Origin of the sequence: Paenibacillus tyrphae (genome assembly GCF_027925525.1) — a bacterium.
Classification (GTDB): domain Bacteria; phylum Bacillota; class Bacilli; order Paenibacillales; family NBRC-103111; genus Paenibacillus_G; species Paenibacillus_G tyrfis_B.
Map to the genome: position 1 here is coordinate 113557 of NZ_BSDJ01000003.1, position 115343 is coordinate 228899.

Consider the following 115343-nt stretch of genomic DNA (forward strand, 5'->3'; position numbering starts at 1 on the left):
CCGCTGGTCATTATCGCCTTCGCTTCGTTCGAGCCGGGAACCGTGCTGAAATTTCCGCCGCAGGGCTTTTCGCTCAAGTGGTACGAGAAGATTTTTGAAGTGGAAATGTTCATGAGCACGTTCAAAACGTCGATCGTCGTCTCGATTCTCGGCAACCTGTTTGCGCTCTTGCTTGGCGTGCCTGCGGCCTATGCGCTCAGCCGCTTCGATTTCAAGGGAAAAGACGCCCTGAACGGCTTCTTTATATCCCCCGTGCTCATCCCGGGCATCGTGCTCGGGTTTACGATGCTGAAGTACCTGATTGTCACGTATCATCTGCCGCTCTACACGGCGCTGCTCGTCGGTCATACGGTCATCATGCTTCCGTTCATTATTCGCGTCATCGCATCCAGCTTGTCGAACTTCGACTTCGCCATCGAAGAGGCCGCGCTTAGTCTTGGCGCCGGACGGCTCGGAACGTTCTTCAAGGTCGTCCTCCCGAACATCAAGTCGGGGATTATCGCGGCGATTCTGATCGCTTTTCTGGAGTCGTTCAACAACGTGGATATTTCCGTCTTCATGACGGGCCCGGGCATCAGCACGCTGCCGATTCAGATGCTGACCTATGTGGAAAATTATTTCGATCCGACCATCGCCGCCATTTCCGTACTGCTCATGCTGTTCACGGCGGTGTTCATGTTCCTGATCGAAAGGCTGATGGGCCTTTCTTACTTTACCAAACGATAACGGAGGCTCGTACCCATGGCATTGCTATCCTTGGAAAATGTGTCGGTCGCCTATGATCACCAATATATTCTGCAAAACTTCAACCTGACGGTCGAGAAGGGGCAGCTCATTTCCCTGCTCGGCCCAAGCGGCTGCGGCAAAACGACGACGCTGCGGCTCATCGCCGGCTTCCTCGAAGCCAAAGACGGCAAATTCATGCTGAACGGCAAAGATTACACGCGGGTGCCGGTCAACAAGCGGAACTTCGGGTTCGTGTTCCAGAGCTACGCGCTATTCCCGCATCTGTCCGTCTACGATAACGTCGCCTTCGGACTCCGTCTGCGGAAGGTGCCGGAAGCCGAGATCAAGCAGCGCGTGCTGCGCATTCTGGAGGTCGTGAGCTTGTCGGGCTTCGAGCAGCGGTTCCCCAAAGCGCTGTCCGGCGGGCAGAAGCAGCGGGTGGCCATCGCCCGCGCGCTCGTCATCGAGCCGGACCTGCTACTGTTCGACGAGCCGCTCAGCAACCTGGACGCGAACTTGCGCGTGAATATGCGCGTCGAAATCCGCCGCATTCAGCAGGAGCTCGGCATTACGACCGTCTACGTCTCGCACGATCAGGAGGAATGCTTCTCCATCTCCGACCGCGTCGCGATCATGAATAAGGGCATTATCGAGCAGTTGGACCGGCCTTCCACGATCTACAAATACCCGAAAACCGAATTCGTCGCCCGGTTCATCGGCTTCAACAACTTCATTACGTTCGAAGAACGCCACGAAGCTGGCGACGGCATCGAGCTGAAGGTGAAGGGCTATACGTTCCATGCCGCCCGACAGCCCGGCGCAGAAGGAACGACAAGCAAGAAGGGCGCGATTCGTCCGGACGATATGCAGCTCGGCACCGCGGAGGAGATCGGTCACGGACCGAACCGGGTAAGGGGCGGCATCAAGGTAAGCACGTTTCTGGGAAGAAGCTACCAGTACGTCGTCGAGACGGACCTTGGGGATTTTACGGTCAACAAAGAAATGGAAGTCCCTTACAGCAGCGGGCAGCAGGTGCATTTGTTGTTCCCGTCGGACAAATTGGTCCTGGTAGACTAACGACGACTTGGAGGTACCGGCATCATGCGAGTGGATTTACTGATCGAGAAGGTACACGTATACAACAGCTATTTTAAAAGGTTCGTTCAAGGCAACGTCGCCGTCTTGAACGGATCGTTCCTGTATATCGGCGGGCGCGGGACGGAGACGTTCGAAGCCGGCGAGATCGTGGACGGCCAAGGTCGCTACATGATCCCCGGCCTGGTCGACATTCACCTGCATATCGAGAGCACCATGGTCACCCCGGAGACGTTCTCGTACGGGCTGATCCGCAGCGGCGTGACGACCATCGTGCCCGAGCCGCATGAGATGGCGAACGTCTTCGGCCTGAGCGGCGTGAAGCAGATGATCGAGGCGAGTCGCGACTGCGTGGCGGACATGTTCTACGCGATTCCGAGCTCGGTCCCGGCCACGTCGATGGAATCGACCGGGGGCACGATCGAGATCGAGGATATGGACGAGTTGCTGCGGACGGAAGACATCATTTGTCTCGGCGAAATTATGAACTACGTCGACGTCATCGCGGACCCGGATTGCAAAACGAACCGGATTCTGGCGCATATCCGCAAGCATTATCCGAAGCTCGTCATTGAGGGGCATGTTCCGAAGCTGCTCGATCTGGATCTGCACCGGGTCATCTATGCCGGGGTCGACTCGGACCACACGCATCAGACGATCGAAGGGATGGAAGCACGCATCGGCGCGGGCATGTTCATCGAGATTCAAGAAAAATCGATGACCGACGATGTCATAAACTATTTGATCCAAAACGACGTCTCCGAGCACTTCTGCTTCGTCACCGACGACGTCATGGCCGATTCGTTCCAGCGGCGCGGCCATCTGGACCATATCGTCCGCAAAGCGATCCGCATGGGCATGTCGCCGGAGAAGGCCATCTACGCCGCGACATTTACCCCCGCACGCCGGATGCGAATGCATGACCGAGGCACCATCGCTCCCGGTAAAACCGGCGACTTCGTGCTGCTGTCCGACCTGCAGGAGCTGACAATCGATCAGGTGTACAAACAGGGCCGCAAGGTGTACGACGTGCGTGAGGCGTATGTTCCGAAGGAGCAAGGCCACGCGTTCCCGGCGCACTACTACCATAGTGTGCAGCTGCCGCTGCTGACGGAAGCGGACTTTGTTGCGCGGCCGGAAGGTGCGGTGGACGGCCGCCATGCGTGCCGCGTGATGCAGGTCAAGGACGGCTCCACCTTCACGGAGGATGTGCGCGGCGAGATCGAGATCCGGAACGGCGAGCTGTGCTGGCAGGAAAGTCCGTATGCGCTCATCGCGACGTTCGAGCGGTACGGCAAGAACGGGAACCGGGCGTACGGCTTGATCGGCGGAGATACGATTCAACGCGGCGCGGTGGCGACGACGTATTCGCACGATAACCACAACCTGCTTGTGGTCGGGCACAACCCGGCCGATATGGCGCTTGCGGCTAACGAAGTGATCCGCAGCCAAGGCGGCTTCTGCGTCGTGGAAGCGGGCCAAGTGCTGGCGCACCTGCCGCTGCCTGTCGGCGGCATCCTGACCGAAGCGCCGCTGGACGAGACGGCGAAGGAAGTAGAGAAGCTACGCAGAGCGATGGAGTCGCTCGGGTACAAGCACTACAACCCGATCATGTCGATCAGCACGCACTCGCTCCCGGTCAGCCCGGCGCTCAAAATTACCGACCTGGGCCTGATCGACGTTAACGCGGGCAAGGTCGTACCGCTGCTGGTTGAGGGGTAGTTAACGGGATATGTTGAACAAACGGCTCTTGCCGCCAAGCTGCGGACAAGGGTCGTTTCGTATTATGTCAGAAAGATGGCCAATGAATTTCAATCCCTTTTCGGGGCGGAGCTTCAAGCACGCCGAAACACTCATCGCGTAATGAGGGTAAACAAAATGGGGATCATGATGAAAACCGCTATCCCCACAGGGACCGGGATGACTCGTTTGGTGATACCCATTTTATCCAGCGGATATTCGATCACCATAACTAAACAAGCAAGCAAAACGATTTTCCAAACATCGGGAATCGTCAAGCCCCACACGAAATGCATGACGCTCAAAAAGATTCCGAAGCTCAAAGGATATTTAAGACTCAATGCCACCGTCCCCCTTCGTCCTGACTCCAGTTGGAACGAGCCTGATCCCGCCTCCCCCTTAATAAATCCTACAAATTATATAATACCAGTTATATTCTTGATTAGGGAATACGTGGGAAAAATACTTCAGCGGAAAACGAAAAGGCCCCTGCCGCAAAGATTACGATCAAGAGCCGATTTTTTGCAAAGGGCTACTGCTCCAGTTACCCCTCTTCTTTCATATACCTAGCACATAATACAAACATAGGTATTACTATTGCTGCAGTCCAAAGACTGAGCGATCCGTTAAAAAAAGTAATGACTACAAGGATAACTGTGAGAGCAAAAACAAACTGTGCTTTTCTTTTATTGGGCTGCTTTGACCGTTTAGAGATAATATACAGTATGCCCCAAGCCAGTAGTACGTAGAATCCTAGGAAGGATAAGACTAGAATAAGGGCTTGATTTGTTGTAATAGGTATGATGTGCTACCTCCCCACATGTATCCTGTTTGCAGCCGTTGCCAACGAAATTCTTCTTTTCGACAGCTTCTCATTATCTGTTTTTTCTTCTAATAAAGTAAAGAACAATAATAATTAACACAACTAGTAAAGTAAGAAAGAGAATATGCATCGGTGAATAAGCTCCGCCGCCGCCCATCGTATCACCTGCCTTTAAATTATTGATCTATTGGAATTTTAACAATTTAACCTTCATGATAGTTCGATGATACGGTTGCATGCTTTCGCTACGTCGGGGTCGTGGGTGACGATAATGATGGTTTTCCCTGAATGATGAAGCTCTTTTAAGATGCTCATGATTTCGTCTCGATTGGCGGTATCCAGTGAGCCTGTAGGTTCATCGGCCAGGATTAAATCGCAAGGCTTTAACAATATTCTAGCGATAGCGACCCGCTGCTGCTCTCCTCCCGAAAGCTCGTGTATTTTTCGCTTGAGAGAAAGGCTTAAACCAACCTTCTCCAAAGCCTCAGTTTTCAGCAGTTGTTTTGCACTCTTCGTTTTTTTGGAATACAGCAATGGGATATCCAGATTTTCGTCTACCGTGGCATTATCAATCAGCGCGTAATTTTGGAACAGGTGCACAAGCCTCGTTCTAAGGAGTTGCTTTGCCTTAATCGAACCGATCCGGGGAAGTTCTTCGCCGAATAGTTTGACTACACCATCATCGGGCTTTTCAAGCATCCCCATAATATTGAGCACCGTTGTCTTGCCAGATCCGCTTTTCCCTGTAATCGCCACCATTTCGCCTTCGGCGATGGCTAGACTGATATTGTTCAGTACGACATGATCGGCATAGCTTTTACTTATGTTTTGAAGCTCACAAATCGGTTCCATGCTTCCCATCAGCCCCCTTTTAAAACCTTTACTTTGTTTCGCTTTTCGACGGTCAAGAGTGCGATGACGGAAGCTACGATCTCAATACATACAACGATTCCGCTTACTGCAAGCATCCTGCTGTCAACCGTTCCCTTCACCATAAAGCAAACCAGCAGTTGAAAAAGCCATGTCATGACGAACAAATATACGTATTCCTTATACGTTCTAAAAAAGTCCGTGCCGAACAATCGGCGTACGACAATCTTTTGTTGATTTTTATGGAAAAATACGATGATGTTTTGCGAGATCAGGAATAACAACCCCGATACCATTCCCAGACTGATAAGCCATAGCTGGTTCATTTGTTTCTCAAGACTATAGAGTTGTTCCAACATATACTGGTCGACTGTCACCAGTTGTTTTAAGTTATCATCCAACCGCAGCTTTCGAAGTTCGGGCTCAAGCGATTTATAGGTTAATGCGGTATCCCGGTCTGTCAGCTTTATCTTCAAGGGATCTGTGCTTCCTCCACCAAGAATGGAGTCCCTATAGATAGCGAGGCTATTTTTTTCAGTTACAACCTCAATGATAGGGTTTAGGATCATATTATTTTCTGCTGGAAATACATCTGGATTGAAGCTGAATATTTTCTGATCGTTAGCCAGCCATACGATCTGAATCGGAGCCTGAATCATGCGATCCGGAACCTCTCGATGCAAAACTTTCTGCTCCGCATCCACATAAGACTTTTTGGTTTTTTCGAAAAAGTCAATGATTTGAGATTGCCGACTCTGATATTTTACAGGCACCAGCAAAACCCAGTTCGTCGTGTCCTCGGATACATGCACGGGGTTATTTCGAATGTCATACACAGGAAATTCCTGTAGGTAATTATTGTTCACCTTTACTGAGCGTATTCCGTCGTAATCTTTGTTCAGACGAAGGGCTTGTTCTTCATATTGGCGCGCATTTATTAATACCGAACCCCGCTGATTGAGAATCGGATATAAGTCGCTGTTCATAACGGCTATTTGTTCAGGAAAACCACCGGGCAAGTTGTTTTGGTCGTGCCCTGTATACAGAGGATAAAAGATTCCATAGTCTTTGCCCTGTTCCCAATGACTTAAATTTTTTTGTTTTTTACTTATTTCCATATATTGAACAAAGATCGAATGCCCCATGATAACCAAAAGGATCGAGCACACCACTTTGAGCAGCAAATTTAATATGAACAGCCCGTTGGTATCTTTTCTGTTTTTGATGATCTGGTTTACCTTGATTTTGGAAATATAGAAATAGGACACAAGCGAACAGACTGTGATCAGCGCATACGTTTTAAGCTCATCTTTAAGCACGTTATATATAAATACATGGGTTGTATCTTCTATAAAAAAAGTAAAAATCAAGGACAGGATCATCGTTAACATGAAAGCAACAATGATCAGTCTTCCGATGACGATATACCATAAGCGATGATTGGATAGGCCGTGCATTTTTAGAATGCCTATCTTTTTAGATTCGTTGAAAATACAATAAATAAACAAAAGCAATATAATAAATAAAATGATGTCATGGCAATAGGTCAAGTAGGCTAGCGATGATGCGGCCGCACTTTCGACTAGTTCTATTTTCGTTTTCTTAAAGTCCTCAGGACTATAGGAAATTTGGCTGTTGTACTTTTTGTAATACGCATTGAGCTTCTGAGCAAAGCTCTCCAAGAAACGTCCTAGCGCCTTATCGTCCGAAACCTCCGCAAAATACGGACCGGCAACACGCAGATACTGATAGGAGGCTCGAAGAGGCTTTATTGTAATCAGGTGATTGCCCCCAAAATCTTTGATGACCCCGACTTGATTCTCATCTTGGATTTTGGCTGAAGACAGGAAGAGATTTCCTTGTTGTGTGTCTTCGGCAGTCAAAAAGTGGCCGCTTTTTAAATTAAAATGGTTAAAAAAATTGGTATCGCCGGTTAGTAATACATACTTTATTACCTCTACGCTATTATCCGGCTTGCTATTGATACTTGGCCTGAATATATTTATCCTTAACTCCCTTGCAGTCTCGAATAAGAGGGGATACAGTTCATCCGGGTTTGCCAGCATGGGGTCATCCGGGATGACGAATCCTTTTGCCATATTCTCCTCTAGCGCTTCGATTGTTCCGATTTCTTCATTATCGGTTTGCTTGAAGGAGATATAAAAAGAGAGAACGGATGCCATAATCAGAAAAACTACTACGATTTTTTTCAATTTAAACAAACTCCTTAGTAGGTTGTTTGCTTCATCCGCAAACTGCTGCAGACACCCGCTAAAACGCCGGCGGGAATTGCTTTATATCATGGACGTTTAGTTGATCTCGGGCAGGACCAAAAGAATGATATTGTAAAAATCATTACCATAAACTTATTTAGTTTATGATAATGCTTTTCTTCACCAATTCATTACTTTATACCATATTATTTCATATCAATCATATGTTTGCCAGTATGCGTGCGTTTGAGCAGAAAGATCTCCAAGAGCACTAGCATACGATGTCGTTCCAGATAATGTATATCCGCTGAAGTTCGTCTGAGTTCCTATCGACGCTGTGGAAGCATGAGCTTTGGTCGGATGATTATAATTTGACCACACTCGCTTTTTCCACACCAGCCAACCCTGCCATTCCGACTTAGTACCATAATCCCATGTTCCGCCCCCAACATTCTCAGTGGTTTCCATTGTTACTGGGGAGACGGCAAACGGCGTTACATCGGCATTGGTTAGATCTACCGAACCTCTCGTTGCGTCTTCTTTGGCAGCCATTGCCTGTCCAGTGGATAAAGCGAGTATTGCAACCATGGTTACACCTAAAATACGTTTCTTAAGCATAGAGCATCTCACTCCCGTTTTTAGAATTGTTTTGGTTATTATTTTGTCGGTCTTGAACAAAAATAGTCATCCTTCAGTTCATCATCCACGTCATTTTAGTCTTAGAAGAAGTATCTGATCTAAACGTTGATTGCACGTACCACCTCCTTTTCAGAGAATGAACCTTTTTTTCGGAACCAAAAGCTGCGCAACTTCCTGATTTCCGTTTTCATTTGTGTTCATTCTCGCCCCCCCTCGAATCAATAATAATACTTATTTTCCATTTTAAGGGTTTTTTGATTTTTGAAAATTTTTTCGCAATAAAAAAAGCATTCTGATCATCAGAATGCTTTAGACATAATTCTATTGAAATCCGATCTGGCGTTTTGCGCAGCTAAACCACCCAAAGCCTGATCGATTCGTAATACTGGATTTGAGTTTCGGAAGCGTAACTCCGATGCTTCTCAAATAAAGCGACGCAGCGGGCCAAGTCCTCGTATCGCTTCATCTTCAAGCATAGCGAAATGCAGAATATCGTTTCCTTCATCCCGTTTTCATAGCGTTCTTTCGTAAACTCATAAACGGCTCTATGATAACAAAACCAAAGATATCTGCGTGAATTAATTAGATCGTCTAAAAAACAATCGAATTGGCTGATCGCGTCAGTAAAGCGATGCAGAACGTGATCGATACAAAAGCCGTGGGTATTCGCCGATTTTACAATCGTCTCCAAACCGGACAAAAGCCGGTCAAGGCTCTCCAGGTAATCCACGTATTCACCCAGAATGCCGTCATTGCCCATCAATACTTCAAGCGTGTAAAGATTCGCCTGCGCGTAAACTTTAAATCTTTCGACATCTTGCCAGCCGGACTCGTTAAGAGGCTCAAACCAACTAAGATCGGCATAATGCTGGACAACTGTTTTCGCTTCTTGGTAAAGCCCTCTTTTCTCCAATACAGCACCCTCAAATAATAAACCCATGCCAAAGTAATAAACCAAGTGACGCTCTACCGATACTTCTTCCACCATTTTTAGCTTATAGAGAATCAGGCTTAGTTCCGAAAGCTCTTGTGCAAACCGCTCGACTTCATTCCATTTCTCCAACGAGTAACAAACCTTAGCCAACTTCAAAAGAGCCGCAAGCTGGAGATATTCCGGTAATCGTCTTCGAAAAGGCTCAAATTGAATAACCGATTTCCAGTTCTTCTCTTCATCCGTACCTTGAGCAATTAGAAATAGCCGATATTGGCTTATCGCCATAAACTCGGAAAAATTGTCTTTGTTATTGTCGACCACCAGTTGATAAAAGCGCGCCGACTCCCCCAGCCTCCCGTTCTCGAAAAGCTTCTCCGCCGCAGCAAAGATAATGGACATGTTCTTGGGGTTATCGAGAATCTTGGAAACCACTGGTTCAATACAATCCACTCGGCCAGTCTCTGCACATCGCACCAGATACGGGATCAAGCGCGGCCGGGACAATTTATTGTCCGAAATGCATTCTTCTGTGTACAGCTCGTACAGCCATCCAGGGGGCTTCCCAAAAACTTCTGCCAGAGCGTCCAAATGACCGATTGTCATGGCACGAGACCGGCCATTTAACACCATGCTCAAATTTCCGGCGTTAATCCCCGTCAGTTCGGCTACTTTATTTAGGCTGTAGCCATGCAGCTTCATCTGGTCTTCGATTTCCAGCCGCAAAGAGCGATTATCCATCCGCACGGAACACCCTCCCCTAAATCTATAAAACCATACTACCATAACAGGGAATTAACATAAAATAACAGGTGAATAAAAATTTCCTAGTATCAAATCTGGTAAATTCTTTTCACAAAAAGTAACCTTGATGGGCAAATGCCAGTCAAGGTTACTAGGGTATGGCTGCTTCGATTTTAGATTCATTCAGAGCTTCTAGAATGAGATCAATAACGTCTGGATCTTCTTCTTTTTCCAGAACTCCCGTTAATACGCCAATAATCCTGTCATCCTCGATTTGGGATAGGGCGGTTACAGCTGCGCACCTAATATCGGGGTCAGGGTCTCTTAACAGATTGGTGAGAGGTGCAATTAAGCTTGGATTCGGGAAAGATGCAGCGATATGCGAGCACCAATACCTGACTCCGGTATGTTCACTTTTTAAAGCCGAAATTAAATGCGGAAGCACTTGCTCTACCGAAAACTTCATTAGCACGTCTTCAATCAGCTGATATACCCCGAAGCCGCTGCCTTCGCCAAACGAATTTAGAAATAATGGAATGCATTGAGGATCGGGATGATTTAAAAAGTGCACCCTCACGTCGTTATACTTTTGGATGACTTCGAATTTCGCCTCGGTATCTCTTGAAAAGGGCTGATTGTTTTTCAAAAACATAATGGCTTGTGCGGAATTCATTTATTTAGTCGAATCCTCCTAAAGATCCAAAAATCTGCTCAAGACTTGTTTGAATCGTTATATTAGTGGTCCGTTTTATTTTTCTTGCGAAATAAGAGCCGCTCGCGCAAAATAGTTTCAATCTGCTCGCTGCTATAGCCAAACTCAGCCAGCATTTTGGCTGTAACTCCGGCATTCGCCCTCGCCCTGCTTTCAGCATCATGTAAATCCTTGATGCCGTAGAGTCTCTCAAAGATAGCGCCAATCCGGGCAAGATAGAGAATCCGTTCCTCGCTCTCCCCGTCCAGTAAATAATCATGTGTCACTGTATCATCCACACACTTTCAGTTTAGAAGACTTTTGAGCCATGAGAATGTACCGGTCCAGACGTTGACTTAGCTGTACCACCTCCTCGTGCGATAATGAACCTTTCTCCTCAACCAATCGCACTAACTGCTGACGAAGCTGTCTGATTTTCTGTTCTAGCTTCATACTCATACATTATCCACCATCCTTATCCACGACTCCTTATCTCTATAATAATGCCGTTTTTCCATATTAAGGGTCTTAGAATTTGAGAAATATTTTTTTCGACAAAAAATGCATTTCGAACTGCTTACCTATGCTATTTGCTGTGCAGATAAAGAAAATGTATAGGGAAGGATCATTATACCTCTTACATATAATTAACCACGGGACCGTTAATAATCCCAACAGCAGCCGAGTTTTATTCACCGTTAGCCGAATGTTGAAATGTGCTCATAAGAAAACCGCCCGTTGAAAAGGCGGTTATATCAAGTACATGTTCAGTTTTATATTTTTTATTTCGCCTGCTTAAAGGACGAAATAATTAGCGATCCTATAAACCAAAAGGCACCGCCCACGATTCCCGCTAGCATTGAAATATCTTTATCCATAAAGTAATGTGCGGCCATCCCAAAAATTGCAAATGACAATCCCCCTGCTGCAGCGTTAATAATCGGCACAGCCTCACATCCAATCACCAATGTTTTTCCATCGCTTCTTCACATCGAGCAAATCCATTTCTTGTATAAAACGGGACACTGTCGCTACTGGGCCAAACGATAAGAAATTCAACCCCATTCTCTTTTGACCACTTTTCCATAGCGGAATGAATCTCTGTTCCGATACCTTGACTTCGAAAAGCAGGGTGAGTATAGACATTGGTAACATAGCCGTAATACGGGTCTGGAGATTTCCCCGGCCTTGGTACTTTATGTATTAACTGTAGATACATGTGCGAAACTATACTTTTTTCAACTTCCGCCACCCATATGTACCAATCTCCACTTCCCATAGCTTTGACCAAAAATTCACGACAAATAGGGTAAAACTCCTCGAAATTAACCGTACTGGTATGCTCCTCTTCCGAGAAATCCCAACGCATCCGAACAAGTTCATCTACATCGTCTAATGTAGCTAATCGTACAATAGCCATACGCTCGTTCCTCTCGATATGTTCTTGAACATCGGTTATCAACATAATGGAATAATAAGCTTTTAACAAGAAAGCACCCCAAGAGTAACTGGGATGCTTTATCTAAAGCTTAGTATTGAAATAGTTCTAAAAATCCACACCATGAGTAAGCGCTTTAATAATCAACTCACCGGGGCTTGATATCTGGAGATGATCGACCAACCCACTAAACAACCCGAAACATAAAACTAGAGTCAGTAAAATTTTTTTCACTTTCTATACACCTCCTCTCTTATAACCGTTGCTTGGTAATCCTTAATTTGTCGCTTTGATGCATATCCTCGATACTTTTCAAATAAGGAAACACACCGGGCAAAATCCTCATGTCGGTTCATTTCTTTAGCCAAACTAATGCAACGTAAAATTTCATCAATTCCTTGTTCGATTTTCTCATTCCTGAACTCATAAACCGCTTTATGATAGCGAAACCAAAGATGTCTCCCGGAATTAATTAAATCGTTGTCAAAAGAATCGAAACGGGTAATAGACTTGGAAAAACGTTGTAGTATTGGATCAACACAAAAGCCGTATGTATTCGCTGATTTTAAAATGGTAGTTAGTCCGGACAAGATTTCATTAAGTTTATCGAGTCCTTCCAAATATTCTACATATTCGTTCAGGATACTATCATTGCCTGTTAATACTTCCAGCGTGTAAAGGTTCGCTTTCGCGAAAACTTTAAATTTTTCAACCTCTTTCAATCCCTCTTTGTCCAGAGGTTCAAATCTTTCAAGATGAGCGTAATCTTGTACAACTCTTTTAGCGTCTTCGTACAAGCCCTTTTCCTCTAAGACAGCACCCTTAAATAAAAGGCCCATGCCCAAATAATATACTAGGTGACGCTCAAACGGACCTGCTTCCTCCGTTTTTAGCTCATAGAAAATAGAACTTAGTTCTATGAGTTCTTCAGCAAAACGTTGGACTTCATTCCATTTCTCCAATGAATAACAAACCTTGGCCAGTTTTACCAGTGCTGCGAGTTGGTGGTTTTCCGGCAAGCGTTTTCTAAAAGGTTCAAATTGTATAGCCGATTTCCAGTTCTTCTCGGCATCCGTGCCTTGGGCGATCAGAAATAAACGATAATGGCTCATAGCCAGCATCTCGGAAAAACTATCTTTTACATTGTCGACAACAAGTTGATAAAACCGTGTCGATTCCTTATATTTTCCCTTTTGAAACAGTTTTTCGGCAACAGGAAAAATTACGGATACATTTTTCGCATTATCCAAAATCTTAGAGATGACCGGTTCAATACAATCGTTTCTGCCAACCTCGGCACATCGCACCAAATACGGAATTAACCGCGGCCGGGACAATTTCTCTTCGGAAATGCACTCCTCCGTATATAGTTCATACAGCCATCCGGGAACCTTTCCGAACACTCTTGCCAAAGCGTCTAATTGACGGATTGTCATTGCGCGGGAAACACCATTCAACGCCATGCTGAGATTTCCGACATTAATCCCCGTCAATTCAGCCACTTGATTAAGGTTATAGCCATGCAGTTTCATTTGGTCTTCAATTTCCACGCGCAAAGACCGGTTAACAACCCGCATAAAAGGCGCCCTCCTCAAATTTATAAGTTTATTTTACCACAATATACCATTACTATGAAACGAAAATATTCATATTTTGGTTGAAAATCAGGATTTATTTTACAATTTTCATCAGAAAATTTTATCTGCTTTTCGCGAAATCTTGATTTTAAAGGAAGTTTTTCTCTTTTTTTATAGATTGGGTTTAATTAGGGAGGAATAAACTAAAATTAACCTTGGGTGAATCTATGGAGAAATGCAAACGATAGTGTGGGGGGATCGGTTAATGAAGTACGAAACGAGCGAACGCAATGACATAATAGAACATAGCGGCGATGGCAAGAGCAGCATAACAGACTCCCAGCGCATAGATCAGAGCTTGTCCGCCATACCCCAACAGTTTCCAATACCACGGCAACGGTTCTTCCGGAAGCTCACTCCAATAGGATTTGGGGTAACGCGATTTCCAAGTGTCCGTGTGGGGCCGGTATTCACCTGGTTTTTGCTCCTTCATTACATCTCACCCTTTTTTTCGAGGTTTTCCACGGGATATATGCGTAACCTGATTCAGGCGTTCCAACGGAATCAAAAAAAGACGACCCCTGACGAGTACAGGAATCATCTCTTAGCTGTGTAGAAACTCTAGGAAATTCAGATACTCATTAACGGATGAACCCCTCCTCGTCTGACAATAAGCTTCTGTTCAACCAATCGTATCAACCGCTGCCGTAGCTTCCTGATTTTCCGTTTTCGCTTTTTATTCATATTAACCATCCCCGAATCCTATTATATTGATCGTTTTCCATATACAGGTTTTTTGGTTTTTGGAATAATTTTTTTCGACAAAGACAATGTTGTTGGTAATGTTAATCGTGAGCAGAAAAGTTGCGTCAAGAGAAAAAGAAAGAGAGCACCTCAACGCGGTACTCTCTCGGGAATACTTGAAGCCTTAGCTCAAATATTCCTTTTTTTATCGTCCAGAGGAATCGTGGACAGATCCACGTTCACGTCTCTAATGATTTAAAATATTGTCCTCCAATACGGTGAACTTATCGCCGTATTCTTTAATAATATGGTGTTCTCCCCAGGAGCAAAGGGCATCCAGAATCGGCTTGAGGCTCCACCCATATTCGCTCAGCTCGTATTCGACCTTGGGCGGCACTTGATGATACGTAATCCGGTTGACGATTCCGTCCGCCTCCAGCTCCCGCAGTTGCTGGGTCAGCATCTTTTGCGTAATGCTGGGCATAATACGCTTGAGATCGCTCGTCCGCTTCTTTCCGCGCGTCAAGTGACAGAGAATCACGCACTTCCATTTTCCTCCGATGACTTCCAAGGTTGCTTCCACCGAAATATTATACTTCTTATTGGTTCCTGTACTCATGCAAAGTCCTCCAATTGTTATAGGCACTTTTTAGTGCCTACCGCACTTTAAAGTACGTACTAGCCAAAAATGCTTGCTCCTCTCATAATAGCATATATCGGCCGATGATGAATACACGGATAGAGGTGAGAAAACATGCAATTGGATCAAAAACGGAGTATACTTGCGCTTTTGGCTCTGGCCATTAGCGCCTATGCGATCGGAACAACCGAGTTTATCAGCGTGGGGCTGCTGCCCCTGATCGCCGAAAACCTTCATATATCGGTCACAACCGCAGGACTGACCGTGACGCTGTATGCGCTCGGTGTCACCTTCGGGGCTCCTGTGCTGACCTCACTCACCACGGGAATGTCCCGCAAGTCGCTGCTGATTGCCATTATGGTCGTTTTTATCGCCGGCAACAGTCTGGCGGCGGCTTCCGGAAGCATCGGCATCCTGTTGACGGCCCGCGTGCTATCCGCTTTGTCGCACGGCGTATTTATGTCGATCGCATCGACCATCGCCGCCGATCTCGTGCCGGAGAACAAACGGGCGAGTGCGATCTCCATGATGTTCTCAGGCCTGACGGTCGCCATTGTGACTGGCGTACCGCTCGGTACCTGGATCGGCCAGCAGATGGGCTGGCGGGCGGCCTTCGTCACCATCGCCGTCATCGGCCTGATCGCGCTGATCGCCAACCTGATCTTGATCCCCGCCTCGCTGCGTAAGGGCGTTCCGACCCCGGTGCGCGAGCAGGTGAAGCTGGTGACGAATGGCAGGCCGCTGCTTGCGTTCGCTATCACGGCTCTCGGGTATGGAGGCACCTTTGTCGTATTTACTTATTTATCCCCATTGCTGCATGAAATAACCGGATTTGCCGAAAGCACGGTAGCGGTTATCCTGCTGATTTACGCCGTCGCGATTGCGATCGGCAATGTCATCGGGGGAAAGGTAGCCAACCACCGGCCGCTCAAGGCTCTGTTCTATATGTTCATCCTGCAGGCGATCGTGCTGCTGGTGTTGATGGTGACCGCACCATTCAAGGTAGCCGGGTTGATCACGATCTTCTTCATGGGCCTGCTGGCCTTCATGAACGTTCCCGGGCTGCAGATTTATGTCGTTATGCTGGCCGAGCGCTTCGCGCCGGGAGCTAAGGATGTCGCTTCCGCCGTCAACATCGCCGCGTTCAATGCGGGCATCGCCATTGGGGCCTATCTGGGTGGTGTGGTCACCGATTCGATAGGATTGATTCATACCACCTGGATCGGCGCTATCATGGTCTTAGCCGCGGTTTTGCTGACCGGCTTGAGCATGGCACTGGAACGCAAGGGCGTACCGGTTCGCGCTGTGCGGCCGGGGCCAGCCCGGTCTTGATTAGGGCCGTTACCAGCTCCAACAAGACATCATGTATTCAAATTTACCATTTACCCTACTGGAGGTTTTATCTATGACAACGCATCTGCAAGCAACTACGACTCTAAATAACGGAAAGGCTATGCCTTGGTTCGGCATCGGCGTATTCAAAGTCGAGGACGGTCCCGAGCTCGTGGACGCGGTCAAAGCGGCTGTCGCCCATGGCTACCGCAGCATCGACACGGCGGCCATCTATGACAACGAGCGCAGCGTAGGTCAGGCTATCCATGAAGCCCTCCAAGAAACGGGACTCTCCCGCGAAGACCTGTTCGTCACTTCCAAGGTATGGAACGCCGATCTCGGCTATGAAGCGACGCTCGCCGCCTATGAGACCAGCTTGGAGAAGCTGGGGCTGGATTATCTGGATCTGTACCTGATTCACTGGCCGGTGGACGGCAAGTACAAGGACGCTTGGCGTGCGCTCGAAGCGCTGTACAAGGCCGGACGCGTCAAAGCGATCGGCGTCAGCAACTTCCAGATTCATCATCTGGAGGACCTGATGAAAGATGCCGAGATCAAGCCGATGGTGAACCAGGTCGAGCTCCATCCGCGGCTCAGCCAACAAGCGCTGCGCGACTTCTGCGCCCGGCATGACATTCAGATCGAAGCGTGGTCGCCTCTGATGCAGGGCCAACTGCTGGACAACCCGGTGCTGCAGGAAATCGGCGCCCGTCACGGTAAGTCGATCGCCCAAGTCATTCTGCGCTGGGATCTGCAGCACGGCATCGTAACGATTCCCAAGTCGACGAAGGCTCACCGGATTATCGAGAACGCCTCGGTGTTCGACTTCGAGCTGACAAGTGAAGAGATGGCCCACATCGATGCGCTGAACCAGAACCTGCGGGTTGGACCGGACCCTGACAATTTTGACTTCTAAGCCTGGCCCGGCCATAACGAAGAACACCAGTTCCCTAGCAGGGGGGCTGGTCAGCCTGTTGAGAAACCTCAACAGGCTATTTCTTATTTTCATTGTTTAGTTAATATGGCGTTAGTTGCACAGCTAATCGCAATTCCCACTACATTAATTCACTTCCAATGACTTCATTTATATAAACAAAACCCCTTCAACCAATAATTGAAAGGGTTCTTGAAAACATATTCTTTTTGAATAGACAAACTGCGTTTAGTAAATTCAAGTTATCGTACTATACTATCAGTTGTCAGAAGTCCCTAAACGTAGCGTTAAACAGCTCTGACAGGATATTTGAGAAAGCTTTCTATTTGTTGCTCCGTTGCATATGCCTTATATTGTTCAAACAAGGCAGTGCAGCGGACATAATCCTCATTCCGGCTCATTTTGTGGGCTAAGGCAAGGCAGTGTAACGTCTCATCCAGCCCTTCTTCGATTCGTCCGTGTCTGAACTCATACATAGCCTTATGATACCTAAATCGAAGGTGTCGATCCGAAAGGATGAGATCGTCGTCAAAAGAATGAAAAGCATGAATGGCTTCGGAAAAACGCGGTAATACGTGATTAGCAGAGAAACCATAGGTATTTGCTGATTTTAAGATCGCGATTAATCCGGCCAGAATGTCTTCAAGCCAGTTAAGGCTCGCCAAATAATCGGCATATTCGTCAATAATGCCTTTGTTCCCGGTTAGCACCTCAAGCGTATATAAATTTGCTTTCGCAAAAATACGAAACGTTTCTTCTTCTTTCTTACCTGATTCATCGAGAGGTTCCGGCCATTCCAGATTAGCATAGCTGTGTACGTATTTTTTGGCATCATCGTATAACTCCTGCTTTTCTAATACGACGCTTTTAAACAAGAGTCCTATGCCGTAGTAGTATATCAAATGTCGCTCGCTCTCAATCTTCTCTCGTGTTCTGCACAATGCCATACTTAACTCCGCTAGCTCATCCGCGAATTTCTCAACCTCGTCCCACTTCTGCAAAGCAAAGCAGGCCTTAGTCAGCTTTAATAGTGAGGCCAGTTGGTGATGCTCCGGCAGACGTTTTCGGAACGGTTCAAACCGAATGATCGCTCTCCAATTCTTCTCCGCATCCGTACCTTGAGCTATGAGAAATAATCGATAATGACTCACGGCCAGCATCTCGGAGAAGCTATCCTTGGTCCCGTCAATCACGACTTGGTAGAAATGCTCTGCTTCCCGCAATCTCTCCGTCTGGAAGAGCTGCTCTGCCACGGCAAAAATAATGGATACGTTCTTCGGATTATCAAGGAGCTTGGAGATCACCGGTTCAATACAATCATGACGGCCGAGCTCTGCACATCGCACCAAGTAAGGAATCAACCGCCGTCGGGACCATTTTTCCTCCGAAATGCATTCTTCTGTATACAGCTCGTACAGCCATCCTGGGGCTTTCCCAAAAAGCCGGGCCAAAGCATCCAATTGACCGATTGTGATCGAACGGGCTACACCATTCAAGGCTCGGCTTAAATTTCCTGCGTTGATCCCTGTTAATTCAGCCACTTGATTGAGGCTGTAGCCATGCAGTTTCATCTGGTCTTCAATTTCCCAACGCAAAGGACGATTGATACCCCGCACGAAGAAACCCTCCTCTAGCAATATAGATCAATTTTACCTTAATATGGCATCTGAATAAAATGAAAAAATACGACCGTGGAATGGGTAGTTGGAATGCGGGGCTCATGTTTTGTGGATATTTTGAAACTTCTAATGGATCACTACCGTAAATATTCGGGTACCGAATTGATAAAAAAGTGAGGATGAGCCTCTTGAAAGTCATGAAGTTCGTATTGTTTGCATTGTTAAGTTTATTGCTTCTGGCTGGTTGCGGATTGCTTCAAGAAAAATCGCAATCACAAGGTCTGACCAGTTTTGAAGATGTCGCAAAGTACATAAAGGCCCATAATAAACTGCCTGATAATTTCATCACAAAAGACGAAGCAAGAAAACTGGGCTGGGACCCCCAGAAAGGAAACTTGCATAAAGTCGCGCCAGGCAAAAGCATTGGCGGCGATGTCTATCAAAATCGTGAAGGAAAATTACCAGCAAAAAAGGGAAGGTTATGGTACGAAGCCGATATTAATTACAAATCTGGCCATCGGGGAAAGGACCGAATCTTATTTTCCAACGATGGTTTAATATACAAAACGGAAAATCATTACGAGACGTTTGAACAAATAAAGTGAGTCAATGGAGGGATTAGGGATTGCGGGATATTATATTAGATGGCAGTAAAATTGATAATGTCAGTCAACTGCACGCCGTCTTGAAAGAAGCCCTGGAGCTGCCGGAGTATTATGGCAATAATTTAGACGCTTTGTGGGATTGTTTGACAGGTTGGGTTGAAATGCCGCTGACGATTCGGTGGTTACATTTTCAAGAGAGCGAGAAGAAGCTAGGGGAATATAGTAATCGTTTGCTGCTACTTTTTCGAGATGTTGAACAAGAAATCGAAGGATTTCATCTGCTGCTTGACCCTAATTGAACGCATTTCGATCAAAAAATTACCGTGGAGAGTGCCCTATAACAATCGGAAGTGAACATTATCTCATGAAAAGTCGCATACAATGCGGCTTTTCTTTTTTTTGTTTTCATCATCTGATGGGGCCGCACAGTGACATGAGAGTAAGATGTTTTAAATTTTCGCATTTGATATACCAAAAAAAGAAGGGCTGACCACGTCTCGAGATGAATCAGCACCTTCCTTGAAAAAAATAACACTTCAATGGCGGTTGAATAATTCACAGTTGTATTGCGTTGTCTCTTGCAACTGGTCGACTCAACTCTGGGTTACGCCGATCATGTCAGCTCATCCGTTACCAATCATTGGTTAGCGTCCGGAGCTAAATGCCGAACATGCTTTAAATAGGCGGTGACGCGCTGATCGTCTTCCAGAGGATATTCGTAATTCAATCGGTTCGCCACATCCTGCGCGGTTCGGCGGAACAACTCCCCCATGGCGAACAAGGCTCGCCAGACTCCTTCGTAAGTCGTGTCCGGGAAGGTGGACATCAATGCGTGCCAGTTCTCCCTCGAAAGATGCTTCTCTAAATATTTGCCGTTTTTGCCTGTGCTGACCGAAAAATCGGTGCCGATGCCAACCTGCCATTCGAGCATCTGAATCAGCATCGGTCTCACGGCCGCGTTCAAATGATCTTGAGCATAGAGCATTTCTCGTCTCCATAAGCCTTTGGCCACGTACGTGGATACCCACCAGAATTCATTGCAGCAATCGGCAAAAAGCTTGGCCGACGGGCGCTTCACCCAATAATCCACGTCTGTCGGGGCTGGAAGCAAGGGAAGGCAATCGTCTTTGTCCAACAAAACGACGGCCAGTTTATCGTCGCTGTTCCAGTTGTCCTTCTGCTCGAACGGACACAGGGTCAGGTCAATCCGGTTGCCATCCGCGAACAGCATCAGGTAGGGGAACTTTCCATCCAGCTCGGGAGGAATAAGCTTCATCTCTTCCGGCTTCTGCATGATAATCCGGCTGCCGAAGCGGTCGATCCACTGCTTATCTTCTATAAAAGAAGGCAGATCATGAACGATATACACGATGTCGTAATCCTGAAACACATCTTTCGGCGCATTCGGATTCGTTCGCGACCCGTTCATCCCGACCGCCCGGATTCGCTCATCGTTTCGGGCCATATTCAAAATTAAATTCATCATTTCCTGTTCGCTTCTCATCTTCGTTCCAACCTCCATCGAATATAGTCAGGGTTCGGCATTCAGACGAGGCGGGCGGTCCGCGAATACGGACAGCATCGGACGCTCTTAGATCGAGACGTTATAAGTTATCCAACAGCTTTTTCATGATGATCATCCTCCTGTCTCTTGATTATAACTCCAGTTTATGGAAGGGTACAACGCTTCTTCCTTACAAGGCGCGGCTAAACGTACCTCGCCATCATCTCGGCCAGCCTTCGCTTGATGTTATCGATCAGCTCCGGCGGGTGCTGTACGGTCGCATCGGCGCCCAAGCCGATGAAAAACTGCGCCAGAAACGGAATGTCCCCCTTCGGCAAACTGCCTTCCAGCCATCCGGTGCCGTCCTCGCGGCGGTGCAGCTTGGTCGCCGACCAATGCTCGGCCTCGCATCGATGGACCCCCTCCTCGGTCAGCTCCACATACAGACTGGTGAATTCCTGCTCCGAGGGGAGCAGTGCCTCCCGGTTGCCGAGGTGGAGATGCCGGAGGTTAAGCGGCTGCGTTCCGGAAGTATCCTCCTCCGCGGACTTGATCCGGTCGCACCGGAACAAGCGGATATCTTCGCGAAGGAAGCAGTAGGCGGGACAGTACCATAAACCACTGCTGGCATAAATGCCGACCGGCTGGATGAGTCTGGTGGATACGCCTTCGCGCGATTCGTATTCGATGCGGATCACCTTTTGCCGGATAGCTCCGTCCAGCAGGATCGACAAATAAGGGAATTTCGCCTGTCTCGACGGAATCACAAAATCAATCCGGTTCTTCATCTCATCGATCCGATCGCGCACATCCCCCGACATGTAAAAATAAAATTTGCTCAAGGCGGAGGAAGACTCTGTCTCGAAGGGCAGGTAGGCATAGTGGCGCAGAGCATGACACGCAAAAAAGATCGCAACCGCCTCCTCCTCGGTAAAGGCGATCGGGGGCAAAATCCGTTCGTTCAATACCTGATACCCGCCATGAGGTCCCACCTCTGAATATAACGGCACCCCAAGCTCGCTCAGTTCCTGCAAATCGCGCAGAATCGTCCTCGTCGATACGTCAAACTCCGAGGCCAGTTCCTTAACGGTAAATTTCTTCTTTCGGTTGACGGTCATCATCAATTCCATCAGTCGTTTTGATTTGGACATGGCCTGGCTCCGATTTTATTTTTGTATTTGTGACAATAGTTGTCACTATTATAAGCTACAATAAGAACCAAGACCAGCTGATTTAAACGAAGCCGGCCGAATCGATAACATCAAAGGAGCTGTTGAAGAATGACGATGCAAATTACCCCTTTTATTATGCTGGATGGTCAGGCGGAGGAAGCGATCCGTTTCTACGAGCAAGCTTTGGGAGCCAAGGTGGTGTTCAAGCAAACCTTCGGTCAAGCGCCGGAAACCCCCGAGCAACCGATGCCGGAAGAAGTAAAATCGCGTGTCGCGCACAGCGTGCTCAAGATCGGCGACGCGGAGTTGTTCGTAGCCGATGGTTTCCCGGGCGAATTCGGGCAGCGGGGCGACCAACTGAGCATCTGCATGACGAGCGGCGATGTCGAAACGTCGAAGCGGTTGTTCGAAGCGCTTCAGCAGGACGGTCAGGTGAGGATGCCGCTGGAGGAGATTTATTTTAGCCCGGCCTACGGCATGGTTACGGATAAATTCGGCGTCACCTTCCAAATCTTTACCAAAAGACCATAATCGGATGGGGACGGCTCGCAAGGCGGAGCGGGGGCGAATTTCGCGGCGTGGTTTTAAACGTGTTTTAAACTGCATTTGCTAAACTGAACCTGTTAGCTACATTCACGCAGGGAGGTTTATAAAAATGTACCGAAAACTGTTGCCTACGGCGATTCTCTGCTCCGGGGCCGCGTATCTCATCGCAATGGCGGCCGAGAACCTGCTCTTGCGGTGGATTCTGAAACCGGGGACGATGCTGCTCATTATCGCGCTTGCGCTGACAGCCGTCCCCTTTTCCCGCGTGTATCGGCGCTTGATGCTCGCCGGGCTTGTCTTCTCCGTCGTCGGCGACGCGCTGCTGCTCCTCCCCGACAATCAATGGTTTACGCTGGGCGTCGGCTCTTTCTTGATCGCCCACGTGTTCTACATCTTGGCGCTGCTGACCCGTCGCCGTCCGACTCTGGCACGCCTGCTTTCTCTGCTCCCTATTGTCGCTTACGGCGTCGGGCTGCTGACCGGATTGCATGACGGCATGTTCGCCAGTCCTGGCAACGGCGGCCTGTGGATTCCTATCGTAGTTTATGTGGCTGTCATTTCCGTAATGGTCTGGACGGCCGTCCTGAGCGGCAGCCGGACCGCTGCGATCGGCTCGATCCTGTTCTTCCTCTCCGATTCGCTGCTCGCATGGAACAAGTTTGTGACGCCGATGGAATGGGCCGGATACGGAGTCATGGTCACCTACTACCTGGCCCAATACTTGATGGCCCGCAGCGTGGAAGCGCCGCGCCTTAATCCGAGCAGCGCTCGGGTAACGGAAAGCCGCTAGGGCCGCCGGACATTCGCGTCCATCCAAAGACGGCCCGAATGAAAGTCAGCGCCGCGCCCCGTATCGCCTGACAGCCCAACCTCTTGCTCGCTCCAGGCCCACAGCCTGCGGGCAAGCTCCATGTCTTGGGCCCGGGCCGATACCGGCGCAACTCGTTTGCGGTAAAAGTATTCGCCGCTGATGGAGCTTACCTCCGGACTCGAAGCGAGGTAAACGGTCGTGCGGGCGCCCTCCTCCGGGGTCAGGAAAAACGGCCGCAGCAAGGCGTGAATCTTGCCGCCGAAGCCGGTGGCGCGGTCGACGCCGAGATTGGTACCGACCGCGCCCGGATGCAGCGAGTTGGCCGTCGCTTTCGTTCCTTTCAGCCGTTCCGCCAGCTCCTTCGTGAACAGAATGTTCGCCAGCTTGGACTGCGCGTAGCCTTTCCACACGCTGTATCCTTTCGTCAAATGCGGGTCGTCGAAATGAATGTTTCCGATCTTATGAGCCCCGGATGACACGGTGACGACCCGTCCTTGCGGCGAACGCAGAAGCGGCTCCAGCAGCAGGTTGGTCAGCAAAAAGTGCCCCAGATGATTCACGCCCATCATCGCCTCGAAGCCGTCGGCGGTCGTCTGCCGCTTGATCGCGACGACGCCCGCATTATTGATGAGCGCGTCCAGCGTATCGTGCTGCTCATCGAACGCCGCGGCGAAGGTGCGGACGGAGGCCAGCGAGCCGAGGTCCAACTGCACCAGCCGCAGCCGGTCCGAGCCGCTCTGCCGCTGCGCTTCCTGCAGCGCCTGTTCGCCGCGTTCCCGGCTGCGGCAGGCCATAATGACATGCGCTCCCAGCCTTGCCAGCTCCACCGTCGCAGCAAGCCCCATTCCGGAGTTGGCCCCCGTTACGATCACGATGCGGTCCCGCATCCGAATCCCTCCTTTTTTCTATTATTATAGTGCTTCGGCTATCGTTCTAGGTAAAGAATGTTCCGCCTGAACCGGGTGAGGGGCATTCTTTTTTTTAGTCGAATTTGGATTTGACATGGATGAAAAGCAAGCATAAAATTAAATTGTTTAATTAAATATGTCTAAAATATTCAACGGTCTATCTAACCGGCATTTTCTGGTGCCGGAGACGGGTCCAAGCGAGTGGAGATGATAATAAAGTATGTTGAAGTTGTTTGCTTATTTGAAGCCGTATCGTGTGCCTATCGCTATCGTACTGGCTTTAATCTTCCTGCAGTCTTTATCCGACTTGTATCTGCCTACGCTCATGGCCGATATTGTCGATATTGGGGTCGTGCAGGGAGATACGCCCTATATTTTGCGGATCGGAGGCTTTATGCTGCTGGTGGCGGCAGCCGGCACAGCCTGTTCCGTCGCGGCGAGCTATTATTCCTCCAAGGTGGCCGCAGGCTTCGGTCAGCGGCTGCGCGGCAGCGTATTCGAGCATGTAGAGAATTTCTCGCTGCAGGAGTTCGACCGGATTGGCACGGCCTCGCTCATTACGAGAACGACCAACGACATTACGCAGGTGCAGCAGGTGCTTACGATGATGCTGCGGATGATGGTCAGCGCGCCGATGCTGTGTATCGGAGGCATCATCATGGCCGTGTCGAAGGATGCCAAACTGTCGCTGGTCCTCATCGTAATCATTCCCGTGCTGGTCGGAGCTATTTACTTGATTGCGAGCCGGGGAATTCCGCTGTTCAAAGAGATGCAGAAGAAGCTCGACAAGCTGAATCTGGTGCTGCGCGAAGGGCTGACCGGGATTCGCGTCATTCGGGCGTTCAACCGCGCCGGGCACGAGAAACGCCGGTTTAACGACGCCAACCTCGACCTGACGGGGACGGGGCTGAAGGTCAACCGGATTATGGGAGCCATGATGCCCGTCATGATGCTGACGATGAATTTTGCGACCATCGCGATTATTTGGTTCGGCAGCTTCCGCATCGATAGCGGCGATATGCAGGTCGGTTCGCTGATGGCTTTTCTGCAGTATGCGATGCAGATCATGTTCTCGCTGATGATGGTGTCCATGATGTTCGTTATGATTCCGCGTGCGTCGGTTTCCGCCGCTCGCATTCGCGAGGTGCTGGACATGGTTCCTACGCTGAACGACCCCGAGCAAGCCAAAGACGGCGGGACGCTGAAAGGCCACATTGAGTTTCAACAGGTGTCGTTCAGCTACCCGGGCGCGGAAAAACCGGCGATCGAGGACATCACGTTCAAAGCGGGACCTGGTGAAGTGACAGCGATCATCGGCGGCACCGGCGCGGGCAAATCGACGCTGATCAGTCTTATCCCGCGGTTCTACGACGTAGCCGGTGGGCGCGTGCTGGTGGACGGCACGGACGTCAGGGAGATGACGCAGGAAGCGCTGCGCGCCAAGATCGGCTTCGTTCCACAAAAAGCCGTGCTGTTCTCGGGAACGATCCGTGATAACATCCGGTACGGCAAAGAGGATGCGACGGAGGAAGAAATTCGCCATGCGGCTGACACTGCGCAAGCGACGGAATTCGTGAGCGAGATGAAGGACGGCTTCGATTCGGTTATCGCTCAAGGGGGCTCGAACGTATCGGGCGGACAGAAGCAGCGTCTTTCCATTGCCCGCGCGCTGGTGCGGCGGCCGGATATTTACGTGTTCGACGATAGCTTCTCGGCGCTCGATTTCAAGACGGACGCGAAGCTGCGGGCCGCCTTGCGGGAAGAGACGGGAGAGGCTACCGTACTTATCGTGGCCCAACGGGTCAGCACGGTTATTGATGCTGATCGGATCATCGTCTTGGACGAAGGCCGAATTGCGGGCATCGGCCGTCACCGGGAGCTGCTGGACACCTGTAAGGTGTACCGCGAAATTGTTTCCTCGCAGCTCTCCGAAGACGAGCTTGCCGGAAGCAGCACGGCCCAGGAACCGGACGAGGCCGCGGTCACTTTGCTTGGCGGAAAGGAGGAGACCCGATGAGTGATCAACGAAGAGCCCCGGGACCCGGTGGTGGCGGCGGTCCATTCGGCAGAGGCCCGGGGATGGGCATGCCGGTGCAGAAGGCGAAGGATTTCAAAGGCACCTTGAAGCGGCTGATCCGGTATTTGCTGCCCCGCAAGTTTCAATTGCTCGCCGTGTTTGCCGCGGCTATTGTCAGCGCGATCTTCAGCATCTACAGCCCGAAGCTAATGGGAAATGCGACCACCAAGCTGTTTGAAGGCTTGATGCAGAAAATGAAAGGCGTGCCGGGTGCGCATATCGATTTTGGCTACGTGCATTATATTCTGTTGATCCTGGCGGTTTTATATATCATAAGCGCGGCGTTTACCTACGTGCAGCAGTATTTGATGGCCGGCGTAGCGCAGAAGACGGTGTACGACCTGCGCAAAGAGGTGAACGAGAAGCTGGCGCGGCTGCCGCTTAAATTTTTCGATTCGAGGACGAACGGGGAAATTCTGAGCCGCGTCGTGAACGATGTCGATAATATCAGCAGCACGCTGCAGCAAAGCTTGACGCAACTGATCACGTCTGTGATCACTTTGGTCGGCGTCATCGTCATGATGCTGACGATCAGTCCGATTATGACGCTGATCGTGTTCCTGACGCTGCCGCTCAGCCTGATCGTGACCAAAGCGGTCGCTTCCCGCTCGCAAGGCTACTTCAAGGAGCAGCAAAAAGCGCTCGGCGAGCTCAACGGGCACGTGGAGGAAATGTACACGGGCCACAAAATCGTCAAAGCGTTCGGCCGCGAGCGCCAGTCGGTCGATACGTTCAACGGCATTAACGGGAAATTGTACGAGTCCGGCTGGAAGGCGCAGTTTATTTCCGGCATCATCATGCCGATGATGAGCTTTATCGGCAATGTCGGCTACGTTCTCGTCAGCGTCGTCGGTGGGCTGCTGGTGACGAAGCGCTCGATCGAGATCGGCGACATTCAGGCGTTTATTCAATATTCCAGGCAGTTCTTCATGCCGATCACCCAGTTGGCGACGATCGCCAACGTCATTCAGTCGACTATCGCTTCGGCGGAACGCGTGTTCGAGCTGCTGGACGAATCGGAGGAAGACCCGGAGCATGCCGAGGGGAAACGTCTTGGCGCAGCGAAGGGGCAGGTGCGGTTCGAAAGCGTCCGGTTCGGCTACAAGCCGGATGACGTGCTGATCGACAACATGAACATCGACGTTATACCGGGACAGACGATCGCGATCGTCGGCCCGACCGGCGCAGGCAAAACGACGCTGATCAACCTGCTGATGCGCTTCTACGAAGTCGGCAACGGCCGGATCACCATCGACGGTACGGATATCACGGAAATGAAGCGCGGCGACCTGCGCAGCTTGTTCGGTATGGTGCTTCAGGATACGTGGCTGTTCAACGGGACGATCCGGGACAACATCGCGTACGGCCGCGAAGGCGCAAGCGAGGACGAGATCGTGCAGGCCGCGCGGGCCGCGCATGCGGACCACTTTATCCGGACGCTGCCGGACGGCTACGATACGGTCTTGAACGAGGAGGCGTCGAACATTTCGCAAGGCCAGAAGCAGCTTCTGACCATTGCCCGCGCGATCCTCGCCGACCCGGCGATTCTGATCCTCGACGAAGCGACCAGCAGCGTCGATACGCGGACGGAGGTTCATATTCAGAAGGCGATGAACGAGCTGATGAAAGGAAGAACCAGCTTCGTCATCGCGCACCGCTTGTCTACGATTCGCGAGGCCGACCTGATTCTCGTCATGAACAAAGGCAGCGTGATCGAGCAAGGCACCCACGAGGAGCTGCTTGAACAAGGAGGCTTTTACGCCGAGCTGTACCGCAGCCAGTTTACTGGCGGAGGACGGGGACAGGAAGCGGGCTGAGCTGAAGGCTCTACCTGAAGAAACAACCGCAGGCACGTCCTGCGGTTGTTTTTTTGCATGGTTCCACGAAATCACAATCGCGGCTCAAGGCCGAAATTCGGACTATTCAATGTGCGTTGAATGATTAGGTTCCCTTTTTCAAAGGGTTGACAATGTAAGGAAAAGTAAGGAATTAAATAAATAGGTGTGTGATATTATGGCGGAAACAAGCTTTTGTCTATAGAGGGACTTCCGAAGAGCACGAAGGCGCATTTGGAGAGCTGGTGGGTAAGCCTTTTGATATGAAACAAGAAGACATCTTAATTCCATACAAAGGAAAATATAGATTTGACAAAACAAAAGAATGTATATCAGGACATGAATATATAGGGCATGCAAGAAGCTTTAAAAGAGGCTCTATCGTTTTAATTCTGCCGAATGATTTCGACTTTAGTTCTGTATTTACCTATTGTTACTCGCCAAGTTTTGATGAAACACCCCATAGGGGACAATCCCCTGGAGCCGTTAAATTATGCAGAGAAACAAAAGATAATCATATTGCAGTTATTTTTAGTGCTTCCAACGGTATTGAAAATATGGGAATATATGCTTCCGATGAAACAATAAACAAAATTGCCGATTTAGCAGAGAGTTTATGTGATAACCCTAAGGATATGATGTTGTAAAGAGCGGCGGAATATGAAAAAGCCCATCAAGATAAACTGCATTCCTTGACGGGCTTCCGATTATGCCGTGTGATGCAAAGGAATTAACACCTAGTTGTTGCATATTTGCCTACGATTCGTTTTTTGTTACTACCGGCATCCAAACTTCCATTTCATACAGGTTATTGCCTCTGTCGTAGGTCATTTCAAACTCGGGACCATTTGCGGATTCGTAGTTGCAGGTCGGAAACCACTCCCCCCAAATGCGTTTCCATAATGCATGAATGCCGCTGTGTCCATCGGGATATAAACCTGTTGAAAAGATCGCGTAGGTTTGCGGAGGAATTAACAGTTTTTCAAACCCTTCCGGCAGACCGCTCTGAGGCAAATAATACCCGATCATATAGGAAAATACGTTACCTCGTCTGTTATATAGCAATGCATGAAGCTGTCCATTTTCACCTAAACCTGCGGCGGTACGGATTCGGTCAACGGTTCCCTCAGAAATACATTGGCTCCAAAAAGCAGGTATTTCAATAAACGGATTTTCGCCGTCAGCATTGATTTCAGTCGATACACCGAACATGTCAAAAGCTTGTTTTTCCTCGATTTTGTAGTTCATCCCCACATCTCCTTTAATTGAAATATGAAAGGACATCCGAGGATAGGCTTTCAGTGACATGCCCTTATCGCGCGCTGACATAGGCATTACACCGTGCATTTTTTTGAACGCTCTGGAGAATGCTTCAGGTGATTCGTAACCGTACTTTAAAGCGATATCAATGACCTTAACATCCCTGTTTTGAAGTTCGAACGCGGCAAGAGTCAGCCGTCTGCGCCGAATATACTCTGACAGCGGCACATCCGTTATGAACGAAAACATCCGTTGAAAATGATAAGTCGAACAACAGGCAATCCTAGCTATCTGGTCGTAATCAATCGTCTCAGACAGATGTCTTTCTATATACTCCATTGCGCTGTTCATGCGATCCAGCCAGTCCATACGTACCCTCCTTTCAAAATAAATTATAGGATTCGAAGATAAATGAATCCTTGCAATCTATGCACGGAAATATCATGCTTGCCCGAGTGCAGAAAACTTTATGATCGTCTTCACCTTTTCGCCAGCTTATCCAGATCCTCCTGCAATTCGGGACCGGTGCCATTTGCGTCACTTCAGTATCGTCTGTTTGTTATCAGCAAACGTGACCGATGCAGTTGACTTTTGGATAAGCGTATGTTTCAATGGAACTAATTTGCGGGGGGACTACTTGGTAGTTGAGAAGGTTAAAACCTGACCCTTTGAACCTGTCGGTTAATACCGGCGTAGGGAAGTGAATCATTACATGTCTATATGTATATGATTAGGGCGCTTTCCACGAACGAGAGCGCTCTATTTTTATGTGCTAAAACTGAATATGGCTTATTGTTTGCGGGGGGACTGTTCGCAGTTGAGAAGGTTAAAACCTGACCCTTTGAACCTGTTAGTTAATACTGGCGTAGGGAGCAAATAACAATGGATCGTGTTATTTCCCCTTGTCAGATTTAGGACAAGGGCTTTTTATTTTACCAATGGTACGGAGCGGAGAGGATAGACTTGAAAAAAGTATTAACGATTGCCGGTTCGGATTGCAGCGGAGGCGCCGGCATTCAAGCTGACTTAAAAACGTTCTCGGCGCATGGCGTTTTTGGCATGAGCGTCATTGTTTCGGTGGTCGCCGAAAATACGAGCCGCGTCATTGACATTCAGGATGTCAGGCCGGATATGATCGAGAAACAAATCGATGCCATCTTTGAAGATATTGATGTGGACGCGGTGAAGATCGGTATGCTCTCACAGCCCGAGTGCATGGAGGCCGTCGCAGGAAAGCTCAAGCAATACGCTCCCGCCAATATTGTTCTTGACCCTGTGATGTATGCGAAAAACGGCTGTCCGCTTATGAACCCCGACGCCATAGACACGCTGATCGAAAAGGTGATTCCGTTCGCCGACCTCCTGACCCCCAATATTCCGGAAGCGGAGAAAATCGCCGGTATGTCCATTCACAATGTCGAAGATATGAAAAAATCCGCTGAAGCGATTTACCGTATGGGGTGTAAAAACGTCCTTGTCAAAGGCGGCCATGCGTCGGGAAGCGCGCTGGATATTTTGTTTGACGGGGAGCGGTTCTACACGTTCGACGCACAGCTATTGAGACCAAAAATACGCATGGCACAGGCTGCACCTACTCAGCGGCTATTGCATCCAACCTTGCGTTGGGGTGCAGCTTACAGGAAGCGGTACATCGGGCAAAGGAATATATCACGACGGCTATTCGGCATTCCTTGGCGATTGGAAAGGGCCACGGCCCCACGCATCATTTTTATGAGCTTTACCAAAACGGATTAAAGAATGGAGCGGAGATCAACAATGGACAATAACTTAACCTCAAGTATCGGCAATTTAGTAAACAGCGTCCGGAAAAAAAAACCTTTGGTTCACCATCTTACCAACTATGTGACCGTCAACGACTGCGCCAACGTTACGCTGGCCATCGGCGCTTCGCCCATTATGGCTGACGATATTGAGGAAGCCGCTGACATTACCGCCATATCCTCTGCGCTTGTGTTGAATATAGGGACATTGAATAGTCGAACCGTGGAATCTATGCTTGCCGCCGGGAAGAAAGCAAACGAGATGGGCATCCCCGTCGTTTTGGACCCCGTGGGCGCAGGCGCGTCGAAGCTTCGCAATCAGACGGTTAGGACGATGCTTGAACAATTACAATTCAGCGTCATCCGCGGCAATATGTCCGAAATTCGTTATATCGCCGGGCTCCAAGCAACAACGAAAGGAGTGGACGCTTCCGAAGCGGACTTGGAAAACGGTCTGCAAAGCGGCATCGATATTGCCAACGGATTGGCGAAGCAATACAACTGTGCGGTGGCAATCACCGGTGCGACCGATATCGTATCCGATGGCCGAAGCGTAATTTGCATTGAGAATGGGCATCCCATGCTGGGTTCTATAACCGGTACGGGCTGCATGAGTACGTCCCTTATTGGCTCTTTCTGCGGCGTTACGGCGGATTACCGCATGGCGGCCGTCGCCGGTCTTTTGTGCATGGGGATTGCAGGGGAGATTGCTTATGAAACTGCCGGTCAACAAGGAAACGGCAGTTACCGTGTAGCTCTCATCGATGAAATAAGCAAAATGAACTCCCAGACGATGCACGGGAGGGCTAAGGTGTATGAAGCCTGAGATGGATTGCCTCTAGTGTTATGTCAAAACCAAATCACCCGCCGTTCCCGAAGAGGAGCGGCGGGCTTTTGACCGTACGCAGCGCATCAGGTCAAGGAGCGCAGCAGCCCGGCCAGCAGCCGGACTCCTTCGCGCAGCTGGTTTTCATTGGCGTAGGAGTAGCTCAAGCGAATCCGGTCGTCGAATTCCGCGAGCGGATCACAGATTGTGCCGGGTACGAACGTGAGCGACTGCTCAATACCCTTCGCCAGGAGCGTTCCTGCTTTGACCCGGTCGGGCAGCTTGATCCATAAGTTCAAGCCGCCCGCGGGCTTGGTCCACGACAAGCCGGTGCCGGACAGCGCTTCCTCCATAATGCTCATCCGCACATGCAGCGCGATGCGGAGCTTCTCCAGGTGCCGCTGCATCCGGTCGGAGAAGAAGAGGAGCAGAAAAATCTTTTGATTCAACAGCGGCGTGCCGTTATCGGCGAGCGACTTGGCGGTCAGCAGATTGCCGATGACCGGCTGTCGGGCTGCCACGGCGGCGATGCGCAAGCCGGGGGCGATATACTTGCTGAAGCTGCGAATGTAGGCGACATAGCCCTCCGTATCATAGGCGAACAGCGGTGGCGGCGGTGGCTGCTTGAAGTAAATGTCGTGAAACGCATCGTCCTCCACCAGAAGACAGCGGTGCTCTGCCGCCAGCTCGACCAGGCGCTTCCGCTGCTCTGCGGACACGGTATAGCCCGTCGGGTTGTGAAATGTCGGGTTGAGATAAAAGAAGCGGGGCTTGCGCTCCTTCATCAGCTTGGCTACCTGCTCCAAATCATAGCCGTGCGGATGGATCTCCACAGAGGCAAGCTGCGCGCCGTAGCTGCGGAAAATATCCATCGCCGCGCCATAGGTCGGACGTTCTACAAGCACGACATCCCGCGGCTTGAGCAGCGTCTTGGCCAGCAGGTCCAGCGCTTGCTGCGCCCCGGAAGTGATCAGCAGCTCACCGGGCGTAAGAGCGAGGCGGTGCTCGGCCGCCAAGTACTCGGTCATCGCCTCGCGAAGCTCTTGATCACCTTGGACAGGCGCGTAGGTTCCGAGCACTTTGGGATACAGATCGAAGGCTTGCTTGACGTAGGCCGAAAGGTACTGATTCGGCAGCAGATTCGGATCGAGCAGCGCCTGGGAGAACTGATAAACCACCGGAACCCGCTGGATGTCCGATAGTGGATTTTGCTGAATATGAGAATGTACGGCAGGCATCGCCGTCAGGTCGGACGGCAAGCTGCCGGTGTTGAGATAATAGCCGGATTTGTCTTTCACGTACGCTTTGCCGCTCTGCTTCAGCAGCTGGTAGGCTTTGAACACGGTCAGCCGGTGAACGCCCAGCTCCTGGGCGAGCTCGCGGATCGAAGGAAGCTTGCCGAGCTCGTTCCATTCCCCTCGGTCGATCCGTTTCAGGATGTCGTCGCAGACGCTCTCGTACAGCCGGGCAGGCTGGGCGGCGGATGGGTAAATTTTGTTCACGCGTCGCACGCTCCTTTCTTGATCTCCATTGTAGCACTTTTTTTCGTCATCTGTTCTGCGATGATTGATCTGTTCTGTGCCCCTTCTTCTATGATGGAGAAATAGAAGGAGGAGAGAGACATGGTGTGGTTAGGCTATACGGTGATGTGTTTGATTTTCGGCACGACGTTTTTGATGATTAAGGTAGGGATCGACGCGGGACTTTCTCCGTTCTTCTCGGCCGGCATGCGGTTCCTGTTGGCGGGCGCGATTATCTTTGTCTGGGCGTTGGCCACGGGAAAAGTGCGCTTCTCGCTATTGTGGCGCAAGGACCTGCTGCCGACAGGGATCGGGCTGACATTCGGCACGTTTGCGACGCTGTATTGGGCCGAGCAGTATGTAAGCTCCGGACTGGCGGCGATTTTATCTGCGACGGGGCCGATTTTCCTATTGCTGATTCAAAGCATCGTACTGCGGAACAAGGCAAGCCGCAGCTCCGTCATCGGGTGCGTGCTCGGCTTTGCGGGAGTGGGGCTGCTGGTAGCGCCGAACCTGTCCGTAGAGACGAATCTGTTCTGGGTGGTGGGCTGCGGCGCGATTCTGATCGGGGAGCTGTCCTATGCGTCGGGCGCGCTTTATGCCAAGCGGGCGCTTGTGCGGTACCCGGAGACGTCGCCGTTGGCGTTGAACGCCATACAAATGATGCACGGGGGAATTCTGCTGCTCGTTCTGTCCCTGTTCACGGAACGCGAGCCGTTGAACGCCTTGGCAACGGGACAGGGAATCGGAGCGCTGCTGTATTTGACCGTGGTCGGGTCGATGATGGGCCACAGCTTGTTTTACTGGCTCGTGGCGAAGACGAATCCGTTCTTCCCGACAACGTGGCTCTATATTTCGCCGTTAATCGCTTTTGCGTTAGGCGCTCTGCTGTACGGAGAAGCGGTCACTTGGGAGGCCGTCGCGGGAGGGATCACGATCATCGTCGGCATTCTGCTGGTGAACCTCAACGCGATCCGCGGGGCAAGGTCGGCCAGGAGGTCGCGAGGAGCGGTTCAAGCGAAGCAGGCGGGGTAACGGGGGGCGTACGAGTTCATGAAGACCGGAGATCGGAGTCTCGGACAGACGTGATGCATAATTTCCTCCTTGGGTCTATGTTTCTACCAAAAAATTGAAATATATCATGGTCAATGGTAGAATAGGATTGTGTTTACAAATATAATCCTTTGGAGGGAAATTATGAAAAAGACTATCGTCTCTGCCGCATTATCGATGGCCCTGGTGCTGTCCGTCTCTGCCTCGGTTATGGCAAGCAATCCAACGGACATCAGTACTGTCGGCGCTTCCGGCCAATCTGCCGGTACAACCGCGTCTAGCAGCGCTGCGAATTTGGAAGCAAAAGAGGTTGTAAAATATTATTCGCTGACTTCTTATGAGGAAACCGAAAAAGAAGCTTTTGTCCTGAATCAAGGAGAAGAGCTTACCGTTTTCGTCTATAACTCGGGGTTCCCCATTACTTATACCGTCTATGACGCGGACGGTCAAGCGCTCGGGACTTACAATACGAATACCCCTTACGGACGCATTTTCACAGCACAAAAGAACGGTCCGATGTACGTTCAGTTTAAGGCCGGGGCAAACAGCTCCTTTGTGAAAAAAATGAACTTCTCCGCCAAGTTTTCCATTTCGTAAAGATACCCGTTTCCGGCACGCAGCTTGACCTTCACCGCCGGCCGTTTCCATGGTTTCCTGACCATTGGAGGCGGCCGGTTTCTTTGGTTGCCGCGTCCCGCTCCTTTCGACACCGTCGACAGGTTGTTTCGACATTCGGATAGCAGAGAGCTGCCGTGGTGTCGATAATTTAGGATAAATTCACCATTTACTCAAGGTAAGCTAGCCAAGTCGGCGTATAAAATAAAAGCTCTCTAGTAGTTCTATCAACTCATCTCAACCGCTAGAGTATCCCTTATACTAAAGGAGAAGTAAAAATAAGGGAGGTATGGTAAATTGAAGAAACTAACATGCGGTCTAATCATTTCCGGCTTGGCCTACTTCGGCACCGCATCGGTGAGCTTGGGAGTTCCGGCTTATGGCGGAACGGAAGTCTTCAAGCAGCCGACAGGGGAGACGTTCCAAGCGGCTCTGCAGGGTGACGAATGGCTGAACTGGACGAAGGGGGTGGATGACGACGTATTAGTGCAGGACAAGAACGGTTTTTGGAATTATGCCGAAATTGAAGGAATCTCGTTAAAACCAAGCGGAAAAAGGGTGAACATTGACCCGAAACCGGATCAGACGCTCAAGCAAGAGCAGGTGAAGCAGTGGGCGCAGGATCAGCAGATCGTGGAGAAGATCAAATCCAACGTCGCGCCGTTTCTCGGAGAACCGGACCCCGGCCCGTCCCTTGCACCGATCAACACCGGCAGCTCCCGCAAGCTGCTTGTGATGCTCGTGGATTTCACCGATATCGGCATGAAATATTCCGATAGCGAGTGGAGCGACAAATTTTTCGGCGATAAGGAAGGCACGGTGAAGCACTACTACAAAGAGGTCAGCGCAGGAAAAATGACGATCGGCCCTGCGGCGGAATCGTACGGCACGGCTGGTGACGGCGTCGTTCGTGTCAAGCTCGGCTATCCTCACCCGAATACGGGAGGCAACACCGGAGCGGCCAACCAAAAAATCGTCAGGGACGCCATAGCGGCTGCCGATCCGTACGTCAATTTTGCCAGCTTCGACACGAACAACGATGGCAAAGTCACACGGGACGAGCTGTTTCTGGTAACCGTCACGGCCGGTTATGAAGCCGCTTACAGTGGCGGTAAGACGCCGAGTCTGTGGGCGCACCGCTGGTCCGCTGGAACATGGCAGGGAGACGGCAAAACGGTGAATCTGGAGTATATCCAGCAAGGCGAAAACCACGACGACCATATGGCGACGATGGGCGTGCTTGTTCACGAGACCGGTCATTTGTTCGGTCTGCCCGATCTGTACGACACGGACAATTCCTCTATGGGTGTCGGTCCGCACAGTCTGATGGCCGGCGGGTCATGGGGGTCTTACGGGAACAACTATGCGGGTTCCACGCCGGTTCATATGGACGCTTGGTCCAAATACCGGCTCGGGTGGGTGAAGCCGACGGAAGTGAGCGCGAACGGCTCGTATACGTATACGCTCAACACGATTCAGCCAGCGAATCCGAATGCGTACAACGTCGTCAAAATTAACACAAGCACGCCGGGACAGTTTTTCCTTCTGGAAAACCGCGGCTTTGTGGGATATGACCGGGCGCTGGAAAAGTCGCTCAAGGGCGGCAAGCCGGGCATCGCGGTCTGGCACGTGGACGAGACGCAGAGCGGCAATATGAATGAGCAGCGGAAGCTGGTCGATCTCGAAGAAGCCAACGAAGGCACGCTCGGCTACAGCCAGCTCGATACGAAGCGAAGCGGGACTTACGACCACTATTACGCAAGCGGTTTCAATACGTCGTTCGGCCCGAAAACGAAGCCTTCGAGCGCGACTTATGAAGGCACCGATACGAAAATCTCCGTGAACGTGAATGTCCCCGGCAGCAGCGCCATGAAGGTTGGCGTCAAAATCGGCAATGCGAGCGGATCGGTGAAGGCGACCGATGTTCCCGGCTCCCCCAGCCTGAGCCACGACAACTGGAACAATGAGAAGGACTATGCGATCACGATGAACATGTGGTGGGGCAATAACGGCGACACGTGGAGATTGTATGAGAACGATACGCTGATCTATGAGGAAGAGCTGACGGACAATAGCTCGCAAGCGCAAAAGGCGGTTAAAACCTTCACGAACCAAAAGCCCGGAACGTATACTTATACGTGCGAGCTGGTGAACTCATTCGGTACGACGAAGTCTTCCCCGCTTAAAGTCCTCGTCAAGTAAAACATAAGGGAGCCGGCCATGCCGCGCTCCCTTCCCCTCGTCACGAACCGAGTCTACATTTGAATGTCAATCGTCGTCCCGCGGCCGACCTCGCTATGAATCGCTATCTCTCCACCGTGCTCCTGAATAACATCTTTGGCTATCGCCATGCCGAGTCCGGAGCCTTTGTGCGCATCCCCGGTGTTGGTGCCGCGGTAATAGCGGTCGAAAATTTTGTCGAGCTCCTCTTTTCGGATGCCTTTGCCGTTATCTTGGATGACAATGTGAATCCGATCGGTCTTTTCAATCCGGACGTCGATGTTCACGTTGACGTCATTATGGATGAGCGCGTTATAAATTAAATTGTGGACCGCTCTCCGCACAAGAATTTCATCTACCTCTGCCGGGATGTTCTCTTGATTGGCATGAAATTCAATATGACGTTTGGCGTACTTCGGGTCGTTGACGATATCGATCACGATATCTCGCAATAACACGACGAGATTGGTCGCTTTTTTGTTTAACGTCAGTTCTTTGTTTTTCAATCTGGTCGTTAAGCTTAGATCCTCAATGACCTCTTTAATATAAAGCGACTTTTTCTCGATAATGTCGGCATATTCCCTGATTTCGTCTTCGGTAAAGCGGTAGTCCGGGTCCTTCATCATTTCGGCAAAGCCTTGAATCGAGGCCAGAGGCGTTTTAATATCGTGGGAAATATTCGTAACCCATTCCTCTTTCATCCGGTCCAATTTTTTGCGTTCTGACTCATTCGCCTTCAACTGATTGGACAAATGATTGATATTCGAAAATACTTGCTTAAAGACGCCCGCCGGCCGGGCATGAAAATATTCATTGCTTGCCAGCCGTTTGATCCCGTCGATTAGCGTATATAGCGGCTTGGTCAGCCGTTTGCTCAAGAAATACCCGATCAGCAACGTAATCAAAATATCGATAACGAGAACGATACCGCCGACCTTCACCATGCCAAACAACGATTGGTTATCGTACAAAATAAAATACCGGTTGATATTGCGGTTTTCCATCCCGATCAAGTAGCTGTAAGCGCGGTCGCCCGTTTTCTTGTCTCCGACAAAAACCGTCGTCTCGCCATTCACTTCCTTGTACTTGTACATTTGAACAATTTCCGAAGGAGTGTAGCTTTTCTTTAACCCTTCCGGCGTCCTGTAGCTGAAGAGTTGTTTTCCAGTCTCATCCAAAATTTGAATCCACGCGTTCCTGCTGCTTAGCTCCTCCTTGCCTGCGTTGGCAATCGTCGGTACATCGCCGGAAATCACGATCTGATCTTGAAACTGTCGTGTAAACTGCTCGGGAGAGTGCTCCTCTTCTTGAAAGAAAGGGATGTTTAGCACAGACTTGGCTGTTAACAAAGCAAGCATAAGGAACAGGTTGACGAAAATAATGAAGAGGACGACGAAGACAACCGAGATCAGATATCTTACTGTTAACTTCCATTTCATAACCTATTCATCCCTCGATAGCCAGCTTGTAGCCCAAGCCTTTGACGGTAATTAAATAGCGGGGCTGGGAGGGCTGGTCCTCAATTTTTTCCCGCAGCCTCCGAATATGGACCATGACCGTATTGTCGATGCCGATAAAATCCTCCCCCCAGACGGCGTCGTAAAGCCTTTCCTTGCTGATCACTTTATTGACGTGCTGGAGAAAATACTTCATTAATCCGAGCTCTTTCGGCTTTAATTCAATGCTCGTCCCGTTCTTTAAAAACTCCGCTTTTTGTTCGTCTAACGCAAAGGGGCCCGCTGTTAAGACGGTATCCTTCACGGCCTCCGGCTGCATATAATCGGCTCTGCGCAATTGGGCTTTCACGCGGTAAGCCAGCTCTTTGGGGCTGAATGGCTTGGTGATGTAATCGTCGCCGCCGATGGCAAAGCCTAAAATTTTGTCGATTTCCTCCGTCTTGGCCGATAAGAATAAAATCGGAACCTTCGAGACCGCCCGAATTTGCCTGCACACGTCATAGCCTTCCCCATCCGGCAGCATAATGTCCAGCAACACCAGATCCGGCTGCTTTTGCTCGAATTGAGCGAATCCGTCTTCCGCCGTCGTGGCCGTGATGACATGCTCGATGCCTTCTTTGCGCAGAACCGTGGCTACAAGCTTCAATATGGCTTCCTCATCGTCTATAATCAAAACCTTTTTGTTGATCGACATGTCATCGTGCCTCCTGGGAAGGGAAAGGTGTGGAATGCAATTCTTGTTATGTGTGAGTATGCGGCACTTTCTTTCATTTATCAAGCGGCATGAAACAAATGCGCAAGAAAGCCGTGCTGCATCAGCTTTTTTGCGCATTATCCGGTTTATTTGGCGGTTTGCTTTTTGCCGTACGTCATGAACCGCCATGCTTTTTCCAACGGGCCCATCTTAAAATAGCGAAACCACAGGCTGCTGTAGACGAGCTGCACGATCATAATCAGGCAGGCGATGAGGACCACATTGGCAGGGGACACCGTCTCCAGGCCCATGAGCGAGATGAACAGCGATCCGATTAAGCTTTGCGCGACGTAATTCGTCAGCGCCATTTGACCCACGCGTGCGAAGGGCTGAAGAATTGTCCGGGCTGCCCGATGCTCAAGCAGCAGAAACAGCGATGTCACATACAATAAGACTCCGGGAATGGCGCTCAAGGCAATGATGAGCTTCAGCTCATCCGTTCCATGCTGGGCAGCCATCCAGATCCAGACCGATAACCCGGCAAAGATCGGCAGGGACCCAAGCTGTACCAAGCGAATCCGCTTTTTCAATTCCCCGATCCGTCTGATCCAGTCGGCCTTCGCGGCCAGAAACCCGGCCAAAAACATGATGAAAATTAAAGTCGTATCGGAGATCACAAAATCGACCATGCTGGATAACGGAACCGCAGTCCCCATCGCGAGCTTCGAGATGAGCGTAAGCAAGTACACTCCGGCGATGCCTCCAAGCCAATTGCGGATCGTCGTCACCTTAGCCCGGTAAAATGGAAGTAGCAGCAAACCGATCAACGCGTACACGGGCAGGATGGTGCCCCAGAAGATAAAGGCATGAATAATGCCGATCAGGAGGAGCACCAGCAAGCGGCGGGTAAACCGCCAGATCGGCTTGTCCCCCCGGTGTTCGGCGCGCGAGGCGAAGATGTAAAAGCCGACGCCGAACAGGAACGAGAAGATAGAGAAAAATTTCTTTTCCACAAACATGAGAATCAGGGTATCGATGACTTGATTAATTCCGGTGTACTCCGGTATGATCATCCCTTCGGTGAGGACGATATATCCTTTGACATTGATAAACAAGATGCCGAACAACGCAAGACCCCGAATGATATCCAGGGCTGCGATCCTTTCTTGCTGCGGGATGGATGGGTTCATAGTGGTTGGCTCCTTACGATTGTTCGATTTACTGCAACTGCTGACTTGCTTTCCCCGGAAGCTCTTCTTTCTTTACTTCCTCGTAGGAGGTCACGCCTTTTCCGTCCTTCACAAACAGACTGAGGTACGCTTTCTCCCGAAGCTGCTTCGGGGCGGAGAACTTAAATGTCTTTTGCTGCCCGTTCTTGTCAAAAGCCGTCAGCTCGTATTCGTATCTGACCATGATTTCTCCGTTGTCGATTTTATCTTCAAGCTTTTTTCCTTGTCCTTGAACCTGCGTATAATACACATCTGCTCCTAAACGGTTCAGATTGACGTTCTGTAGAAAGAACAAGCCTCCGAGCAAAAGAGCCGCGATGACAATGCAAGAAATGATTAGTTTTTTCATAGGTCCTCTCCCGTTCCGTATTATGCATTCGATTTGGTTACAATTTTGTAGTAGGTATTGACGGTTAAGAAGTAATAGACGGTATACATACATGCGTAAGCGCCTATGCAGATCAAGACGGGAATCACCAGGTTCGTTTGGATGAGCCTGGATAAAGCAGTTAAAGCAACGGCGCAATGCGCGATCCCCGCGATTAACGGCAGGGCGAAGACGAATAAGATTTGTTTGGCGATCGTTTTGCGAATTTCTTTTTTGTTCACGCCGATTTTGTGCAGAATGACGTAACGGTCCTTGTCCGCGTTGGCTTCCGTGAGCTGTTTAAAGTAAATGATGCTTCCCGTGGCGGCGAGAAAAACCAATCCCAAGAACCCGCCCATAAAAATGATGAGCCCGCTCGATTCCATACCGGCGGCATAATCCGTGTAGAAGCTGGAAAAGTGCGCTTCCCGCGGCAGCATGGATTGAATCTCGCTTGTTAAGGGCTTCGCGTCGTCCTCGTGCGTAAGCTTGTAAGCTTCCATATTCACGAGAGGGGCTTCCTTTTGCAATCTGGCAAAAACCTCATCGCTGACGACGACCGTCGTATTCGCCGTCCGAAGATTGAGGACGTTGTACCGCTTCAGGCTTGTGAAAGTAATGTTCTCCGCAAGCTCCTTCGCCTTCAAGGACACCGTCGAGCCTACATATTCAGGCGACAGCCCTTCGTAATATCCCGCATCCAGTACGGCCGCTTTTTGTCCTTGCAGCGCCAGTGAATCTTTTCGCTGCTGGAGCTCCGCCAGTTTGTTAAAAGCTGTATTGGAAATAAGGGTATAGCTCACGATATCGCTGGAAATTTTACTGTTAAGGCTCGTAATATCTACCTTCATCTGCAGGGCCGGAATGCGCTCATGATACACAACCTCATGCTTCGGATCACGCGCGATCCGGTCTTGGACTTCACTTGCTATGCGTTGGTCGCTCGCTATAAACATCATGCTGTTCGGATCGGCAAGCGCGACGCTGCTTCGGTTGTTGTAATAGAAGCTGTACGCCGTTCCGACGGCCGTCAGTGTCGTCGCGCTCAGGACGGCGATAATCGTTAACGTGCGGGCGTTTCCTTTCATGCGGTACAGAAGCTGGGAGGTGCTGATAATCTGCACGCCGTTCCAAAATCGCTTTTTGTTTTTCCGGGCCATCTTCAACAGGTACACGATGAAGGTGCTGTACAATAAATACGTGCCGATGATTACGGCGACCACGATCACGAGCGGCGTTACCATGAAGCCCATGTTTCGCCAAGCGGCGGACTCCAATATGTTTTGCAGCGCCAGCCAGTAGCCGATCCCAATGCAGAGTACGGCTAACAGCGCCATCGCCAGGGAGGCTTTCGGCTCTTGCTCTCCTTCTTTGTCCGCCTGGAACAGCTCGATTAATTTGAACCGGTAGATCAATCGGTACCCGTGGAGCGACGTAATGACGGTAATTACGCTGAATACGACAATCGTATTGACTACTGCTTGCGGCGAAATATGAAAATTCGCCATCGCATCATAGCCCATGACCTTCATCAGAATCGTCACAAACCCTCGGGACAATAACGACCCGAGCAGGATGCCGATCACGAGGGCGAAGAGGCCCATCATCAAGTTTTCGTAGAACAGCATCCGGCCGATTTGCTTCTTCCGCACGCCGAGCAGCGAGTACAGGCCGACTTCTTTTTTACGCTTGCGGGTGAAGAAGGCATTGGAGTACCAGATGAATATGGCGACGAAAATCATCAAGACCGCCGAAGCCCCGGTAAAGGCGGAGCTGATTTTGGGCGAAGTGTCCGATGTAGCCAGGATCGTCGAATCGTATTTTAACGACACGAACGTAAAGTAGATGACGATGCTAAAAATCATCGAAGCGAAGTACAGAAAGTAGTTGGTAAAGTTTTTTCGGATATTTTTTCCGGCAAGCTGAGCTAGCGTCATTTACCGCCCACCTCCAAGCGAAGCGAGGACATCCAATATTTTTTGGAAAAATTCCTGCCGCGATTGCTGGAGCTTGTGAATTTCGGCGTACATTTTGCCGTCTTTAATAAATAAGATTCGCTTGCAGAAGCTTGCGGCGAACGCATCGTGCGTCACCATCATGATCGTCGATCGATGCCGTTCGTTGAGCAGGGTCAGGCTTTCAAGCAGGCTGGTAGCCGATTTCGAATCCAATGCCCCCGTTGGCTCGTCCGCCAGGATCAAGCTCGGATTGGCAACAATGGCGCGCGACGCGGCCGTTCGCTGTTTCTGGCCTCCGGAGATGTGGTAGGGGTATTTTTCGAGAATGTCCCGGATGCCGAACGTATCGGCGATTTCATGGACGCGCGCTTCGATTTCCTTGGCCGAAACCTTCGACAAGGCGAGCGGCAGCAGGATGTTTTCCTTGACCGTCAGCGTATCGAGAAGGTTATAGTCCTGAAAGATAAAACCGAGCTGATTGCGGCGGAAGTCCGACAATTGTTCCTCGTTCATCTTCACGATATTTTGACCGGCGATGACGATTTCCCCGGACGACGGGGTATCGATGGTGGACAAAATATTGAGCAAGGTAGATTTCCCCGCCCCCGAAGGCCCCATGATGCCGATAAACTCGCTTTCCTTCACTTCCAGATCGATATCTTCCAGCGCTTTGTATTGATTTTCCTTCGTGCCGTATATTTTTTGAACGTTGCTTGCTTGTAAGATGGTTTTCATGAAGTAATCCTCCTTGTATCTCTACAAGAACGATTATAGTTCGCCGCACCTTACAGCGTTTTAATAGGAACCTTACAGGAACCTTAAAAAAAGTAGGGGGAGCATGTTTCCTGAAAATCACATAGTCAAAGCAGAATGTCGCTGTCGCACATGTTTATTGGTAGAAAAAAACTAGGGGGGATACTTTTTCACTGAGGATTATTAAAGAGTATTATTGACTGAGTTTAAACTAGCTTAGCCCTTAAAATATCTTGCATTTTCCATAGTATTTCTCGTTCGTGCTCTGAAGCGGCCAATTTCCCCTCTAATTCCCGAAGTTTTGTTTCGAGTGAAGTGATTTTTTCATGCAATTGCGTAATTTTAAGTTCCTCACTCTTTTTCTCATTTATGGGTGTACTATCAGATTCAGAAATTTTAAGCATGTTCGATATGGCTATAATTTTTTCTTTTTTTTGTTTCCTTGGTTTGGCCAATCCCCAACTTTTTTTTAACTTAATAAGGGCACTTTTAGAAATTTTGTACTTCCTACAAATTTCTTTTTCCAAAATGTTGTTATTCTTATGTTTTAGATACTCGGCTTTTGTTAGCATAGGCAGTTTCACCTCTTTTTTAGTCATGAATTCAGTCCCTAAATATTTTTCTTTATTGGCATAAAGTTGTCTTGCCTTTTGAATCAATGAATTATTGATATCCAGTAACTCTGCTCTTTCCAAACCCATTTTTTCTCTTATTTCTTTAGTGCTTAGCTCTTGCATTTTGTAATCTAAATATACACTTTCTTGAGAAGTAAGGTGTTTCCATATTTGGGGTATTTCAGTTTCAGAAAAGTCCGTTGAATATGGAATTATATTGCCTAATTCCAAACCTTGTTTGTAATTTTTGGGATTAATGGGTTGGCTAAACGAAGCAACATTTCTAATTCTTAAAAATTCTACCGCTTGTTTGGCCATATTAATAGAGCAATTTAGAATATCAGCAATTTCATTGGGTTCCTTCTCTTGTAAGCCTATTTTTTTAATTTTAACAGCAATAATTTCAACATTTCGACTAGGCCGGATTAAGTTGGACTGCCTTCCAATAAAATCTATCATTCTTCCTCTGACTCTATGTTGAGCGTAACTCCAAAACTTCACTGCTTTTCCTTCCATTTTTGTTGGATCATAGCTTCGATAAGCTTCGTATAAACCTATGCTTCCTTCATGAAACAATTCATCCATAAAATCCTTTCGATTATACATGTGCTTAATATCTAGAGTTCTCGCAGTTATTTTAATATTGTGCAGGTGTTTTTCTAGCAGAATATCAAAACATTCTAAATAGGGATTAATAAAATTTGAGATCTTACTTCCCCCTCATTAATGATATTCCAATTAAGATAATCATAGCGACTCTATGTTAACGATAATCCTAAATTATGTTCTAGCTATGTAAACATAACCCATACGCACATGAAAATTATATTAGTAAAGGTGATTCGCTCGAATCCGTATCAATTTTAAAATCGAATTCAAAGAATACTGTTAATTAATTTAGAGTTCGTGTATATTTGCAAACATAAATGAGGTAAAATGATAATAAAGATAAAAGTATCGATTCAAGAAAAGAGGCATTGCCATGACGAGAACACCCTTTGTTCCGGAAGAGTTACCATTGAAACAAGAGCGAATCAATCAGTTGCTTTACATACGGGAACTAATCGAAGCCAACAAAAAAGTCGCCCAGTATCAGGTATTGCTTGAAAATTCAAAGATCCCTTCACAGTTATTATTAAATCCGGTCATGTTACACGAAGCTGTTCAATCAACAAAAATTGAAGGGACTCAGGTCACTCTTGACGAAGTTCTTGAGGTCGAGGCTCAGAGCAGAAAAAATAATAAAGATATTCAAGAAGTACTGAACTATTATCATACGCTTCGAGAAGGAATGGATAAATTAGCGTTCCTGCCACTTTCTACAAGGCTCTTTAAATCGATGCATACCACACTAATGTCTAACGAGGTTCGCGGTAGCAATCGTTCCCCTGGAGAATATAGAAGAATTCAAAATTTTATAGGACCTGAAGGATGTACGTTAGAGACGGCTACCTATATTCCTCCTGCGCCACATTTAGTTGATCAATATATGAGCAATCTTGAAATTTATATCAATGACCCTAAAGACGACCTCGATGAATTAATCCGGGTTGCTATTATTCATGCCCAATTTGAGACGATCCATCCTTTTCTAGACGGCAACGGAAGGATCGGAAGGATTCTCATTCCTTTATATTTATTCAATAAGAAGGTTATAGATTATCCTAACTTTTTTTTAAGCGAAGCATTGGAAAAGGATAAGCATAAATATTATCGGTTTTTGAACGATACAAGGTATAAAGGTGATTGGGATCAATGGATTAAATTTTTTCTGGAAGCAGTTATTATTCAAGCCAATAAAAATATCCGTTTAATTAATGATGTAAATAAGCTGTATGAACATGATCTTAATGTGGCTCAATCCTTAATTAACAGCAGCAATGTTAAAAAATTGATAGATGCCATTTTCCAAAAACCGATCTTCACTGTCCACACCATTTGTTCGACTGCTGAGTTATCAGAGGTAACATGCAGGAGGTATCTATCGATTCTCGAAGCAGAGAGAATTATTTTTTCGGATGGCAAACAAAGATCTAAAACTTATTATTACTATAACCTTCTTGATAAATTACGTTAGTAGTCCTCCGACAGCAAAACACCGACCTGTTGGATCGGTAAGAGTGCTGAAAAAGTGAGCTTTTACAAAAATAGAGAAACATACGAAGGTAGGGTATCCACTGGAGAAGCGATAGCGACCGCCTTTGTCTTCGGGAAATGTCCGCTAATAAGCGGCTTCCAATCCAAATTTCCCGAGGACAACAGCGGTCGGAAGTGGGTATTCTACCTAATGCTAACACCGATTATCTCCAGACTTGAAGGCGATTCGCTCTGGAGTTCGCTACGCCAGCATGTATCCTCTGGAATCTGTGGCACGTTTGTTAGATCCGAATTACAATCCGTTGAAAGGGCACGAGATCAAGCAGTAAACGACGCAAGGATACGTCGGCAGGCCTAAGTTATTTCGCATTATGCCGTTAAATCAAAAGAGGGTGTCCCAAAGCTATGAAAATGGCTGAGGGGCACCTTTTTTGTGTCGAAGAAGTGAAAATATTAATTTAAATGTAAATAGTTTACCTTAGAATAATATTCCATTAATCTAATTTTAATATCACGGCGCTAGAATAATCTTGTTTTACAGGGAAAAAAACCAATTAGGCGCAACATCACACAATTCCTACAAGGAGGATTGAATTATGAAACTCTCGCTTCGAGAGCAGGAGAAATTAATGATTGTGGTAGCGGCCGACTTGGCAAGGCGCCGGAAAGAGAGAGGGCTCAAGCTGAATTATCCCGAAGCGATCGCGTTGATCACTTATGAAATTCTGGAAGGAGCGCGGGACGGGAAAACCGTTGCGGAGCTTATGAGAGAGGGCACGAAGGTGCTGTCGCGTGAGGATGTTATGGAAGGTGTTCCCGAAATGATCCATGACGTGCAAGTGGAAGCTACTTTCCCGGACGGGACGAAGCTTGTAACGGTTCATGAACCGATCAAATAGTTTTATGTGACCATCCATCATTCAGAAGAGAAGGAGAATTGGATATGATCCCAGGGGAATATATTTTGCGAAATGACGACATCGTTTGCAACGCAGGAAAAAAGAGTATCACCCTCGAGGTGCTTAACACAGGGGATCGTCCTATTCAGGTAGGCTCTCATTACCATTTCTATGAAGTAAACACAGCTCTCGAGTTCGATCGGGAAGCTGCCTTTGGCATGCGGCTCAACATCCCGGCCGGCGCAGCCGTGCGCTTCGAGCCCGGCGATTCAAAAAAGATAGAGCTGATCCCCTTTGCCGGAGAACGCCGTGTGTATGGATTCAATAACAAAACCGAAGGCTCAGTGAACAGATAGACGTACGCGGTCAGCATCGCACAGTTTACAGCAGAAGGATAAGGGAGGAATCATGATGAGTTTCAGTATGTCAAGAAGACAATATGCAGATATGTACGGACCGACAACTGGAGATGCCGTCCGTTTGGCGGATACAGAGCTGTTCATTGAGATCGAAAAAGATTATACACAGTACGGAGAAGAAGCCAAATTTGGCGGCGGGAAGTCGGTACGCGACGGTATGGGACAGCATCCGCTGGCGGTACGCGCAGAAGGTGTTATGGATGTCGTCATCACCAATGCCATTATCGTGGACTATACCGGGATCTATAAAGCGGATATTGGCATCCGCGACGGGAAAATTGCCGGAATCGGCAAAAGCGGCAACCCCTTGGTGATGGATGGCGTGGACCTGATCATCGGCGCGGGGACCGAAATCATTGCCGGCGAGGGCAAAATCGTAACGGCAGGCGGCATCGATACCCATATCCACTTTATTAACCCGATGCAAGTCGAAGCTGCCCTTTCCTCCGGCGTGACTACGCTGATCGGCGGAGGGACAGGCCCTGCGGAAGGCACGAAGGCGACGACGTGCACGCCCGGAGAGTGGAACATCTATCGTATGCTCGAAGCTGCGGAAGGTTTCCCGATTAATGTCGGCTTCTTGGGCAAAGGGAACGGATCAGCCGAAGAGCCGCTGGCGGAGCAGGTGCGTGCCGGAGCGATCGGCTTGAAAATCCATGAAGACTGGGGCGCCACGGCCTCGACCATCGATCATGCGCTGCGTGTCGCAGACGAATATGATGTTCAGGTGGCGATCCATACCGATACGCTGAATGAATTCGGCTTTGTCGAGGATACAATTGCTGCGATTAATGGCCGTGTCATCCACACCTTCCATACGGAAGGCGCCGGAGGCGGACATGCCCCGGATATTATCAAGATGGCGGGTTATGCCAATGTCCTCCCCGCCTCAACCAATCCGACCCGTCCGTTCACGGTCAATACGATCGACGAGCATCTGGATATGCTGATGGTCTGCCATCATCTAAGCCCCAAGGTGCCCGAAGATATCGCCTTCGCCGATTCGCGTATACGCAGAGAGACGATCGCTGCCGAAGATATATTGCATGATCTTGGCATTATCAGCATTATGAGCTCCGATTCTCAGGCGATGGGCCGGGTAGCGGAAGTCATTATGCGGACCTGGCAGACCGCCGACAAAATGAAGAAGCAAAGAGGCAAGCTGCCGGGAGATACCGGTGTTGGCGATAACGAGCGGGTCAAGCGGTATGTAGCCAAATATACAATCAACCCTGCTATCGCTCAAGGTATCGGCAGCTATGTAGGTTCTATCGAAACAGGTAAAATTGCAGACCTCGTGTTCTGGGAACCGGCCTTTTTCGGGGTGAAGCCGGAGATGGTCATGAAGAACGGCATGATCGTCCACAGCCTGATGGGAGACGCTAACGCCTCCATTCCGACGCCGCAGCCGATTTTATACCGCCCCATGTTTGCGTCCTACGGCAAAGCGCTGCAAAGCAGCTCCATCACCTTTGTATCCCAGGCAGCTTATGATCTTGGCGTTCATGAAAAGCTGGGCTTGCAAAAAATGGTGCTACCGGTTCACGGCATTCGCCATGTGAGCAAAAAAGATATGAAGCATAACGCTGAAACGCCGGAGATCACGGTTGATGCGCAAACGTATGAAGTGCGCGTGGACGGCGAACTGTTGACCTGCGAGCCCGTTGATGTTGTGCCGATGGCACAGCGCTATTTCCTATTCTGAGGTGAACCTGATGATTATTGAACAAGTGGTAACCCATATTGATCAGCTAAGCGGCGAAGAGCTGAAGAAGCGTCATATTGAAAAAGTATATCTGGAAAGCAGCGATCTGGTAAAAAGAATCCAACGCGTTACAACCGACCATGGCAAGGAGCTGGGCATTCGCTTGAAGGAAGCAAAAGACCTCGTAGCCGGAGACATTCTGTACATGGATGATCATAACCTCATCATGATCGATGTGGTTCCGGATGATCTTCTTGTCATCCGTCCGCGGACACTGCAGGAGATGGGCGATATTGCCCATAAGCTTGGCAACCGCCATCTGCCGGCTCAATTCGAAGGGGATGCGATGCTGATCCAATATGATTATTTGGTGGAAGAGCTTCTGCAGGAGATGGGCATTCCATTTTCCCGCGAGAAGAGGCAGGTCAAGCGGGCATTCCGCCATATCGGCCACAGCCATGGTTAATCAATGGCTCACTTTGCTTCAATGGTGTGACTCGAATTTGCCGACCGGTGCGTTCAGTCATTCTTTCGGGCTGGAAACGTATATGCAGGAAGGCAAGGTTACGGACAAACACAGCTTCAAAAAGTGGCTTAAAGTCTACATTCGGGAGCAGCTCATCTACTCAGATGGGCTGGCTTTCCGCCTTGTATCCGAAGCGCTTCAGGCGGGCGAGCCGGAGAGAGTCTGGGAGATTGACCGCATCCTGTTCGCCCAGCTTCTTCCGAGGGAGGTTCGAGAGGCGAGCCAGCGAATGGGGGAGCGGATGCTGAAGCTGGGCAACGATCTGTACGGGGCGCCTTCTCTGGCTGAATACCAGCAGCGGGTCCGGGAACGGCTTTCCTTCGGTCATCCGGCTATTGTGCTCGCTCTGCTGGCAAGGCATTTTGAAATTTCGCCATCCCAGGCGCTGCTGTCTTACTTATTCTCATGCACGACAAGTTTAATTCAAAATGGCGTCAGAGGCATTCCGCTTGGGCAGACCGACGGGCAGCGGCTCATTCATGAGCTTCAGGAAGAACTGATTCAGGCGGTGAATAGAATCGGACAATTAGAGCCGGACGATCTGGGCATCGCGTCTCCGGGCCTTGAATGCTCCCAAATGATCCATGAACGCCTGCACGTGCGATTGTTTATGTCTTAGAGACATCGGCATTAACATCATACCATTACAGAAAGCAGGGAACGGATATGAAAGCAATCAGAATCGGAATCGGCGGTCCTGTCGGCGCCGGCAAAACCATGCTTGTCGAGAAATTAACCCGGTACATGAGCGATGACATTAGCATGGCTGTCGTCACCAACGATATTTACACCAAGGAAGATGCGAAATTCCTGATGGAAAACGGCGTACTGCCGAATGACAGGATCATTGGCGTCGAGACAGGCGGCTGCCCGCATACCGCGATCCGGGAGGATGCGTCGATGAACTTTGCGGCCATTGACGAGCTGGTGAAGCGGCATCCGGATGTTCAGCTTATCTTCGTGGAAAGCGGCGGCGATAACCTGGCGGCGACGTTCAGCCCCGAGCTGGTAGACTTCTCCATCTATATTATCGATGTGGCGCAAGGCGAGAAGATTCCGCGTAAAGGCGGACAGGGCATGATCAAATCCGATTTGTTCATTATCAATAAGATCGATTTGGCGCCTTATGTCGGCGCAAGCCTGGAAGTGATGGCTAAGGATACCCATACGTTCCGGGGGAACAAGCCGTTTGTATTCACCAATCTGAAGGACAATCAGGGCCTTGATGAAGTCATCCAATGGATCAAGGACAATGCCATGCTGGCAGGCTTGGAATAACCATGGAATGGACGGGATATCTGCGGCTGGCGGTTGCTCCTAAGCAAGGGAAGACCATAGCGACGGATTTGTACTATGAAAATGCATTCAAGCTGACTCGCCCACTGTATCCCGATGAATCCGGACAGCCGCATTACTATATTTTAAATCCGGGCGGCGGGTATGTGGACGGTGATCGGTACAAGCTGGATATCGAACTCGCCGAAGACGCCAGACTATTGCTCACGACCCAATCGTCCACCAAAGTATACAAGACCCGAAATACGGCGCCGGTTCAGGATATGGAGATCAGGATGAAGAAGGGCAGCTTCCTTGAATATGTGCCCGACCCGCTGATTGCTTACCGGCATGCACAGTACAAGCAAAAGACAACGATTCGGATGGAGCGGGGCTCAACGCTTATCCTCAGTGATATCGTAACACCGGGATGGTCGCCGGATGGCGAATTATTCAGCTACGACAGGCTGAGATTGAAGACGGAAATTTATGTAGACGGTGATCTGGCCGTGTACGATCAGGTGAGACTGGCTCCTTCGGAGCAAGACCTGACAGGCATTGGGTTGCTGGAGGGATACACTCATTTCGGGTCGCTGATCGTCGTTGGTGAGCAGATGACTTCGGATTTTCTGGATCAGCTCTACGAGGCCATGGACGCCGGGATAGCGCCGTGCAGAGTGGGTCTGTCCATGCTTCCTGTCTCTGGATTTTCGGTGCGTGTACTCGCTTCGTCCACACAGGATATTGAGCGGCTATTTGCGGCCTGCCAAAGGCTGGTTCGCGAGCAATGGCTGGGGCTTAAGCCTGTGTTTCTCAGAAAATATTAAATTAACGCCTGAGGAGCCGTGAAATGATGCTGCTACGACGTACACTAGCGGGCAAACCCTGGACGAAATATTTTGGGAGCGTTGTGGGCCTTCATATCATCGGAATTGCATTCCTGCTCGTCACCCTTCCGCATCACCCGGCCATGCTGGGACTTGGCGTACTGGCTTATACCCTTGGACTTCGTCATGCCTTTGATGCGGATCATATCGTGGCGATCGATAACACGGTTCGCAAGCTTATCGAGCAAAAGAGGGACCCGGAAGGCGTAGGCTTTTATTTTTCGCTCGGCCACTCTACCGTTGTCCTGTTGTTAACTGTCGGGGTTGTCGTCTCCATGAACTGGGTAAAAAGCAATCTGCCGATGATGGAGCAATGGGGAGGCGTGATCGGCTCAACCGTCTCCGGCCTATTTCTGCTGCTGATTGGGCTCATCAACTTGTTCATTCTGGTGCAGATGTACCGGGTGTTCAGACAGCTGAAAGAGATGCCCGGCCAGGAGGAGAAAATGGAGGAGCTTCTGGATTCAAGAGGCTTCATAGCTCGCTTGACCGGTCCTCTGTTCAAACTGGTTGGCCGCAGCTGGCATATTTATTTTATTGGCTTCCTGTTTGGTCTGGGCTTCGATACGGCATCGGAGATCGGGCTGCTCGCCATGTCCCAGAATGCGGCCAGCAGCTCCATTTCGTGGCTCGGCGTCCTGTCGCTGCCGATTTTATTTGCTTCCGGCATGAGTTTGATGGATACGGCGGATGGCGTGTTTATGACGTCCAGTTACCAATGGGCTTTTAACAAGCCGATACGCAAAATGTATTATAACCTGACGGTTACGGCTATGTCCGTTATTGCCGCCCTGTTCGTTGCCTTCGTTGAAATTATGCAAACCTCGGCAGAACAATTCAGTCTGGAGGGCGCTTTCTGGAGCTATATGCAAAATCTGGATCTGGGCTCAGTCGGTTATATCCTGGTCGTCCTCTTCATTCTGACGTGGTCGGTCTCGTATGGCATATGGCGGGTATTCAGAATTGAGGAGAAGTGGGGCTAGAAAGGAGGGATTTATATTCTAAACAGACAACTTCAGGCTGATGCGCTCAGTCTGAAATGGAACCCGGTTCCTTTTATCCTTGCATCCTTAAAGGGTGTCTCCCAAGTGATCCTGATCGAGAATGCCTGGACAGGCCTTATTATTGTCATCGCCTTGGCGACAGTTCATGTCAAGCTGGGCGTGATCGCCCTGCTGTCCGCCATGATCGGCACCTTGGTCGGCTATATAGGCGGGGCCGAAAAGTCGGCCGTTCATCAGGGATTGTTCGGATTTAATGCCGTTCTGACCGGGCTTGGCTTATCCGTCTTCCTGACGGCCAATCTCGCCACGGTTCTGGGGGCAGCCGCTCTCGGCACGTTATGTACGGCTGCGTTCATGCATTTGTTCAAGCGTACCAACATCCCGGTCCTTACCTTCCCGTATACGGTGGTGACTTGGCTCTTCCTGCTGGCATCGTATCATTTGAATGCGCTCCGGCTTGACCCGGGGCTGATTCCCCAAGATCTTGCCCACTGGCATATGAACACCGCCGGGAAGATTGATCTGGCTTCGGGCTTGCTCAACGGGATTGATCAGGTCTATTTCCAGACGGGCTTCTTGTCCGGAATCCTCATTCTTCTTGGAATATTCTGGGCAAGTTGGCGCTTGGGGCTATTGGCGGTCACGGGGACTGCCATCGCCTGGCCGACGGCCTACTTGATGGGAGCGGAAATTACGAATCTGAATCTCGGAATATTCGGGTATAACGCAGTTTTGACGATGATGGCGGTATCCTCTGTATTCCACACCAGGGAGCGCCCGGCGCTGCTGGTTGGTCTGCTGGCTGCTATCAGTACCGTACCCGTGACGGCTGGATTGAATACGTGGTTTCAGGCGTATGGGATGCCGACCCTGACGCTGCCTTTTGTTATTGTGACTTGGATTTTTCTCGGTGCCCGGCAGGTGCTGCCGAAATTATAACGGGACAGAAAAGCCCGGCAACAGACACTTGATGCGAAGGGTGCTGCTGCCGGGCTTTTCTTCTGCCTTGGCTTCGATCATCGCTTTCGCCATACAGGTTCATTCATCATCGGCACTTAATCGTGCAGTCAGACTCCGAGCGCCGGCTTCTTTTTTTCGGATCGCCGAATAAAAGGAGCGGGCGGCCAATAGATTGATAAAGAGAAGATGGACATGGCCCCGGGAAAGACAGCTTGTCTCGTGGGCTGCTATCGAGAACCGAAGCGTCCGACAAGGAGGGAACTGCCGATGCTTCACTTGGTCGCCTGTATCAAGCAGGTGCCGGATACGAAAATCATCAAGATGAACCCGAAAACGAACACGATGGACCGCTCCAGCGCGCCGGCCATCCTCAATCCGTACGATGCGCATGCCGTCGAAGAAGCGGTGCGTCTTAAGCAGCGATACGGAGGAACCGTGTCCGTCGTGACGATGGGACCACCGCCCGCGGTCAAAGCGATCCGCAAATGCATCGAGATCGGCGCGGACGAAGGCTACCTGATCACCGACCGCGCATTCGCCGGGGCGGATACGCTGGCCACCAGCTATTCGCTGACGAAGGCGATCGACAAAATCGCCAAGATCAAGCCGATCGATATGATCCTCTGCGGCAAAATGACCATCGACGGCGACACCGGTCAAGTCGGTCCGGGCATTGCCCGCAGACTGGATATTCCGCCGCTGACGAACGTCCGCAAGATCGTCGAAATTAACAAGGACGAAGGCTATGCCATCATCCACCGCAAGCTGGAGGACGGCTACGAGGTCGTAAGGTCGACGCTGCCGTGTCTGTTCTCCGTCGAAAAGGACATCAACGACATTCCATATTCGCCGCTGCCCAACATGCTGCGGGCGGCGCGGTACCAGCCGGTCGTCTGGTCCGTGGACGATTTGGAGGGGGTGGACCGTACGAAGCTCGGGCTCAAAGGCTCCCCGACGATCGTCGCCAAAGTATGGCCGCCGGAGAAGCCGAAGGGCGGAGAGCTGCTGGAGGGAACCCCTGCGGAGCAGGCGGGCAAGCTGCTCTCGATTTTGCTGGAGAAAAAAGAGCTCTTCCGCGTCCAGAACGGAGGTGAAAGCGGATGAACCTTCAGGATTACCGCGGCGTGTGGGTGTTCATCGAGCAGAAGAACGGCGCGATTGCGCCGGTGTCGCTGGAGCTGCTGGGGGCCGGGCGGAAGCTCGCGGACAAGCGTGGCGTGCCGCTGGCGGGCATCCTCATCGGCGACGGCGTCCGACCTCTGGCCGCCGATGTCATCGCTTATGGGGCAGACACCGTGTACTTGTACGACAACCCGATCTTCCATCATTACCGGACAGAATCGTTCATGCGGGCCGTCATTGAGGCTTGCCAGAAGCACAAGCCGGAAATTTTCCTGTTCGGCGCGACGTCGACGGGCAAGGACCTTGCCAGCGCCGTAGCGACGGATCTCGCGACGGGGCTGACGGCGGATACGACGCAGCTGGACGTCGATGCGGACACCGGGCTGCTGGAAGCGAGCCGTCCGGCGTTCGGGGGCAACATTATGGCCACGATTTTGTGCAAAAAGGACCGGCCGCAAATGGCTACCGTTCGCCCAAAGGTCATGAAGCGGCTGACCCCGGACCCGAAGCGCAAGGGGGAGATCGTCGAGGAAGCCGTTTCCGTCTGCGAAGAGGACCTGCGTACGAAGGTGCTGGAGATCGTCCGCGATACGACGCAACGGGTGCGGATTGACGAGGCCGACGTCATCGTCGCCGGAGGCAAAGGGCTCGGCGGCCCGACGGGCTTCGAGCTGATTCACCGGCTGGCGGAGACGCTGGGCGCTTCCGTCGGGGCGAGCCGCGATGCGGTGGAGGCCGGATGGATCGAGCATCATCACCAGGTTGGGCAGACAGGCGTCACCGTGACGCCGAAAATTTATTTTGCCATCGGCATTTCCGGGGCGATCCAGCATTTGGTCGGGATGCAGAACTCGGGGCTTATTATCGCCATCAACAAGGACCCTGCTGCTCCGATCTTCGGGTCCTGCCATTACGGCATCGTCGGCGATGCATTCGTCATCGTCCCGCTGCTGATCGAAGCGTTCCAAAAAGCGCTGCAAAGCGAGGTGCCTCAATATGGCTGAAAAATTCGACGTGATCGTGGTCGGCGCAGGGCCGGCCGGGACGTCGTGCGCTTATACGTTAGCCAAGGCCGGCGTAAATGTTCTGCTCATCGAGCGGGGAGAGTACCCCGGCTCGAAAAACGTCATGGGCGGTGTCCTGTACCGGAAAACGATGGAAGACATCGTTCCGGGCTTTTACAAGGACGCGCCGGTCGAGCGCCCGATCGTCGAGCAGCGGTTCATGATGCTGGATAAAGAATCGGCGGTCACCTTCAGCTACAAAGGGCTGGAGTGGGGGCAGGAGCCGTACAACAACTTCACCGTGCTGCGGGCCAAGTTCGATCAATGGTTCGCGGAGAAAGCGGTGCAGCAGGGTGCGCTGCTGGTCAACGAGACGGTCGTGCTCGAATGCATCACCCAGGACGGGCGCGTCGTTGGCGTTCGTACCGACCGCCCGGATGGGGACCTGTATGCCGACGTCGTGGTGCTAGCGGACGGCGTCAATTCGCTGCTGGCCAAGTCGCTCGGCTTCCATAAGGAATTTCGCCCGGACGAAGTGGCGTTGGCCGTCATGGAAGTGCTGAAGCTGGACCGCAAAATTATCGAAGACCGGTTCAGCCTGGAAGGCGATCAAGGCTGTACGTTCGAAATTTTCGGCGATTCCACCCATGGCATTCTCGGCACGGCATGGCTGTATACGAACAAAGACAGCCTCAACATCGGCGTCGGGGCGATGCTTTCCGGGCTGATCAAGCGCAAGCTGAAGCCATACGAGCTACTGGAGTATGTCAAGACGCATCCGATCCTGCGGCCGTATATCCAAGGCAGCGAGCAGCAGGAATATTTGGCGCACTTGATCCCGGAGGGCGGCTACCGCTCCATGCCGAAGGTTGTCGGAGACGGCGTGATCGTGGTCGGAGACGCGGCCCAGCTCGTCAACGCTATTCACCGCGAGGGCTCGAATATGGCGATGGCGTCCGGCGTGCTGGCGGCGGAGACGATTCTGGAAGCGAAGGAAGCGGGCGATTATTCCGCCGCACGGCTCGATAAGTACCGGGCCCGGCTGCTGGACAGCTTCGTCGGCCAAGATTTGAAGAAGTACAAGGATGCGACGCATCATTTTGAGAAATACCCGCATTACTTCGAAAAATATATCCCGCTCATGAACCGGGCGGCGGGCGAGCTGTTCACCGTCGACGGGACGAGCAAGAGGGAGAAGCAGCGCAAAATCTGGCAGGGCATCGGCACCTCCGGCGAGAAGTTCAAGATCGCCCAAGATTTGTTCAAGGCATGGAGGGTGATGAAATGAGCGACCAGCCCAAGGGAAAGGGGCAGACCATCGAGGAGAAGCAGTACTTGATCCGGTTCAAGGCGGATACGAACTCTCATCTACACGTGCTCGACTACGATATCTGCGCGACGAAGTGCCCCGACAAGATTTGTACGGTTTTTTGCCCTGCTGAAGTATATAAATGGGAAGAAATCCGGATGCATGTCGGCTACGAGGGATGTCACGAGTGCGGAAGCTGCCGCATCGGCTGTCCGCATCAGAACATCAAGTGGGAATACCCCAAGGGCGGTCACGGGATCATCTTCCGGCTGGGGTAGCTGCACATGTTTGCGGTGGGGGATTGCGTCATTTTTATCCCGGACGGTGCGAGGGGAACGGTTGTCGCCGTCAACGGGACGTTGTGTCACATCGTCTGGGAGGATTGGTTTACGAGCTGGGAGAAGGCGGAGGAGCTGCGGAAAGAAGAAGAATAGAGCCATCTGGGAGCGGATGGACGTTGGAGGGCATTTCAATTTCGGTTGAAATGCCCTTTGGTTTGCGCTCCCTTGGATCAGGGTCCCAAGAGCCTCTTCAGGTTAAAACAGCAGGCCCTAATTGGGCAGAATGGCTTTGTTGAACAGGCTTATCAGCCTGGCGCTGTAGGACTCCAAATCGATTTTACCGGCAATGTCTGAAGTCATCGTATATGCCGCGGCACGCGTTCTTGTCAATACGTAGGAGGCGGTGTCGGCGGTCAGCATCGTCAGCGTCTGGTCCATCGTTTTTCTCCTTTGGGGATTGTATGGATTTACCGGCTCAGGATGCCGGCAAGCGCCATCAAAGGGACTGTAGCCAATGATACCAGCGAAGCCCGGGATCGTACAATACATCGATCAATCGTTCAGTAAACCCGGGTTGCCCAAGGGCGCCTGGTGCCAGACGGATCGGGATGGCTATGCTCATACGCTTTCCTGTGACTCGATTCTTCGTATTTTGCGTGCAGCGAGCATCAGCAATACGATCGCGCCTAAGGAAAAAATGACGTTGCCGATCCGGTTGATCGGACCCGTGTTGCCCACGAAGGTCGCACATACGAACCCGCCCCAGACGTAGGTGAGCAGCGTGCCGCCGGTCAGGGCGAACCGATGGCGCGTTCCCCAGTCCGCCCGGCCGGACCATCGTGCAACGGCAATCGCCATTACGGCGATGAGCCCTATCTTCACAGCGACGTGCAGCCAATTCCCGCCGAGGAGGAAGAAGAGGCTAGACGCGAAGAACGCGGTCACGCCGATCAGCCACGGATTCGGTCCCGGGCGGTCGGATGCTCCGCGCGGCAGCCGACGGACGGCAAAGGCGGCGCCGATCAAACCGAGCACCACGGCAATCGAGACGGCAAACTGCGGCACGGATGGGAGAAAACGCTGTGAGTTCACCGCCCATAGAAAGACGATCGCACCGCCCAAAAGGTACAGCACACCGGTAACCGCCAGGCCGATTCGCCCCAGCCAGGGCGTCGTCCTTCGATCGGGCACGAGCATCTCGACGATGGCGATCGGCACGCTAATACTCCAAACCGCATGCCCCACGCAGAAGGCCAAGGCGTTCGAAACGCTGATGCCGAGGGCAGGAAGATATGTGGCGTCCCGGAAGTCGTGACCCTCGAACGATGCATTGAAAAGCGAGTGGTCGAACAGCGCCGGCTCGGCCACACCGTAAGCCAGCGCGAGCAGCAGGATGGTCGGCCAGCCGCGCCCGGTGCGGCGTACCGCCTCCCGGATGAGGAGCGCGCCGCCGCCGTACATCAGAGAGAGGAGAGGCAGGGCTCCGGGCTCCTTGATGGAAATGTTGCCGAGCAGGTACTCCCCGACCAGTGGAGCAAGGAAGAACAGCCCGAGAGCGGGGGCGATGCGTGACCAAAAGCTTCGGCGCCGATTCTCCCCGTTCACCGGTAGCATTTCGGACGAATGCTCGTTTTTCATTAAGATTCCTCCTTTAACATTGTTAAAAACTGATTATTTAATCAAAAATTCGATTGATTGATCAAATTATATCTTCCGGGTGAGATCATGTCAAACGTCGAAGCGAAAAAAGAGCCCAGCAGGTTAGGATGGGCTCCATACTGTTGAACTGGGGAGGTATGTTGAGTTGAAAATGAAAAAGAGAAGGAGCGCATCCTTCTCTTTTCGTATTACTTTATTGTTTGCAGCATTTCGTTTAAGGCCTGGGTCAATCCGTCATTCAATTGGGACAACGCTTGCTTGTCCAGAGGGCTTTTCTGGGAACCCGCAACTTCGGGGTTCAGGCTTTTTTCGAGCTTCTCGTACAGCTCGGCAGTGCGCGGGCGCACGCCGTCCTCGAAGGTGCTCCATACGTCTTCCAATTTAGGGCCGAGCTCTTTCACCTTCGCTTCGTTCCCGGCTTCGATTTCTTTTTTCAAATCGGCGGCGATGCCGAGCATTTGGGTGGCTCCGGCTTTGATCTGGTCGACGGGAATTAATTTTTGCGACAGCTCGTACAGTGTTTGGATCAGTTGGTCGTTTGCTTTGGACAACACTTCTTTATTCAGGGGAGATGCTTTGGTCGCTGCGATGGCCGGGTCGAGATTTTTTTCGATTTTCTCGTACAGATCCGGGTATTTCGGCTTGACCCCGTCCTCGAAGGCGCCCCAAGCGTCTTCCAATTTAGGTCCCAGCTCCTTGACTTTGGCTTCGTCGCCGGCCGTTGCTGCTTTTCTCAGCTGCTTCGCCGTTTTCAGCAGTTTCGCGGTTCCTTCTTTGATCGCCGCGTCGGATACGGCTTTGTTCTCGGTTTTGGACGGTGCGGGGGAAGTTTGTCCGTCGGTCGCTTGGGCCGATGGAGCCGGCGCAGAGCCGCAGGCGGACAGCAGCGAGGCGGAGAGGAGCAGGGTGGCGGTGATCAGGGATACATGCTTGTTCATTCGAAATACCTCCAATGTAAATGTCTAAGATGTCAGTTTGGCCGAGCGTTTGCTGATGCGGGTTCCAATAAGGAAGGCAAGAGCGACGAAAGCGATCGTGAACTGAGGGATGGTGCTTTCCCATGAAGGGAACATCCCGAGAAAATCAAGGCTGGGCAGCAGAGAGCTGTTCGATGTCCCCAGCGTTCCGGCCAATTGCAGGCTGTGAATGCCCAGACCGGTAAATTTGATGCACAGGTAGAAGACGATCAGACTCGAAACCAGGAAAAACGGACGGATCGGCAGCTTCATACCCACGTACAGCATAAGGAAGGCGAGGACGGCCAGGATGCCGATGCCCAGCACAATACCAAGCAGAAGCTGCTGAAGGCTGATCTGATTCACCATTCCAATCAAGAACAGCACCGTCTCGGTGCCTTCCCGGAAAATAGCGAGGAAGGACAGCGCGGCAAGGGAAAACACATTGCCTGTGCTCAGCGCCGTTTCGGTTTTCGCGCGGATATAGTCGTTCCACTGCTTGACGTTGGATTTGCTGTGCAGCCAGTAGCTCATATACAGCAGCATGACGGCAGCGAAAACTCCCGTCCAGCCCGCGATGAGAAAGTTATTCGTGCCGAAAGCCCCCGAAGAAAACACAAACTTCACAATGACGGCCAGGATGCCGCTCAGGGCAAGCCCGGCCAGGACGCCCGACCAGATCCACCGGCTTCCTTTGGCCGACTTGGATTTTTTCACAAACGCGAGCAGCGCGCCCACGACGAGCAGCGCCTCCAGCCCTTCCCGAATCGGAATCATGGCCGCATCCCACACGGTGTAGGTCGTCTTGTCCGCAAGCGGGGCAAGATACGCGATCATGTCGTCGATCCGTTTAGCCGCGGCATCGTACTGCTGCTTGGTGATCATGGCCTGGATCACGACCATATCCCGTTCGGAATCGCTGTAAACGGAAGCGGATTGCGCGACGACATGGCCTTCGACGCTGAGCCAGCTCTCGCGCACGTTGCCGATCCCTTGCAAAGCCGCCATTTGATCATGCTTGGCAACGCTTTCCTTTGTTTGCTTCAGCAGGGTGATAAAACCGGGAAGCGTGATGTTGGTTTCCTTGCCGTCCGTTCCTTCGGCGTATTGGCCGTGGACATAACGTTCCAGTACTTGCCGAAGCTGCTGGAGCGCGGAAACGACATCTTCCGGCTGATTCACCAGAAGCGCGTAATCGACTTGTCCCATCTGGGATTCAATGTCTTTGTAGGCCGCTTTGGAATCAGTCTTGACCGTATCCTCCACGTCCATCCATTGATCATGGAATTGATCGTACAAGGCTTTGGCCTTGGCCGGATCTTGCTTTGCAGCATCCAGCGCTTGCGAGATGACCGCGACGGCCTTGGTCATATGCTCGACGCCTTCGCTGGAAGCCTTCGCCGACAGAGGATGAACCAACAGGCTGAGCGCCAAAACGAGGCCAAATAAAGTGAAAAACGGTTTGTGCATGGGACCCCTCACTCTCAAAAATTGGAACCTAATTAAGACTGATAATCATTATCAACAACATTAACGTGTCTTATTTTACTGGAACGCAAATTGACTGGTCAATAAAAATTTTAACGCTAAATGATAGTAAATGTTACCAGTCCGAATCTGTTGCAGTCGTCCGCATAGCGGGCAAACCGCAGTCCTCGTCTGGTGAGTTCTTTGTCCAAGTCATCCAGCAGAATGTTAGCCGGAAGCGGACTTAAGGGGCCGCCTTGCGGTGCGCCTTCTTTTGTTCGCCCCACCGCACCGTCTGCCATTACTCCGGCGTTAAGGTAAGCGCGAATCAGTTTCAGGACATGCTTGTCTGCCACTTTCCGTGTTATCCTCGCCATGTCGTGGTTCACTCGGGTAAAGAACTTCTCAAGATCCATATCCACGACCCATCTCGGGCGAAGCGCTTGCTGGAGGAAGCGGTCTATCATGGTGATTGAGCGAAGTTTCGTGGATACCAAAGGGCTCCATGGACTTCGCTATTGCCGGTTCCGCGGCAAGAAAAAAGTTTTGGAGCAAGCGATCATGACTGCCATTTGCCAGAACGTCAAGAAGATCGCCAACCACCTGGCTAAGCTAGCCGGATAGGGCAATCTTCTTATTTTCATAGGTTCGATTATGCCTGCAGAGCCTGTCGTTTTTTAGATCATACGCAGCAAAAAGATGGCAGATACCATGTCTTCGCCTACTCGATTTAGTCCGGCAATCAGCTTCTACTGCGCAGGCGGTCCAACAGTACCGCAACGACGATTACTGCGCCCTTTACTACAAGCTGCCAATAATAATCAACGTTAAGCAAAGTGAGACCGTTCGTAAGCACTCCCATGGTTAGAACGCCGATAATCGTTCCCTGAATGCGTCCGAATCCTCCTACAAAGCTCGTTCCGCCAAGAATGACGGCAGCGATGGCATCAAGTTCCATGCCGACACCGACCATCGGTTGCCCGGAAAACAAACGCCCCGCCATCACGACGCCAGCCGCGCCTGCCAGAAAACCGCTGATCGAGTAAACATGAATCAGCGTTTTCTCCACCTTGATCCCGGTTAGCCTCGCAGCCTCTTGGTTGCCTCCGATCGCATAAATGTGGCGCCCGAACATCGTATATTTCAAAATAAAATACATAACGACATAAACAAGAGCCATAATATAAATCGGCGTTGGAATCTTCAGAAAGTAACCGGCGCCCAAATATTTAAACGTGACGTCCTGAAGAACGATCGGGTATCCGCCGCTTATGACGTAGGCTAGCCCGCGAACGTATGTCATGCTGCCTAAAGTGACGATAAAGGGAGGCAATTTGACTGCCGCCGTAAAATAACCGTTGATCGCGCCGACCACGTAGCCTGCCGCAGCCCCGGCCAACATGGAAATGACAGGGTTTACGCCCGCGTTGGTCAGCATGACCGACAGGACGCCGGAGAGCGCTAAGGTTGAACCAACCGACAAATCGATGCCTCCCGTCAAAATAACAACGGTCATGCCTGCCGCCAGAATGGCGGTAATCGACACTTGTTTGAGAACATTGATTATATTGGTCACTTCCATAAAGTTAGGCGTAATAAACGCCATCAGCACACACATAAGAACAAGAATAATCAGCATGCCAAGCTGATTCCAGTAATACATGATTTTGTTGCGCATCACCGGTTCGTTTCCGGTTGACACGGCGATATTGGTCTTCATCTAGCCTGTCCCTCCTGTTGCGTAATGCATAATTTTCTCCTGCGTCGCTTCACGGGAAGACAATTCCGCTTGTATCTTGCCTTCGTGCATAACGATAATCCGATCGCTGACGGCCAACACTTCCGGCAGCTCGGAAGAAATCATAAGTACGGCAAGACCTTGCTCGGCCAGTTTGCTGATGATCTTGTGTATTTCCGTTTTGGCACCGATATCGACCCCCCTGGTCGGCTCATCGAGCAGAAGCACTTTCGGGGCGATCGACAGCCATCTGGCTATGATAACCTTCTGCTGATTTCCGCCGCTTAGTCCCATGACGTTCAGTTCTTTTGACGCTGTCTTAATGCTCAATTCCCGAATGTACTTGTCCGCATCGTAATCGATTTTACCCGTCTGCAAAATGCTTGCTTTCCGATAGGCGCGCAATTGAGCCATCAAAATGTTTTCTTTTACCGACAGGTTCGGAAACAAGCCTTGCTCTTTGCGGCTTTCCGGGACATGACCGATACCGCACTTGATCGCATCGACGGGGGATTTTATACTCACCCGCTCTCCCGCGATCAGAATTTCTCCTTCCGTTACTTCAGACATGCCGAATATGGCCCGGACCAGTTCCGTTCTTCCGGCGCCGACAAGACCGGACAGTCCCACGATTTCGCCGGGGTACAGCTGCAGCGACACTTGTTTGATCGTTTTTTTATCGGATAGACCACGGACTTCCAACATAGGCTGACGGCGGTTTGAGGCATCGTTTGCTGTCTTTGTACTCCTTTGGAAAAGGTCTTTAATTTCCCGGCCCACCATAAGCTTGACCAAATGGTCCGGGTTCGTTGCCGTTATCGGACCGCTTTCAATCCGGCGCCCGTCCCGCATCACCGTAAACCGGTCCGAAATACGGAAAATTTCATCCATGCGATGAGAGATATAGACGATGGATACGCCCTTGCGCTTCAAATCTTCAATAATGACAAACAGCTTTTCGATTTCCTTATCCGTTAAAGAGGCGGTCGGTTCGTCCATGATTAAAATTTCCGATTTGATGGACAGCGCGCGAGCAATCTCCACCATCTGCTGCTGTGCGACGCTTATTTTGGAAACGCTCTCTCTTGGATTCAGCTCCGAGCCGATCGAACGTAGAACCGTCTCTGCTTTCTGGTAGATTTCGCTCCACTTTGTGAATCCCCAAGCATTTCTTGGATACTTCGTTCCCATCAGGATGTTCTCGCCGATAGAAAGATTCGGTGAAAGGCTGATTTCCTGATGGATGACGCTAATACCTTGATTTCTCGCTTCCATCGGATTGTTCCAGCGGACTTCCTTTCCCCTGTAGAAGGTCGTGCCAGAATCCGGCTTGTAGATGCCCGCCATGATTTTCATCAAGGTCGATTTGCCCGCTCCGTTCTCACCCATTAGCGCGTGAACCTCGCCTTTGAACAATTCCAGAGATACACCGTGAAGCACCTTAACTCCGTGGAAAGACTTGTGAACCGCGTCCAGTCTCATTACGGGCGGCAAAGCCGCCCCGGAACTATTCACTGTTTCCGCAAAGATCATCTCCATATTCCTTCCCCCATGGTGCACGATTTTACCAGCCTTGGAACGTTCCTACATTATCTTGGGTAATCAGCTGGGTAGGGATGAGAACCTGCGGATCCACCTTCTCGCCTTGAATCACCTTTAATGCGAGCTCAATGCCTTCGATCGCGATTTGATTCGGGAATTGGGCGGACGTTGCCGCGTAGCTCTTCTTTTCTTTTAATGCGTCCACCGCTATCGGGGCGCCGTCGACGCCGACGATAAAGAACTCGTCGGTACGGCCTGCCTGTTCCTGCGCAATTTTGACGCCGAGGCCTTCTTCATCATTGATACAAAAAACGGCGTCGATCTTTTTGTTGGCCTGCATAATGTTTTCCATCAGACTGAGCGATCTCTCTCGATTGCCTTCACCGTTTTGCTTGGAAATGACCTTGATGTCCGGATAGTTTTTAAGCGTGTCCTCAAATCCTTTGATCCGGTCGGTCACAGCCGATACGGGCGGCCCGTCGATAATAACAAGGTTACCTTTCCCGTTCAAACGTTTCGCCAAATACTCGGCGGCCAGCTTGCCGGCCTGAACGTTGTCCGACATCACGACGGTATCGATGCCTCCTTCGGCGCTGCCGTCGAGTGCGACAACCGGAATGCCTGCGGCTTTCGCCTGCTGAATGGCTGCGGCAATCCCTTTGGAATCGAACGGGCTAAGCAATATAAGGTCGACTTTCTGCGTAATGAAATCCTCGAACTGCTGCGTTTGTTTCGCCAGATCATGATCCGCGCTTACGACTGTAATATCTGCGTTGTATTTATTGGCCGCTTCCTGTGCCCCTTTGGACATTGCGACAAAGAACGGATTGCCAAGCGTCGGCACGGTCATCCCGATTTTCAGTTTTTTTCCGCTGGCCGCGCCGTTCTTCACCGAAGATTCAGCCTTTTCTCCCGTGCTGACGCTTTTATTTTCATCGATCGAACATGCAGATAATAGAAGGACGTACGCCAACAGAACAAAACTTAAAAATTTAAATGATTTCATACATGAACCTCCGATATCGTGTATATGCGCGGCGTAAACTTGCTTCTTTGGCGTAATTTTTGCAAAATATAAATAGGCATGCTCAAAGAAGGGCAGCGAATTGCCGCCTTAGAAAATGACTGTTTCCGAGCGTGCTCAAATACGGGTGTAAATAATGGGTTGTTACCATTGGCCGTGGAGATAACCATTGTTTACACTCGTTCCCGTTTCAGCTAAAAAAATTCGCACCGCCTCCTTATTCACGAACTCGTTGCTTTAGTTGCTGCTTCAACCCCCAAGGATCTCTGCCAATCAACGTATCCCCGACCGACATCACCTCCTTCAATAAGCGCAGGTCTCGTTCAGCGTTAATGGCCCAGCCTTTCCCGTTCCGAAACGGTATGGATAACGACCCCCTGATTCATGAAGTCCGCCAACGTTTGCGCTGAAGCGCGATCGTCTGTGATAAAAGCGTCAATATCGCTGACATCCGCGAATTTGACGAGGTACTGTTCGCCGATCTTGGAAGCGTCCGCAAGCAAAATCGTTTTTTTGGCGGAAGCGATCATCTTGCGCTTGATGCTGGCTTCTTCTACGTTCGGCGTGCTCAAACCTTCCTGCGGATGAATAGCGTTTGTCGCGACAAACGCCTTATCCACGCAAAGCATCCCAAGCATCATCTCTGCGAACGGTCCGACAATGGACAGAACCCCTTGGCGGAGCGTGCCGCCAAGAAAAATCAGTTCCACGCCGCCATGATGCTGAAGCTCCTGGGCAACCGGTATCGCGTTAGTAACAACTGTGAGCTTAGTAAAGCGCTTTAATTCTTTGGCAAGGTAGTGGACCGTCGTCCCCGAATCGAGCAAGACCACATCCCCTTCTTGGATGAATTGCGCGGCTTTCTCTGCAATCATCTTCTTGGCGCCGCTGTTACTAATTTCTTTCTCAAGAAAGGTCGGCTCGAAGTTGACGTTTTGAAGCGCGACGGCCCCCCCGTGCGTCCGCTTGAGCAAATTTTTCTGTTCCAGCTCCCGCAGGTCTCGGCGTATCGTCGATTCGGAAGCCTGCAAAATTCGGTTCAACCCTTGAATATCCACACGGTTGTATTCTTTCAAGAGTTCCAAAATCTTTTGCTTTCGCTCGGCTTCGAACATTCGTTATTGTCTCCTTTGTCGCTGTATTCCGATTGGTCGTTTGTTATCGCTTTCATGATTGTATATTGTCGTTTGTAATCGATTATGACCGGATTATACCATTGCTGCTTTTTTAGTGTCAACGTAGTTTTACCAATAAAGGAAGGAACTTGGATTTATTACTTCCTGTCACTCGCCTGAGGGTGTGCTTCCAATCCCATCTCCAGGCGTTACAAGAAGGGCTTTGGTCATATGCTCGACGCCTTCGATGGAAGCATTCGCCGACAGAGGATGAAATAACAGGCTGAACGCCAAAACAAGGCCAAGTAAATCGAAAAACGGTATGGTTCAACTTGGGCAGCCACCGGTTTTTTGCACAATTTTATCCCCTAAAAAATGGAATGTATCCCTTACTGCCCTGCCGCAGCCGTGGTTAAATGAGAGTACGAACCCAGTTCGAAAGGGGGTGAGCCTGCCGCAGCCGTCGTCGTTTGGTGGAGGGTATTCCGGTATTTTTTATCTATATTTCAGGAGGGATTAATGAATGAGCTTTGCGCAAATCGCGCTTCGGCGCACGTTTAGGAAAGCGTTTTCGTTGACCATAATCGCTGTGCTGCTGCTTAGTCTGATTCCGGCGATGGCACTCGGTGCGGCCGAATGGCAGCCGAACACCGCCTACAAAGCCGGCGACGTGGTTACCTACGCGGGGCAGACGTACACTTGCTTGCAACCGCATACATCGCTGACCGGCTGGGAGCCGCCGAACGTCCCGGCCTTGTGGAAGGCGGGCGGCAGCGGCGGGACCGATACGCAGCCGCCGACCGCTCCGTCCGGCTTGAAGGCGACCGGCAAAACGTCCAACAGCGTAACCCTCGCCTGGAACGCTTCGACGGATAACGTAGGCGTCACCGGCTACGACGTGTACAACGGGGCTGCGGTTGCGGCGAGCGTGACGGGAACGACCGCTACGATCGGCGGGTTGTCCGTGAACACGGCGTACACGTTTACGGTGAAAGCGAAGGACGCCGCCGGCAACGTATCCGCCGCAAGCCAAGCCGTCACGGTGACGACGGACCCGGCGTCCGGCGATACGCAGCCGCCGACGGCGCCGACGAATCTGGCCGTCACCGGCAAAACGTCGTCCAGCATCTCGCTGTCCTGGACGGCTTCCACGGATAACGTGGGCGTCACCGGCTATACGGTGGATTACGGCTCCGGCTCTCTGAGCGTCGCGGCTACAGCGGCGACGGTGACCGGGCTTGCCGCCGACACGACGTATACGTTCACGGTGAAAGCGAAGGACGCAGCCGGCAACGTCTCGGCCGGCGCCAGCGTACAAGGGAAGACCGAACCGGCGCCGTCCGGAGGCGGGGGCAAGATCGTCGTTGGCTACTGGCACAACTTCGATAACGGGTCCTCGGTGCTCAAGCTGCGGGACGTCTCGAAGAAATACGATGTGATCAACGTCGCTTTTGCCGAGCCGGTTTCTCCGGGCAGCGGTACGATCGCCTTTACGCCATTCAATGCGACAGTGGACGAATTCAAAGCCGATGTTGCGTATTTGAAGAGTCAGGGTAAAAAGGTGCTGATCTCCCTCGGCGGTGCCAACGGCACGGTTACATTGTCCGATGCGACGAAGAAGCAGCAATTTATCAGCACGATGACCTCGATTATCCAAACGTACGGCTTTGACGGTATCGATATTGACCTGGAAGGCAGCTCGGTTGCGCTGAACGGCGGCGATACGGACTTCAAAAACCCGACCACGCCGAGCATCGTGAACCTGATTGACGCAGTCCGTACGCTCAGCGGCACGTTCGGCAGCGGCTTCGTGCTGACGATGGCGCCGGAGACGGCGTATGTGCAAGGCGGGATGGGCGCTTACGGCGGCCCTTGGGGCGCGTATCTTCCGATCATCCACGCGCTGCGCGACAAGCTGAACTATATTCACGTTCAGCATTACAACAGCGGCTCGATGATGGGGCTTGACGGCCGCTCTTACGCTCAAGGCACGGCGGATTTCCACGTCGCCATGGCCGAGATGCTGCTGAAGGGCTTCCCTGTCAATAACAACGCGAACAACGTATTCCCGGCGCTGCGTCCGGAGCAGGTCGCCATCGGCGTACCTGCGGTGCCAAGCGCGGCAGGAGGCGGATATACGTCAGCGGGCGAGGTGCAGAAGGCGATCACGTATCTCGTCAAAGGCACGTCGTTCGGCGGCAGCTACAAGTTGCAAAACCCGGCCGGCTATCCCGGCTTCAAAGGACTCATGACTTGGTCCATCAACTGGGATGCGGCGAGCGGCTACGGTTTTGTCAACAGCCATCGTCCGTTCTTGGACGGCTTGAAATAACGCAATTTAAAAAAAGCCTCCGGCTCCTATGGACTCAGCATCCATAGGCTCGCCGGAGGCTTTATTCACGCGACCGATCAATGACCGACGGCGTAAGTGTCCGGAGAAGCGCCGTCCAGAAACGGGCTGCGCTCGCCGATGTGGTACACGTACAGCTCGTGCATCGCCCGCGTGCAGGCCGTGTAGAACAGCTTGCGCTCGGCTTCCCGGCCGTATTGCTCCATCGAGGCGTTGTAGATGACGACCGCGTCGAACTCGACGCCCTTGGCCAAGTACGACGGGATCACCAGCACGCCGGGCTCGAAGGAAGCCGTCTCCGTCCCGACGAGACGAAGCGAGACCCCTGCGGCTTGCAGGGCGTCGCATGCTTCCCGGCTCTCCGCCGCCGTCTTGCAGATGACGCCGATCGTCTTGTGGCCGTCCGCCAGCAGGGCCTGGATGCGCCCGGCGACCTTGGCGCTCAGGTCGGCCCGGTCCGCCGCTTCCGTGACGACCGGCAGGCTGCCGCCGCGGTTGAACGGCTCGATGGCCGTGCCGTCCGCCAGCAGGCCGCGGGTGAACTCGACGATCTCCCGCGTCGAGCGGTAGCTTCGCGTCAGCACGTTCGTCTCCGTATGCTCCGGCCCGTACAGCGAGGTCAGCGGCGCGAAGCCGTTCGTATTGGCGGAGGCGTGCGCGTAGATGGCTTGGTTCCAATCGCCGAGCACGGTCATTTTGCTGCGCGGGAACAGCCGCCGGATGAACGCGAACTGGAACGGCGTGTAGTCCTGTCCTTCGTCGATGAAGACGTGGCGGACCGTGTTGTTCGTCTGGAAGCCCTCGATCCGCTCCTTCAAGTACAAATACGGCGCCCCGTCCTCGCTGGCCAGCTCGCCGCGCTCCAGCTTCTCCGCCGTTTGCTTGCAGATGTCCTCCCAATGCGGCGGCAGACCGGCTTCGGACGCAAGGTCCGCGAAGCGTCCCGGCTCGGCGAACAGCTGCCGGTACACGGCAGGAATGTCGATGAATTCGAGCCGCTTGGCGCTCACGCGGAGCGGCTTGAAATGCTCCTGAACGACCATCGTGGCCAACAGCTCCTGCTCGCGTTGGAAGTCGTTGAACGTGTCTTCGGCATACTGTTTTTTGCGCTGCAGTTGATGGTAGACCTGCAGATACGCTTCCTTGTCGAGCAGCTCGATCTCGTCCTCCACCCACGGCTTGGATCGCTCCCGCCGCCCCAGCCGCTTCAGCTCCTTCAGCAGCCATTCGGAGGTCAGGATCATCCGGTTCGGAATCGGCAGCGTCGGATCAAGGCTGTAGAAATAGTCTGCGATCTGTCCACCCGCGATGATAGGCTCCTCGCGGAAGCTCACGTCCTTGAACAGTAGCCCTTCTCTTCCGATCCGCTCCGCATACCGCTCCAACATATGCATGAAGGAAGTGCCCGCCTTGAACAAAATTCCTTCGATTCGCGCGTCATAGCCGGGGTCTCCGGCCGCTGTCAGCGTGTATTCGGCTTGCTCGAACGGGTCTTCCACGCGGAACGTGCCGCCGAGCCGATGTTCCAGATATTCCTGGAACGTTGTCTGCTGCATGTTTTCCTCTCCGAGCTCGGGCAGCACGGTAGAGACGTAGCTATTGAACATTGGATTGGGCGAGAAGAGCACGATCTGCTCCGCGCTCAGTGTCTCCCGGTACCGGTACAGGAGGTACGCGACCCGCTGCAGGGCGGCCGACGTTTTGCCGCTGCCCGCCGCGCCTTGCACGATCAGCAGCCGGCTGCGCTCGTTGCGGATGATCCGGTTCTGCTCCTTTTGAATCGTGGCGACAATGCTCTTCATTTGGGCGTCCGAATGCTTGCCGAGCACTTCCTGCAGCAGCTCGTCGCCGATCGTGACGCCGGTGTCGAACAAGCTGCGGATGACCGCGTCGCGAATAATATATTGGCGCTTCAGCTCCATCTCGCCGGAGATGACGCCGCCGGGCGTTTCATACTGCGCCGGTCCCGGCGGGTAATCGTAGTAAAGGCTCGATATGGGGGCGCGCCAGTCGTAGATCAGGAACTGCTCGCCGCTCTCGTCCAGGAACGATCCGATGCCCAGGTATACGGCTTCGGCACGCCGCTCCCCTTCTTCCAGAAAATCGATACGCCCGAAATACGGGGTCGTCTGCAATCGTTTCAGCTTCGTCAGTTGCTTCTGGGCTTGCCGGTGGCTGTGCTCGCGGCCGGTGAGCACCTCCGCTTGCTGCTTGAGGCTTGCGTACGTTTCTATGACTTCGTCGGGAGCGTCCAGGTTGACGGTCACATCGTCCCAAAAATGCTTGCGGATATCGACGATATCCGACCTCAGCTCGCCGACCTCCCGCTGGAGGGTGTCGATGCGCTTGCCGATGTCCCGGGTTACCCGTTCGACCCGCTCCTGCTCTTCCTGCCACACTTGCTGCATGTTAACCACGTTACCGCCCCTTTTTTCAAAAGATTTGACAATCGCCGAGTGCATGTGTTATTATGATAGTGGGTAAATTTAAAGAGTGGAACCACAATATAGGTGGCGACCAATCTCCATTTTAGCATGGTTCTGCATGCAATTCAATAGAAGTACATCATCGCACGCTAACAAACGGAGACGCACATGACGCCTCCGTTTTTTTTGTTGCAGTCCCCCGCGCACCGCCAAGACCGAGAACATGCCCGAAAAAGGCAAGCGGCGAGGTGCCGTACCTTCCGCTTTCGCTAAGCCACTTCAACGCGCCATCAGAATAAAGCGGACATGAAAGTTAGCTTCCCTATTCACTATCGCCGCTCTTGTGGCGAAGTATACTATATACATATCGTTTTACAAGGGAATCGCACGTTCCTTATGTCACGTTGGAAGAGGGTGGGGGTATGTCGCTAAGTAACTACATTATGGAGTCCAAGTCGTTTTGTGATCATGCGGGGATGAATCCGAAAGAGATTCCGTTTCCCAAAGTCGTGATGACGCCGAAAGAGCTGGAGGACAAGCGTCAGGACTATGAGGAAATCTTGTCCGTCGTCCAGTTTTTTGGAAACAAAATTTTGGATTCGATGAAGGGCACGCCGATCTTGTTGTCGGTTGCCGACGCACGGGGATTCATCCTGCATATGATGGGGGATGAAACCATCAAGAACATGATCAATCAGCTCGGCATCCGCACCGGCATTCAATTCTCCGAGGAAGTCATGGGCACCAATGTGGTGACCCTTTCTTTGAAGCATAGCGGCTACGCCATCCAGTTGATCGGCCCCGATCATTACCACGAATACCTGCATCAAACCGCCTGCTACGCCGTAGCTTTTCATTATACCGATGCCAACAATCTGCTCGGAAGCCTCATCATTATGACGGCGCTCGAATACCAGAATCCGCTGATGGTGACCATGCTGTCCACCACCGTAGACTCGATCGAGAGGGAGCTGATGCTTCGCAAGCAGAACCGCAAGCTGGACATTATGAATCAGATTCTGATGGACAATACGCGCAATGGCATCATTATCACCGATAAAGAGGGGGAAATTACGGATTTTAATCATTTTGCTCAAGATCTTACGGGTCTGTCCAAAGAGCAAACGCTGGGGAGGTCGGTGCTGTGTCTTGAACCCATGGGGCAATACATCTATGATGTAATCCGCCACGGGAAAAAGTATGAAGATATTCAAATCAGCTTCGAGCGCAAGGGAAGCGGGACGCGCACGGTGTGCCTGTTCGATGCGTTCCCGATCTATGACGAGTACAAACGGCTCATCGGCGCCTTCGGCCAGTTCCGTAACATTACGGACCGGTACGAGGCGGAGGAGAAATACAATTATTTGGCCAACCACGACGATCTGACCAAGCTGCCCAACCGCAGGTATTACAAGCAAGTGCTTGTCCCTCTGCTGGAGCGGGCGAAGCGGGGGCTGCATCCGTCGGGCATCGCCATTATGTACCTGGATCTTGACCGTTTCAAGCTGGTCAATGATACGTTGGGGCACTCCAACGGAGATCTGTTGCTCAAGCAAATTGCCGAGCGACTGACGTGCAGTCTTGAAGCGACGGATCTGGTGGCGCGCATGGGCGGCGATGAATTTATGTTCCTGTTTCCGATCGTGACGGACGAGCAGCAGGTTGTCCATCGGGCCGAGCGCATTCTGAGCCTGTTCCAGCATCCGTTCAACATGAACGGGTACGAGTTTCATATTACGGCCAGCATCGGCATCGCGTTCTACCCGGACGACGGTCTCGACATCGAGATGCTGATGATTCATGCGGATACGGCGATGTACCGGGCGAAGCAGCGCGGCAAAAATCAATATGTCATCTATTCCGACGACATGCAGACGAAGTCCCACGAGAAGATCAAGATGGAAACGTCGCTGCGCCGCGCGATCGACAATAACGAATTCGTGCTGTATTACCAGCCGCAAATCGATATCAAAACCGGAGATATCAAGGGCGCCGAGGCGCTGATCCGCTGGATGCATCCCGAGCGCGGGCTTGTGTCTCCTTATGAATTCATTCCGTTAGCCGAAGAAACCGGACTTATTATCCAGATGGATCAATGGGTGCTGCGCACCGCTTGCATGCAGAACAAGAGCTGGCAGGAAAAAGGACTGCCGCCGATGCGCGTCGCCGTGAACTTGTCCTCCCAGCAATTTTCCAAAGAATATTTGGCCGAGACGGTCAAAGGTATTTTGGAGGAGACCGGGCTTGAGCCGAAGTTCCTTGAGCTGGAAATTACCGAAACGATGACGATGGATGTGGAGCATACGATTCCGACGCTGCGGCAGTTGCATGGTCTCGGGGTCCAGATTAGCATCGACGATTTCGGAACGGGGTACAGCTCGCTCAATTATTTGAAAAAGTTTTCGATCGACCGCCTGAAGATCGACCAATCGTTCGTGCGGGATATTATGACGAATTCCCACGATTCGGACATCGTCGGCACCATCATCGCGATGGCGCACAATCTGGGGCTGGAGGTTATTGCGGAAGGCGTCGAAGAGAAAGACCAGCTCCGTTTCCTGCAGTACCAAAAATGCAACGAAGTGCAAGGGTACTACTTCAGCGAGCCGATCCCGGCAGAGAAGTTCGAGCTGCATTTTCAGGAACTGCAGGAAAAGGTCAAAAGAAAATATTGATGCTTTCAAAAAAGGGGATCACCATGAAAACTGTGGCTCAATTATTAGTGGAGCATTTGATTCGATGGGGCGTTACCCATGTATTCGGCATCCCAGGTAAGCCGGTGACGCCTCTGGTCATGGAGATGGACCGGCAGGGCATCGACTTCGTGCTGAGCAAGCATGAAGGCGGTGCAGGGTTCGCAGCGGCAGGCTACGCCTTCGAAGGTGGGCGGCTTGGCGCGGCGCTGGGCACGGCGGGTCCGGGCGGCGTCAACATGCTGACCGCCGCAGGACAAGCGAAGGCGACAGGTGTTCCCGTCCTGTTCTTGACCGGGCAGCCGCCGATCAAAGAGATCGGCAAGGTGCTCGGTCAGGACAGCACGCTGTTCGGCACCGACCTCGTCAAGATGTTCGAGCCGGTGACGAAATTCAGCGCGCGCATCGAGCGCGGTGAGCTGCTGGAGACGTACCTGCGCCATGCGATCGAACAAGCCTGCACCGGGGTGAAAGGCCCCGTCCATCTCTCCATCCCCTTGGACGTTCTGACAGAGGAAGTCCGACCTTTTCTAATTCCGCTGCCGACGCATTATCCGGCCGTTCTTTCCGCTAACCTTGATCAAGTGATCGAATGCCTTGATGCAGCAAGGCGTCCGGTGCTGTTCGTGGGCGGCGGCGTACACGCTTGCCGGGCTTACGAGGAGCTCCGGCAGCTGGCCGAACGATGGAGCATTCCCGTGATGACGATGCCGGGCGGCAAGGGCGCGTTCGTATCCGGGCATCCGCTGTCGCTCGGACCGTTCGGTCTTGGCGGCAACGAGACGTCCAAAGCCTATATGAGTAAAGGCGTCGACGTAATGATTGTCGTGGGCAGTCAGCTCAGCGACTTGGAGCTGCCCGGACTGACGCCGGACATGTACCCGCAGCGGATGATCCATTTTGACTACGAGCCGACGTTTATCGGCAAAGCGGTACCCGTACCGGTGCTCCCGGTGCTTGGGGACTTGAAGCGCAATCTTCAGGAGCTGCTACGCTTGACGGATGGCCGTCGGGTAGAGCTTACAAGCGCGTATGCCGAGGCTGCAGCCGCGTCGGAACCGGCCGCCGAAGCGGAGGAGCCGGCGGAGCGCCGCTGGCTGACCGGCCGGCAGACGATGCGCGTCTTACGGTCGGCGCTGCCGAAGGAGGCCGTGGTGTACGGCGATGCGGGCAGCCATTCCTTTTATGCGGTGAAGCACTTGGATATCGAAGTGCCGGGGACGTTCTACTTCGAAGAAGTTTACGCGACGATGGGCCGTGCTATCGGGTACGCCGTCGGCGCCCAGCTCGCGGAGCCGGACAAAACGATCGTGTGCCTGACCGGGGACGGATGCCTGTTCATGAACGGCACGGAAATATCGACGGCGGTGAATGCCGGCGCTCCGGTCATTTTCGTTGTGATGAACAACGGCAGTCTGGATATGGTGGAGAAAGGGATGGCCCGGCATCTGGGCCGCGCAATCGGGACGAATTACACGGTGCCGGTGCACGCCGCCAAATTCGGGGAAGCGATGGGAGCGGAAGCGTTCCGCTGCTCGACCGAAGCCGAGCTGTATGCTGCGGTGACGCAGGCGCTGGCGATGAGGCGTACGACCGTGATCGAAGTGATGGCCGACCCGCTGGAAATTCCGCCGACGATGGCGCGCGGGTAACCGGAGAGGGTCATGAATACATAAGCAGAGGTGAGTACGATGGGAAGCGAAGACCGGTTGACGAATGCCGAGCGGTATGAACGGGGCATGAAGACGTTAGTGGAGATGGTCGGAGAGGAAGGGGCGCAGACGATCGGGAATATCGGCGCTTTTTTCCCGGATATGGCGCATCAGATCGTATCCTTCGGATTCGGCGATTTGTATTCGCGCAAGACGCTGGACCTGAAGCAGCGGGAGATCATTACGATCACCTCGCTCATCACGCAGGGGGCGACGGAGCAGCTGCCGTTCCATGTACACGCGGCGCTGAATGTCGGCTTGACGCCGGAGGAAATTTTGGAGATCGTCCTGCACTGCGCAGGCTACGCCGGGTTCCCGAAAGCATGCGGGGCCTTGAATGTGGTCAGTGAAGTGTTCAAAGCACGGAACATTACGCCGGTTACGGCGTAGAAACAGACGGCAACGGTCCAAGCGCGCTTAGAGAAAGCGCAGCTTGGGCCTTTTTTTAAGATTTCGTTCTCCTCTTCCAGACGGTAGCAGATTTTTGTAATCCTGGATCAGGGATTTGGGATTAAATAATCTCTTGATAGCGAAACTTAATTGATAATAATAAAGGAGAGAAAAAAATTGATGCATAATATTGAATTTGATCATTTCAGACCAATTTATATTTCCTTTATTATTATTCTAACTGTTTTACTGATATATATTTTTAAGAAGAATAGATTTGAATTTATTGATGGATTTGTAATCACAAGTATTTCATTAACTAGCTTAATCGTGTCTATTTATATGACTTCCCTAGTCGGTACTCTTACTGATGAGTTATCAATGGGTGGGGATTCCGTTTCCTTTTATCTGTTCATAATAACTGCATCGATATCTGTAATTAATTTTGTTGCTTATTTTTATAAAAAACGCTCATGATCTACGATGCCTCACTCGGACGAGGATCCGGAACAACGGCTTAATAAAAATCCTCAGCAAACCATTGATCGTCTGCTTATTCGGTTATAATCTTAAGTGCGTTTTATATAGCTGGTGATTTAGCGGGTCAGGGGACTGAAATTGGGTGGAGGATCAGATTTTCATATAATAGTGTCGCGGCTAATTGCCGATAGAATAGCCGAAACCGCAATAAGAAAAAGGATTAGGCCGCGAATTTTTCGCGCCTAATCCTTTGGTTTTTTAAGCCTGAATATAAAAGTTTAAATCCTGCCCGTTTTTGACGGGTTCCTGCGAGAACGCATAGCCGTGCTTGACGACTTCTTCCGGGATGTTGCGGAAAGCCGCTGGACAGTCGACAATCACATGAAGCAGCTGCCCCTTCTTCATGTCCCGTAATGTTTCCAGCGTATAAATAACAGGGTATGGACAAGATTCCCCTCGAAGATCCAACGTGAAATCAACTTCAACCGACATTGTTATAGTCCCCTTTCTTGAATCCAACGCCGAAGCGGTAGTTTTTTTGCCAGTATACGGCTACGGCATATCCGATTCCCAGCAAGATCAAGGTCAACAGCAGCGCGCCGGCTGGCCCCATGGTCGTGAGCAGATTGATTTTGGCGCCGCTTTGCACGAGAGCGTTGTAGACACCGAGATGATCCCAAGCGTAGGCGAGGGCCGTGGCCCCGATAATGTTGCCGATAAATACGGGCAAGAACACGATTTGTCCTTCCATCAGCCGGTACATCATGCCTGTCTCGCAGCCGCCAGCCAGTACGATGCCGATGCCGAACAGCACGCCGCCGACAAATGTGCTTGGTGCGGCGATCTTGGTAATCGGGTCCAAGCCGTAAATCAGGATGATTAGCAGTGTCGCCACGGAACTAAAAGCCATACCGACCGTGATTGCTTTCGTCATGGTGGCCCGCCCGCTGATCCATAGATCGCGGAACGCAGATGTAAAGCAAATTTGCCCTCTTTCAATCAAAATGCCGAATGCGGCCCCGAATAGAGCAGCTACGCCCAACATCGTGCGGCCGGAGATAAAAAAGTAAACGATAAGACATGCATATAACAATGCAACGACGGTCCCGGCAATGGGTTGAATTTTTCTGGCCTTGGCAGCGCTTTGGGCTATATTGCCCTTTTGCAGGACAGGCTTGCCTTTCCACCATCTTGTATTGACGATTTTAACGCCCGCGTAAGTGCCGATTGCGGTAGCGATCATAAATATCCAAGCATGAAATGAAAACTGAGGCACGCCAGTGAAAAGGGCAGCCAGGTTGCAGCCAAGCGCCAAACGAGCGCCAACACCCGCGATGAATCCGCCAATCAGCCCTTGCAGCAAGCGGCGCTTTTGCTTCGGAACTCTTACCTTAAAATTATTGCTGAGCAAAATCATAATCAAGGCGCCAATGAACATGCCCCACACGATCCAGCCGTCTGTTCTGCTGAAGGTCGTTCCGTCCATGCGAATCAAGCCGTAATAGGCCCAATTGGAAACATCCACGCCGAAAAGCTGTAAAACGTGCCCTCCCAAACGAGTGAATTCGCCGGTTACGGCCCATACGGTTCCGGTAATTCCGAAGTAGAGTGCGCTCAGAATACCTGCGATTCCCATCGCGGCATAGGGGCTCCAGTAATTGTTGAGCAATTTGCCTAACATGTGTTTCATTTTTCATATCCCTTCAATCTGTCAAAATGCAATCCTGATCGGTTTAATGCAGCAACACACTTCTTATATATACGTGGAGTGAAAATGCTATCCTCCATTTTACTATAATCGGCGTCAGTTGTGGGTGATACGATTCATATAGAAAGAAACCGTGTGCGCTATAAGCTGCTAATTGATGTGTAGGATACGGGAAAATCAGATGTTGGAGGAGGGGGGGCTTTTTTTTGCATACCTAAAACACCGCCATGATAGGGTGTGCGGAGAAATAGATGGCTCTACAGCCGTATAGAAGGCTGCGCAGGTATGTTATTTATCGACCGCGTCTTCTTTCTCGTTTACCGAGACAATAAGTTGGTCTACGGTAATATCCAAGGCTTCGCAAATTTGCTCTAACGTGCGAATGTAGACTCTGTCTACGGAATCAGAACAAAGATGGTTGATGGTTGCGGGGCGCATATTCATTCTCAGTGAGAGCTGCCGCTGGCTAATTCCTCTTTCCTCCAACAGTTCCTTCAATCGGATTTTGATTTTCATATGGTATTCCTCCATTAAAGAGAAGTTACGTTTAACAGTTTAACTTACAATTACTATAGCATAAGAATAAAAAGATATCATTGAAACTTACGCTTAAAGGTAATATAATATTTACATACTCTTAACAGTAAGACTCATAAAGGTAACAAAAAACATTGGCGGGAGGGACAAGTATGGAAGATGCAGCCAAGCATAAGATCTTGTTAGGTGAAGAAGCCAAGCTTCTGTTGCAGATTCAGACGTGCCAAGAAGTTATTTTCACACTCAAAAGTATTGTTCGTCAGCGTGGAAAATCGTTGCATATGTTGACAATGGAAGATATCCTCACGCTCATTCACCAGATGGAGCTGGATTTCCGAGTCGAATTGCTCCATGTGAACCTTGAGCAAGCTAGGCAAGACAGTAAGTATCATTAGAATGCGCGGTATCCCCAAAATCAAGCGCAGTGATTAGGAAAAAATTTCTTGACACAAAATTAGTTAGGTGCCATACTATATTCATGGCTAACGATAACAAAGTTTGGAATCAGAATGACGCGGTTCCCTCGCTTGTCCAATCGAAGCGTCAGATTGAGCGTTATGGGTTGGATGTCGACGCACAGGCCATCCTTGTTGCTACCAGGCTATTGGCAGCAGGAACGAGGCTTGGGCATGCCTCGGAGGTCCATTTTGCAAGATTCGGTTTATCGACAGGGCGATACCGGGTGCTGGTCGAACTGGAGGATAACGAGGGAGAAGCGTTGCCGTCGCAATTGGCGGAAAATTTGGGTGTTACGCGCGCTACGATGACGGGGCTGCTCGACACTCTGGAGCGGGACGGACTCGTATCCCGCCGGACCAGCGCTCAAGACGGCCGCCAGAGATCGGTCGTTCTGACGGAGGAAGGAGCGAAGCGGCTTCAAGCTATGGCCCCGGAGCACTTCGCGAGGCTGGAAGCGATGGTTGGCCTTCTCAGTATCGAGGAGCGCGGCGTATTTCTTGACCTGCTTGGGCGGGTAACGCAGGGGATCTCGGCACTTACGGACGAGACGATCGAACCGGACAAACCGGCGGGCGAATCCAGGAAAAAGCAGCACAGAAGCAAAGGGTAAAACGGGCTAGGTTCACTAGCCCATTTTCACCCGCATATAGTTAGGTTCCTAATTATATGCGGCATAAATTAAGTGCGAACAACATGAGCAAAAGAAAGGAGCAAGTGCATGAACAGGATGGAATCCGCGGATAAGCGGGGAGGCGCTTCTTACATTGCGTCTGCCGGTTCTCGCGCAAAAAGCTTCGTGCTATGGCGAGAAGTGGCCATGGCCTATATCTCCCCCGCCGTCATGGCGGGAATCGGAGGATTGGTTACCGCCGACAAGGGGCTTCAAATTGCGGCACTGACCACCATTGGCGGAGCATCGGCCTTGATCGCCTGGATGCTGGGCCTCTGGCTGCGAAGTGCGGGAGGCAAAAATCGTTGGATTGCCGGTGCGAATCGCCTGATTGTCACGGGTACTTTTACCTTGGGGGGTATTGCCTTCGGTTTATTGGCCGCCTGGGCGACGGCATATTTGTTCGGGATCCTGCGGCCGTTTGATCCTGCGGCTTGGGTTGATCGGGTGTGGCTCGATTTCCCGATGTCCGGAGCGATAGCAAGCACGATCATGATCTGGCGCTGGCGCTCACCGCAGCCAGAAACTAATTAATCAAAGGAGAAGATAAAGATGATTGTTATTCTAGGAGCAACAGGTACGATTGGCAGTGCGCTTGTGAAACGTTTGGTTGATCTCGGTGTGCCCGCGCTGGCGCTGAGTAGAGAGCCGGAGAAGCTGCGGCATCAGCTTGGGGAGTGGGGCGGATCGACGATCGAGGTCGCAGCGGCCGACGCAGCCGATCCTGAGTCGATGCGGCGCGCTTTCGCAGGAGCCAGCCAGCTTTTCATGGCGATGTCCAATAGTCCGAGACAAGTGGAGCTGGAGACTTCGATCATTCGTATGGCCGCAGATGCCGGAATAGGGCATATCGTAAAAATATCCAGTCCCGCCTACGACCCGAGCGCCCCGGTAGCCGTCGCGGGATGGCACCACAAAATCGAGAAAGTCTTGTCCGATTCCGGGCTCATACATACCGTGCTCCGTCCCTATGCGTTCATGCAAAACCTGCAGCGTCTGGCTCCGACCGTCGTCCACCAAGGGGTTTTCTACGGCTGCATGGGCGAAGCGGCGTGCAATTTCATTGACTGCCGGGATATTGCGGATGTTGCCGCAGAGGCGCTGACCAACCGCGAGGCCGCCGGCCATGTGTACACGCTTACCGGGGCGGAGGTTTTCAATTATCCGCAAATTGCGGACAAGCTGTCTGCCCTGCTCGGCAAGCCGGTCCGGTACATCAATATGGACCCCGAAGCGCTGCGCCGCGATCTGATGGAGTTCGGCCATATGCCTCTCTGGCTCGCGAACCATGTGACGGAAATTCAGTCCATGTCGGTGGCGCTGCCGGAAGAGCCAACAGATACCGTGAAGCGTCTGCTCGGTAGAGAGCCGCGCACGCTGGATGCTTTTCTGCGCGAGCATGTGGAACTGTTCAGGTAACATTTACGGCCTGGTATGCTTCCATGAGAAGCCGCCCGGGCCGTTCTTTGCTTACCGGCTTCAAACTTTAAAACGCTGGATCGCTTGCTGAAGCTCTTGAGCCATCTCCAGCAAGTGCCCGGCCGACACCGCGATCTCCGCCATGGCATCGAGCTGCTTGCTGCTGGCTCCGGATAGACGCCTCGTCGTCCGCAAAAAGGTTCGTCAGCAGATTTAGGGGTGTATGGTTCTTGAACAATGGGTCTGCGACGGGGGATCGCTGATAATGTTCGTGATTTTCTTTTGTATTGGACGAGATGACAGGACTAACGTGTAATTTTTCTGTAAAACACGAACAAAATTAAGAGAATACCTTGACACCGATCTGAAATTCCGGTAACGTAATTTACGTAAACCGAATAAGCGTCACAGATGAGACTGTTCGTATATCTTCGGCATGACGGGCCGGGGGTCTCTACAAGGAACCGACAATTCCTGGCTACGAGCGGCGGGTTTTCCATACCCGTTCGAGGCCGGGATTTTTTGCGTCTCCGGACGGGTAGGCACGAGATTATTCGTTCGATGGAGGGAAAGCGAAAATGGGCAATCGCTTTGATGTGATTATTGTTGGAGCCGGACCGGCGGGGATTTTTGCCGCTTATGAGCTGACGTTGAAAGCGCCTCACAAACGCGTTTTGTTAATTGATAAAGGACACGATATCGATAGCCGGCGGTGTCCGATTCTGGAAGAGAAGATCCGGCTCTGTCCTCCTCCGGCGGGGAAAAAGGAGTACGCGGGCTGTCTGCCGGCCTGTTCGATTACGGGCGGGTTCGGCGGAGCGGGCGCTTACAGCGATGGGAAGTTTAACATTACGACGGAATTCGGCGGATGGCTGACCGATTATTTGCCGCCGTCGCAGGTGCTGGAGCTTATTCGTTACGTCGACGGCCTCAATCTGCGGCACGGCGCTCCCGATACGATCACCGATCCGATGACCGAGGTTGTGCGCTCGATCGAGCAGCGCGGCTACGCGGCCGGACTCAAGCTTCTGCGGGCGCAGGTCAGGCATCTGGGGACCGAGAAAAATTTGCAAATTCTGAAGTCGATCAACGACTATTTGAAGCGGCATGTCGAGATGCGGTTCAAGACGGAAGTGGCCGACGTGCTGACGGTGAAAGAAGCGGAAGGCTACCGGGTGCAAGGCGTCGTGCTGTCCAGCGGCGAGGAGCTGGAAGCGGACGCTGTGATCGTCGCGCCGGGGCGGGACGGTTCGGCGTGGCTGACGGAAATTCTCCGCAAGCGACGCATTCCGATGTTCAATAACCAAGTGGATGTCGGCGTTCGGGTGGAGACGTCCGATGTGGTCATGCGCGAAATTAACGAGCATTTGTACGAGGGCAAATTTATTTTCAACACATCGGTCGGGACGCGGGTGCGGACGTTCTGCAGCAATCCGTCAGGCCATGTCGTGGTCGAGAACCACAGCGGGGTGATGGCGGCGAACGGGCATGCTTTCAAGGACCCGGCGCTTGGCTCGCTTAATACGAACTTCGCGCTGCTCGTCTCCCACCGGTTTACCGAGCCGTTCGACAAGCCGAACGAGTACGCGCGGGAAATCTGCAAGCGGGCGAACGATTTGTCGGGCGGCGGCGTGATCGTTCAGAAGTACGGCGACATCATTCGCGGCCGGCGCTCGACGGTCGGGCGCATTCAGGAAGGATTTCTGGAGCCGACGCTGAAGGAGGCCGTTCCAGGGGATCTGGGTCTCGTGCTTCCGTACAATACGATGAAAAGTCTGATCGAAATGGTCGAAGCGCTCGATAAAGTGACGCCGGGCATCGCATCGGATCATACGCTGTTCTACGGCGTGGAGGCGAAGTTCTATTCGGCCCGGCCGAAGCTGAGCGAGCACCTTGAAACGGTGATCGGCGGCTTGTACTGCGGCGGCGACGGCGCAGGCGTGACCCGGGGGTTGGCCCAAGCGGGCGCAGCCGGCGTGTGGATAGCCCGGTCGATTGTGGAGCGGATGTAGGCAGAGATGACAAGGCGGAAGCCGAAGGAGCCGGGGGCTGCTTCGGCTTTTTCGCTAGCCGGGCTTCGTCTGAGGGAGCTGTGGAAGACTGTGCCTCGCCGCATGCATAAACGCAGAACTTCCGGAACATCCTGTAAACCGACAATCTTATCGGGAAGGAAGCCGAAATCCATGACCGACAACGATCCAATCGCTCTGCCGGAGGAAGCCACACCGCCGTATGCGGCCTCCTGCCAGCTATGCGAGCTGGCGAATCAGCGCGCTCGCGTTATATGGGGGGAAGGCAATCCGGAAGGCCGGGTCATCATGCTGCTGGATAATCCCGGGGCGCGGGAGGACCGGGAGGGCCGCGCTTTCGTCTGCGGTACCCGTGCCACGCTGCAGCTCGGTGCGGCGGAGGCGGGACTCGATATGAACGACGTTTACGTGACCTATGTGTTGAAATGCCGGCCGATTCGCAAATACGACAAAGAAGCCGCGAGGAATAGCTGCCGGGCACACTTGCTTTCGCAGTTGGAACTGAAGCGGCCGAAGCTTATGATCTGCTTGGGGAACGTGGCGGTACAGGCGTTTTTTCAAGATCCGGAAGCGGAGGTCAAGCGGCTCAGGGGGAGCTGGTACGATATCGGCGGGCTGCCGACGACCGTCAGCTATCATCCGCTCGCCGTCCGGCGCAGGCCGGGACTTATGCGTTTGTTCGTGGAGGACCTGAAACGGGTAGCTGTAAGGTCGGCTGAAGCCGTCACGGAAGCAAGTGCCCCGTCAGACGGACCGCGGTCGGAGAAGGGGAGCTGACGGATCGAAGAAGTCCGTCTCGCGGTTCGTCCGCGATGACCCGCAAGAGGGAAGCTGTGCTGGTTTGCGATGCGTGATCGGGTCAGGGTGCCTATCCGTAGAAACGGCTCCGGTGAAAAGCCGAATGATTAGCTTGTCCTTCCTCGGGGTAAGAAGCTGTGTAGCGGAAAGCTGCCAGAGGCGCCGATTCGGGCGGGCCCGCGTCGAAGCGCGGCAGGCCGTCCGGCTTCGAAACGCCGACGAACCGCTTGTCGGTTCGTTACCAACCGAGGAGGTCATGACCATGAACAACGAGAAAAAAATCGTAGGCGTGTTCCAGACCGAGCAGGAAGCGATTCGGGCTATCGAAGGCTTGAAAAGGCAAGGTTATCGGGCGGATGAGATATCCGTGATTGCGAAGGATAAGAAGGACGTATCCGCCGTGGCGGATCAGACCGGGTCCAAAGCGCCGGAGGGTGCCGCCGCAGGCGCGGCTACAGGCGGCATGCTGGGCGGGATCGCCGGGCTGTTGGCCGGGATTGGCGCGCTCGCAATCCCGGGCGTAGGGCCGATTATTGCGGCTGGCCCAATTGCGGCGACCTTAACCGGGGCGGCTGTCGGCGCGGGGGCCGGCGGGATCGTCGGCGGATTGATCGGCATGGGAATTCCTGAGGACGAAGCGAAGCGCTACAACGAATTTGTGAAGGAAGGGAGCATCCTTGTGCTTGTAGACTCCCGGGCTGACCTTGACAACGAGGTATACGATACGTTCCGTGCCAATAACTCGAGGAATGCGAGCACCTACGATGCCGATTACGGAGCGGAAGTCGGGTCCCGCAGACTGCGTTGATCCGCCGCGTTCTTGAGGAAGCTGGTGTTCGTGGAAGCCTTGTCCGGGTCGTATTCCCGGCCGGGGCTTCTTTTTTTGTCTATTATTTGGTATGTCTCTCATTACATGTCTCTAAGGGTCTGGCCCGAGACGGAAGCGGCGGTTGAAATGAAAAAACGCCAGTCCGACGGGGAATGGCGTCATTTTGCTGTGATGGACCTGGCCGGGGCTGCGGAGCCGGCCTTATCCGTTGCCGGCTGTTTGCCGGGTATCCATAAGCTGCGCCGGAAACGATAAGACAGATCGGCGAGCGGATATTGATGCACCCCCGGCGAGTTCGCAGAGCTTGAAACGTAAGCTGCTTGCTGTCCTTCGCAGGTGGGCGGGGCCTATTGCCGCGAGAAGCCTTCCTCTGCTAAATACTCTTCGGCTTCCCCGTACGTTTCGAAGGCCGCTTCGAGATTCAAACCGGCATAGACGCACCACAGCTCGTTCTCGTACAGCAGTATCAAAGTCTGCTTTTCCGGACCGATCCAGCGTTCTTCGATTTCCGCGTCGTCGGTGACGACTTGTTCCTTTACTGTCTTGGGCGCAAGGGAGCGGATCGAGGCTTCGACAATCGAGCGAAGCTCGTCTGCGGTGAAATCCCGGATGTTCACCATTCCCCGCTCATCGATGTCGTAACCGGACAGATGACCGGCATAGACGAAGCCGTTGCCGTTCGGATGCAAATGATAGACGACGGTCTTCTTGTCATAAGCGCTCTGCTCATAATGATAGTTTACCCGGCCCAAGGACACGTTTTTCCTCTCCAGCTCCGCAAACGATTCGATTACAGCGATCTTTTCCTCAAACGTCAGCATATTTTCCTCTTTCCATCAGATAAATTTTGAATAGATGTCAATTATATTATACATTATTTTTAGAGTAAAAATAACAAATAGTGAAAGGTTTTTTGAAGTTTTCTGACGCTTATTGTAATTTGCGGAATTTTGTCAAAAAAAACGGTTGAAAGTGGAAGTCGATACCTATAGAATAAAAAACAACTCATTATTTCAGTATTACGTTAAAGCATAGAAGGAGATGGAGATGAATCGATGACTGTAACTACACTGACTGCCGAAAATCTAAATCCGTTTAAAATCGCCCAAAGGCAAATCGAGCATGCGGCTTCTCTACTAAACTTGCCCAAAGAGGCCGTAGAAATTCTGAAGCACCCAAAACGGGTACTGTCCGTCACGTTCCCCGTGAAGATGGACAACGGCGAAGTTCGCGTATTTGAAGGTTACCGCTCCCAGCATAACGATGCGGTCGGTCCGACGAAGGGCGGCATCCGGTTCCATCCGGATGTAACGCTGGACGAGGTTAAGGCGCTGTCGATGTGGATGAGCTTCAAATGCGGCGTTGTCGGCCTCCCGTACGGCGGCGGCAAGGGCGGAGTCATCTGCGACCCGCGCGAGATGAGCAAGGGCGAGCTGGAGCGTGTCAGCCGGGGATTCATGGAAGCGATCGCCGATATCGTCGGACCGGAGAAAGACATTCCGGCGCCGGACGTGTACACGACTCCGCAAATTATGGGCTGGATGATGGATACGTTCAGCCGTTTGAAGGGTTTCAACAGCCCAGGCGTCATTACCGGCAAGCCGCTGATTATCGGGGGCTCGAAGGGAAGAAACGAAGCGACGGCCCGCGGCTGCGTCTTCACGATTCAAGAGGCGCTGAAGGATATGGGCAAGACGCCGGAAGGCGCTACGGTAGCGATTCAAGGCTTCGGCAATGCCGGCCGGATTGCGGCGAAGCTGCTGTCGGATCTGGGCTGCCGCGTTGTGGCCGTCAGCGACTCGCGCGGCGCGATTTATGACCCGCAAGGACTGGATTTGAACCGCGTGGAAGAGCTGAAGGATCAGGGAGACCTGTCGGCCTACGGCGCGTCGTTCGCTATTCAACCGGAGAAGCTGCTGGAGCTGGACGTCGATATTTTGGTGCCGGCTGCGCTTGAGAATGTCATTACATCGGCCAATGCCGCTCAGATCAAAGCGCGCATCGTGGCGGAAGCAGCCAACGGACCGACGACGCCGGAAGCGGACGAAATTTTGTTCGGCAATGGTGTAAAAGTGATTCCGGATATTTTGGCGAATGCCGGCGGCGTGACGGTTTCCTATTTCGAATGGGTTCAGAACCTGATGAACTATTACTGGAGCGAAGAAGAGGTAAACCTCAAGCTCAAGACGGCGATGACGGAAGCGTATCGCGCGGTTCAGGATCTGGCCACCCAATACAAAACCGATCTGCGTACGGCCGCTTACATGATCTCGATGGAGCGGATTTCCAAAGCGATGGAAGCCCGCGGCTGGGTGTAAGCGTACAGGCGGAATCGAATATGCAATAAAACAGTCGCCGTCAGCGGCCTTGTACCTCGCCTGGTACAGGAGCGCTGGCGGCGATTTGTATGAAGCCGGGGTTCGGTTTGGAACAGTAGCGGGCCTCCGTTCAGGCCTGTGCGACAGAAGGCCGACTGGCTTCGCGCTTGCTCCGGCTACGGAGATGCAGCCAGGCGTAGCCGGCGGCCACGAGTGCGGCAATCGTGATGTTCACCCCGATCAGCGACTGGTAGTTGCCGAAGCCGTCGAACAAAAATCCGGCGACCAACGCCCCGATAATGCCGCCCGCTTGGTGAAACAGCAGAAGAAAGCCGGTCTGCGTCGACGTTCCTTTGAGCGTCTCCCCGGCAAGCAGCAGTCCTCCCGGAATAGCGCCGATATAGGTTGCGCCGAACAAGACGGAGAACAGAACCGGAGACAAATCTAGATGAAACCAGAGCAGCGTGAACCCGAGGACCCGGAAGCCGTATAATACGGCCAGGGCGAGCGCCCGCGAAATACGGTCCAATAAATAGCCGAAAACGAACGAGCCGGCCACCTCCATGACCCCGAGGAGACTGAGCGCCGATGCAATCATTGTGCCGGGAACGTGCGCATGCTGATGAATGGCTACCATGTTCATTTCGACGGTGCCCATGTTGAACCCGCAGGTGAATAAAGCGAACATGACGACCGGGATAACCGGGGAGCCGAAGTAAGGCACGAATTTCTCCCTCAGCCTGCGCAGCGGTAGCCCGGACCGGGAGGGGGCGGCTGCTTGGCCCGTTTCTTCCGGCTGACCTGAAGCTTCTGCGGCCTGATCCGGCGCTCCGGAGTCCGCCCCTTTCCCGGAATTCCTCCCGTCGCGGATGAACAACAGCGTACTGGGGAGAACGAGTCCGATCCCGAGTGCGGCGGTGATAAGGAAGGCGTATTCCCACGTAAGCTGTCCTTCGTAGCTGATGAAGATCGGGCTGACGATAGCGAGGCCCAGCGGCGAAGCGCTGTTAATGATCGTCATGGCTTTCGCCCGGTGGCGCTCGAACCAATGGAGCACGAGCGTGAACACTGTGGTCGAACCGATCCCGACAAGACCGGTAATGATGCCGTAGCCGATAAAGAAGGCGACGGGATGATGTATGAAAAAGACCACGCTGGAGCCCGTCGCACCGAGCAGCGTGCTGAGCACCATCACCTTTTTGACACCGTATCGATCGACCAGCCACCCGCCGAGCGGCATACACAACGCAGCGATCAGCAGGTTCAGCGACCAGGACAGCGAAATGAAGCTGCGCCCCACGGCGAAATCCTCGGTAATGGCTGCTTGGTAGTATGCCATGACGAATCGGGATAACGCTGTAATACAGCCGAAAACCCAGAGGACCGCGAGAAGCCCCCAGGCGTACTTTTTCTCTCCAAACCACATGCGGAAGCCCTCCCTGACCTGACGATTTTGTTCTAATGAGAGCATAAAAGAGTCGGCGGAGATTGTATGCATCCAATTGGAGGGTACCATCGCCAGCCAATTTGGCGTATACTGGGGTAACCTGGAGGGGATGCGTGTGAACTGGAGGTTGGATACGGATAGCCGGGAACCGAGGTACCGGCAAATTGCCCGTTATTTCGAGCAGCAGATCGTTTCCGGTCAGCTGCTGCCGGGCTCGGCGCTGCCGACGGAACGGGAGCTTTCCATGCGGCTCGGCATTAACCGCAGCACCGTCACGGCGGCTTACTCCGATTTGCGCGCATCGGGCTTCGTGCAGTCCACGCAAGGGAGCGGTACGCGTGTAAGCGAAACGTTATGGGGCGATACACCGAAGCGCGGCTTGAATTGGCACTCATATGTCAGCGGAGGCTCGTTTGTGCCGACGCTGGCGATTGTCCGGCGGATCCGGGAGATCGCAGCAGCTCCCGATACGGTCGTTTTCTCCAGAGGAGAGCTGTCGGCCGACCTGCTGCCGTCGGAGCAGCTCAGCGCATTGCTTCGGGAGTTAACGCTGTCGATGCCGCTTGATTATGCCAATCCGAAAGGAGAAGCCGAGACGCGAGAGGCGATTTCCGCGCATCTGAAGGAGCAGTACCGGGTGAATGCCGCTCCGGACGAAATCTTGCTGACATCCGGTGCCCAACAGGCTTTGCATCTTGTGACGCACTGTCTGCTGAACCCGGGCGACGCGGTCGGACTGGAAGGACCGTCATACGCTTACTCCCGCTCGCTCTTCGTCTCGGCAGGCTTGCGTTTGTTTCAAATGCCAATGGACGAGCATGGTCTCATTCCTGAGGAAGTGGTTCAGTTGTATAACAAGCATAAAATCCGGATGATCTTCGTCAATCCGACCTATCAGAACCCGACCGGAACGACGCTCTCGCTTTCTCGCCGCCGGCGGCTGCTGGAGCTGTGCGAGGAGCGCCGCATCCCCATCGTCGAAGACGACCCCTACAGCTTGTTAGCGTTGGAAGGGGCTGAGCCGCCGCCTCTATCCCTTAAGGCGCTATCATCCGGCAGCGGCCATGTGCTGTATATGGGCACGCTGTCCAAGATGGCCGCGCCCGGATTTCGCGCTGGTTGGATCGTAGCTCCGGCAGGTGTCGTGAGCCGGCTGGCCGAAGCGAAGCAGGAAATGGATTACGGCTACAGTACGATCCTTCAAGAGGTGACGAAGCTGTACTTGACGTCAGGCGTATGGCAGGGTCACCTCGCGGACCTGCGTCAGGCGCTGACGCGCCGCCGCAACCGGATGCTGACCGCGCTGCAGGAGCATCTTGGGAATCGGGCCGAATGGCTCGTGCCACAGGGCGGCTATTACCTATGGTGCAAGCTGAACCGGAAAATCCCAGACGGCGAGCTGGTCCGGGAGATGGAGGCGCACCGCGTCGCGGTCATGCCCGGCAGCGTATACGGCGCGGGGGGCAGCTCGTTAAGGCTGTCGTACGCCCGGGAACCGGAGAACCGGATCGAGGAAGGCATCCGTCGTCTAGCCGCCGTTTTGCGCCGCCTATGATCCCGGGTTCCGGCTGTGAGAAACATTTGCTTGAAACTTATTCCCGGGTTCAATCGTCTAATAGATGACGGTCCTTTTGTCCAATGACACTGGAGCCGCACTTAGGCACCGTACGCCGGAAGCGGGTGAAGCTTGGCGCTTCTATCGTTGGCGAACCTAAATGATATTGGAGTTGAAGAAATGAAGTTTTTGAAAAACGTTATCCTCATCGTGCTCAGCTGTATCGTTAGCTACTGGCTCGTTGGCGGGGCGTTTGTCGATTTGTTTTCCCGTATGAAACATTAGGTTTGGGTCCGAAAAAGCCCTCCGCTGCAGCGGAGGGCTTTTTCGTGCGTCTGACGGTTATTATTGTTCAGACCGTCGCTTTACTTTACCAGCTCACCGGCTCGGCTCCAATACGCTTCAAGCTCCTGCCGGAGCGTCGCGCTGATGCTCGTCATCGGCAGGCGGAGGCCTTCCGAGGCGATAATCCCCCGATGAGCCAGAATCCACTTGACCGGAGCCGGATTCGATTCCTTGAAGAGAAGCCGGATGAGCGGAAGCAGTTCTTCGAATGTTTGTTTGGCTCCGATCGAGTCTCCTTCGGCGAACTGCCGGTGCATTTCTACTAAAGCTTCCGGCACCACGTTGGAGGCAGTGAGGATACCGCCCTTGGCCCCGCAGCAAAGCATCGCGTAAGCGAAGGAGTCGTCGCCGCACAGCACCGGTTTGCTGTTCAAGCGGGACAATTCCGTAAGCAGCTGAATGCCGCCGGAGCTATCCTTCAGACCGATTACACCGTCCAGCTCCAGAATGGCTCCGGCTGTCTGCGCCGTAAGCCCCACCCCGGTACGCGACGGGTTATCATAGGCGATGACGGGGATGCCGACTTCCGCCGCTTTGCGGAAATGGGCGGCGATGCCTTCCTGCGACGGTCGGTTATAGTAAGGGACAACGACAAGCACGGCATCCACACCTAGACGTACCGCAAGCTCCGTGCGCTTCACGGTCGAAGCGGTATCGTTCGTTCCGGTGCCGACGATTACCGGCAGCTTCCCGCCGACTGCGTTCTTGGCAGTCTTCACTAAAGCTTCGACTTCTTCCCATGCTACCGTCGGCGATTCTCCTGTCGTTCCATTGACGACCAGGCCATGGATGCCGCGGTCCGCAAGCCAGCGAACATGCCGCTCGAATGAAGTTAGATCTACGGCGCCGTTGCTGTCGAACGGGGTGACGATAGGGACGTAAACACCAGTTAGCTGCTCTTGGGTTAGCATTTTTTACATTCCTCCATGGATTTTGAATAATTTTTGTTTGGCTCTACTTTACCATGGTTTGAATCATCGGAGTTAGCTATAATAAGTGATAGTCATCATCAATAATATTGATAATAGGGGCGAACATCACATGGACCTGACATATTTCCAGACGTTTCGCGAGGTTGCGAAACGCCAAAGCTTTACCCGGGCCGCCGAGGAGCTTGGCTATGCACAGTCCAGCGTCACCATGCAAATTCAGAAGCTGGAGCGGGAATACGGCGTTTCCTTGTTTGAGCGTCACGGCAGGCTGCTTCGGCTCACGCCGCCCGGTGAAGTGCTGCTGAAGCTTGCTGTGCAGATGCTGGATTTGTATGCACAGTCCAAAGAAATCGTCGGAAATCAGGTCGGCGGGACGTTGACGATCGGCACGATCGATTCACTGGCGGCGTACTACCTTCCCCCTTATTTGCAGCAGCTGAGGGAACGGTTTCCCGAATTGAACATTCATATCCAAGCGGAACGCGAGTCGCTGATCGTCAGCAAAGTGAAGGAGGGGGAATTCGACATCGGCCTGCTGCTCGACGGCAAGCCGGTCGACCCGGCTCTTCGCTGCGAGACGATTCGGGAAGAGCCTCTGGTGCTGATTGCGCCGCCCGGCCATCCGCTCACGCAGTTATCCGGCGGTGTAAGCGTGGATCATCTGAACGGAATCGAGCTGATCATGTCGGAGGAAAGCTGCAATTACCGGGGCATGTTCGAGAACGTATTAAGAGCGCACAACATCTCGTTTCTCATCCGCTTTGAGCTGGGCAACCCGGAGGCGATCAAGCAGTGCGTGATGAACGGGCTCGGCGTCGCCCTTCTTCCGCAGATTGTCGTCGAAGAGGAGGTACGACGCGGACGCCTGAAGGTGCTGCCTTTTGTCCACCCCGATATCCGGTTCGATCTGCAACTGTTTGTCCACCCCAAAAAATGGATGTCACAGCCGCTGCTAGCGTTCATTCGTCTGCTGAAGCCATGAGGAATTTATGTAGCTGGCAGCCCAAAAAAGGGGGTTCGCAGCGAGCCCCCTTCCCGTATCCCGCGATTTAAGAAAAAGCCCAGGCTACCGCCCGGGCCTTGTGCCTCGAATTAGAACCAGACGGCACAAGATACGATTACCAACAAAATAAACAATACGAGGATTACGCCCGTAGAAGTAAAACCGCCAAACCCTTTTACGCAGCTCATACGTCCATCCTCCTTCCGTTTGACCTAGTATACCTTATGATGGTCAGGGGCCCTGTGATTGGGTGGGCGGGAAATTGTGTATTAGCGGAGATGCCAGAATATAGTTGAGGCGGTCGTAAGGGAGCGTTTTGCGATGGGCACTCGGATTTACAAATGCCGACTGATCTAGCAACTGAAATGAGCAAAACGTATCATAAAATTGGATGCTCTTTCCTAATGGACATGTGTTATAATGCAAAGCAGGATAACGGAGAACGGTGGAGGAAGTGACCACGGCGCAGCCCTTCTGCAAAGGAGGTGATTGCCTTGGTCACCCTTGTGGCGCTGCTGGATATAGTCAAATGGATTGCAACTATTCTCAGCTTATGGTTGAGCGGTAGGAAGCTATTCAAGTTGATCAAACGGAAGCTAAGCAAGCGAAAAAACCACCGTCAATAAGGTTGCAGCCCTGACCGGTGGTTTTTCGCTTAGATTGAAAACTATGCGCGCCGTGGGGAAAGCCACAGCTTCGTTTATCCAAAGAGCCGTTTAGTGTTGGCGCACTAGCGGCTCTTTTTAGTGTTCCCGAATTTCAACTGAGACAATCTGATTAAATATCAGTTGCTGATACTATCTATAATATCACGTATTCACTGCATGCGCCACATATTCATGTCTTGCTTCTTAGACTCAGGCTGGCTGTTTTTAGTCGGGTGAAACGCTCACTGTCAGACATGCGGCTGCATGCCGCTCTCCAGCCAATCTTCCCGCGTCGGGCCGTAAATGTCCGGAACTCTGAGCCCGGCTTGGCGCATCAGGACGGTCATTTGGCCTCGGTGATGAATCTGATGCTGGATTAAAATACGCAAGGTCAGGCCATTCGGCCACGTGTCCCCGTACATTTCCGTCGTTTCTGTCAGCTTGGCGTCCGTCCACTGGGTTTGAACGGCATTCAACGCCGCATGAGAGGCATTCCGGTAAGCTCCGGCGATAACGGCCGCCGAATCCGGCGCATGCTGGTCGTCTCCGGCCGATGCGAATTCCAGGCCGGTCCGAGACAGCATCTCATGCACGGTCGTCGTCAGATGCCAGGCAAGCTGTCCGAGCGTCCGATGGTCCGGAGTAACCGCCTGATCCAGGGCTTCGTCGGTTAAGGCATCCATGACTCTCTGTGTAGCGGCAGCTTCTTGCTGCCATTCGGCTATAAAATCGGCTGTTTTGACAAACATCTCGAATTCCTCCCTGTGCTCGCAATTTTTAGCGTACTTCTTTACAATAGCATAGATTCCCTGACAACTGTATGTCAGGGTTGCTCGTAGAGCCGCGCGATGGCTAGTGCCTCCTCACGCACCCGCTGGGCGACGGCTTCCGGCTCCAGTACCTTCACATGGGGACCGTACGACAGCAGATGGGCGTACGTCCAGGGCGCATCCGGATGGGAAGCGCGAACGATAAGCGTCCCGTCCGGGCCGTACTCGATTTGCTCGGGCTTGTAATAATCCTCTACCGGGACCCGAACCTTCGGATTGAATTGCAGCACGAGATTCACGGAATGGGGCGAGTCGCGCCGCGTCCAGCGACTATCCAGTTCTTCCGCCGGCATCTGGCGGCGTTCGAACGTCTCCGTTCTGGCCTGCAAATTCCGCATCCGGGACAGCCGGAATATCCGAAAATCTTCCCGCAGCCGGCAATAGCCGTACATGTACCATACGTAGCCTTTAAGTACCACGCTCATCGGTTCGCACAGACGCTCCGCCTGCTCCCCTTTCCCGTTCGTGTACTCAAAGGCGGCAAGCCGGTTTTCCCGGATCGCTTGCCTTAACGTTTCCAGCTTTTCTTTGTCGGCGGTGCCGTTCCTCCAGGGATTCATATCGATAATGATCTGCTTGGATGCGTCCGTCACGCTTCCCTGCTCGGATTTCACCAGAAGCGCGCCGACTTTGTCCAGCAAACTGCCGAAATGCCGGTCATCCAAGGTGGTTTGCATCCCTCGCAGCGCGACGATGAGCGACTGGAGCTCGTCGAAGGACAAGAGCTGACGGTCCAGCCGGTAGCGGTCGGTAATCTCGTAGCCGCCGGTCTGACCGGCGTAAGAAACGATCGGAATCCCCGCTTGATTGATCGCTTCGATATCCCGGTACACCGTCCGCAGCGATACTTCGAAACGTTCGGACAATTCCTTGGCGCTTACCCGTTTGCGATTAAGCAGCAGCATGGTGATGGCCAGCAGCCGGTCGAGTTTCATACAATGCAGCCGTCCTTTGTTCCCGATTTGTGTCGGTTGGTGTTCATGCCTAATTCTCCGCAGGGGCAGCCGAATCCTTTTTATAGAGGCGGTAAGTTGCTTTTTAACGATTGTTTCCGTGGAAATCTGTCTTATCCGAAAGGTAATCTGATAGAGAGAAGACAAATCGACGCAGGAGATGGTTGAAATCAGACATTCATTTACGATGGAGACGGACGCGCTGATCATCCGGGAGTTTGCGCTAGAGGATTTGGTCGAGCTTGGCGGACTAACCCGGCAAACGGAGATAACGGATATGCTGCCGGACTGGCGAATGAGCGACGATCAGCTAAGTCAATTTCTTTCTTCCGAAGCAGTGAGAGTCGTTGCTGCGCACGTGTTCGAATGCACGTCGCTCGGGGAGATCGTCGCGATCGTTAAGCCGGTTAACGCCCCTTCCAGGAGGGTGGTTGAAAAAGCGGGCTTCGAGCATCGGCGAAGGGTTACGTTGTCGGATCAATGCGAGTACGATTATTTCATTTTAAGCAAAGCCAAAGAGCGCTGTTAAGCGCTCTGAGCTTGTTGAGAAAGTGGCCAATTGAAATAATAGAGGTTACGATGGGGTGGGGTATCTACTTCCGGTCGCTGTTGTCTGCAGGAAATCTTATTGGAAGCCGCTAAGCAGCAGGTATTTCCCGCAGACAAAGGCGATCGCTATCGCTCCTCCAGTAGATACCCCACCTCCGTATATATCTCTATTTTTATAAAACCCACTTTCTCAACACTCTGAGAGCGCCGTTAAGCGCTCTTTCTTGGTCTACAGGCGGAACTAACGAATCGTGATCGTCCCGGCTTCGGACTTCACGTCCGCTTTCAGGATGTCCGAGAAAAAGGCCAGCGGCACGTACATTTTGCCTTCGCTGTTGATCGCCGGGGCGGTGCCCAGGGAGACCGGAGCCATTTTGTTGATGACGTACTCATCCTTGCCCGTCCGCACGATCGTCCACTGGGCTCCCTTATGCAGTTCCACGGCTTGCTGCTCGGCGTTCCATTTCAGCTCGTAGCCGAGGGCTTCGGCGACGCTCCGCAAAGACACGGTCACGGTGCCTTTGGCGTCCGTGTAGACGGCGGCATCGACGGTGGATAGCTCGGCGCCATTCACGACAAGCTTCTGCGGCAGGCCGCCCGCTTCGGTGCCCGGTGTCTGCGCTTGCTTTGGCAGCGGGATGGTGAATTCCGGCATGCCTGCGGCGTAAGGCGCGATCTCGTACGGCCCGAAGACGATGACGGCGTTGCCTCGATGAATATAGAACGACTGTGTATCGGCGATGCCTTCGAAGCCGTCTTTGAAATAATCGTCGGGATGCTTGGCGATCTCATCCTTGATGTGCTTGTCGATCGTCTGCTTGTAGTCCGCGCCGAACAGGTCCTTCAGCTCGATCCGCTTCGCGGCGTCTTGATTCAGCACGTTGTATGTATCGGTGCGCGGCAAACCGTGAGCTCCTCCTGTATACGCGTAGGTCGTCACTGCGATGGAGAACATGTCCGCATCGGCTGCGCCGCCTCCGGCCTTCACTTCGTACTTGACGGTAACCTCGTACGGTCTGAATTCGAAGCCCGATGTTTTAGCCTCGGCCGCGTCATTTTCCGCTTGCTTCTTCAGCAGCTCCAAGTCTTTCATCGCATCACGCTCCAGAATATCGTTCAGCTCGTCTTGGTACTTTTTATCTTTGAGCCCTTCGATGACCGGGATGCTCAGATCCGCGGAGTACAGATCGGTCTTCTCTTGTACGGCCTTGGCCGATACTTTGACGGCACCTTGCTGAACGGGAGCGGAGATCGGCACGGTTTGAACGGGAGCGCTCGCGGAGGAAGGCTCGGCACTTACCCGGGAACCAGGGATGCCTGCGGTCAATAGGCAAGCTCCTGCGATGCTGAGAGTCAATAGTTTGAACGGTGTTTTCATAAAAGTCCCTCCTAGGTTGTCATGATTTGATGCTCTGATTATAGGACGAATGACTGGCAAGAAAGTTACAATCTGGTTACAAACTCCCGTGACGGCTAGTTCGGTAAAAGATGATTAGAAGTCTTTTTTTACTTTGATGCGGTCGGTCCGGTTCATTACAATAAATGGTACAACAGTTTTATCGGCTTGAAGAATGGGAGGAAAACAATTGACCGTATACCATCTGTGCGATTGGGGTTGGGACGACCGGCGGGAGGAGGCGTTCGCCCCTTACCGTGAGGCCGGACACGAGCCCGGGCGCATTATTTTGGAGCATAAGCACGTTTACCGCGCGGTGACGGCTGGCGGAGAGCTGCTGGCCGAAGTGTCGGGGCGGCTCCGGCATCAAGCGGCCGGCCGGGCCGATTATCCCGCCGTCGGCGATTGGGTGGCGCTGCAGGCACGGGCGGAGGACGGACGCGCGATCGTGCACGCGGTGCTCCCGAGGGAGAGCAAGTTTTCGCGCAAAGCAGCGGGGTCGGCCGTCGAGGAGCAGATCGTCGCGGCCAATGTCGACACGGTGTTTTTGGTGCATGCGCTGAATGCGGATTTTAACGTGCGGCGGCTGGAACGCTACTTGACCTTATCTTATGAGAGCGGCGCGGCGCCCGTCGTGCTGCTCAGCAAGGCGGATCTGTGCGAGGACGTACCGGGCAAAATAGCCGTTGTAGAAGCTGTGGCGCCGGGCGTGCCGGTGCATGCGATCAGTTCTGCACGCGGCGAAGGCTTGGATGCGCTGGCCGCCTATTTGAAGCCGGGGCGGACGGTGGCGCTCCTCGGGTCCTCGGGAGCCGGGAAATCCACGTTGGCCAATCTGCTTTATGGCGAGGCCATCCTGGATACCGGGGAGATCCGCGAGGGAGACGGTCGCGGTCGGCATACGACGACCCACCGCGAGCTTGTGCTGCTGCCTGGGGGCGCGCTGCTGATCGATACGCCCGGGATGCGGGAATTGCAGCTGTGGGAGGCGGAATCCGGCTTGGACGCCGCCTTCCGCGACGTGGAGCAGCTTGCCGTAGGCTGCCGGTTCAGCAACTGTACGCACCAGGAGGAGCCCGGCTGCGCCGTCAAGGAGGCGCTGGAGAACGGCACGCTCGACCGGGGACGGTACCATAACTACGTGAAGCTGCAGAAGGAGCTGGCGTTCCAAGCTCGCAAGGAAGACAAGGGTTTGCAGCGGGCGGAGAAAGACCGGTGGAAGAAGCTCAACCAATCGATGAAAAAGCATCCGAAGCGTCCGTTGGATTAAATATGCCGTTCAAGGCCATACAAGGCCCATTCCCTTCGATAACCGGAGAGAATGGGCTTTGCGCTTGATTTTGCCGGACGACGCTTTCATTTTCGACCGGTTCGGTATACAATCCAGAGACAGCTTCAAAATTAAGGGAGAACCGTATATGTGGACGAACCGGAACGTGTGGATTGTCCTGGCAGGGGAATTTATCGCCGGGCTTGGTCTGTGGATGTCGATAATTGCCAACTTGGAGTTTATGCAGCAGAAGGTGCCTTCGGATTTCATGAAGTCGCTTATTTTATTCGCCGGGCTGCTCGCCGGGGTGCTGTTCGGTCCGCTGGCCGGACGAGTCATCGACACGACTTCGAAGAAAAAGGTACTGTTGATCTCGGGCGCCGGACGCTTGGTCAGCGTCAGCTTTATGTTTGTTGCACTGTATTTTGATTCCATCTGGTGGATGGTGCTGTTCGCCGTGACGCTGCAAATATCGGCCGCGTTCTATTTCCCGGCGCTGCAGTCCGTCATTCCGTTGATCGTGAAGGAGCAGGAACTGCTTGCCTTAAACGGCGTACATATGAACGCGGGTACGATTGCCCGTATTCTGGGGACGACCTTGGCCGGGCTGATGCTGACCGTGATGAGCCTGAAAGGCTTGTATGTCGCCTCCTTCGTGGCTTATGTGGCGCTGCTTGCGTCTACCGCCTTCCTGAACGTGCCTGAGCCCGGCCTGCGGCAGGCGAAAGAGGCTGACGAAGGGGCGGCGGCTGTGTTTCACGGAGAGCCGGAGCAGGCCGAAAAGGGCCGGCGCGGCGGCGATCCGGCAGGGCAGGCGCCGCCGGCCGAGCAAAGCGGCTTCAAGGCGCTTCTGCCGCTGCTGCGTTCGGAGCCGACCGTGCTAACGGTGCTCTGGCTGACGCTGGTGCCGACGCTGTTCATCGGCGGCTTCAATCTGATGGTCATCAACATCAGCGAGCTGCAGCACGATGCGCAGGTGAAAGGGCTGCTCTATGCCGTGGAAGGGATCAGCTTCATTCTGGCCGGCTTTCTGGTCAAGTGGATGGCCGACCGCGGCGGCTTGATGAACCGCCTGTTCCTGTTTGCGGCGATTGTGGCGGCGGCGCAGTGCCTGCTGTTTTTTGCCGATTCGAAGCTTTGCGCATTGCTTTCGTTCGGGCTGTTCGGCTTGGCGGCGGGCGGATTTTTCCCGGCGTCAGCGACCTTGTTCCAGAAGCAAATTCCGAAAGCGTATCACGGCCGCTTTTTCTCGTTCCGCAGTATGCTCGACCGCGTCGTGTTCCAGGTCGTTCTGCTGAGCACGGGGCTGCTGCTGGATTTGATCGGGCTGCAGCTCATGGTGCTGCTGTACGGGGTGCTGTCGTTTTTGCTCGTTGTCGTCTTTGCCGTACGTGAAGCCAGATCGGTGAAGAAGGATCGGGCGGAAGCTTCATTTTGATGGAGAAGCCGTTAGAGATTAGTCAAATAAAGTTCGGATGTTAAAGGCGGGGAGCTTAACCCCGCCTGTTTTCTTACATTAATAATTCCCTCTTGCCCCCTCATTTTTACACCTCAAAGATCGGAGCGGTTAAAATACCGATAATCAGGAACGGTTACGATAATTCTGCTAATTTGGTAATACTCTTCTTGAACCTCCGCATGCAGAACTTTTCTGAACAAAGTTTAAAATCTTCGAATAGGAATATGTCTGATAGTATTTCAGATTTAATTAGCCCAAATATTCTGTTATAGGACCATTTTGATTTCAAACATGGGAATTTTTAACAAAATAAATGGATTTGATTTTCATCTTTAAGTACCACATTCCTTCTTCGAAAACCAATAAATAAGTACATTGTAACTATTAACACTTAATGTAATTATATGGTATTATATCCGTGTAATCCGATAAACTACTGAGGCTCGACAAAACATTTTATTTGAGGGAGGGTACTAAAGGATGGGGGGCGAACCAACCCCAAAAGATTTTTCGAGTATAAGTCTAGAACCAAGACACAATCGTTGATCATATTATGATGCTTTTGAAATTCTCTATCAATAAATCATAAAGGGTGAAAGAATATGTTTCCTAAAAAATTGTTAATTTCATCAGTTCTAACTGCTGTTCTGTCAATCAGTAGTGTTAACGCGGCTACAATTGATTTAGGGGCAACCAATCCGGCCGGGTATCAAAAATATGGCAATTGTGCACATGAGGATAGATACTCTGGTGCAGTTTATACAGACAAATTCATCAATGGCTTTTTTGATCCAGTTTTGAATTATTGGTATGCAAACAAAAAGTTTCTTTACAGGGATAATAATTCTTGGGAAACAGATTTACTCCATTCTGGTATGTACAAAATTGGTTACGATAATGTTGATTCTGTTGATTTTATGGTATTTACCGGACATGGCTATGGACCGGGAGGGCACGGTGTTACTTACAATTCAAATCACTTTTACACTATGAATAGTTCGTCGCTTTTTCATCCATCTGGCGACGAAGGTGAACGAGAAGATAATGCGAATGCTGATTCTAATGAGATTTGGTGGGGGTACGAGGGTTATAATGTTTCTCCGAAAACCAAGTGGGTATCAACATATAGCTGCAATTTTTTGAACAATAGTAACCCTAAGTGGGCAAGTATTATGCAGGGAGTACATATGGTTACTGGTTTTGGTAACGTTATGTATATGTACTCTGATGAAGGAACTTACTATTCTACGCAATTGAGACAAAATGCAAAGATAAAGGATGCATTTTTTAATGCCGCAAGGGCATATCAAATTCATAGTGCTGATCCAGTAATAGCTCGTGTTTTGGCTGCCGATATTTCAAAAGATGATACCATACAAAATTATAGTAGAAAGCCAGCACCGATCGGTGGTAGCGACGAGTATTATTACTGGTCTTTAACTGTTCAACCATCAAATTAATTAGGAGGGTAACCTATGACAAAAAAACATTTTATCTTTATTACAACGGCCGTTGTATTTTTTTTAACATTATATCTTTATGAGGGTAAAAAAGTTATTTTTTCTAATAGCGCAAATAGTGCTAACGAGAAATTAACACAAATTAATTTTCCTGAAGTAGGAGGAGGAGTTCCGCACGAAGAGTTCCAGGTTGAATTAGACAAAGTTGAGATGGAAAAGGTCCGGAAAATAAACAGTGAACCCTCTTATTTTAAGCACACTTCTGATTCACAAATTGAAGACAAAGTGGCAAAACTAAAGGAAGCATTTAATATTCAAGCATCTGGTACGAAAAATGAACTAGGCACTAAAATTGAAGATGAGAAACAATACTTGGAAGTTTTTAATAATGGAGTTTTCCATTATCACAATAAACATAGAAATGAATCAATATCCATTGACGTTACGGATGAGAAAGCGAAAGAAATTGCTACCGATTTTCTTAAAAAAAATAATTTATTACCAAATGATTTCACCATTACTAGTGTTGCTCATGAAACTCTTACAAATGCTAAAAATCCAAACGATAAAAAAGTTCTTAGGAAAGAAGTTTATTTTAACCGTTTATTAAACGGTACGAAGGTTTATGGTATTTCAAGAATAATTGTTTCAATTGGTGATAAAGGACAAATTGACACTGTCTTCTCTTTGAATCGTCCAATTGATCCGAAAGGAAATCCAATAAAATTAAAAAGTATCGATAATGTTATAGATGATTTAAAAAAGCTTAAAGGGACTGTAAAAATTCACTCTGATTCTAGGAAGGTGAAAATTAATAAAATTGAATTATCATATTGGGAAGACTCAACCCCAACTAGTACTCAAGAGTTTATTCAGCCAGTCTATCATTTAAAAGGGGACAATATAGATGAAAAAGGAATTACTATAAATTCATCTTTTGAGGCATTCATTTCGGCAATTCCTGACGAGTTTATCACTCCTGCAATTGTGCCAGAATTAAAACCTTCAGATAAAAAACCAGATACATCATTCGAAAAAAATACGGTTAATATTCCAAAAAAATAGTAGTTGTTAAGAAAAAGGTGGGTCACGAGTTTTGTTGACTCACCTAAAGTATTATTGGAGGTACAAATTATTGACCAAAAACCGGATAATTACTTCAATTGCTATCATATGCGGCATGTTATTTGCTATCTGCATAATGTTTTTTAATCAGTATAACCCCGAAGAAATGGCATGGGAGAGTTTTAGAAAAGAGCTCCGCTCAGAAAGTGTAACGAAAATTGTAATTTTAGGCACTCGCAGTCCAATACAAGTTAATGAATCAGACAAACAAAGTTTTTTAAATTTTTTAAATCAAGCAACCTACTATAAATCCAATATCAAATCTGAAGGTCCTACAGAAAAGTATATTATACAAGTTTTTTTTTCAAATGGAGAAAAACAGACGATAGGTTATTGGTATAAGGACATATTCGAAATCAGGCTAGTTAAAAAGAGCGATAATGCTCATTTTTTAATAAAAAGTAAAGCATTCAGTGATTATTTGGAGAGGATTGTAAATTACAGCAATGAATAATAGATTGAACTTTGGAATAATTTCAATTTATTGTTTGGTTTCTTGTGTCGTCATAATTATATTGATTCTAATCTATTTCATGAATAAGGATGGAGATACAAATATTAATATTAAAATTGGAAGTGACGCACCAACCTTCAATTTAAAAGATTTAGATGGCAGAGTACTTAAAAATTTTCCAAATGACAGATATACATTAGTTAATTTTTGGGCTTCTTGGTGCAAACCTTGTAGAGAAGAGGCAGCGATATTAAACCACTATCATCAAAAATACGGTGACAAACTATTTGTAATTGCAATTAATTCCACCAATAAAGATAACCTTGTAAGTGTTGTTAACTTTCAAAAAACATATAATGTTACTTATCCTATATTATTAGATAGGTCGGGGGAGGTAAGTAAGTTATACAAAGTTACAAGCTTACCTACTACATATATAGTTGACGATCGGGGTAAAATTGTTGAAGTATTATTTGGAAATTTAAATAGCAACGAATTAATCGATAAGATCAAAAATATAGTTCTTAGTCGTTAGCGATGCAATGACACCAACATACCATGAGACTGTCACTTTTAATCAGATCAAGTTCTCTGACAAAGCAAAAGAAGGCGTATTTAAAACGTTAAAATAATTGCCAACCAAGTTTGGTTACCCCCGTCGCTGACGGGGGTTTTATACTTGCGGGCATTTCCTCGATGCCTATCGCTGGCGCAAGCCGCGCTCCTCCCGGAGCGGGAAGCCTTCCAGGCGCAGCAGCCGCGTTTTGGCTTCCAGGCCGCCGAGGTAGCCGGTCAAGGAACCGTCCTTGCCGATCACCCGGTGGCAGGGCAGCACGATCGGCAGCGGATTGGCGCCGACGGCGGCACCGACGGGCCGGGCGGCCAGTGGCCTTCCCAACACCGCGGCCAGCTCCGCATACGTCCAGGTGCTTCCGTACGGAATGAGCCGGAGCGCTTCCCAGACCTCAAGCTGAAACGGGGTACCCCGCACATCGAGCGGCATGTCGAACGGGGTGCAGTCCCCCCGGAAATAAGCGGCGAGCGGCTCCATATAAGGGCGCAGCGCTTCCGTGCTTTCCACAAGCGATGCACTGGGCCAGTGAATGCTCGCCCAAGCGGCCAGCGCTCCGGGCTTCTCGTTCGGGAAGCGAACGCGGCAAAGACCCTGGTCCGTCGCCGCGATGTTCAGCATCCAATCCCCGTCGCGATAAGTGGTGCAATATACGTAGGGCGTCTGCGTGTCTTCCGCAGAGCCGCGTGAAGTCGGCGAAGCGTTCCCTGCATTGGAAACGGTGGCTGTATCTAACATGAGCGTCCCTCCTCGGTTCTCTTTTTCGACGGGTATGAGCCCGAGGCTTCCTGCGCCTGCCGGTAGGCGGTCGGCGAGAGCCCGGTTCGTTTATGAAACACGGTCGAGAAATAAGCGGCGTTCGGAAAGCCCGTGCGCAGCGCCACTTCGGTCACCGTCTCGCCGGTCTCCTTCAGCCGCCGCTTGGCCGCCTCCACGCGGGTAGCCGCGATATACTCCGCAGGTGTGACCCCCGTCAGCCGCTTGAACGTACGGTGCAGGTGGTAAGGGCTGGCATGCTGCGCTTCCGCCAGTACGGCGAGGGTCAGCGGCTCCGCATAGTGCGCCTCGATCCACTTGGCGGTGTGCCGGATCCATTCTTCGTCCGGCATCCCTTTGCCGTCGGGACGGCATCGCTTGCAGGGGCGGAAGCCTTGAGAGGCGGCGTCGGCTGCGCCGCGGAATATTCGCACGTGCTCCCTCTTCGGAGGCTTCGATTTGCAGGAGGGCCGGCAAAAGATTCCCGTGGTCTTTACGGCGTAAATCAATCGGCCATCGAGCGCGGCATCGTTGGCAATGATGGCGTTCCAGATATCGTCGGTTAACGCCGGCTCCGTCCGTTCGCGGTCCGCCGGCCGTTCATGCAGGTCAGTCATAGCGATCACCTCACGAGCTCAGTATACCCCGGCAGGTCTTGCGATGTAAGGGGGGACGAGTGAGAGCGCAAGATTTCAAAAGCGGAGAAGACCGGAGTATGGTAAAAAGGTATCATGAAGAAAAATAGCGGACGCTGATTGGACAAAGGAGAGAATGGATGATGAACGAAGCACAGCTTGCGGCAGAGCTTGCATTTCAAGAAGGATGGAAGGACGGCGGACACGAAGGGGAGCTTGTTCCGCGGGGGCCTTTCCGGTTTTCCGCCGCTCTTGCCTATATGGGGAGATCGGAGAACGAATGCCTGTTTTACGTCGATCAAGACAAAGACCGCGTGTACAAATGGATCGAAGCGGGAAGTGAGCGGGTGCTCGTCGAAATCTTCGGTGGTTCGGATGACTGTACCGTGCGTCTTAGGTTCCTTGACGAAGCGGCGCATGGGAATCCGCAGACTCGTCTGGCGGCGGCCCGCTATGTGTGGGAATGGTTCGACTTGGGGACGGATCTCGACGCGTTTTACCGGCTGGCCGAGAGCGACCTGCTGCTAGGGCCGTTAACGCAGCGGTTTTACGGGCTCCGGTGCATTGGCATTCCGGATTTGTTCGAGGCGCTGTGCTGGGCCATTCTCGGGCAGCAAATCAATCTGGCGTTCGCCTACACGCTCAAGCGGCGGTTCGTCGAATCGTATGGCGCTTCTATGGCTTGGGATGGCCGGACTTATTGGACGTTTCCGACGCCTGAAGCGATTGCCAGACTGTCGGTGGCCGACCTCACGCCGCTGCAGCTCACGTCCAAAAAGGCCGAGTACGTGCTCGAAACGGCGGCGCGCATGGCGGATGGCCGGTTGGCTAAGGAGCATCTGCTCAGCTTGGCCGATGCGCAAGCGGTTGAACGTGAGCTGACTGCCATCCGCGGTATCGGGCCATGGACGGCCCATTACGTGATGATGCGCTGTCTCCGGCTGCCGTCGGCCTTTCCCGCCGGCGACGTCGGGCTGCAGAACGCGGTCAAGCATCTGTTCGACATGGACAGCAAGCCGACGCCGGCCGAGCTGCAGCGGCTTGCGGCCGGGTGGAGCGGCTTTGAAGCGTATGCGACGTTTTATTTGTGGAGGGTGCTGTACTGAGTTAAGCTTCCGCAGTGTCTTTGTCACCGTGCCGGATCGCAGCCAAAAAAGCTTCCATCTCGCGCGGGGACAAAGGTCGGCTGAGCAAATAACCCTGTACGGTATCGCAGCCGATCTGCTTCAGCCGCGCAAGCTCCGCTTCCGTCTCTACGCCCTCGGCGACCGTCCGGAGTCCGAGCGCATGGGCCATGTCGACGATCGCTTGGACCAGAGCGCGGTTGACCGGATCATGGTCCAGCCCCTGGATGAACGTCTTGTCGATTTTGAGCACGCTGAAATCGAACTTTTTCAGGTAAGCAAGCGCGGAATGGCCGGTGCCGAAATCGTCGATGGCTGTCCCGATGCCAATCCGGCGCAGCTCCTTCAGAAGCTGGATCGTCGCCTCGGCCTTCGTCAGACCGGCGCTTTCCGTAATTTCGATCTCCAATTGGGAAGGATCGACCTCGTGCCGCTGCAGGATCTGCCGGATGCGTTCGGGCAAATGAGGCCGGTGCAGCTGCCGCGCGGATAAATTGACGGCTACCTTGACCGGATGCCCGAGCAAGGAGGTCCACTGGGCGTGCTGCATGCACACTTTCTCCAGCACCCATTCGTCCATATCGGCGATCATGCCGATCTCTTCGGCTACCGGGATGAACTCTTGCGGGCTGAGAAGCCCCATCACCGGATGGTTCCATCGCGTCAGTGCTTCCAATCCGGTCAAGCGGCCGGCCCGACAATCCATCTGCGGCTGATAGTACACTTCCAGCTGGCCGGCCTCCGCTGCCGCGCGCAGGCCGTTTTCCAGCATCAGTTGGCGCGGCAGCTTCTCCGTCCACTTGGGCATGTACAGCCGATATTCGTTCCGGCTCTCCTTGGCGGCGTACATGGCGGAATCGGCGTGCCTCAGGAGTGTTTCCATGTCGCTTCCGTCCTTAGGATAAAGACTGATGCCGACACTGCCGGTGATATAAAAATCATGTTCTGCGACGTGAAACTTCCGCGCAAGCTCCGCCAAAACGGTATCCGCAACGGCGGTCGCCTCCTTTGGGTCCCGCAGATGGGGCAAAATGATCGTAAACTCGTCTCCGCCAAACCGGGATACGATCTGTGGCGCTTCGACGCACTGAAGCAACCGCTGCCCAGCTTGCATGAGCAGCCGGTCTCCGATGTCGTGGCCGAGCGAATCGTTGATGACCTTGAACCGGTCGAGGTCGATGAAGAGCACCCCGACCATCGTGCCGATTTGCTGCGCTTCTTCCAGCGCGGCTTGCAGCTGATTTTGAAAATGACGCCGGTTCGGTAGCCCCGTCAGCCCGTCGTAATGGGCCAGGTAGCGAAGATCTTCTTCCGCTTTCTTGCGCTCCGTAATATCAGAGAAAATACCCGCATACGTCCGGACTTCGCCATACTCGTCCTTGATCGCTTTGATCGTCAGCCATTGCGGGTAAAGGTCTCCGGATTTCCGCTTGTTCCAAATTTCCCCTTGCCAGCTTCCGGTTTTTCGAATCGTCGTCCACATGTGTTGGTAGAAAGCTTTGTCGTGCTGCCCGGAGTATAAAATTTTTGGCGTTTGCCCGACCGCTTCCTTCGCCGAAAAACCGGTGATGGTTGCGAAAGCCGGGTTGACCGACAAAATTAGCCCTTCGATATCGGTAATCATGATTCCCTCGTGCGACGCTTCAAACACGCCCGCATGCATCCTCAGCGTCTGCTCGTCTTTTTTGCGTTCGGAGGTGTCGGAGTAAATGCCCACATAATTGACGATCCGCCCATGATCATCCTTGACGGCGTTGATGATCAGCCAGCCGGGAAACGAGCTGCCGTCCTTGCGCTGGCACCAGATCTCGCCCTGCCAGCTTCCATGGCGGATGCAGGCCCACATGTTGGCATAGAAGTTGTTGTCGTGCTTTCCGGATTGCAGGACGCAGGGCGTTTGGCCCAGCAGCTCACGGGCTTCATAGCCCGTCATCCGGGCAAACGATTCGTTGATATCGATAATCCGCGTCGCCGCATCCATAACCATGATGCCTTCCTGAGCGGATTGAAATACCCGCGCATATAACCGCAAGTGCTTCTCCGACGATCGCCGCCGGTCCGCCTCGCGCCGCAACCGGACGCTATAGCGCTGCAGGATGCGGTAAAATACGACGGAGTTCAACAGAAAAAGCCCCCAGCGCAGCAGTGTCGGCACATCCGGCGCCCCGTATCCCATAGCGTCAAGCAGGTTTGTTACCGTGTTCACAATAGCATTCGATAAAAAAATAAGAATCAGATTCGATATGATGAAAAAAAGCGTCACCGAGTCCAAAACGGGCAGCTTGCCTCGGTTGGCGGATCTCATATATCATTGCCACCTTTGCCATAGAATCAGTTTATTTCCTTGCATTGGAAAAAACTCTCTCCACAAGGTTATACTAGTAGCCGCTCGTTGCCTGTGATGAAGATCACACACAATTTCCCATATTGTTGCGATATTTTGTCCGCTTTGCTTTGTTACTTTAAGACTGCAGGGATAAACGCCCGTCCAGCAAGCGGGCATTCTCCTGCGAAAATCAAATTCAGATCAACGAAGGAGTGCAGGACAATGAAAAACATATTGAAGATGGGTACGATCGGCACGCTACTGCTGGCAACGGCTTTTGGAGCGATGGGTACGGCAGCGGCGGCCGAGCAGGCGAAGGAGGTACCGCCTGGCGTCCATTCGGGGGTTATGAATCCCGGCAACGGCGCTTATATGAGACTGCTGGCGAAGATCTACATACCGGAGAGCGCAGAGGAGTGGAAAAAAGCGGTCGAAGAGCGCAAGCAGGCGGAAAATGACATGACGGAAGCGACTCAGGCACGCATCAAGTTTAAGGACGAGCTGTCGCGCAATTATAAACCGGAGACCGCCCCTAAAGCGCCCAATGTCGAATATAAAGAAAACTCCGCTACGGGCAAAAAGCAACTGTTTATAGACGGTAAACCCGCAGATCGTTATTCAAACGGAAGGCCGATAGTAGACGGCAAGATTGTAGAAGGCATCGCTGTCGCTATAGAGGGTATGGATGGTATAATCGATAAAAGACCGGAGCAGTCCGAAGAGTCGAAGCGGGCGGAGGCATACGCGAAAGCGGTCGAAGCAGGCGATACGGAAGCGATTCGCGGGCTGCTGCCGAAGCTGCTGAACGATTACCGCAAGCAGACAACCGCAATCAAAGAAGAGGCCGCAAGAATGAAAGCGGAGGATGGCAAGATCAAAGCGGGTCTGTAAAAAGCGGTACGTAATCATATTTTATAAAAGGCGTTCTTTTCGGGCACAGTCAGGCCGAAGACGCCTTTTTCCTTTGGCGCAAACATGCTGGGACAGATACAGGAGAGGATTCGGATGTACCGTATTTTTTTGGTGGAGGACGAAGAACATTTGAACGGGGTGCTTTCCGCTTATCTTGAAAGCGAGGGTTGGCAGGTGCGTTCGTTTCTGAATGGCGGGGAGGCTCGTCAAGCGATAGGGGAACGGCCGGACCTGTGGATCCTCGACATTATGCTGCCTGGTATCGACGGTTACCAGTTGCTTCGCGAGATCAAGGCGGATCAGCCGCGGCTGCCGGTTATTTTCATTTCCGCGAGGGACGCCGATATCGATAGGGTCATTGGGCTGGAGCTGGGCAGCGACGATTATATGGCCAAGCCGTTTCTCCCGCGGGAGCTGGTCATCCGTACGCGCAAACTGCTGGAGCGCGTATACGGGGACGGAAGGCAAGACGCGGGGGCGGAGGCCCGCGGCCGCGCGCAGCTGCTCGTGCCGCCCTATATCGTTGATGAAGGTGGGCGAACGGTGAGGACGGAGAAAGGAAAGGCCGTGGACCTCACCTCCAAGGAGTTCGATCTGATTGTTTATTTTGGCCGGCATGCCGGCCAACTGCTTGATCGCGAGCAGGTGCTGGCGGGCGTTTGGGGCAGCGATTATTACGGGTCCGACCGCGTTGTGGACGATCTGGTTCGGCGGTTGAGGCGAAAGCTGCCGCAGCTGAGGCTGGAGACCGTATACGGATACGGGTACAGGCTGGTGAAAGCGTGAAGCATTGGCCTCTTGCCGTCAAATTATGGGGGATCTTTACTGCCTTGACGATCGGCAGTTTCTCGCTGCTGGCTGTGCTGCTGCCATGGACGTTGAAAGATTTTTTTACGGAACAGCTGTACGATTCCTTACTTGACCAGTCTCAAATGTATGCGTCCTCCCCGCCTCCTTTTCGTCCTTCCGACATATCGGCTTCTGCCATTATGGGGATGGCGGGCTTCCGGGAGATGATCAAGCGGGTTGCTCCTGAAAGCGAGGAGATGTGGAAACAGGCGTTTGGGGAGCGCGAGCTGGCGGAAAACGACATGGCGAAAGCGACTCAGGAACGCACCAAGTTCAAGGACGAGCTACAGCGCAGCTTCAATAAGAAGGACTCTCCTCAGAACGGCAAAATTGATTTTAAAGAAAGCGCTGCGGCTGGAGTGACCCCGACTTTAATCGGTAAGCATCCGGATAACGGGATCAACGGGGGGAAAGAATCGGAGCTTTCGGATAAGATGAAGCTTTTGGAGACGTACGCGCAAGATGTCGAAGCGGGAGATACGCAAGCGATCCGAGCGGAGGACGCGGAAGCGATCCGCGGATTGCTTCCGAAGCTGCTGGACGATTATCGCAAGCAGACGGCCTCGCTGAAAGAGGCCGCTGCCAGAATGACAATCGAGGACGATAAGCTCAAAGCAGAGGGAGCTATCAAGAAAACGGAGCCCTTTTTGCCGCCGCCGAATGGTCCGTCCGTTCAACATTTGATGCTGAGTACGAAAGGGAATATATCGTTATTCGAAATGAACGGCGCTTTGACCTCGGCCGATCCTCTCGTGCGAACTATGGCGCAGGATGCCCGGCTGCAACAGGCTCCCGTACAAAAGTATATGAGCAATATCGAGGGCAAGCTGGTCTTTTATGTCATCCGAATACAAGAGATTCAAGGCGGCCCCGGCTTCATGGTATCCTACACCACGAGCAGTTACCGCAACGATCTGGTGATGGCGATGTTCGGTCGGCTGGCGCTGCTCATGGCAGCGCTGATCGTACTGAGCTGGCTCCCGTGTCTGGGGCTGGCCCAATATTTGACGCGCCCGCTTGTGCAGATGGAGCGGCATGTCGGACGGCTTGCCAGACGCGATTGGCACGAGCCGCTGGAGACGGTCAGCAAGGATGAAATCGGGCGTTTGGGATCGGCCATCGAGACGATGCGTCAGCAGCTTGTAAGGCAGGACAAAACGCAGCAGTTTTTCCTCCATAACATCTCGCATGAGCTCAAGACGCCCGTCATGGTGATCCGCAGCTATGCCCAGTCCATTATGGACGGCGTCTTTCCGCGGAAAACGCTGGCCGGCAGCGTGGACGTCATTATGAAGGAATCGGAGCGGCTGGAGAAACGGATCCGCGACCTGCTTTATTTGAACAAGCTGAATTATTTTACGTCCCGGGAGAAGCCGCATCAGCCCTTCGATCTGAAAGCGTTGCTGGACGATACCGTGGAGAGGCTGCGCTACCGCCGCGCAGACATTGCTTGGGAGGTCAGCGTCCCGGATGCGGTCATGCTCACCGGCGACCGGGAGCAGTGGGGAGTCGCGCTGGAGAATCTGACCGATAACCAGCTGCGGTATGCGCAAACTAGTATCCGGCTTGAAGTGAAGCCGGGGGGAGCTGGAGCTCCCATCGTTCGCCTATGGAACGACGGGCCGCCGCTCGATGAGGAGACGACGCAAAGCTTGTTCGAGCCGTTCCAGACCGGAGGAGACGGGCAGTTCGGCTTAGGCCTTGCCATTGTCAAGCAAATCGCCGTCAACCACGGCTATATGGCCCGGGCCGCGAATGAAGAAGGGGGTGTCGCCTTTTATTTGGAACCGGGCGCTTCGGTCTAATCGCTTCCTTCCGGAATAGTCGCAAAAACTGCCATGCCGATGACCTGATGGTACGAGTAAAATGGACTGGGAAAAGCACACTTTTTGCCGCATAGTCCAAACATGCCATAGGGCAAGGCCATAGGATATACCATGTAAACGAAAGGAGGGACCGAACAATGGGTGGTTTTGGTGGCTTTGGCGGTTGCGGTGGCGGCTTTGGCGGCTGCGGCGGGTTTACTAGCACAGGTGTCATTCTCGTTCTCTTCATTCTGCTTGTAATCGTTCTTCGTTCCTGGTGGGCCTAATAGCGTGGCCCCTTGAAGATCCCGAGTTTTTACGGGATCTTTTTTTATACCTGCCCGCTGGTGAATCGGTATACATAGGGGGGATGCGGCGGTTAGAATGGAAAAGAACAAGAACCAGAGAATGAACGAGGAGAGGAAGGTTATTATAGTGCAGGCCGTCATCTTATTTATTCTCGCGGGGCTGGCCGAGATCGGCGGAGGGTACCTTGTCTGGTTATGGCTCCGGGAAGGAAGAGCGATCGGTTACGGCCTCGTCGGCGCGCTGATTCTTGTCGTGTACGGGATTATTCCGACGTTGCAAAGCTTTCCGAGCTTCGGGCGGGTGTATGCGGCTTACGGCGGCGTCTTCGTCGTCTTGTCGGTTCTGTGGGGCTGGGGCATCGACAAGAAAGCTCCGGACGTCTACGACTGGCTCGGGATGAGCCTATGTCTGGCCGGGGTCGCCGTCATGCTGTACGCCCCACGGTCCTAGCGCGGCGCCCTGGGAGGAAAGTGAAAAAAGAAGCCTTTCCCAGCGGATGAACCATCCGGCGAAAAGGCTTCTTTGAGCGTGCGTTATTTTTTTGGGTCAAACGAGCTCTTCAGCGACACGATCCGGTTGAACACCGGGCGGCCTTCCGTCGAATGCTTCGGATCGACGTTGAAGTAGCCGTGGCGGAAAAACTGGAACTTATCCTGAGGCTTCGCGTCCCGCATATTGTTTTCGACGAAGCCTTGCACCGCTTCGAGCGACTTCGGATTAATATTGTCGAGGAACGATTCGCCTTCTTCCGCTTGCTCATCGAGAATGAGTGGCTCGTACAGGCGGAATTCCGTCGGGACGGCTTGCGTCGCTTCCACCCAGTGAATCGTCCCCTTGACCTTGCGGCCGGTAAAGCCGCTGCCGCTCTTCGTTTCCGGATCGTACGTGCAGTGCAGCTCCGTGACGTTGCCGTCCGCGTCCTTGATCACGTTCTCGCATTTGATGAAGTAGGCGTGCTTCAGACGCACTTCATTGCCGGGGAACAGGCGGAAGTAGCCTTTAATCGGCTCCTCCATAAAGTCGTCCCGCTCGATATAAATTTCCCGCGAGAACGGAATTTGACGATGTCCCATCGCTTCGTTCTCGGGATTGTTCTCCGCATCCAGCATCTCCACTTGCCCTTCTGGGTAGTTCGTGATGACCACCTTCAGCGGCTGCAGCACGGCCATCGTGCGCGGCGCCTTCAATTTGAGGTCCTCGCGGATGAAATGCTCCAGCATCTTCTCGTCGACGATACTGTTGTTCGTCTTCACTACGCCGACCTCGCGGCAGAACGTACGGATCGCTTCCGGAGTATAGCCCTTGCGGCGCAGACCGGAGATCGTAGGCATCCGCGGATCGTCCCAGCCGTCGACGACGTTCTCGTCCACGAGCAGCTTCAGCTTCCGCTTGCTCATCACCGTATTGGTCAGGCTGAGCCGGTTGAATTCGTACTGCCGCGGCACGTTCTCCATCTCGCACTCCTGCACGACCCAATCGTACAGCGGACGGTGGTCGGCGAACTCCATCGTACAGATGGAATGCGTGATGCCTTCGATCGCGTCCTCCAGCGGATGAGCATAGTCGTACATCGGATAAATGCACCACTTGTCGCCGGTATTATGGTGATGCGTATGGGAAATCCGGTACAGTACCGGGTCCCGCAGGTTGATGTTCGGCGAGGCCATGTCGATTTTGGCGCGCAGCACCTTCTCGCCGTTGGCATACTCGCCTTTGCGCATCCGCTCGAACAGGTCGAGATTTTCCTCCACGCTGCGGTCGCGGTACGGGCTGTCTTGGCCGGGCTCGGTCAGGGTACCCCGCGTTTCGCGGATTTGCTCGGCCGTCAGATCGCATACGTAGGCTTTGCCCTTGCGGATCAAGCGCACGGCGCGCTCGTACATTTCATCGAAAAAGTCCGAAGCAAAATACAGCTGCTCCCACTCGAAGCCGAGCCACGTGATGTCTTCCTGAATCGAGCGTACAAATTCCTCGTCTTCCTTCACCGGGTTCGTGTCGTCAAAACGCAAATGCGTACGTCCGCTGAATTCGTCGGCAAGCTCGAAATTCAGGCAGATCGATTTCGCGTGCCCGATATGCAGGTAGCCGTTCGGCTCCGGCGGAAAGCGGGTGACGATGGTATTCACTTTACCTGTGTTCAAATCTTCGATCACGATATTTTTGATGTAATTGGAGGATGATGCAGAAGCCGGTTTCGTCGTGTCCAATGGGATCAACCTTTCTCACAAATTAGCTGTCAAAATCTATTACTCTCTATAATAC

The 115343-nt window shown here is 52.1% G+C and carries 110 protein-coding genes, 2 pseudogenes and 3 riboswitches (1 of these 115 running past the window's edge); of the genes and pseudogenes, 61 read left to right on the top strand and 51 right to left on the bottom strand.

All coding sequences use genetic code 11. The features are described 5' to 3' along the window. The 3 genes in view from QMG93_RS04135 to QMG93_RS04145 are tightly spaced (at most 24 nt apart) and all read left to right on the top strand, a layout consistent with a single transcriptional unit that may run on beyond the window. Positions 1 to 726, top strand: the 3' portion of a protein-coding gene (locus QMG93_RS04135) for an ABC transporter permease (RefSeq protein WP_054974486.1). 63 nt of this gene lie to the left of the window's left edge; the window shows 726 of its 789 coding nt (coding positions 64–789); its start codon lies beyond the left edge, outside the window; the stop codon is at positions 724 to 726. A gap of 15 nt (positions 727 to 741) precedes the next feature. Continuing rightward, on the top strand, positions 742 to 1803 hold the full coding sequence (locus QMG93_RS04140) for an ABC transporter ATP-binding protein (RefSeq protein WP_281933760.1): 1062 nt from the start codon (positions 742 to 744) through the stop codon (positions 1801 to 1803). A gap of 24 nt (positions 1804 to 1827) precedes the next feature. Further along, a complete protein-coding gene (locus tag QMG93_RS04145) occupies positions 1828 to 3543 on the top strand; it encodes an adenine deaminase C-terminal domain-containing protein (protein ID WP_281933761.1) in 1716 nt (571 codons plus the stop codon). 131 nt (positions 3544 to 3674) lie between these two features. Here the strand turns inward: QMG93_RS04145 and QMG93_RS04150 are convergent, their stop codons facing one another. The 13 genes from QMG93_RS04150 to QMG93_RS04210 form a co-directional block, all read right to left on the bottom strand. Further along, positions 3675 to 3902: a hypothetical protein gene (locus tag QMG93_RS04150; protein ID WP_281933762.1), complete on the bottom strand. Its 228-nt coding sequence runs from the start codon at positions 3900 to 3902 to the stop codon at positions 3675 to 3677. Positions 3903 to 4594: 692 nt separating this feature from the next. After that, positions 4595 to 5236, bottom strand: coding sequence for an ABC transporter ATP-binding protein (locus tag QMG93_RS04155; protein ID WP_281933763.1), 642 nt, complete (start codon positions 5234 to 5236; stop codon positions 4595 to 4597). An 8-nt stretch (positions 5237 to 5244) separates the two neighbouring features. Then, positions 5245 to 7467, bottom strand: a complete 2223-nt coding sequence (locus tag QMG93_RS04160) for a bacteriocin-associated integral membrane family protein (protein WP_281933764.1) — start codon at positions 7465 to 7467, stop codon at positions 5245 to 5247. A 216-nt stretch (positions 7468 to 7683) separates the two neighbouring features. Further along, positions 7684 to 8085 (bottom strand): lactococcin 972 family bacteriocin, encoded by a 402-nt coding sequence (locus tag QMG93_RS04165; RefSeq protein ID WP_281933765.1) that lies wholly within the window; start codon positions 8083 to 8085, stop codon positions 7684 to 7686. A 373-nt stretch (positions 8086 to 8458) separates the two neighbouring features. After that, entirely contained in the window at positions 8459 to 9778 is a 1320-nt protein-coding gene (locus QMG93_RS04170) for a helix-turn-helix transcriptional regulator (RefSeq protein WP_309299651.1), read from the bottom strand. Between the two features lie 154 nt (positions 9779 to 9932). Further along, a complete protein-coding gene (locus QMG93_RS04175; RefSeq protein WP_281933769.1) occupies positions 9933 to 10454 on the bottom strand; it encodes a HEAT repeat domain-containing protein in 522 nt (173 codons plus the stop codon). 62 nt (positions 10455 to 10516) lie between these two features. Next, complete coding sequence (locus QMG93_RS04180) at positions 10517 to 10759, bottom strand: hypothetical protein (protein ID WP_281933771.1); 243 nt, start codon at positions 10757 to 10759, stop codon at positions 10517 to 10519. A gap of 4 nt (positions 10760 to 10763) precedes the next feature. Further along, positions 10764 to 10931, bottom strand: coding sequence for an aspartyl-phosphate phosphatase Spo0E family protein (locus tag QMG93_RS04185; RefSeq protein ID WP_010503758.1), 168 nt, complete (start codon positions 10929 to 10931; stop codon positions 10764 to 10766). A gap of 323 nt (positions 10932 to 11254) precedes the next feature. After that, on the bottom strand, positions 11255 to 11419 hold the full coding sequence (locus QMG93_RS04190; RefSeq protein ID WP_281933773.1) for a hypothetical protein: 165 nt from the start codon (positions 11417 to 11419) through the stop codon (positions 11255 to 11257). Between the two features lie 14 nt (positions 11420 to 11433). Further along, positions 11434 to 11961, bottom strand: coding sequence for a GNAT family N-acetyltransferase (locus QMG93_RS04195; protein WP_281933774.1), 528 nt, complete (start codon positions 11959 to 11961; stop codon positions 11434 to 11436). 179 nt (positions 11962 to 12140) lie between these two features. Beyond that, positions 12141 to 13487, bottom strand: a complete 1347-nt coding sequence (locus tag QMG93_RS04200; RefSeq protein WP_281933776.1) for a helix-turn-helix domain-containing protein — start codon at positions 13485 to 13487, stop codon at positions 12141 to 12143. A gap of 262 nt (positions 13488 to 13749) precedes the next feature. Beyond that, positions 13750 to 13980 carry a hypothetical protein gene (locus tag QMG93_RS04205; RefSeq protein WP_216795974.1) on the bottom strand — a complete coding sequence of 77 codons (231 nt, stop codon included), beginning with the start codon at positions 13978 to 13980 and terminating at the stop codon, positions 13750 to 13752. Between the two features lie 498 nt (positions 13981 to 14478). Then, positions 14479 to 14850, bottom strand: a complete 372-nt coding sequence (locus QMG93_RS04210; protein WP_010500138.1) for a winged helix-turn-helix transcriptional regulator — start codon at positions 14848 to 14850, stop codon at positions 14479 to 14481. 135 nt (positions 14851 to 14985) lie between these two features. On the opposite strand from QMG93_RS04210, the gene QMG93_RS04215 reads away from it, so the two are divergent. Both QMG93_RS04215 and QMG93_RS04220 read left to right on the top strand, forming a co-directional pair. Beyond that, positions 14986 to 16203, top strand: coding sequence for an MFS transporter (locus QMG93_RS04215; RefSeq protein WP_281933780.1), 1218 nt, complete (start codon positions 14986 to 14988; stop codon positions 16201 to 16203). 73 nt (positions 16204 to 16276) lie between these two features. After that, the gene (locus QMG93_RS04220) at positions 16277 to 17119 is read left to right on the top strand and encodes an aldo/keto reductase (protein WP_281933782.1); all 843 of its coding nucleotides are present in this window, start codon (positions 16277 to 16279) and stop codon (positions 17117 to 17119) included. Positions 17120 to 17424: 305 nt separating this feature from the next. Here QMG93_RS04220 and QMG93_RS04225 read toward each other — a convergent pair whose 3' ends face one another. Then, on the bottom strand, positions 17425 to 18753 hold the full coding sequence (locus QMG93_RS04225; RefSeq protein ID WP_281933784.1) for a helix-turn-helix domain-containing protein: 1329 nt from the start codon (positions 18751 to 18753) through the stop codon (positions 17425 to 17427). A 182-nt stretch (positions 18754 to 18935) separates the two neighbouring features. Here QMG93_RS04225 and QMG93_RS04230 point away from each other — a divergent pair, with 182 nt between their 5' ends. Together QMG93_RS04230 and QMG93_RS04235 are read left to right on the top strand one after the other, a co-directional pair. After that, on the top strand, positions 18936 to 19361 hold the full coding sequence (locus QMG93_RS04230) for a ribonuclease domain-containing protein (RefSeq protein ID WP_281933786.1): 426 nt from the start codon (positions 18936 to 18938) through the stop codon (positions 19359 to 19361). Between the two features lie 20 nt (positions 19362 to 19381). After that, positions 19382 to 19660: a barstar family protein gene (locus tag QMG93_RS04235; protein WP_281933787.1), complete on the top strand. Its 279-nt coding sequence runs from the start codon at positions 19382 to 19384 to the stop codon at positions 19658 to 19660. A 338-nt stretch (positions 19661 to 19998) separates the two neighbouring features. Here QMG93_RS04235 and QMG93_RS04240 read toward each other — a convergent pair whose 3' ends face one another. Both QMG93_RS04240 and QMG93_RS04245 read right to left on the bottom strand, forming a co-directional pair. Then, on the bottom strand, positions 19999 to 20865 hold the full coding sequence (locus QMG93_RS04240) for an aminoglycoside 6-adenylyltransferase (protein WP_281933789.1): 867 nt from the start codon (positions 20863 to 20865) through the stop codon (positions 19999 to 20001). A gap of 203 nt (positions 20866 to 21068) precedes the next feature. Then, positions 21069 to 22016 carry a helix-turn-helix transcriptional regulator gene (locus tag QMG93_RS04245; protein WP_281933791.1) on the bottom strand — a complete coding sequence of 316 codons (948 nt, stop codon included), beginning with the start codon at positions 22014 to 22016 and terminating at the stop codon, positions 21069 to 21071. Positions 22017 to 22145: 129 nt separating this feature from the next. On the opposite strand from QMG93_RS04245, the gene QMG93_RS04250 reads away from it, so the two are divergent. Both QMG93_RS04250 and QMG93_RS04255 read left to right on the top strand, forming a co-directional pair. Then, complete coding sequence (locus QMG93_RS04250) at positions 22146 to 22568, top strand: VOC family protein (RefSeq protein WP_281933793.1); 423 nt, start codon at positions 22146 to 22148, stop codon at positions 22566 to 22568. Between the two features lie 124 nt (positions 22569 to 22692). Further along, positions 22693 to 23373 carry a lysoplasmalogenase gene (locus QMG93_RS04255; RefSeq protein WP_281933795.1) on the top strand — a complete coding sequence of 227 codons (681 nt, stop codon included), beginning with the start codon at positions 22693 to 22695 and terminating at the stop codon, positions 23371 to 23373. Here the strand turns inward: QMG93_RS04255 and QMG93_RS04260 are convergent. Beyond that, positions 23370 to 24281 (bottom strand): SDR family oxidoreductase, encoded by a 912-nt coding sequence (locus QMG93_RS04260; RefSeq protein ID WP_281933797.1) that lies wholly within the window; start codon positions 24279 to 24281, stop codon positions 23370 to 23372. The genes QMG93_RS04255 and QMG93_RS04260 overlap by 4 nt on opposite strands. A 241-nt stretch (positions 24282 to 24522) precedes the next feature. Between QMG93_RS04260 and QMG93_RS04265 the strand changes: the two genes are divergently transcribed. The 3 genes from QMG93_RS04265 to QMG93_RS04275 all read left to right on the top strand — a co-directional run bounded on the left by QMG93_RS04265 (position 24523) and on the right by QMG93_RS04275 (position 28861). Then, a complete protein-coding gene (locus QMG93_RS04265; RefSeq protein WP_281933799.1) occupies positions 24523 to 26319 on the top strand; it encodes an ABC transporter ATP-binding protein in 1797 nt (598 codons plus the stop codon). After that, positions 26316 to 28196: an ABC transporter ATP-binding protein gene (locus QMG93_RS04270; protein WP_281933801.1), complete on the top strand. Its 1881-nt coding sequence runs from the start codon at positions 26316 to 26318 to the stop codon at positions 28194 to 28196. Before QMG93_RS04265 ends, QMG93_RS04270 begins: the two co-directional genes overlap by 4 nt. A 188-nt stretch (positions 28197 to 28384) precedes the next feature. After that, entirely contained in the window at positions 28385 to 28861 is a 477-nt protein-coding gene (locus QMG93_RS04275; protein ID WP_281933802.1) for a hypothetical protein, read from the top strand. Between the two features lie 109 nt (positions 28862 to 28970). Here QMG93_RS04275 and QMG93_RS04280 read toward each other — a convergent pair whose 3' ends face one another. After that, the gene (locus QMG93_RS04280; protein ID WP_281933804.1) at positions 28971 to 29843 is read right to left on the bottom strand and encodes an AraC family transcriptional regulator; all 873 of its coding nucleotides are present in this window, start codon (positions 29841 to 29843) and stop codon (positions 28971 to 28973) included. A gap of 247 nt (positions 29844 to 30090) precedes the next feature. Continuing rightward, a riboswitch (TPP riboswitch) is annotated at positions 30091 to 30191 on the top strand. 73 nt (positions 30192 to 30264) lie between these two features. Further along, a riboswitch (TPP riboswitch) is annotated at positions 30265 to 30363 on the top strand. 74 nt (positions 30364 to 30437) lie between these two features. Here QMG93_RS04280 and thiD point away from each other — a divergent pair. Both thiD and thiM read left to right on the top strand, forming a co-directional pair. After that, positions 30438 to 31261: pseudogene (gene thiD, locus QMG93_RS04285) on the top strand (bifunctional hydroxymethylpyrimidine kinase/phosphomethylpyrimidine kinase). Next, positions 31251 to 32081, top strand: coding sequence for a hydroxyethylthiazole kinase (thiM, locus tag QMG93_RS04290; RefSeq protein ID WP_281933806.1), 831 nt, complete (start codon positions 31251 to 31253; stop codon positions 32079 to 32081). The pseudogene thiD and the gene thiM overlap by 11 nt, the downstream one beginning before the upstream one ends. Before the next feature lie 86 nt (positions 32082 to 32167). Here the strand turns inward: thiM and QMG93_RS04295 are convergent, their stop codons facing one another. Then, on the bottom strand, positions 32168 to 33583 hold the full coding sequence (locus QMG93_RS04295) for a PLP-dependent aminotransferase family protein (protein ID WP_216795989.1): 1416 nt from the start codon (positions 33581 to 33583) through the stop codon (positions 32168 to 32170). A gap of 120 nt (positions 33584 to 33703) precedes the next feature. On the opposite strand from QMG93_RS04295, the gene QMG93_RS04300 reads away from it, so the two are divergent. The 3 genes from QMG93_RS04300 to QMG93_RS04310 all read left to right on the top strand — a co-directional run bounded on the left by QMG93_RS04300 (position 33704) and on the right by QMG93_RS04310 (position 37471). Beyond that, the gene (locus QMG93_RS04300) at positions 33704 to 34636 is read left to right on the top strand and encodes a DMT family transporter (RefSeq protein ID WP_216795990.1); all 933 of its coding nucleotides are present in this window, start codon (positions 33704 to 33706) and stop codon (positions 34634 to 34636) included. A 162-nt stretch (positions 34637 to 34798) separates the two neighbouring features. Then, positions 34799 to 35251 carry a hypothetical protein gene (locus tag QMG93_RS04305; protein WP_281933810.1) on the top strand — a complete coding sequence of 151 codons (453 nt, stop codon included), beginning with the start codon at positions 34799 to 34801 and terminating at the stop codon, positions 35249 to 35251. Positions 35252 to 35566: 315 nt separating this feature from the next. Then, positions 35567 to 37471: a M6 family metalloprotease domain-containing protein gene (locus QMG93_RS04310; RefSeq protein WP_281933812.1), complete on the top strand. Its 1905-nt coding sequence runs from the start codon at positions 35567 to 35569 to the stop codon at positions 37469 to 37471. A gap of 53 nt (positions 37472 to 37524) precedes the next feature. Here QMG93_RS04310 and QMG93_RS04315 read toward each other — a convergent pair whose 3' ends face one another. From QMG93_RS04315 to QMG93_RS04345, 7 genes are all read right to left on the bottom strand, one after another. Next, positions 37525 to 38928, bottom strand: coding sequence for a sensor histidine kinase (locus QMG93_RS04315; RefSeq protein WP_281933814.1), 1404 nt, complete (start codon positions 38926 to 38928; stop codon positions 37525 to 37527). Between the two features lie 7 nt (positions 38929 to 38935). Beyond that, on the bottom strand, positions 38936 to 39640 hold the full coding sequence (locus QMG93_RS04320; protein ID WP_281933816.1) for a response regulator transcription factor: 705 nt from the start codon (positions 39638 to 39640) through the stop codon (positions 38936 to 38938). A gap of 146 nt (positions 39641 to 39786) precedes the next feature. Continuing rightward, positions 39787 to 40830 carry a DUF418 domain-containing protein gene (locus QMG93_RS04325; protein ID WP_281933818.1) on the bottom strand — a complete coding sequence of 348 codons (1044 nt, stop codon included), beginning with the start codon at positions 40828 to 40830 and terminating at the stop codon, positions 39787 to 39789. A 28-nt stretch (positions 40831 to 40858) separates the two neighbouring features. Beyond that, positions 40859 to 41218: a YxeA family protein gene (locus QMG93_RS04330; protein WP_281933820.1), complete on the bottom strand. Its 360-nt coding sequence runs from the start codon at positions 41216 to 41218 to the stop codon at positions 40859 to 40861. 20 nt (positions 41219 to 41238) lie between these two features. After that, complete coding sequence (locus tag QMG93_RS04335; protein WP_281933821.1) at positions 41239 to 43173, bottom strand: ABC transporter permease; 1935 nt, start codon at positions 43171 to 43173, stop codon at positions 41239 to 41241. Beyond that, a complete protein-coding gene (locus tag QMG93_RS04340; RefSeq protein WP_281933823.1) occupies positions 43174 to 43929 on the bottom strand; it encodes an ABC transporter ATP-binding protein in 756 nt (251 codons plus the stop codon). A gap of 224 nt (positions 43930 to 44153) precedes the next feature. Further along, positions 44154 to 45167, bottom strand: coding sequence for a sigma-70 family RNA polymerase sigma factor (locus QMG93_RS04345; RefSeq protein ID WP_331488636.1), 1014 nt, complete (start codon positions 45165 to 45167; stop codon positions 44154 to 44156). A 376-nt stretch (positions 45168 to 45543) separates the two neighbouring features. Here QMG93_RS04345 and QMG93_RS04350 point away from each other — a divergent pair, with 376 nt between their 5' ends. The 15 genes from QMG93_RS04350 to QMG93_RS04420 all read left to right on the top strand — a co-directional run bounded on the left by QMG93_RS04350 (position 45544) and on the right by QMG93_RS04420 (position 58202). Further along, complete coding sequence (locus tag QMG93_RS04350) at positions 45544 to 46638, top strand: Fic family protein (RefSeq protein WP_281933825.1); 1095 nt, start codon at positions 45544 to 45546, stop codon at positions 46636 to 46638. A 616-nt stretch (positions 46639 to 47254) separates the two neighbouring features. Then, complete coding sequence (locus tag QMG93_RS04355; RefSeq protein WP_010500693.1) at positions 47255 to 47557, top strand: urease subunit gamma; 303 nt, start codon at positions 47255 to 47257, stop codon at positions 47555 to 47557. A gap of 44 nt (positions 47558 to 47601) precedes the next feature. Beyond that, positions 47602 to 47913, top strand: a complete 312-nt coding sequence (locus tag QMG93_RS04360) for an urease subunit beta (RefSeq protein ID WP_108532323.1) — start codon at positions 47602 to 47604, stop codon at positions 47911 to 47913. 55 nt (positions 47914 to 47968) lie between these two features. Continuing rightward, complete coding sequence (gene ureC, locus QMG93_RS04365; RefSeq protein ID WP_281934211.1) at positions 47969 to 49681, top strand: urease subunit alpha; 1713 nt, start codon at positions 47969 to 47971, stop codon at positions 49679 to 49681. 10 nt (positions 49682 to 49691) lie between these two features. Beyond that, complete coding sequence (gene ureE, locus QMG93_RS04370; RefSeq protein ID WP_281933833.1) at positions 49692 to 50147, top strand: urease accessory protein UreE; 456 nt, start codon at positions 49692 to 49694, stop codon at positions 50145 to 50147. Next, positions 50140 to 50826, top strand: a complete 687-nt coding sequence (locus QMG93_RS04375) for an urease accessory protein UreF (protein ID WP_281933835.1) — start codon at positions 50140 to 50142, stop codon at positions 50824 to 50826. Before ureE ends, QMG93_RS04375 begins: the two co-directional genes overlap by 8 nt. A gap of 47 nt (positions 50827 to 50873) precedes the next feature. Then, entirely contained in the window at positions 50874 to 51485 is a 612-nt protein-coding gene (ureG, locus tag QMG93_RS04380) for an urease accessory protein UreG (protein WP_281933837.1), read from the top strand. A 2-nt stretch (positions 51486 to 51487) separates the two neighbouring features. Next, entirely contained in the window at positions 51488 to 52309 is an 822-nt protein-coding gene (locus QMG93_RS04385) for an urease accessory protein UreD (protein ID WP_281933839.1), read from the top strand. A 23-nt stretch (positions 52310 to 52332) separates the two neighbouring features. Beyond that, positions 52333 to 53352, top strand: a complete 1020-nt coding sequence (locus tag QMG93_RS04390) for a HoxN/HupN/NixA family nickel/cobalt transporter (protein ID WP_281933841.1) — start codon at positions 52333 to 52335, stop codon at positions 53350 to 53352. A gap of 75 nt (positions 53353 to 53427) precedes the next feature. Continuing rightward, positions 53428 to 54312, top strand: coding sequence for an urea transporter (locus tag QMG93_RS04395; protein WP_281934213.1), 885 nt, complete (start codon positions 53428 to 53430; stop codon positions 54310 to 54312). 288 nt (positions 54313 to 54600) lie between these two features. Beyond that, positions 54601 to 55437, top strand: coding sequence for an electron transfer flavoprotein subunit beta/FixA family protein (locus QMG93_RS04400; protein ID WP_054974540.1), 837 nt, complete (start codon positions 54601 to 54603; stop codon positions 55435 to 55437). Beyond that, complete coding sequence (locus QMG93_RS04405) at positions 55434 to 56459, top strand: electron transfer flavoprotein subunit alpha/FixB family protein (protein ID WP_281933844.1); 1026 nt, start codon at positions 55434 to 55436, stop codon at positions 56457 to 56459. Before QMG93_RS04400 ends, QMG93_RS04405 begins: the two co-directional genes overlap by 4 nt. Then, positions 56452 to 57747 (top strand): FAD-dependent oxidoreductase, encoded by a 1296-nt coding sequence (locus tag QMG93_RS04410; protein WP_281933847.1) that lies wholly within the window; start codon positions 56452 to 56454, stop codon positions 57745 to 57747. The genes QMG93_RS04405 and QMG93_RS04410 overlap by 8 nt, the downstream gene beginning before the upstream one ends. Further along, positions 57744 to 58046 (top strand): ferredoxin family protein, encoded by a 303-nt coding sequence (locus QMG93_RS04415; protein ID WP_281933849.1) that lies wholly within the window; start codon positions 57744 to 57746, stop codon positions 58044 to 58046. Before QMG93_RS04410 ends, QMG93_RS04415 begins: the two co-directional genes overlap by 4 nt. 6 nt (positions 58047 to 58052) lie before the next feature. Continuing rightward, positions 58053 to 58202, top strand: a complete 150-nt coding sequence (locus tag QMG93_RS04420; protein WP_281933851.1) for a hypothetical protein — start codon at positions 58053 to 58055, stop codon at positions 58200 to 58202. A gap of 117 nt (positions 58203 to 58319) precedes the next feature. On the opposite strand, the gene QMG93_RS04425 is transcribed toward QMG93_RS04420, so the two are convergent. The 5 genes and pseudogenes from QMG93_RS04425 to QMG93_RS04445 all read right to left on the bottom strand — a co-directional run. Continuing rightward, complete coding sequence (locus tag QMG93_RS04425) at positions 58320 to 58487, bottom strand: hypothetical protein (protein ID WP_281933853.1); 168 nt, start codon at positions 58485 to 58487, stop codon at positions 58320 to 58322. A gap of 180 nt (positions 58488 to 58667) precedes the next feature. Next, the gene (locus QMG93_RS04430; protein WP_281933855.1) at positions 58668 to 59687 is read right to left on the bottom strand and encodes a hypothetical protein; all 1020 of its coding nucleotides are present in this window, start codon (positions 59685 to 59687) and stop codon (positions 58668 to 58670) included. Between the two features lie 209 nt (positions 59688 to 59896). After that, positions 59897 to 60646: a hypothetical protein gene (locus QMG93_RS04435; protein ID WP_281933858.1), complete on the bottom strand. Its 750-nt coding sequence runs from the start codon at positions 60644 to 60646 to the stop codon at positions 59897 to 59899. 24 nt (positions 60647 to 60670) lie between these two features. Beyond that, positions 60671 to 62134: an FTR1 family iron permease gene (locus QMG93_RS04440; protein WP_281933860.1), complete on the bottom strand. Its 1464-nt coding sequence runs from the start codon at positions 62132 to 62134 to the stop codon at positions 60671 to 60673. A 143-nt stretch (positions 62135 to 62277) separates the two neighbouring features. Further along, positions 62278 to 62562, bottom strand: a pseudogene (locus tag QMG93_RS04445) (reverse transcriptase domain-containing protein); the annotation flags it as partial. Between QMG93_RS04445 and QMG93_RS35350 the strand changes: the two are divergent. Next, a complete protein-coding gene (locus QMG93_RS35350; RefSeq protein WP_413789266.1) occupies positions 62507 to 62755 on the top strand; it encodes a transposase in 249 nt (82 codons plus the stop codon). The pseudogene QMG93_RS04445 and the gene QMG93_RS35350 overlap by 56 nt on opposite strands. 118 nt (positions 62756 to 62873) lie before the next feature. Here the strand turns inward: QMG93_RS35350 and QMG93_RS04455 are convergent, their stop codons facing one another. The 4 genes from QMG93_RS04455 to QMG93_RS04470 form a co-directional block, all read right to left on the bottom strand. Beyond that, positions 62874 to 63851, bottom strand: coding sequence for an ABC transporter permease subunit (locus QMG93_RS04455; RefSeq protein ID WP_281933862.1), 978 nt, complete (start codon positions 63849 to 63851; stop codon positions 62874 to 62876). Next, entirely contained in the window at positions 63852 to 65408 is a 1557-nt protein-coding gene (locus QMG93_RS04460) for a sugar ABC transporter ATP-binding protein (RefSeq protein ID WP_281933863.1), read from the bottom strand. A gap of 25 nt (positions 65409 to 65433) precedes the next feature. Continuing rightward, a complete protein-coding gene (locus QMG93_RS04465; RefSeq protein ID WP_281933865.1) occupies positions 65434 to 66417 on the bottom strand; it encodes an ABC transporter substrate-binding protein in 984 nt (327 codons plus the stop codon). Between the two features lie 347 nt (positions 66418 to 66764). Next, positions 66765 to 67550 (bottom strand): DeoR/GlpR family DNA-binding transcription regulator, encoded by a 786-nt coding sequence (locus QMG93_RS04470; RefSeq protein ID WP_281933867.1) that lies wholly within the window; start codon positions 67548 to 67550, stop codon positions 66765 to 66767. Between the two features lie 523 nt (positions 67551 to 68073). Here QMG93_RS04470 and QMG93_RS04475 point away from each other — a divergent pair. Beyond that, a complete protein-coding gene (locus tag QMG93_RS04475; protein ID WP_281933869.1) occupies positions 68074 to 69882 on the top strand; it encodes a fibronectin type III domain-containing protein in 1809 nt (602 codons plus the stop codon). 77 nt (positions 69883 to 69959) lie between these two features. Here QMG93_RS04475 and helD read toward each other — a convergent pair whose 3' ends face one another. Next, on the bottom strand, positions 69960 to 72308 hold the full coding sequence (helD, locus tag QMG93_RS04480) for an RNA polymerase recycling motor HelD (protein WP_281934215.1): 2349 nt from the start codon (positions 72306 to 72308) through the stop codon (positions 69960 to 69962). A gap of 440 nt (positions 72309 to 72748) precedes the next feature. Between helD and QMG93_RS04485 the strand changes: the two genes are divergently transcribed. The 3 genes from QMG93_RS04485 to QMG93_RS04495 are packed head-to-tail and all read left to right on the top strand — an operon-like array spanning position 72749 to position 77121. Next, positions 72749 to 75001, top strand: a complete 2253-nt coding sequence (locus QMG93_RS04485) for a putative bifunctional diguanylate cyclase/phosphodiesterase (RefSeq protein WP_281933872.1) — start codon at positions 72749 to 72751, stop codon at positions 74999 to 75001. A gap of 23 nt (positions 75002 to 75024) precedes the next feature. Beyond that, a complete protein-coding gene (locus QMG93_RS04490) occupies positions 75025 to 76671 on the top strand; it encodes a thiamine pyrophosphate-binding protein (protein ID WP_281933874.1) in 1647 nt (548 codons plus the stop codon). A 39-nt stretch (positions 76672 to 76710) separates the two neighbouring features. After that, the gene (locus QMG93_RS04495; RefSeq protein ID WP_036687966.1) at positions 76711 to 77121 is read left to right on the top strand and encodes a carboxymuconolactone decarboxylase family protein; all 411 of its coding nucleotides are present in this window, start codon (positions 76711 to 76713) and stop codon (positions 77119 to 77121) included. A 738-nt stretch (positions 77122 to 77859) separates the two neighbouring features. Here the strand turns inward: QMG93_RS04495 and yedF are convergent. The 3 genes from yedF to QMG93_RS04510 form a co-directional block, all read right to left on the bottom strand. Next, positions 77860 to 78093, bottom strand: coding sequence for a sulfurtransferase-like selenium metabolism protein YedF (gene yedF, locus QMG93_RS04500; protein ID WP_281933877.1), 234 nt, complete (start codon positions 78091 to 78093; stop codon positions 77860 to 77862). Further along, positions 78083 to 79291 (bottom strand): selenium metabolism membrane protein YedE/FdhT, encoded by a 1209-nt coding sequence (gene yedE, locus QMG93_RS04505; protein ID WP_281933879.1) that lies wholly within the window; start codon positions 79289 to 79291, stop codon positions 78083 to 78085. Before yedE ends, yedF begins: the two co-directional genes overlap by 11 nt. Before the next feature lie 306 nt (positions 79292 to 79597). Beyond that, positions 79598 to 79825 (bottom strand): helix-turn-helix domain-containing protein, encoded by a 228-nt coding sequence (locus tag QMG93_RS04510; RefSeq protein ID WP_281933881.1) that lies wholly within the window; start codon positions 79823 to 79825, stop codon positions 79598 to 79600. A 173-nt stretch (positions 79826 to 79998) separates the two neighbouring features. Between QMG93_RS04510 and QMG93_RS04515 the strand changes: the two genes are divergently transcribed. The 4 genes from QMG93_RS04515 (at position 79999) to QMG93_RS04530 (ending at position 82394) form a co-directional block, all read left to right on the top strand. Further along, positions 79999 to 80241, top strand: coding sequence for a hypothetical protein (locus QMG93_RS04515; RefSeq protein ID WP_108532284.1), 243 nt, complete (start codon positions 79999 to 80001; stop codon positions 80239 to 80241). 83 nt (positions 80242 to 80324) lie between these two features. Next, positions 80325 to 80915, top strand: coding sequence for a MarR family winged helix-turn-helix transcriptional regulator (locus QMG93_RS04520; RefSeq protein WP_281933884.1), 591 nt, complete (start codon positions 80325 to 80327; stop codon positions 80913 to 80915). A gap of 108 nt (positions 80916 to 81023) precedes the next feature. Further along, a complete protein-coding gene (locus QMG93_RS04525; protein WP_413789267.1) occupies positions 81024 to 81509 on the top strand; it encodes a hypothetical protein in 486 nt (161 codons plus the stop codon). Between the two features lie 18 nt (positions 81510 to 81527). Further along, entirely contained in the window at positions 81528 to 82394 is an 867-nt protein-coding gene (locus QMG93_RS04530; protein WP_281933886.1) for an SDR family oxidoreductase, read from the top strand. Positions 82395 to 82454: 60 nt separating this feature from the next. Here QMG93_RS04530 and QMG93_RS04535 read toward each other — a convergent pair whose 3' ends face one another. Next, the gene (locus tag QMG93_RS04535) at positions 82455 to 82589 is read right to left on the bottom strand and encodes a hypothetical protein (protein ID WP_281933888.1); all 135 of its coding nucleotides are present in this window, start codon (positions 82587 to 82589) and stop codon (positions 82455 to 82457) included. 206 nt (positions 82590 to 82795) lie between these two features. Continuing rightward, positions 82796 to 82895, top strand: a riboswitch (purine riboswitch). 77 nt (positions 82896 to 82972) lie between these two features. Here QMG93_RS04535 and QMG93_RS04540 point away from each other — a divergent pair. The 4 genes from QMG93_RS04540 (at position 82973) to QMG93_RS04555 (ending at position 86306) form a co-directional block, all read left to right on the top strand. Further along, positions 82973 to 84406 carry an NAD(P)/FAD-dependent oxidoreductase gene (locus QMG93_RS04540; RefSeq protein ID WP_281933890.1) on the top strand — a complete coding sequence of 478 codons (1434 nt, stop codon included), beginning with the start codon at positions 82973 to 82975 and terminating at the stop codon, positions 84404 to 84406. 171 nt (positions 84407 to 84577) lie between these two features. Then, positions 84578 to 85201 carry a uracil-DNA glycosylase gene (locus QMG93_RS04545; RefSeq protein ID WP_281933892.1) on the top strand — a complete coding sequence of 208 codons (624 nt, stop codon included), beginning with the start codon at positions 84578 to 84580 and terminating at the stop codon, positions 85199 to 85201. 283 nt (positions 85202 to 85484) lie between these two features. Beyond that, a complete protein-coding gene (locus QMG93_RS04550; RefSeq protein WP_216796043.1) occupies positions 85485 to 86030 on the top strand; it encodes a general stress protein in 546 nt (181 codons plus the stop codon). 75 nt (positions 86031 to 86105) lie between these two features. After that, positions 86106 to 86306 carry a hypothetical protein gene (locus QMG93_RS04555; protein ID WP_281933896.1) on the top strand — a complete coding sequence of 67 codons (201 nt, stop codon included), beginning with the start codon at positions 86106 to 86108 and terminating at the stop codon, positions 86304 to 86306. A 92-nt stretch (positions 86307 to 86398) separates the two neighbouring features. Here the strand turns inward: QMG93_RS04555 and QMG93_RS04560 are convergent, their stop codons facing one another. Then, positions 86399 to 86872 carry a hypothetical protein gene (locus QMG93_RS04560; protein WP_281933898.1) on the bottom strand — a complete coding sequence of 158 codons (474 nt, stop codon included), beginning with the start codon at positions 86870 to 86872 and terminating at the stop codon, positions 86399 to 86401. Positions 86873 to 87106: 234 nt separating this feature from the next. Between QMG93_RS04560 and QMG93_RS04565 the strand changes: the two genes are divergently transcribed. Then, the gene (locus tag QMG93_RS04565; RefSeq protein ID WP_281933900.1) at positions 87107 to 88369 is read left to right on the top strand and encodes a Glu/Leu/Phe/Val family dehydrogenase; all 1263 of its coding nucleotides are present in this window, start codon (positions 87107 to 87109) and stop codon (positions 88367 to 88369) included. A gap of 130 nt (positions 88370 to 88499) precedes the next feature. Here the strand turns inward: QMG93_RS04565 and QMG93_RS04570 are convergent, their stop codons facing one another. Next, positions 88500 to 89795: an MFS transporter gene (locus QMG93_RS04570; protein WP_281933902.1), complete on the bottom strand. Its 1296-nt coding sequence runs from the start codon at positions 89793 to 89795 to the stop codon at positions 88500 to 88502. 136 nt (positions 89796 to 89931) lie between these two features. On the opposite strand from QMG93_RS04570, the gene QMG93_RS04575 reads away from it, so the two are divergent. Beyond that, positions 89932 to 91371 carry a PLP-dependent aminotransferase family protein gene (locus QMG93_RS04575; protein WP_281933904.1) on the top strand — a complete coding sequence of 480 codons (1440 nt, stop codon included), beginning with the start codon at positions 89932 to 89934 and terminating at the stop codon, positions 91369 to 91371. A gap of 365 nt (positions 91372 to 91736) precedes the next feature. On the opposite strand, the gene dapA is transcribed toward QMG93_RS04575, so the two are convergent. Beyond that, positions 91737 to 92627: a 4-hydroxy-tetrahydrodipicolinate synthase gene (gene dapA / locus QMG93_RS04580; RefSeq protein WP_281933906.1), complete on the bottom strand. Its 891-nt coding sequence runs from the start codon at positions 92625 to 92627 to the stop codon at positions 91737 to 91739. A gap of 130 nt (positions 92628 to 92757) precedes the next feature. Here dapA and QMG93_RS04585 point away from each other — a divergent pair, with 130 nt between their 5' ends. Next, entirely contained in the window at positions 92758 to 93630 is an 873-nt protein-coding gene (locus QMG93_RS04585; protein WP_281933908.1) for a LysR family transcriptional regulator, read from the top strand. Positions 93631 to 93740: 110 nt separating this feature from the next. Here the strand turns inward: QMG93_RS04585 and QMG93_RS04590 are convergent, their stop codons facing one another. The 3 genes from QMG93_RS04590 to QMG93_RS04600 form a co-directional block, all read right to left on the bottom strand. Then, positions 93741 to 93839 carry a hypothetical protein gene (locus tag QMG93_RS04590; protein WP_054974735.1) on the bottom strand — a complete coding sequence of 33 codons (99 nt, stop codon included), beginning with the start codon at positions 93837 to 93839 and terminating at the stop codon, positions 93741 to 93743. A 707-nt stretch (positions 93840 to 94546) separates the two neighbouring features. Further along, complete coding sequence (locus tag QMG93_RS04595; RefSeq protein ID WP_281933912.1) at positions 94547 to 95047, bottom strand: DinB family protein; 501 nt, start codon at positions 95045 to 95047, stop codon at positions 94547 to 94549. 74 nt (positions 95048 to 95121) lie between these two features. Next, a complete protein-coding gene (locus tag QMG93_RS04600; protein ID WP_281933913.1) occupies positions 95122 to 96063 on the bottom strand; it encodes a helix-turn-helix transcriptional regulator in 942 nt (313 codons plus the stop codon). A 178-nt stretch (positions 96064 to 96241) separates the two neighbouring features. On the opposite strand from QMG93_RS04600, the gene QMG93_RS04605 reads away from it, so the two are divergent. Next, positions 96242 to 96610: a GNAT family N-acetyltransferase gene (locus QMG93_RS04605; RefSeq protein ID WP_281933915.1), complete on the top strand. Its 369-nt coding sequence runs from the start codon at positions 96242 to 96244 to the stop codon at positions 96608 to 96610. Positions 96611 to 96871: 261 nt separating this feature from the next. Here the strand turns inward: QMG93_RS04605 and QMG93_RS04610 are convergent, their stop codons facing one another. Next, positions 96872 to 98008, bottom strand: coding sequence for a PdaC/SigV domain-containing protein (locus QMG93_RS04610; protein ID WP_281933916.1), 1137 nt, complete (start codon positions 98006 to 98008; stop codon positions 96872 to 96874). Between the two features lie 208 nt (positions 98009 to 98216). Between QMG93_RS04610 and rsgA the strand changes: the two genes are divergently transcribed. The 6 genes from rsgA to QMG93_RS04640 all read left to right on the top strand — a co-directional run bounded on the left by rsgA (position 98217) and on the right by QMG93_RS04640 (position 104329). Further along, a complete protein-coding gene (gene rsgA, locus QMG93_RS04615) occupies positions 98217 to 99296 on the top strand; it encodes a ribosome small subunit-dependent GTPase A (protein WP_281933917.1) in 1080 nt (359 codons plus the stop codon). A 148-nt stretch (positions 99297 to 99444) separates the two neighbouring features. Next, on the top strand, positions 99445 to 100734 hold the full coding sequence (locus QMG93_RS04620) for an MFS transporter (RefSeq protein WP_281934219.1): 1290 nt from the start codon (positions 99445 to 99447) through the stop codon (positions 100732 to 100734). Between the two features lie 623 nt (positions 100735 to 101357). After that, complete coding sequence (locus QMG93_RS04625) at positions 101358 to 102215, top strand: DUF6345 domain-containing protein (protein ID WP_281933918.1); 858 nt, start codon at positions 101358 to 101360, stop codon at positions 102213 to 102215. A gap of 15 nt (positions 102216 to 102230) precedes the next feature. Beyond that, positions 102231 to 103280 (top strand): hypothetical protein, encoded by a 1050-nt coding sequence (locus tag QMG93_RS04630; RefSeq protein WP_281933920.1) that lies wholly within the window; start codon positions 102231 to 102233, stop codon positions 103278 to 103280. A 70-nt stretch (positions 103281 to 103350) separates the two neighbouring features. After that, the gene (locus tag QMG93_RS04635) at positions 103351 to 103794 is read left to right on the top strand and encodes a hypothetical protein (RefSeq protein ID WP_281933922.1); all 444 of its coding nucleotides are present in this window, start codon (positions 103351 to 103353) and stop codon (positions 103792 to 103794) included. Positions 103795 to 103873: 79 nt separating this feature from the next. Further along, a complete protein-coding gene (locus QMG93_RS04640) occupies positions 103874 to 104329 on the top strand; it encodes a TlpA family protein disulfide reductase (RefSeq protein WP_281933924.1) in 456 nt (151 codons plus the stop codon). Between the two features lie 165 nt (positions 104330 to 104494). Here QMG93_RS04640 and QMG93_RS04645 read toward each other — a convergent pair whose 3' ends face one another. Further along, on the bottom strand, positions 104495 to 105103 hold the full coding sequence (locus QMG93_RS04645) for a methylated-DNA--[protein]-cysteine S-methyltransferase (RefSeq protein ID WP_281933926.1): 609 nt from the start codon (positions 105101 to 105103) through the stop codon (positions 104495 to 104497). Further along, positions 105097 to 105738 carry a bifunctional transcriptional activator/DNA repair enzyme AdaA gene (locus QMG93_RS04650; RefSeq protein ID WP_281933928.1) on the bottom strand — a complete coding sequence of 214 codons (642 nt, stop codon included), beginning with the start codon at positions 105736 to 105738 and terminating at the stop codon, positions 105097 to 105099. The genes QMG93_RS04645 and QMG93_RS04650 overlap by 7 nt, the downstream gene beginning before the upstream one ends. A gap of 158 nt (positions 105739 to 105896) precedes the next feature. On the opposite strand from QMG93_RS04650, the gene QMG93_RS04655 reads away from it, so the two are divergent. Further along, the gene (locus QMG93_RS04655; RefSeq protein WP_281933930.1) at positions 105897 to 106862 is read left to right on the top strand and encodes a DNA-3-methyladenine glycosylase family protein; all 966 of its coding nucleotides are present in this window, start codon (positions 105897 to 105899) and stop codon (positions 106860 to 106862) included. Between the two features lies 1 nt (position 106863). Here QMG93_RS04655 and QMG93_RS04660 read toward each other — a convergent pair whose 3' ends face one another. Continuing rightward, positions 106864 to 109185, bottom strand: a complete 2322-nt coding sequence (locus tag QMG93_RS04660) for a bifunctional diguanylate cyclase/phosphodiesterase (RefSeq protein ID WP_281933931.1) — start codon at positions 109183 to 109185, stop codon at positions 106864 to 106866. 243 nt (positions 109186 to 109428) lie between these two features. Here QMG93_RS04660 and QMG93_RS04665 point away from each other — a divergent pair, with 243 nt between their 5' ends. The 5 genes from QMG93_RS04665 (at position 109429) to QMG93_RS04685 (ending at position 113531) form a co-directional block, all read left to right on the top strand. Then, complete coding sequence (locus tag QMG93_RS04665) at positions 109429 to 110097, top strand: hypothetical protein (protein WP_281933932.1); 669 nt, start codon at positions 109429 to 109431, stop codon at positions 110095 to 110097. A 114-nt stretch (positions 110098 to 110211) separates the two neighbouring features. Then, on the top strand, positions 110212 to 110904 hold the full coding sequence (locus QMG93_RS04670; RefSeq protein ID WP_281933934.1) for a response regulator transcription factor: 693 nt from the start codon (positions 110212 to 110214) through the stop codon (positions 110902 to 110904). Continuing rightward, a complete protein-coding gene (locus QMG93_RS04675) occupies positions 110901 to 112772 on the top strand; it encodes a sensor histidine kinase (protein ID WP_281933935.1) in 1872 nt (623 codons plus the stop codon). The genes QMG93_RS04670 and QMG93_RS04675 overlap by 4 nt, the downstream gene beginning before the upstream one ends. A gap of 158 nt (positions 112773 to 112930) precedes the next feature. Then, a complete protein-coding gene (locus tag QMG93_RS04680; RefSeq protein ID WP_281933937.1) occupies positions 112931 to 113059 on the top strand; it encodes a sporulation protein YjcZ in 129 nt (42 codons plus the stop codon). 121 nt (positions 113060 to 113180) lie between these two features. Next, a complete protein-coding gene (locus QMG93_RS04685) occupies positions 113181 to 113531 on the top strand; it encodes a YnfA family protein (protein ID WP_413789268.1) in 351 nt (116 codons plus the stop codon). Positions 113532 to 113614: 83 nt separating this feature from the next. Here QMG93_RS04685 and QMG93_RS04690 read toward each other — a convergent pair whose 3' ends face one another. Next, positions 113615 to 115288: a glutamine--tRNA ligase/YqeY domain fusion protein gene (locus QMG93_RS04690; RefSeq protein ID WP_281933939.1), complete on the bottom strand. Its 1674-nt coding sequence runs from the start codon at positions 115286 to 115288 to the stop codon at positions 113615 to 113617. Between the last annotated feature and the right edge of the window lie 55 nt (positions 115289 to 115343).

Coding starts and splice junctions, on each gene's coding strand:
- helD (WP_281934215.1), bottom strand. CDS start 72,308: ATGCAGCAAGTGTGGCAGGAAGAGCAGGAGCGGGTCGAACGGGTAACC.
- QMG93_RS04600 (WP_281933913.1), bottom strand. CDS start 96,063: ATGAAACTCGACCGGCTGCTGGCCATCACCATGCTGCTGCTTAATCGC.
- QMG93_RS04435 (WP_281933858.1), bottom strand. CDS start 60,646: ATGAACAAGCATGTATCCCTGATCACCGCCACCCTGCTCCTCTCCGCC.
- yedE (WP_281933879.1), bottom strand. CDS start 79,291: ATGAAACACATGTTAGGCAAATTGCTCAACAATTACTGGAGCCCCTAT.
- QMG93_RS04155 (WP_281933763.1), bottom strand. CDS start 5,236: ATGGAACCGATTTGTGAGCTTCAAAACATAAGTAAAAGCTATGCCGAT.
- QMG93_RS04585 (WP_281933908.1), top strand. CDS start 92,758: ATGGACCTGACATATTTCCAGACGTTTCGCGAGGTTGCGAAACGCCAA.
- QMG93_RS04540 (WP_281933890.1), top strand. CDS start 82,973: ATGGGCAATCGCTTTGATGTGATTATTGTTGGAGCCGGACCGGCGGGG.
- QMG93_RS04140 (WP_281933760.1), top strand. CDS start 742: ATGGCATTGCTATCCTTGGAAAATGTGTCGGTCGCCTATGATCACCAA.
- QMG93_RS35350 (WP_413789266.1), top strand. CDS start 62,507: ATGTCGTGGTTCACTCGGGTAAAGAACTTCTCAAGATCCATATCCACG.
- QMG93_RS04245 (WP_281933791.1), bottom strand. CDS start 22,016: ATGTCCAAATCAAAACGACTGATGGAATTGATGATGACCGTCAACCGA.
- QMG93_RS04145 (WP_281933761.1), top strand. CDS start 1,828: ATGCGAGTGGATTTACTGATCGAGAAGGTACACGTATACAACAGCTAT.
- QMG93_RS04340 (WP_281933823.1), bottom strand. CDS start 43,929: ATGAAAACCATCTTACAAGCAAGCAACGTTCAAAAAATATACGGCACG.
- QMG93_RS04515 (WP_108532284.1), top strand. CDS start 79,999: ATGGAAGATGCAGCCAAGCATAAGATCTTGTTAGGTGAAGAAGCCAAG.
- QMG93_RS04280 (WP_281933804.1), bottom strand. CDS start 29,843: ATGGACTGGCTGGATCGCATGAACAGCGCAATGGAGTATATAGAAAGA.
- QMG93_RS04420 (WP_281933851.1), top strand. CDS start 58,053: ATGTTTGCGGTGGGGGATTGCGTCATTTTTATCCCGGACGGTGCGAGG.
- QMG93_RS04605 (WP_281933915.1), top strand. CDS start 96,242: ATGGTTGAAATCAGACATTCATTTACGATGGAGACGGACGCGCTGATC.
- QMG93_RS04250 (WP_281933793.1), top strand. CDS start 22,146: ATGACGATGCAAATTACCCCTTTTATTATGCTGGATGGTCAGGCGGAG.
- QMG93_RS04460 (WP_281933863.1), bottom strand. CDS start 65,408: ATGGAGATGATCTTTGCGGAAACAGTGAATAGTTCCGGGGCGGCTTTG.
- thiM (WP_281933806.1), top strand. CDS start 31,251: ATGGACAATAACTTAACCTCAAGTATCGGCAATTTAGTAAACAGCGTC.
- QMG93_RS04670 (WP_281933934.1), top strand. CDS start 110,212: ATGTACCGTATTTTTTTGGTGGAGGACGAAGAACATTTGAACGGGGTG.
- QMG93_RS04625 (WP_281933918.1), top strand. CDS start 101,358: ATGTTTCCTAAAAAATTGTTAATTTCATCAGTTCTAACTGCTGTTCTG.
- QMG93_RS04220 (WP_281933782.1), top strand. CDS start 16,277: ATGACAACGCATCTGCAAGCAACTACGACTCTAAATAACGGAAAGGCT.
- QMG93_RS04200 (WP_281933776.1), bottom strand. CDS start 13,487: ATGCGGGTTGTTAACCGGTCTTTGCGCGTGGAAATTGAAGACCAAATG.
- QMG93_RS04390 (WP_281933841.1), top strand. CDS start 52,333: ATGATGCTGCTACGACGTACACTAGCGGGCAAACCCTGGACGAAATAT.
- QMG93_RS04320 (WP_281933816.1), bottom strand. CDS start 39,640: ATGTCGATCAACAAAAAGGTTTTGATTATAGACGATGAGGAAGCCATA.
- QMG93_RS04470 (WP_281933867.1), bottom strand. CDS start 67,550: ATGTTCGAAGCCGAGCGAAAGCAAAAGATTTTGGAACTCTTGAAAGAA.
- QMG93_RS04215 (WP_281933780.1), top strand. CDS start 14,986: ATGCAATTGGATCAAAAACGGAGTATACTTGCGCTTTTGGCTCTGGCC.
- QMG93_RS04165 (WP_281933765.1), bottom strand. CDS start 8,085: ATGCTTAAGAAACGTATTTTAGGTGTAACCATGGTTGCAATACTCGCT.
- QMG93_RS04560 (WP_281933898.1), bottom strand. CDS start 86,872: ATGCTGACGTTTGAGGAAAAGATCGCTGTAATCGAATCGTTTGCGGAG.
- QMG93_RS04485 (WP_281933872.1), top strand. CDS start 72,749: ATGTCGCTAAGTAACTACATTATGGAGTCCAAGTCGTTTTGTGATCAT.
- QMG93_RS04655 (WP_281933930.1), top strand. CDS start 105,897: ATGATGAACGAAGCACAGCTTGCGGCAGAGCTTGCATTTCAAGAAGGA.
- QMG93_RS04350 (WP_281933825.1), top strand. CDS start 45,544: ATGACGAGAACACCCTTTGTTCCGGAAGAGTTACCATTGAAACAAGAG.
- QMG93_RS04255 (WP_281933795.1), top strand. CDS start 22,693: ATGTACCGAAAACTGTTGCCTACGGCGATTCTCTGCTCCGGGGCCGCG.
- QMG93_RS04210 (WP_010500138.1), bottom strand. CDS start 14,850: ATGAGTACAGGAACCAATAAGAAGTATAATATTTCGGTGGAAGCAACC.
- QMG93_RS04685 (WP_413789268.1), top strand. CDS start 113,181: ATGAACGAGGAGAGGAAGGTTATTATAGTGCAGGCCGTCATCTTATTT.
- QMG93_RS04665 (WP_281933932.1), top strand. CDS start 109,429: ATGAAAAACATATTGAAGATGGGTACGATCGGCACGCTACTGCTGGCA.
- QMG93_RS04415 (WP_281933849.1), top strand. CDS start 57,744: ATGAGCGACCAGCCCAAGGGAAAGGGGCAGACCATCGAGGAGAAGCAG.
- dapA (WP_281933906.1), bottom strand. CDS start 92,627: ATGCTAACCCAAGAGCAGCTAACTGGTGTTTACGTCCCTATCGTCACC.
- QMG93_RS04530 (WP_281933886.1), top strand. CDS start 81,528: ATGATTGTTATTCTAGGAGCAACAGGTACGATTGGCAGTGCGCTTGTG.
- QMG93_RS04330 (WP_281933820.1), bottom strand. CDS start 41,218: ATGAAAAAACTAATCATTTCTTGCATTGTCATCGCGGCTCTTTTGCTC.
- QMG93_RS04260 (WP_281933797.1), bottom strand. CDS start 24,281: ATGCGGGACCGCATCGTGATCGTAACGGGGGCCAACTCCGGAATGGGG.
- QMG93_RS04440 (WP_281933860.1), bottom strand. CDS start 62,134: ATGCACAAACCGTTTTTCACTTTATTTGGCCTCGTTTTGGCGCTCAGC.
- QMG93_RS04660 (WP_281933931.1), bottom strand. CDS start 109,185: ATGAGATCCGCCAACCGAGGCAAGCTGCCCGTTTTGGACTCGGTGACG.
- QMG93_RS04550 (WP_216796043.1), top strand. CDS start 85,485: ATGAACAACGAGAAAAAAATCGTAGGCGTGTTCCAGACCGAGCAGGAA.
- QMG93_RS04185 (WP_010503758.1), bottom strand. CDS start 10,931: ATGAGTATGAAGCTAGAACAGAAAATCAGACAGCTTCGTCAGCAGTTA.
- QMG93_RS04455 (WP_281933862.1), bottom strand. CDS start 63,851: ATGAAGACCAATATCGCCGTGTCAACCGGAAACGAACCGGTGATGCGC.
- QMG93_RS04510 (WP_281933881.1), bottom strand. CDS start 79,825: ATGAAAATCAAAATCCGATTGAAGGAACTGTTGGAGGAAAGAGGAATT.
- QMG93_RS04630 (WP_281933920.1), top strand. CDS start 102,231: ATGACAAAAAAACATTTTATCTTTATTACAACGGCCGTTGTATTTTTT.
- QMG93_RS04430 (WP_281933855.1), bottom strand. CDS start 59,687: ATGAAAAACGAGCATTCGTCCGAAATGCTACCGGTGAACGGGGAGAAT.
- QMG93_RS04240 (WP_281933789.1), bottom strand. CDS start 20,865: ATGAGAAGCGAACAGGAAATGATGAATTTAATTTTGAATATGGCCCGA.
- QMG93_RS04565 (WP_281933900.1), top strand. CDS start 87,107: ATGACTGTAACTACACTGACTGCCGAAAATCTAAATCCGTTTAAAATC.
- QMG93_RS04375 (WP_281933835.1), top strand. CDS start 50,140: ATGGTTAATCAATGGCTCACTTTGCTTCAATGGTGTGACTCGAATTTG.
- QMG93_RS04620 (WP_281934219.1), top strand. CDS start 99,445: ATGTGGACGAACCGGAACGTGTGGATTGTCCTGGCAGGGGAATTTATC.
- QMG93_RS04495 (WP_036687966.1), top strand. CDS start 76,711: ATGGGAAGCGAAGACCGGTTGACGAATGCCGAGCGGTATGAACGGGGC.
- QMG93_RS04490 (WP_281933874.1), top strand. CDS start 75,025: ATGAAAACTGTGGCTCAATTATTAGTGGAGCATTTGATTCGATGGGGC.
- QMG93_RS04335 (WP_281933821.1), bottom strand. CDS start 43,173: ATGACGCTAGCTCAGCTTGCCGGAAAAAATATCCGAAAAAACTTTACC.
- QMG93_RS04475 (WP_281933869.1), top strand. CDS start 68,074: ATGAGCTTTGCGCAAATCGCGCTTCGGCGCACGTTTAGGAAAGCGTTT.
- QMG93_RS04400 (WP_054974540.1), top strand. CDS start 54,601: ATGCTTCACTTGGTCGCCTGTATCAAGCAGGTGCCGGATACGAAAATC.
- QMG93_RS04385 (WP_281933839.1), top strand. CDS start 51,488: ATGGAATGGACGGGATATCTGCGGCTGGCGGTTGCTCCTAAGCAAGGG.
- QMG93_RS04230 (WP_281933786.1), top strand. CDS start 18,936: ATGAGCCTCTTGAAAGTCATGAAGTTCGTATTGTTTGCATTGTTAAGT.
- QMG93_RS04640 (WP_281933924.1), top strand. CDS start 103,874: ATGAATAAGGATGGAGATACAAATATTAATATTAAAATTGGAAGTGAC.
- QMG93_RS04170 (WP_309299651.1), bottom strand. CDS start 9,778: ATGGATAATCGCTCTTTGCGGCTGGAAATCGAAGACCAGATGAAGCTG.
- ureG (WP_281933837.1), top strand. CDS start 50,874: ATGAAAGCAATCAGAATCGGAATCGGCGGTCCTGTCGGCGCCGGCAAA.
- ureE (WP_281933833.1), top strand. CDS start 49,692: ATGATTATTGAACAAGTGGTAACCCATATTGATCAGCTAAGCGGCGAA.
- ureC (WP_281934211.1), top strand. CDS start 47,969: ATGAGTTTCAGTATGTCAAGAAGACAATATGCAGATATGTACGGACCG.
- QMG93_RS04175 (WP_281933769.1), bottom strand. CDS start 10,454: ATGAATTCCGCACAAGCCATTATGTTTTTGAAAAACAATCAGCCCTTT.
- QMG93_RS04465 (WP_281933865.1), bottom strand. CDS start 66,417: ATGAAATCATTTAAATTTTTAAGTTTTGTTCTGTTGGCGTACGTCCTT.
- QMG93_RS04405 (WP_281933844.1), top strand. CDS start 55,434: ATGAACCTTCAGGATTACCGCGGCGTGTGGGTGTTCATCGAGCAGAAG.
- QMG93_RS04610 (WP_281933916.1), bottom strand. CDS start 98,008: ATGAAAACACCGTTCAAACTATTGACTCTCAGCATCGCAGGAGCTTGC.
- yedF (WP_281933877.1), bottom strand. CDS start 78,093: ATGTCGGTTGAAGTTGATTTCACGTTGGATCTTCGAGGGGAATCTTGT.
- QMG93_RS04425 (WP_281933853.1), bottom strand. CDS start 58,487: ATGGACCAGACGCTGACGATGCTGACCGCCGACACCGCCTCCTACGTA.
- QMG93_RS04545 (WP_281933892.1), top strand. CDS start 84,578: ATGACCGACAACGATCCAATCGCTCTGCCGGAGGAAGCCACACCGCCG.
- QMG93_RS04520 (WP_281933884.1), top strand. CDS start 80,325: ATGGCTAACGATAACAAAGTTTGGAATCAGAATGACGCGGTTCCCTCG.
- QMG93_RS04205 (WP_216795974.1), bottom strand. CDS start 13,980: ATGAAGGAGCAAAAACCAGGTGAATACCGGCCCCACACGGACACTTGG.
- QMG93_RS04570 (WP_281933902.1), bottom strand. CDS start 89,795: ATGTGGTTTGGAGAGAAAAAGTACGCCTGGGGGCTTCTCGCGGTCCTC.
- QMG93_RS04595 (WP_281933912.1), bottom strand. CDS start 95,047: ATGTTTGTCAAAACAGCCGATTTTATAGCCGAATGGCAGCAAGAAGCT.
- QMG93_RS04355 (WP_010500693.1), top strand. CDS start 47,255: ATGAAACTCTCGCTTCGAGAGCAGGAGAAATTAATGATTGTGGTAGCG.
- QMG93_RS04680 (WP_281933937.1), top strand. CDS start 112,931: ATGGGTGGTTTTGGTGGCTTTGGCGGTTGCGGTGGCGGCTTTGGCGGC.
- QMG93_RS04650 (WP_281933928.1), bottom strand. CDS start 105,738: ATGACTGACCTGCATGAACGGCCGGCGGACCGCGAACGGACGGAGCCG.
- QMG93_RS04525 (WP_413789267.1), top strand. CDS start 81,024: ATGAACAGGATGGAATCCGCGGATAAGCGGGGAGGCGCTTCTTACATT.
- QMG93_RS04410 (WP_281933847.1), top strand. CDS start 56,452: ATGGCTGAAAAATTCGACGTGATCGTGGTCGGCGCAGGGCCGGCCGGG.
- QMG93_RS04645 (WP_281933926.1), bottom strand. CDS start 105,103: ATGTTAGATACAGCCACCGTTTCCAATGCAGGGAACGCTTCGCCGACT.
- QMG93_RS04360 (WP_108532323.1), top strand. CDS start 47,602: ATGATCCCAGGGGAATATATTTTGCGAAATGACGACATCGTTTGCAAC.
- QMG93_RS04590 (WP_054974735.1), bottom strand. CDS start 93,839: ATGAGCTGCGTAAAAGGGTTTGGCGGTTTTACTTCTACGGGCGTAATC.
- QMG93_RS04345 (WP_331488636.1), bottom strand. CDS start 45,167: ATGTATAATCGAAAGGATTTTATGGATGAATTGTTTCATGAAGGAAGC.
- QMG93_RS04265 (WP_281933799.1), top strand. CDS start 24,523: ATGTTGAAGTTGTTTGCTTATTTGAAGCCGTATCGTGTGCCTATCGCT.
- QMG93_RS04305 (WP_281933810.1), top strand. CDS start 34,799: ATGAAAAAGACTATCGTCTCTGCCGCATTATCGATGGCCCTGGTGCTG.
- QMG93_RS04325 (WP_281933818.1), bottom strand. CDS start 40,830: ATGAACCCATCCATCCCGCAGCAAGAAAGGATCGCAGCCCTGGATATC.
- QMG93_RS04315 (WP_281933814.1), bottom strand. CDS start 38,928: ATGAAATGGAAGTTAACAGTAAGATATCTGATCTCGGTTGTCTTCGTC.
- QMG93_RS04270 (WP_281933801.1), top strand. CDS start 26,316: ATGAGTGATCAACGAAGAGCCCCGGGACCCGGTGGTGGCGGCGGTCCA.
- QMG93_RS04300 (WP_216795990.1), top strand. CDS start 33,704: ATGGTGTGGTTAGGCTATACGGTGATGTGTTTGATTTTCGGCACGACG.